The sequence below is a fragment of the Brucella sp. BE17 genome (genome assembly GCF_039545455.1).
Classification (GTDB): domain Bacteria; phylum Pseudomonadota; class Alphaproteobacteria; order Rhizobiales; family Rhizobiaceae; genus Brucella.
Genome location: NZ_CP154467.1, coordinates 1,601,286 through 1,716,628, shown reverse-complemented (window position 1 = coordinate 1,716,628; position 115,343 = coordinate 1,601,286). Strand labels below are relative to the sequence as shown.

Genomic DNA, 115,343 nt, shown 5'->3' with positions numbered 1-115,343 from the left:
TGACATAAGTTAGGAACTAATCGTGCTTGAGCTGAAAGGCATCAAAAAAAGCTTTGGCCGGATCGAGGTTCTTCACGGGGTTGATCTGAAAGTGCGCGTGGGTGAAGTCCACGCCCTTCTTGGTGAGAACGGCGCGGGCAAATCCACGCTGATGAAGATACTCTCCGGTATCCTCCACCCTTCTGAAGGCGAGATCTGGATTGACGACAAAGAGCGCCATTTCGCCGATTACGACGATGCCATCCGTGCTGGTATCGGCATTGTGTTTCAGGAGTTCAGCCTCATTCCGCATCTCAATGCGGTTGAAAACATGTTTCTGGCGCGTGAAATGCGCAATCGTCTCAGGCTTCTCGACCGGTCTGCGATGCGCACCCGTGCGCGTGAAATCATGGCAAAGCTCGGCGTGGATGTTCGGCTGGATGTGCCGATCAACCGGCTTTCGGTTGCCGAGCAACAATTTGTTGAAATCGCCAAGACGCTGGCGCTCGATGCGCGTATTCTTATTCTGGATGAGCCGACGGCAACGCTGACGCCATCCGAAGTCGAACATCTTTTCAAGGTGATGCGTGAATTGCGCCGTCAGGGCGTGGCAATCATTTTCATCTCCCATCACCTTGAGGAGATTTTTGAGATCTGCGACCGGATCACGGTTTTACGCGATGGCAATTACATCAATTCCTGCGATGTTTCCGAGGTCGATAATGACCGTCTGGTCGAGATGATGGTCGGACGACGTCTGGAAGCGGGCTTTCCGCCAAAAGCCGTCGTCGATGTATCGACGGCCCCCATTATTGACGTCGAAGCGCTGCAATTGCGCAAAAATGGCCCTGTCTCGCGCTTTGATTTGCGCAAGGGTGAGATTTTGGGTTTTGCCGGTCTGGTTGGCTCGGGCCGCACAGAAAGCGTTCTGGCGATCCTTGGCGCGCATCCGTCTGTCCAATGCAAGATGAAGCTTGATGGCGTGGAGACACGGTTTTCCGGCCCCGATCAGGCGCTTGAAACAGGCATCGGGCTTTTGCCGGAAAGCCGGAAAGAACAGGGGCTGATCACCAGCTTTTCGATCCTGCAAAACATTTCTCTTAACAATTACGGCAAATATCGCCGCCTGCACTGGTTTGTCGATCTCAAAAAAGAGCTGGAAGCCACAAAGGCCGCCATGCAGCAGGTGCGCGTAAAGGCACAGGGGCCGCATGCGCGCATCGACACGCTTTCGGGCGGCAATCAACAGAAAGTCGTTATTGCACGCTGGCTCAATCATGACATGCGCGTGCTCATTTTCGACGAACCCACACGCGGCATTGATGTTGGTGCGAAGGCAGAAATCTATGCCCTCATGCGCGCTTTCACCAATGCCGGATATTCGATCATCATGATTTCTTCCGAACTGCCCGAAATCATCGGCATGTCAGACAGGGTTTGCGTGTTCCGTTCCGGCGGCATCGTCGCAACGATTGAGGGTGAGAAAATCACGTCCGAGGAAATCATGACCCAGGCCACAACGGGGAAACCGCACTATGTCCAATGATGCAAATATTGCCACAGTTGAAAAGAAGAGCGGCTTTTCACTGCGCCATTGGCTGCATTCGCCGCTGGTGCTGCCCTTGGCGGGCCTGATCGTCGTCTCTCTCCTGATGGGGCTTGCCAGCGACAACTTCTTCAGCGTCTCCAACATTTTGAATGTGTTGCGGCAGGTCTCCATCGTGGCGGTGCTGGCGGTCGGCATGACTTTTGTCATTCTCACCGGTGGTATCGATCTGTCTGTCGGCGCAGTCATGGCATTGGTCGGAACCCTTGCTTCCGGCCTCATGGTGCATGCGGGGATCCCGGCAAGTGCTGCTCTTGCTCTTGGCCTGCTCATCGGACTTGCAATTGGTACCATCAACGGTGTGCTTGTCGCATGGGGACGAATGCCTGCTATTATCGTGACGCTTGCCACCATGGGCATGGCGCGCGGTCTCGGCCTTATTTATTCCGGCGGATATCCGATCAGCGGCCTGCCAAGCTGGGTTTCATGGTTTGGCGTCGGGCGCATCGGCATGATCCCGGTGCCGGTCATCATCATGGTGATCATCTATGCGATTGCGTGGGTGTTGCTCGAAAGAACGGCCTTCGGGCGACATGTCTATGCGTTGGGTGGCAATGAAACTGCAGCCCGGCTTTCAGGCGTGAAGACGCTGCGTGTCAAGCTTGCCGTCTATGCGATCTCGGGCCTCACATCGGCACTGGCTGCGGTTATTCTGACCGGGCGTCTGATGAGCGGCCAGCCCAATGCGGGCGTGGGCTTCGAGCTTGATGCCATCGCCGCAGTCGTTTTAGGCGGCACGGCTATTGCCGGTGGGCGCGGTCTGGTACTCGGCACGCTGATCGGCGCGATCCTTTTGGGCATTTTGAACAATGGTCTCAACCTGATGGGCATCAATCCGTATCTGCAGGATGTGATCAAGGGCGGAATCATATTGCTTGCCATCTATATCGGGCGTGAGTGGCGCTAATCATCTTAAAATCTGCCGGAAACAGGCCGGCTGCATAGACAGGAGAGTAAAATGGCGGAATCGCTTCAAGGCAAGATTGCAGTCATCACGGGGGCTGCTTCAGGTATTGGACTGGCTACGACCAAGACACTGCTTGCCGCAGGTGCCACGGTCGTGTTGGTGGATCGCAATGAGGCAGCGCTCAACGCGCTCGTAAGCGAACTTGGCGAGAAGGCGATCGCACAGGTGACTGATCTGCTCAATGCGGAAAGCTGTGCCGCGATGGTGCCGGAAATCCTGAAGAAGGTCGATCATATCGATATTCTTTATTGTAATGCTGGCACCTATATTGGTGGCGATCTGACGGAAACCACAGCCGAAGCCATCGATCAGATGCTCAACCTCAACGTCAATGCGGTCATCAAGAATGTTCATGCCGTCGCGCCGCACATGATCGAGCGCAAGACCGGCGACATCATCGTCACCTGTTCAATCGCTGGCCATTACCCGACCTATTGGGAGCCAGTCTATGCTTCGTCCAAATGGGCTGTCACCTGCTTCGTTCAGACCATGCGTCGCCAGATGATCCCGCATGGTGTGCGTGTGGCGCAAGTCTCGCCCGGTCCGGTGGTGTCGGCGCTTCTGGCCGACTGGCCGGAGGAAAATCTGCGCAAGGCAAAAGAATCAGGCAGCCTGATCGATCCGAGCGAAGTGGCGGATGCGGTTGAATATATGCTAACGCGCAAGCGCACAGTCACGATCCGCGATATGTTGGTTCTGCCGACCAATTTCGACCGGGTATAATCGCGTTTCACGGAGTGAAATCTCAATGGTCCCAAAATATCTGATTGGCGTCGATGTCGGCACGGGTTCCGCCCGCGCCGGTGTTTTTGATCGCTCAGGCAAGCTTCTGGCCACAGCCAAACGAGCGCTCGATCTTTATCGGGATGATCGCGGTTTCGTCGAGCAATCAAGCCAGCAGATATGGCGGGCGGTATGTGATGCCGTTCGTGAAAGTGTGGCACGGGCCGGTATTGATCCGACTGCGGTGGCAGGCATTGGTTTTGATGCCACTTGCTCGCTCGTCGTCATTGGCGCGGATGAAAAAATTCTCCCGGTGAGTAGCGACAGCGAGCGCGATATCATTGTGTGGATGGACCATCGCGCACTCGAACAGGCCGAGCGGATCAATGCAGGCCACCATGATGTACTCAAATATGTCGGCGGGCGTATTTCGCCCGAAATGCAGACGCCAAAACTACTTTGGCTGCGCGAAAATAATCCCGAAACCTATGCTAAGGCGCGGCATTTTTTTGATCTCACGGATTTTCTGACGTTTAAGGCGAGCGGCGCACTTGAGCGCTCTTCCTGTACCGTGACCTGTAAATGGACCTATCTGGCGCATGAAGGGCGATGGGATGCGGACTATTTTCGGTCAATTGGTCTGGGCGATCTCGCAGACGATGACTTTGCCCGCATAGGGCAAAGCATCGTCGCACCCGGCACCGCCCTTAACCAGGGTTTGACAGCCGATGCAGCAGCCGAAATGGGGCTCGTCTCAGGCATTGCCGTTGCCGCAGGACTGATTGATGCCCATGCGGGTGGCGTGGGAACGGTGGGCGCTCAGGGTGGTGTTGCCGATCCTGTGAAATGTCTCGCCTATGTCTTTGGCACCTCGTCCTGCACAATGACAACGACGGTAGAAGCCGCATTTGTTCCCGGTGTCTGGGGGCCTTATTATTCGGCCATGCTGCCAGGCAAATGGCTCAATGAAGGCGGACAATCGGCAGCGGGTGCTGCAATCGATCATCTCGTACAATGTCAACCGGCAGCGCTCGAAGCCAGCATGCTCGCAAAAGCAGAAGGCAAATCCCTGCCGCAATGGCTTGGTGACCGGGCATTGATGCTAGCAAATTCACCGAGCGACGCCATAAGGCTCGCCGATCTTTTGCATGTGGTCCCGGAATTCTTGGGTAATCGTGCACCCTTTGCCGATCCGCAGGCGCGTGCGGTGATTCTAGGTCAGGGCATGGAGACAGGGGTGGACAGCCTTGTCGCGCTTTATATTGCCGGTGTTTGCGGTCTTGGCTATGGCCTGCGCCAGATCATCGATACGCAAAGCGCAAATGGCGCTCCGGTTCAGGCCATCAGCATCAGCGGTGGCGCTGGTGCTCATCCGCTCATCCGCCAGCTTCTGGCCGATGCGTCGGGCCTGCCCGTCGAGGTGATCGATTGCGATGAGCCGGTCCTGCTTGGATCGGCAATTCTGGGCGCCATGGCGGCAGCTCTTTTTGCCGATACGGAAACGGCCATGGGAGCCATGTCGCGCGTCGGCACACAATGCCTGCCGCAAGCGGACATCAGAGCAGTGCATGACGCACGTTATAAGGCTTTTCTGACATTGCAGCACAGCGCCCGAGATATACGTCAGAGCATGGCACAGGCACTATCAGCATAATTCATTGTTTTAATAACAGGCGGGGGATCTCGCCAAAGAGGTTGTTACTATGCAGTTTTCGGGAAAAACCGTCATTGTTACCGGGGCAGGCAAAGGTATTGGTCGCGCCTGTGCGCAATTGATGGCCAATCGTGGCGCAGAAGTGGTGGCGCTGAGCCGTACCCAGTCTGATCTCGATAGCTTGCGTGCGGAAATCGGCGGTCGTTCGATCCGTGTCGATCTGGCCGATGTAAAAGCCGCGCGTGACGCGTTCAAAGAGGCTGGGCTATGCGATTATCTCATCAATAGCGCAGGCACCAATGTTCTTGAGAGCGTTTTTGATATGAGCGATGCCGGTTATGAGGCAGTTATGAGCATCAATCTGCGCGCAGCGCTGATTGGGTGTCAGGAGTTTGCCCGCATGCGCGTGGCAGCGGGCGGCGGCGGCGCTATCGTCAATATCACATCCATTGCCGGGCATCGCGGTTTTCAGGACCATTTGTGTTATGCCGCATCCAAGGCAGGGCTTGAAGGCGCAACGCGGGTTCTCGCCAAGGAACTGGGACCGCATGGTATCCGTGTCAATGCGGTTGCTCCCACAATCACACTGACCGAGCTGGCGCTTGAAGCATGGAGCGATCCCGCAAAAAGCGCGCCGATGATGGTGCGCCATCCGGTTAATCGCTTTGCCCAATCGCAAGATGTTGCGCAGGCAATTGCGCTGCTTTTAGGTGATGACAGCGCGATGGTCACAGGGATTACCTTGCCAGTAGATGGTGGTTTTCTGGCAGTGTGATCGGTCGCGGGTGATGGTGCGAACGAGTCCCCATTCTAATGCAGGACATGACTGAAAAGCGATCGGTGCTTTCTGTTCAGTCGCCCAGCACCTGACGGTCGTCGCCATCGCGCGAGCGGACGAGTTCTTCCTTGATCTGGCGTAGAATGCGCACTGCACGGTTGCGATCCGCATAGGCGACCATATTGGCCAGGATGTCGACGGCTGCGAGATAGGCATAGCGCGTGGAGGTCGGGCGGAAGATGTTATTGCCTTCCTGAAGGTCAATTGCGATGAGCACATCGCAGGCTTTTGCAAGAGGCGAGTTGCTCTGCGTGATGACGATCGTCGGGATGCTCCGCTCCCGCAAGAGTTTGACGCAATGCAACAGATCGGGATCGCGTCCGGTGATCGACGAGCCGATCATCACCGTTCCGGGCAGGGCGGCAGAAGAGAGCATGATATTCATGCTGTGGTCATTGGATGAATGAATAGGGCAACCAAGGCGGAACAGCCGGTTATGCAACTCATTGGCGATCATCGCCGAGTTCCCGCTTGCCCCGAAAGCCTGAATGAAACTGGCACCACGCAAAAGGTCAGCGGCCTTGCTGATCGCTTCGAGATCGAGTTGGCGATGCAATTGAAACAGCGCATTCTGCGCTTTGGTGATGATATCTTCCGCAACTTCTTCGACGCTGCTGGTCTGGGTTTCCGGTGTAAGGTAACGCAGTCCCACATAGGTTATTTTGGCTAATTGCACCTTGAAGTCGGAATAGCCCTGACAGCCAAGATGGCGACAGAACCGTGTCACGGTCGGCGCGGAAACCTTCACTTTTGCAGCCAGTTCACTGATGGATGAATTGACAACAAAATCCACATTGTCGAGCACAAAACCCGCGAGTTTTTTCTCAAGTACTGAAAGCCTGCCGTCTTCATCGCTGAGCGCGTGAATAATATCCATAGGAGCGTGTTGTCCCTTCGATGCAGGCGCGAATTCTGAAAAATAATTACACATTTATGGAAAATACCTGCAATAGTGTCAACACGAACGGCAGAAATCTGCCCTTCAGGAAAATTATATACACGGTTTCTGAGACAAGAGGTTTCCGGATGACATTCCCCTGGCCCGAAGTGGGTACACGCATAGACGATCTGCCAACGCCTTTGCCCATTATTGATGAAGACAGGCTTGCAGCGAATATCGCCCGTGCACAGGACTATATCGCAAAGAGCGGCAAGTCGTTTAGGCCGCACATCAAGACGCACAAGATTCCAGCGATCGCCCGTCAGCAGGTCGAGGCAGGTGCTGTGGGCATCAATTGCCAGAAAGTCACCGAAGCTGAGGTTTTTGCGGCTGCGGGGTTCGACGATATTCTCATCACCTACAATATTCTGGGAAAAGCCAAGCTCGCTCGGCTGAAGGCGTTGAATGACAAGATCGGCGCGCTAAAGGTAACAGCAGACAATGCGACAGTGGTGGCAGGGCTTGCCGAAACCTTTGATACGGAACGTCCTCTGTCCGTGCTTGTCGAATGCGATACGGGTGGCAAGCGCTGTGGTGTACAGACACCGGACGCGGCTGTTGCGCTGGCAAAGCTCATTGCCGCACAATCCGGTTTGCGCTTTGCCGGTATTCTGACCTATCCGGCTATCGGCGGCGCGCAGGCTGTGGAGCGCTTTATTGTCGATACGATGGAAAAGCTCCAGGCAGAGGGGCTGGATTGTCCGGTCCGTTCCAATGGCGGCTCACCAGACCTTTATTCTGCAAATCTGGTGCCATCTGCAACCGAGCATCGTGCCGGCACCTATGTGTATAATGATCGCAGCATGGTGCGTGCCGGGCAATGCACCGCCAACGATCTTGCCATGCACATTCTGGCAACCGTTGTTTCGCGCCCGGCTGAAAACCGGGCGGTTCTTGACTGCGGTTCCAAGGCGCTGACATCCGACCTTTTGGGGTTTTCCGATTTTGGCGCTATTGAGGGCTTTGAAGGCGCGCGTATCGTCTCGCTTTCGGAAGAACACGCCGTGGTCGATCTCAGCGACTGCAAACTCGATTTTCCCGCCATTGGTGCGATGGTTCGGGTCATTCCCAACCATACCTGCGTCGTCAGCAATTTGTTTGACCGGATGGTTTTCCATCGTGACGGCGTTGTAACGCGTGTCGAAGATGTCGCCGCACGCGGAACGGTCTGGTAAGCTTCACCGAACTGTGTAGACTTGAAATACGAACAAAATTTTCATGAAAAAAAGAGCTTCCGTGAGGCTCTTTTTTTCATGATTGGACCGCGCAGTGTTTTCCTTGTCGCAGCCTTTGACGGGCTTGTTGCAGCTAACCGGTTCGATTGTCGTCTTATTTTGATGACGCTGTAATTGAATGACACTCTTTTCGATGAAAATCAATTTCATGAAATTTACATAACGTCTAATTTGGCTCCGAAATGGCCCGTAAATCCGGTTGACATACAGCCTCACTCTCGCATTATTAAGAAAATAAATTACAAAATAAGAGGCGAACTGCGAGGACGTTTTCATAAATCGTGTCGAATGATGAAATTCTTGCAACCGTGGCAGATGCGACGGAGAGGGATTTTCCAACCTCATTAAAGCTTGGCGATTGCATGCGTATTTTTACAGCCTCACTGGCCACAGAAACCAACACTTTTTCACCGGTTCCAACCGATATGGATGCGTTCAGGGCGGCATTCTATGCGGGACCGGGTGAACATCCAGACACACCGACACTGTGCTCGTCCGTGGTGCCGATCCTGCGTCGACGTGGCCGTGCGGAAGGTTTCACCGTCATTGAGGGTACATCCTGCTGGGCTGAGCCAGCGGGTCTTATTCAGCGCCAGACCTATGAGACTTTGCGCGACATCATTCTGGATGAGTTGAAGGCTGCCTTGCCTGTTGATGGCGTTGTGCTTGGGCTCCATGGCGCCATGGTCGCGCAAGGATATGATGACCCGGAGGGCGATTTTCTGGCGCGTGTGCGCGAGATCGTCGGTCCTGACGTGCTTATCGCAGCGGAATTCGACCCGCACAGCCATTTGACGACCAAGCGCGTCGCCAATCTCGATATCATGGCGACTTTCCTCGAATTCCCACATACGGATTTTGAAGAACGCGGCGAACATGTCGTTGATCTGGCTTTACGCACATTGCGCGGAGAGATCAAACCGGTCATCTCGACATTTGATTGCCGCATGATCACCATCTATCCGACCAGCCGTGAGCCGATGCGCTCCTTCGTCGACCGTCTGGTCGCCCTGCAGGGCAAGAATGGCATTCTTTCCGTATCCGTCATTCACGGCTTCATGGCCGGGGACGCACCGGACATGGGTACGCGCATCATCGTTGTGAGCGATAATGACAAAGCCAAAGGGGACACCTTGGCTCAAAACCTCGGGCACGAGCTTTATGCCATGCGCAAGCGCACAGCCATGCCGATGTTTGAAACGGAAGCCGGGCTTGATCATGCCATTGCGGTGCGTGAGGCAAATCCAACGCTGCCCGTCGTCATCTCCGATATCTGGGATAATCCGGGTGGCGGTGTTGCGGGAGACGCGACCTATATCATTCGCCGCATGATCGAGCGTGGGCTTGATAATTTTGGTGTTGCGACCCTCTGGGACCCGATTGCCGTCTCTTTCTGTCATGCGGCGGGAGAAGGTGCAGAACTCGACATTCGCATTGGCGGAAAATCATCATGGCAGGGCGGCGATCCGCTTGATCTCACGGTTACAATTACAAAAGTGATGGATGCAGGCTGGCAGAGTTTTCGCAAAAGTCGCGTCAATCTTGGTCGCGTCGCGGTGGTGCGACCGGTGGGAACAAAGATCGATATCATCCTGATCACCAGCCGTTCGCAGACCTACGAGCCGGATATTTTCACCAATCTGGATATTGATTTCCGCGCCAAGGATTTCCTGCTGGTCAAGTCGACCAACCATTTTCAGGCCGGTTTTCAGCCAATCACCTCGGAGATCGTTTATATCGCGGCTCCGACATCCTATCCGACAGATCCGGCAACAACGCCCTATCGCAAGGCAAGTCTTGAACTTTGGCCACGGGTCGCCGACCCGCTTGGACTGGATTAATCATTAGGGGAGCGGCGAAACGCCAATCCAAAAAAGGGGAGTAAGTCATGAAGAAAAGTCTCTTGATTGCAGCAGCCACAGCCGCTCTTGCCTGTTCAAGCGCTATCGCGCTGGCCCAGGCTCAAGATGGTGTTCTGACCATTGCAACCATTGGTGAGCCGCCAACACTCGATGTCATGCAGACGCCGACGGATATCGTGCTGACCATTGATCAGCATATTTTTGAAACGCTGTTCACCTATGATGCTGAGTGGAAGTCTGTGCCGCTGCTCGCAGCAGCTATGCCCGAAATATCGGAAGATGGCCTGACCTACCGCATCGCCTTGCGCGAAGGTGTTAAATTCCATGATGGCAGCGATTTCGACGCCAAGGATGTCGTCGCATCGCTCAAACGCTGGATGGAGATCAACACCAAGGGCAAGCAGGTCGCCGAAATTGTCGAAAGCCTCAGCGAAGATGGCGATCATGCGGTGATCTTCAAGCTCAAGTCACGCTATGCGCCGCTTCTGGCCACGCTTTCTCAGGCGTCCGTCATCATTCCGTCCGAGACGGTTGAAGATACGCTGACCAAATTTATCGGCACTGGTCCCTATGCGCTTAAGGAACGCAAGCCCGACCAATATACGCAGCTTGTGCGTTTCGAGGATTACAAATCGCCTGAAGGCGAGCCGAGCAACTATGCCGGAAAACGCGAAGCAATTGCCAAGGAACTGCGTTTCGTGCCAGTTCCCGATGCCAATACCCGCGTCGAAGGCTTGATTTCCGGCCAGTTTGATTTTGCGGATTCCCTACCCGTGAGCACTTTTGAACGCATCGAGGGAAGCGATAAGGCAAAGCCCGTTATTTTTGAGAATACCGGCTGGGCTTCGCTCAACATGAATATGAAGGAAGGCGTGCTGGCCAAGAAGGAACTGCGTCAGGCGGTGCAGGCAGCCTTGAACGCATCCGACATGATGTTGGCAGCTTTTTCTGACGAGCGCTTCTACAGCGTCGATGGTTCGATCTTCCCGAAGGGCTTTTATTGGCACACGGAAGCAGGTGTCGCCCGTTATGGCGAAGGTGATCCCGAAGCTGCTGCGAAGCTCCTTGCGGATGCAGGTTACGACGGCACGCCAATCCGCCTTTTGACCAGTCGCCAATATGAGTTCCACTACAAGATTGGCGAAGTCGCCAAGGCCTATCTGGAAGCTGCCGGTTTCAAGGTTGATTTCCAGGTCGTGGACTGGGCAACACTGACCACACGCCGCGCCGATGCGAAACAATGGGACATTTTCATCACCCATTCCAATTTCCCCGGCGATCCCACCACGATCAATACGATCACCGATTCCTATCCGGGCTGGTATGTTTCCGACCAGAAGACCAAGGCCGTCGCACAATATATGGACGCCACCACGGACGAGGAAAAGCTGAAAGCGTGGGAAGGCATCCAGACCGTCATCTATGACGATGCACCACTTTATAAGGTTGGCAATTTCAACGCCTTGTCCGGTGTTGCCAATACGATCACCGATTATACGCCAACCTACTGGCCGCATTTCTGGAATGTGACCCCGAAAAAGTAAGGCACTCAACATGCAAAGGATCGCTTGGGCACTGTTAAACCGTCTGGTCGGCATGCTGATTGTGCTGGCTCTGGTGGTGACCGTTGTTTTCATCATTGTGCGTGTAACACCGGGCGATCCGGCAGCGGTCATGCTGGGGTCGGATGCGACCCCGCAGGACATTGCCGATCTGCGGGCCAGAATGGGGCTGGATGCACCCCTTCTGGTGCAGTATGCCCAGTTTGTTCTGGGCATATTTCAGGGCGATCTGGGGCAATCCATTTTTCTCAACCAGCCGGTGACGCAGGCGCTTGCCGCGCGTGCCGAGCCGACATTTTTTCTGACCCTGTTTTCTATCCTGATCGCAGTGGTGATTGCGCTTCCGGTCGGAATTCTATCGGCTGTCAAGCGCGGAACCCTTTTCGATCAGTCGGTGGTAACGCTGACGATGATCGCGGCCAGTGTGCCCAGTTTCTGGCTTGGTCTCATCCTCATCCAGACGCTCGCCGTCGGCATGGGCTGGTTTCCAGCGTCTGGCTATGGCGGGCCGGATACTGGCTTTCTTGACCGGCTGCACCATCTCATTTTACCGGCGCTGGCACTTGGTGTTGTCAATTCCGCGCTCATCACGCGCTTCACAAGGGCGGCCATGTTGGATGTTCTGGGCGATGATTATGTGCGCACCGCGCGCGCCAAAGGCGCAAACGAGCGCCGTGTCATTCTCAAGCACGCTTTCAAGAACGCGCTCGTTCCCATCATCACCGTCATCGGCCTGTCGATTGCCATGCTGGTTGCGGGGGCGGTGGTGACAGAGACTGTGTTCGGCCTGCCAGGCATTGGCAATCTGGTGGTGTCCGCCGTTCTCCGACGCGATTACCCGGTTATTCAGGGCACATTGCTTGTGGTTGCCGCAATCTATGTGCTGATCAATTTCATCGTCGATATGCTTTATATTCTGGTTGATCCGAGGGTAAGACTGTGACGCTCGCTTCCTTCTCCATGCCCTTCATTAATAACCTGCGTCGTCTTTTCGGCAATCGGACCATTGCGCTTGGGGCTTTTATTCTGCTGGTCGTGGTGCTTGCCGCGCTGCTGGCACCATGGGTCGCACCTTATGCGCCCAACAAGCTCTCCATTGTCAACAAGTTGCAGGGGCCATCGCTGTCGCATTTCTTCGGCACCGATGAGTTCGGGCGCGATATTTTCTCGCGCGCCATCTACGCGGGGCGCATTTCGCTGCTCGTCAGCCTGGGCGTTGTTGCCATCTCGACGGTTCTTGGCATTATTTTGGGCGTGACGGCTGGCTATTTCCGCAGGCTCGATGCACCGATCTCGCGCCTTCTGGATGCGATGATGTCGTTCCCGGATATTCTTTTGGCAATAGCCCTTGTCGCAGCGCTCGGGCCTTCGCTGATGACTGTCATCATCGCGCTTGGCATCACCTATGCGCCGCGTCTGGCGCGTATCGTGCGCGGCTCGACGCTGGTTATCCGCGAAATGCCCTATATCGAGGCGGCCATCTCGCTTGGATTGCCGACATGGCAGGTTTTGTTGCGCCATGTGCTGCTCAATCTTGCCTCGCCCATTCTCGTTCAGGCAACATTCGTCTTTGCATCGGCCATGCTTGCAGAAGCCAGCCTTTCGTTCCTCGGTGTTGGCGTTTCATCCGACATGCCGACATGGGGAACCATGCTCGCGTCGGGTCGTGAATATATGAACAATGCACCGTGGCTGATGCTGTTTCCGGGTCTGGCAATCGTCTTTTCCGTGCTTTCGCTGCAACTGGTCGGCGATGGTCTGCGCGATCTGGTCGATCCGCGTCTGGCGAGGGAGAGCTGATCATGGCTGAAACAAATCTCGACACAAAGCCGGTTCTCTCGGTTGAAAAACTGACCACGTCCTTCAAGACCGCAGAAGGCTGGCGCGCGGTTATTCGTGACATCGACTTTCAGGTCCATGCCGGTGAAACCGTCGCCATCGTTGGTGAAAGCGGTTCGGGCAAAAGCGTAACAGCGCTTTCCACCATGCGGCTTTTACCTGCTGGAAAATCGCGCTCGGAAGGCCGTATCCTGCTTGATGGGCGTGATTTGTTGCAGGTGTCGGAAGCGGAAATGCGCTCCGTGCGCGGCGGCTCTATCGGCATGATCTTTCAGGAGCCGATGACCTCGCTCAATCCGGTTTTCACCATCGGCAACCAGTTGGCCGAAGCGCTGGTCCTGCATCAGAAACTTAGCTGGAAGCAGGCCGAGGCCGAAGCATTACAACTTATGGAGCGCGTTCGTATTCCCGCTGCAAAGACGCGGCTTCACGAATATCCGCACAAATTTTCAGGCGGCATGCGTCAACGCGTGATGATTGCCATGGCGCTGGCCTGCAAGCCCCGACTGCTGATTGCCGACGAGCCGACAACGGCGCTTGATGTGACCATCCAGGCCGAAATTTTGCATCTCATTCGCGAATTGCAGCGAGAGGAGAATATGGCTGTTCTCTTCATCACCCATGATATGGGCGTGGTGGCAGAGGTCGCTGACCGGACGGTCGTCATGCTGCGCGGTGATATGGTCGAGACGGGTGCCACTAAGGATATTTTTGCGAACCCCAAGGCCGCTTATACAAAGTCGCTTCTCGCCTCCATTCCCCGCCTTGGCACCATGGGTGATGCCATTGCGCCCAAACGCTTTCCGGAAGTGGATCCCAAAACAGGCCAGGCAGAAGATGGCCGCGTGACAAAACCTGTCGCGGTCGACCGCAAACCGGTCCTTCAGGCGTCCGACCTTGTTGTACGTTTCGATCTGCCCAATGGTCGCATTCATGCGGTTGAAAATGTTTCGTTTGATCTGCGACCCGGTGAAACGCTTGCGCTGGTGGGGGAGTCTGGTTGCGGCAAATCCACCACCGGGCGCGCGATCATGCGGCTCTTGCAGCCCACCTCCGGTAGCATCGTCATTGATGGTCAGGACGTGACAAAACTGGGCGCGTCGTCGTTGCGCAGCATGCGCCGCAATGCGCAGATGATCTTTCAGGACCCCTTTGCCTCGCTTAATCCGCGTATCCGTATCGGTGCAGCCATCGCCGAACCGATGCTTTCACATGGGATATTGAATAAAAATCAGGCGAAGGAGAGAGTGGCGGAGCTTCTGCAACAAGTCGGCCTTTCCGCTACCATGGCAAATCGCTTCCCGCATGAGTTTTCCGGTGGTCAGCGCCAGCGTATTTCGATTGCTCGTGCACTGGCGCTTGAACCGAAACTCATCGTTGCCGATGAAGCGGTTTCTGCGCTTGACGTGTCGGTTAAGGCGCAGGTCGCCAATCTGCTGATGGATTTGCAGGAAAAGCACGATCTGGCCTATCTCTTCATCAGTCACGATATGGCTGTGGTCGAACGTATCAGTCACCGTGTGGCTGTGATGTATCTCGGTGAAATCGTCGAGATCGGTCCCCGACAGGCCATATTCAACAATCCGCAGCATCCCTATACGCGCCGCCTCATTGACGCCGTCCCGATTCCTGATCCGGATGCGCGCAAACTCGCGCGGCCGCAACTTGGTGAAGAAATTAAAAGCCCGCTACGGCCGCTCGATTATGTACCGCCACAAAAAAACTATCGGGAAGTTTCACCGGGTCATATGGTGCAGGACGCTCCAGCAGCATGACCGAGAATAAAGCTCAGAAACCGGCTTTCGTCGGCGTGGATTGGGGGACGAGCAGCTTTCGTGCCTGGCTGATGAGCGCTGCGGGGCATGTGCTTTCAGAAAGCAAATCATCTGAAGGTATGCTCCATTGTGCTGAAAATGGCTTCGCTACGGCGCTCGCGGAGCATCTGGAAAAACTGAACGCCCCCACTGGCTTGCCGGTTTTGATCTGTGGCATGGCGGGCGCACGACAGGGCTGGGTTGAAGCGCCATATTGCAAAACACCCACGGTGCTCGACAGTTTGCATCTTGGGTCTGTAGCGGCGCCATTTGAAGCGGACGTTCGTATTTTGCCGGGGCTTGCACAGGCAGATGAAAACAGGCCAGACGTTATGCGAGGCGAGGAAACGCAACTTCTGGGCGCAATAGACAGCGACTTTTCCGGCCTTGTCTGCATTCCCGGCACACACAGCAAATGGGTGCGGATTTCACGCGGTGCCGTAAAATCATTCACGACCTATATGACCGGCGAACTGTTTTCGATTTTGTCCAGTCACAGCATCCTCAAACATGCTGTCGACCGGGAGAACGAAGGGGCACTAAAGAGCTCTGCGTTTTTTACAGGGGTCGAGAAGGGGCTAGAAAATCCCAAGAGCCTGACTTCAAGCCTCTTTGGTCTGCGTGCCAGCCAGCTTCTGGGCTTTTCCGAACGAGCTGACGGTATAGATGGGTTATCAGGTTTGCTCATCGGTGTTGAAATCGCGGATGCGGTTGAAGATGTTACCAAAAATGAGGCGCTTATTCTGATCGGAAGTGGGCGTCTTGCATCTCTTTATGCAAAAGCCATGCGGCATGCCGGTTATGAGCCTGTCAGCATGGATGCAGAAGCCGCATCGCGTGACGGATTGCACAAAGCCGCGTGTAATCTCTGGAATAAGGATAAATAAGATGGCCCAAGCTTTTGTTCCCCCTCATGTGTCATGGCCTGATTTTCAACGCTCGCTGGTTGCTATCCTGCGTGGTGTTCGCCCCGACGAGGTGGAAGCGATTGCCGGCGCGCTGATCGATGCCGGTTTTGAAGCCATTGAAGTGCCGCTGAATTCACCCGATGCCTTTACGTCCATCGAACGCTTGAGCAAACGCTTTGGCACGGATTGCCTGATCGGGGCCGGAACGGTTTTAACCGGCGAAGATTGTGCAAGGGTTGCAGAATGCGGCGGGCGTCTCATGGTCAGCCCGAACATTGATGCTGAGGTGATCACGATCGCCCAGAAGCATTCCATGGTGACGTTGCCGGGTGTTTTCAGCCCGACAGAAGCATTGCTTGCAATCCGCCTTGGCGCATCGGCCTTGAAATTTTTTCCCGCTTCCGTTCTGGGGCCTTCTGGTATTTCCGCCTTGAGTGTGGTTCTGCCCAAAGGCGCTATTACTGGCGCTGTTGGCGGCGTATCGAACCATAATTTTGCTGATTACGTGGCGGTAGGCATACGCACCTTCGGCCTTGGAAGCAGCCTTTACCGACCGGGTCAAAATGCAAAACAAGTGGGCGTAAACGCCGTCGAGGCCATCAAAGCCTATGATGCGGCGATTGCGGCTCAAAACTAAGGAGTTTTTGAAACATGAGCGACAAGAAAATAACCCGTTATGCTGTGGCCGATCATCAGGCAGGCGGACAACGCCGCCCTTTTGCCAAGGCAGTCAGGGCGGGCGATTTCGTCTATATTTCCGGACAGGTTCCGACGGTTGATGGCGAAGTCGTTGCCGGAAACATCGTGGCCCAGACCGAGCAGGTGGTGGCCAATATCAAGGATGTTCTGGCGCTGGCCGACTGCACCTTGGCGGATGTCGTTAAAGTCAATGTCTGGTTGGACGATGCACGCGATTTCTCCAGCTTCAATGCGGTCTTTCAGAAGTATTTCATCGATCATCCGCCGGCACGTTCGACGGTGCAGTCACCTTTGATGGTCGATGCCAAAGTCGAAATGGACGTGATTGCTTACAAGCCTGTTTGAAGCTGCTGTTTACGGATGTAGCTAGTGGATTGAGAAGACCGGTACAAAGTGCTGTAACGATCCGATCAAGCAAAGCCCTTGCCAGGCGCGGAAACCTGCGTGTCATCGGCAGAGAGATAGTCGGAGGCACGTGGCCGCATAGGGCCTCTGACGTCAATTCGAGGGTATCCTGTTTGCTGTCTTATACGTAGCTTCCAAGTTCTGTCCGGCTAAACTGCCAGTTGACTTCTGGGAGTTGTGATGCTGGGAATGACAGAACAATCTGCCGTGATGATACCGGCCCGCGAAAGCCGGCAAAGAAGATTGAATCTTCCAGTTGAGGCGCAACTTCGAAACACGAGAAGACCCAGGTATCATCCCGTTCGGCGGACAGGACGATGAGCCCGTTTTCATCAAACGATATGTCGACGGATGGATGCAGATGAAAACGCACCGCAATATTATCGCGGCCATTTGCTTTCAGGGGCCTGCCATCGCCGCGATAAAAGCGGTCGGCACCGTGAATCACGCTGCCATTGTGCGATAAGACAAGCCGGCGCTCATGATAAAGGCCAAAGAGCCGTGCATAACCATCATGACTTGCAACAAATCCCTGGCGGTCGATTTCGTCAATGCGATCTCGGTCGACACGGCTGGGGCCTGCAATGATTGGTGTGCCAATCATGCTGGAAAGACCAGCATTAATGCTGAAACGACACGATGAGGTGTCGTTGATGGTGGCCGTTGAATGTGCTGCGGTCGAGCGCCCCAAAGGACGAAATTCTGGCGGGCCAAAACGGTCGATACCGGAATTGACGATATAGCGCTGACGTCCCGAGGACATCTCAAAGGCGAGACAACCTGCATGGGCATCGCGCGAGGCCGTCACAGGTGGCGGCAGTCCTGTATCGGCGATAATTGTGGTCGACCCCATCGTCAAACGTTCATAGCCCGAATAAGGCGCATGGGTGAGGGGGGAGCCGCCAATTTCGTCATGGCGCAGAACCGAAATAATGCGTTCGGACATGGTCGGCCCGACGCCGTTGAACAGCGCGAGATTGCCGTCCTGATGGCGGAAGAAGCGAAGTGCGGGCAGCATGCGTTCGACCGCTTCGATCAATGCCCTGGGCGGCGATTCGGTGCCGTTGGCATAAGTCTGGCGCAGTGGCAGCAGATCGGCCAGCAATTCGAGGAGAGTGGCGGGGTTACGCGAAGTATGGCCGCCATCAGGCAATATCTGGCGTTTGAGTTCATATTCGAGATTGCGCCGCGCCGCGCGTGCCGTGGGGGGCGATACCGGTAAGGCAAGTGCTGCATAGGCAAGGGCTATGCGGGTGCGAAGGCGATCTTCGCCGTCATCCATAGCGGAAGCGACGGTGCGCAAATAGCGCACCTGCATGGCAAGTGAGCGCATGAACTTGCGATAAGTCGGCAGATCGGCACCGAGCAGGATGAGATTAGAGTGTTGTAGCCAGGCGATGATGCGTTGTGCTGTGACTTCCGGTGCCCAGGCAAGGCCATCGATACGCTTGCCAAACATTTGCAGCCAATCATCGACGAGCGCCCGTGCATTGGCTGTCGCAAGTTCACTCTCGGCGCTTTTGAGATGTCGCAGCCAGCCAAAACCATGCAGTGCCGCATCCCATTCCGGTGTTGGCGGGATGACGGCAAAAGGTGAAAGCCCGCCTGTTTCCACCAGACGCCCGGCCAGAGCGAAACGACCGTGATAAAACTCCTGCGCGAGCTGCGGGTCGGCGACGCGTAGATCGGGAGGCGCGATGAGAATGCGTTCCGGCGTGAAACCGGTAAAACGCCAGCGATAAAGCGGCCCCATGCGCAAGCGGCGGCTGAACCTGCGCCAGGCTTGGGCAAGGGCAAGGCCCCAAAGATGCGGGGTTTCGCTCAACGCGATTGCCACCCTTTCGTTCTCCGTATTGTGCATTACTATAAATCGGCCATCACTATGGCCGCGTCCCGGGCTGGCACTGTTTCCGCAAGCGTTGCGCGCTTATGGAATCATGCTCATATAAGATTGACGAGAATGGTAAACCGAGTGTTAACCATGACAGCTATCGCGGCCTGAAACGTCAGATTGTGCGAATTGCGATGGTTACTTCACGCGGCGAAAGCGGGCTGCGAAGAAACCATCCATTCCAGCCATATGTGGATCAGCATCAAAATGGCCTGCGGGCAGGTCGGCAGGCGTCGAACGCAAAAAGCCTTCCTGCGTTATCAGCGCCTCAAAGCCGGGGCAATCATCCGGGGTGATCGGCCAGGCTTCCAGATTGGTGTTTTGGAGCGCCTGACGCGCCATGTCCTCACCTTCGAGCGGATGCAGCGAGCAATTGGAAAACACAATCGTGCCGCCCGGTTTGACCAGAGTGGCTGCCTGCTGCAAAAGCTTTGCCTGAAGGCTGGCGAGTTTTTCCACATCCTGTGCTGTCTTTGTCCATGGCACGTCGGGATGGCGGCGCACGGTGCCGGTGGACGAGCAGGGCGCATCCAGCAGGACTGCGTCAAACAATTCGTCCGGTGTATAATCCATCAGATTGATGGCGATAGTCTGTGCTTTAAAGCCTAAACGCTCCAGATTGCCCTCAAGGCGTTTCAGCCGGTTTTCGGACAGATCAAGTGCTGTCACATCGGCCCCTTGCTGGACGAGCTGTGCGGTTTTTCCACCCGGCGCGGCACAAAGATCGGCAACGCGCTTGCCTTTGATGTCGCCCATCAGGTGCGCTGGCAGACTTGCTGCCACGTCCTGTACCCACCATTCGCCTTCGGCAAAACCGGGCAGGTCCGTAATATTTCCCTGGACCGTTTGCAGACGCACGGAGCCGTTTGGCAGCGCCACACCGCCGAGTTTTTCGGCCCAGATTTGCGGATCGCCTTTGAGCGTAAAGTCGATTGCAGGCTCATAGGCATGCATGGCAAGGATGCTTGCTGCCTTTTCCGGGCCGTAAGCTTCCGTCAGGCTTTTTGCAAACCATTCCGGCACGTTTGTGTGCGGCTCTTGGCTGTGGGCAAGAGCCCGGTCCTTGTTGCGCGAAAGACGGCGCAGAAGGGCATTGACGAGACCAGCATATTTGCGATTGCGCGGATCGCTGTTTGCCGCTTCAACCGCAAGATCAACGGCCGAATGATCGGGCAGGTCGAGATAGAAAATCTGGGCCACCGCGATATGCAGCAGATGTTTGAGGGCCACCGCATTTTCAGGCAGCGGACGGTCGAGACGCTTTTTGATGGCGCGTTCGATTGCGCCGCGATTGCGCAAGGCAGACCCCAGAATGGCGCGAACCAGCGAACGGTCGCGCGGCTCCAGCGCCAGATATTGCGGATGGCCGTGGACATTGTCGGTCAGCCCATCGAGCGAGGTCTTCTTTTCAATGACCGCGCCAAGCAGGCGTGCCGCACACAGTCGCGCAGCAAGACCGGGCCGCTGTTCGGCACGCTCTGTCGCATGGTTGCTGGCTTGCGGTTTTTTATCGTCCCGCTTCTTTGCGGGCTTTTTATTCGTCACGCTGTTCTACTTTTCAGGATAGGCTTTTACGACCACGGTCCCCGAAAGCCGGAACCGTCATTGCTGTTAGAGCCTGCATTACCCCATGGACCCGTGCTTTGGGAAGGGGCAGAAGGCTGGCGCATGTTTGCGGAACGGATTCCCATCTCACCAGCCAGTTGTTCAAGGGCTGCAATACGGTTGTCGGTATCGGGGTGGGTGGAGAACAGACTATCCGCACCACGCCCGCTTAAGGGATTGATGATGAACATATGCGCGGTCGCCGGATTATGCTCGGCTTCCTCATTGGGAATGGCTTTTGCACTGCGGGCGATCTTGCCCAGCGCCGATGACAGCCACAGCGGATTGCCGCAGATTTCCGCACCGCGCTTGTCGGCTGCATATTCACGGGTACGGCTCACCGCCATCTGGACGATCATGGCGGCAAAGGGGGCGACTACCATGGCGAGGATCATGCCGACGATACCCATGATACCATTGCCATTTTCACGATTTCCGCGGAGAAAGAAGGCGAAATTGCCCAGCATGGAAATGGCACCGGCAATGGTTGCCACGATTGTCATGGTGAGCGTGTCACGGTTTTGCACATGCGCAAGTTCATGCGCCATCACGCCTGCCACTTCTTCCGGACTCAGGCGCTGGAGGAGGCCGGTTGTTGCAGCAACCGCGGCATTTTCTGGGTTGCGTCCGGTGGCAAAGGCGTTGGGCTGGTCTTCATGGATAATATAGACCTTTGGCATTGGCAGGCCCGCATTGGCAGCAAGTCCGCTGACCATGCGATAATAATCGGGGGCGGTGCGCTCATCCACTTCCTGCGCATTATACATGCGCAGCACCATCTTGTCGGAGTTCCAATACCCGAACAGGTTCATGGCGACAGCGATTACCAGTGCAATCATCATGCCGCCGCCGCCACCAAGCAAATAGCCGATGCTCATGAACATGAACGTCATGAGCGCGATCAACATGGCAGTTTTCGTCATATTCATTCGTGGCGGTCTCCAAATTGACGGTGCTTGTCTCCAAAGAGTTTTGCACCAAAAGCCTTTCTGGCTATAAGATGGCTGCCTATATGATGGGGATGAAAAGCATACGCTTCAATAATGCATGTCTAAAATTGGAATATGGCGATGAATGAAAAATCTGATGATGTCGAAGGCGCAACAGATATGCAACCGCGAGCCTTTGACCATTTGCCGCCTGCGGCGCAGCGTGCGCTGAAGGAAGCGGAAGCGCGGCGTGTAGCCGAGAAAGCAGAGACGGCGCCGCGTGAAATCGGCGGTCGCGGCGGCAAAGACCCTGCTCGTTTTGGCGATTGGGAGATCAAGGGACGGACCATTGATTTTTAATTTGAGATAATTCCAATTGAAAAGGCCGGGATTGCCCCGGCCTTTTTGTCTATATTTATTTCTTGTTCTGGCGATTTTCGATCAGTTCGTCCACGACGCCCGGATCGGCGAGTGTCGATGTATCGCCCAGTGAAGTGCACTCGTCCTCGGCGATCTTGCGCAGGATTCGGCGCATGATCTTGCCTGAACGGGTTTTGGGTAGGCCCGGTGAGAACTGGATTTTGTCGGGCGTGGCGATCGGTCCGATTTCCTTGCGCACATATTGCGATAATTCCTTGCGCAGCTCGTCGGCGTCCTGCGCATCGGCACCAGTCATCAGTGTCACATAGCAATAAATGCCCTGCCCCTTGATGGGGTGCGGATAGCCCACCACGGCAGCCTCGGAAACCGAATGGTGCGAGACGAGCGCCGATTCGATTTCCGCCGTCCCCAGACGATGGCCGGAAATATTGAGCACATCATCGACGCGACCAGTGATCCAGTAATAGCCGTCTTCGTCGCGACGGCAGCCGTCGCCGGTGAAATATTTACCCTTATAGGTAGAGAAATAGGCTTCCTTGAAACGCGCATGGTCGCCGTAAAGCGTCCGCATCTGGCCCGGCCAGCTATCGGTGATGCACAGGTTGCCATCGGAAGCACCCTCAAGAACTGCGCCTTCGGGATCGACCAGTTGCGGTTTGATGCCAAAGAACGGCCGTGTTGCCGAACCGGGCTTAAGATCGGTCGCACCGGGAAGCGGCGTAATCAGAATGCCACCCGTTTCCGTCTGCCACCATGTATCGACAATTGGTGAATGCTGATCACCAACGACGTTGTAATACCATTCCCAGGCTTCCGGATTGATCGGCTCGCCAACCGAACCGAGCAGGCGGAGCGTCGAGCGCGAGGAGCGCGTGACGAAGTCGTCGCCAGCCCCCATCAGGGCGCGGATGGCGGTCGGTGCCGTATAGAAGATATTGACGTGGTGCTTGTCCACGACTTCCCAGAAACGCGCCTGATCGGGGAAGTTGGGAACGCCCTCGAACATCAATGTCGTGGCACCATTGGCGAGCGGTCCATAAACGATATAGGAGTGCCCCGTCACCCAGCCCACATCCGCCGTACACCAGTAGATGTCACCATCATGATAGTCGAAGACATATTGATGTGTCATTGAGGCATAGACGAGATAGCCAGCGGTCGTATGCAGCACACCCTTTGGCTTACCGGTGGAACCGGACGTATAAAGAATGAACAGCGGATCTTCCGCATTCATCGGTTCGGGTTCGCAAGTGGGTTCCACGCTTGCGACTTCCTGATGATACCAGAGATCGCGTCCGCGACCCCAACTCACCTTGCCGCCAGTCCGGCGCACCACAAGCACCTTGTTGACCATGACATATTGCTTGGCAGCAATATCGATGGCGGTGTCGGTATTTTCTTTCAATGCCACCGGCTTGCCACCACGAACGCCTTCATCGGCGGTAATCACGAAAGTGGATTCGCAATCGACGATGCGCCCTGCAAGTGCTTCAGGCGAGAAACCCGCAAAGACGACGGAATGCACAGCGCCGATGCGCGCGCAGGCAAGCATGGCGTAAGCGGCTTCCGGGATCATCGGCAGATAGATGGTGACGCGGTCGCCTTTCTTCACACCATGCTTTTTGAGCACATTGGCGAGACGGCAGACATTTTCGTGCAACTCGCGATAGGTGACCTTCTTGTCGATATAGGGGTTGTCGCCTTCCCAGATGATGGCGACCTGATCACCACGGCTTTTCAGGTGCCGATCAATGCAGTTGTAAGAAACATTGGTGACGCCATCCTCATACCATTTGATGGAAACATCGCCATCGAAGCTGGTGTCCTTGACCTTGGTGAAAGGCTTGAACCAATCGATGCGGCGACCATGCTTGGCCCAGAAACCATCCGGATCGGTCACGCTTTCCTTGTACCACTCCAGATATTTTTCGTTGTCGATAAGGGTATTTTTCTTTGCCTCTGGCAGGACCGGGTAAAGCTTCTCCGACATGAATTCCTCCTAAATGTCCGGCATCCTCTCTGCCGGTGCGCGGCTCAAAGCCGCTTCTACTCTAACTAGTCTTTCGGGCGGGCAACGTAAATTAGACCAATGGACAGGCATAGGTCCACAATGACGCAGCCGGGATATGGGTTAGCTATAATCCCTCTCGCCAAAAATTGCCGAGCCAACCCGCACCGATGTGGCACCGAAACCGACGGCCGTTTCATAATCGCCGGACATGCCCATGGAAAGCTTTTCGACGCTGGCTTTAAGGGCTAGCTTTTCCAGCAGCGCAAAATGCGGTCCGGGATTTTCGTCCGCAGGCGGAATGCACATCAGGCCTTCTATCAAAAGACCGTGATGGTCGCGGCAACGTTCGACGAAGGCCACAGCGTCTTTGGGCGCGATCCCTGCTTTCTGCTCTTCAAGGCCGGTATTGACCTGCACGTAAAGTCTTGGCGACTTTCCCTGCTTCTTGATTTCCGTGGCGAGTGCGGCTGCGATCTTTTCACGGTCGACGGTTTCGATCACGTCGAAAAGAGCGACCGCATCCGCTGCCTTGTTGGATTGCAGTGGGCCGATCAAATGCAACTCGATACCGGAATATTTTTCGCGCAGTTGAGGCCATTTGGCCAACGCTTCCTGCACACGGTTTTCGCCAAAAATGCGTTGTCCTGCTTCAAGAACGGGTGTGATCGTATCGCCATCATAGGTTTTCGATACGGCTACGAGTGCCACCGAGCCGGAAGGGCGATGGGCCTCTTTTTCTGCCTCGGCGACTTTTTTCCTGACTGCATCGAGACTGGCGACGATATCGGCCATGAAACTCTCACTTTCCGGTCTTTTTTCCGCAAAAACTTGACGCTACCTTCAAACCATGATGAAGGTCGCGCTCAATACCGACTCTCTTTATTGCATCACCTTCGTACGAGTAAATACGCTCATGGCAGCCGAACGTTATAATCCCCGCATGGCGGAAGCACATTGGCAGAAAATCTGGGACGAAAACCGGACTTTTGAAACCGATAACAGCGACCCTCGCGAGAAATATTACGTCCTAGAGATGTTTCCCTATCCATCGGGGCGCATCCATATGGGCCATGTGCGCAATTATGCGATGGGCGATGTGGTCGCCCGCTATAAGCGCGCCAAGGGTTTTAACGTTCTACATCCAATGGGCTGGGACGCATTCGGCATGCCTGCGGAAAATGCGGCAATGCAGAACAAGGTTCATCCTAAGGAATGGACCTATCAGAACATCGCCACCATGAAGAGCCAGCTCAAATCTATGGGTTTGTCGCTCGACTGGTCACGCGAATTTGCGACCTGCGATGTGGAGTATTATCATCGCCAGCAGATGCTGTTCATCGATCTTTTTGAAAAAGGTCTGGTGACACGCAAGACCTCCAAGGTCAATTGGGATCCCGTCGACAATACCGTGCTTGCCAATGAGCAGGTGGTGGATGGGCGCGGCTGGCGTTCGGGTGCGCTGGTCGAACAGCGCGAACTGACACAATGGTTTTTCAAGATCACCGATTTCAGCGAGGAATTGCTGTCGGGGCTCGATACGCTCGACCAATGGCCGGAAAAAGTCCGCCTCATGCAGAAGAACTGGATCGGCAAGTCGGAAGGCTTGCAGGTTCGTTTCGCGCTCGATGGCGCGACAGCACCGCAAGGTTTTTCGGAAGTCGAGGTTTACACCACCCGTCCCGACACGTTGTTCGGTGCGGCTTTCGTGGCGATCTCCGCCGATCATCCATTGGCAAAACATATTGCGCTAGGTAATGCCAGACTTTCCGGCTTTATCGATGAATGCCATCAGCAAGGCACTTCTCTTGCAGCACTAGAAACTGCTGACAAGAAGGGGTTTGATACAGGCATCAAGGTCAAACACCCCTTCGATGAGAACTGGGAATTGCCACTCTATGTCGCCAATTTCGTGTTGATGGAATATGGTACGGGTGCGGTGTTCGGCTGTCCGGCGCATGATCAGCGCGATCTGGATTTTGCCAATAAATACGGCTTGAAAGTCACGCCGGTTGTTCTGCCGAAAGGTGAGGACGCGGCCAGTTTCAGTGTTGGCGAAACCGCCTTTACCGATGACGGCGTGATGATCAATTCGCGCTTCCTCGATGGGCTTGCGCCGGATGCCGCTTTCAATGAAGTCGCGGAGCGTCTTGAAAAGACCGAGCTTGATGGTCGCCCGCAGGCCAGCCGCAAGGTGCAGTTCCGTCTGCGCGACTGGGGCATTTCGCGCCAGCGCTATTGGGGCTGTCCGATCCCGATGGTTCATTGCGAAAGCTGTGGCGTCAACCCGGTGCCGCGTGCCGATCTGCCAGTCAAGCTGCCTGATGATGTCGAATTCGACCGTCCCGGTAATCCGCTCGACCGTCATGCGACCTGGCGGCATGTGAAATGCCCCAAATGTGGTGGCGAAGCGCGTCGCGAGACGGACACGATGGACACGTTTGTCGATTCATCATGGTATTATACGCGCTTCACTGCACCATGGGAAAACGAGCCAACGGACCGTGCGGCTGCGGATCGCTGGTTGCCGGTCGATCAATATATTGGTGGCATCGAGCATGCGATCCTGCATCTGTTGTATTCGCGTTTCTTTACCCGCGCCATGAAGGTCGCAGGCCATGTCGGCGTCGATGAGCCGTTCAAGGGACTGTTCACGCAGGGCATGGTGGTGCATGAAACCTATAAGGCCAATGGCCAATGGGTGGCACCCGCCGATATTCGCATCGAGGAAGTGGATGGCGCACGTCGGGCCACGCTGATCGAAACGGGTGAAGCGGTTGAAATCGGCTCGATTGAAAAAATGTCGAAGTCGAAGAAGAATGTCGTCGATCCCGATGACATCATCGCATCCTATGGTGCGGATACGGCACGCTGGTTCGTGCTTTCCGATTCGCCGCCTGAGCGCGATGTGATCTGGACGGAAGCGGGGGCTGAAGGCGCGCATCGTTTTGTGCAGCGCGTCTGGCGCCTTGTCTTTGAAGCAGCAGATGCGCTTGCAAATGTTGCGCCGAAAGCGGGCAGTGAAGGCGAGGCGCTTGCCGTTTCCAAGGCTGTGCACAAGGCCGTCAAGTCGGTCGGTGACGATATCGAGAAACTGGCCTTCAATCGCGCCGTTGCACGTCTTTATGAGTTGCTCAACATCTTGGCTCAACCGTTGCAGCAGGTGGCGTCGGCCAAGGCGAATGATGCCTTGAAAGCCGCAACCCGTGAAGCCACCGAAATGCTGATCATCATGCTCGCACCGATGATGCCGCACCTGGCCGAACAATGCCTTAAGGTTTTGGACGGAAAGATTGCTGGTCAGCAGACGCTGGTTGCGCGTGCGCCATGGCCGGTTTTCGATCCGGCATTGGTGGTGGAAAACGAGATCGTCCTGCCTGTTCAAATCAACGGAAAGAAGCGGGGGGATTTGACAATCGCCCGCGACGCTGATCAAGCTAGCATCCAGCAGGCGGTGCTCGAACTTGACTTCGTCAAGGCAGCACTTGATGGGGGCTCGCCGAAGAAAATCATCGTGGTTCCGCAAAGGATCGTCAATGTCGTTGCCTGATCGCTTTTTGTCCGCAGTCAAGTCTGTTCGCGCTGGTTTTGTAGCACTGGGTGCTGTGATACTCCTTGCAGGCTGCACCGCGCAGCCGCTTTATTCATCTGGCAATGCGGGTGCTACCATCGGTGGTAGTGCGGCACCGGATATGCGCAGCAAGCTTGCTTCGGTGGCCATAGAACCAGCTGGTAACGTGTTCGGGCAGCAGGTCCGTAATCAGCTGATCTTCCTGTTGAGCGGTGGTGCAGGTGAGCCTGCCCATCCGAACTACAGGCTAAGCCTTGGATTGGGCCTTAAGGCATTGAATGCTGTGAGCGTGGATATCGGTGATCGGACCGACCGCACTGGTCGGCCGTCGGCAGGGATTATCAAGGCGACGTCAAATTTCGTGCTGCGTGACATGGACGGCAAGCCTGTGGCGCGCGGCACCCGCACCGCGGGCGCATCGTTCGACCGTCCGCGTCAGGAATTCGCCAACCTGCGCGCTCAGCGCGATGCGACCAAGCGTGCCGCAGAAGAACTGGCACAGCAGATTTACCTTTCGCTTGCGATGAAGTTGTCAAAGCTCTGATGTAATTTTGCATAGTATTTAAAAGCGGCGCCGCAGTGTGCCGCTTTTTGTTCTGCCAGTTGACTTCAAAATCACAGTTGCTTTTTGAAAAGCGCGACGGGAAACTTCAACATGGTGGAGTTTCCCGGCGGGGGCGGCCGGGTGCACGGTGCTCTAACCTGTAAAAAGCATAATATATTGAACAAGGTAACATTGGTGTTCCTATGGAATTATAATTTAACTTCTTGTTTTTTATCAATAAATACACAAACTGAATATTCCTGCATACGAAGTGGACCATACGTCCATTGGTTCAAACCAGCTTGTAATAGGAGTAGTCGGATGAAACGAGTTTTTGGAATTGTCAGTGGTCTTGCCTTTGCTGCAGGGCTGGCAATGGCGGGGCATGCAACGGCGCAAGAAGCGGCCAAACCGTTAAAATGGCAATATTTTCAGGCCGATGAAAACGGCTTTTTACGCACCCCCGTTCTTCTGGAAGGGGAGAGTGAAGCAATCCTGCTCGATGGCGGCTTCACCCTTTCGGACGGCAAGGCGGTTGCTGAAAAGATCCGCGAGAGCGGGAAGAAACTGACCATGATCTATGTCAGTCAGAGCGACCCGGACTATTATTTCAGCCTTGGGCCGATCAGATCAGCGTTTCCCGACGCCCGTGTCATTGCGGCACCGGAAACGGTCGAAGCGATCAAGGGCAATGTTGCAGAAAAGCTCAAGGTTTGGGGACCGCAGCTCAAGGAAAATGGTCCGCAAGCCTTATCGGATGTCGTTATCCCCGAAGCATCCGATGCAAAGGCGCTGGAGCTTGACGGCAATGCCATCGAGATCGTTGAAGCGCAAGGCATGGACAACCGGCGCTATCTCTGGGTGCCGTCGCTCAAAGCCATATTCGGCGGTGTGCTGATTACGGCGGGCGAACATGTGTGGATTGCCGATACGCCGGAGGCAGAGCAGCGCAAAGCATGGATCGCCACCCTTGATAGTATTGCCGCCCGTGATCCTGCTATTGTCGTTCCCGCGCATATGACGTCCGGCTCGGCAACGGATGTTTCGGCGATCACATTCACCCGCGATTATCTCGTTGCTTTTGAGGAGGAAGCCGCCAAGGCAAAGGACAGTGGCGAGCTGATCGTCGCGATGAAAAAACGCTATCCCGATCTTGGCGGTGAAAGCAGTCTGGAGCTCGGGGCCAAAGTCATCAAGGGGGAGATGACATGGGAATGAAACACAAAAAAGGCGGGTCATTGACCCGCCTTTTTCTTTGAAGATGGTGATCGATCAGGCGATCTTCTGACCCGTCTTGGCCCAATCGGCGAGGAAGGCTTCAAGCCCCTTGTCGGTCAGCGGATGCTTTACCAGACCTTTCAGCGTTGCAGGTGGCGCGGTGACGACATCGGCACCGATCAGCGCTGCTTCCTTGACGTGATTGACGGTACGGATCGAAGCCGCAAGAATTTCGGTCTGGAAATCGTAATTGTCGAAAATAGTGCGGATTTCAGCAATCAGTTCCATGCCGTTAATGCCGGTATCGTCGAGACGACCGATAAAGGGCGAAACAAAAGTCGCTCCGGCTTTTGCAGCGAGAAGCGCCTGATTGGCCGAGAAGCACAGCGTCACATTGGTCTTGTGACCATCCGAGGTCAAAGCCTTGCACGCCTTGAGACCGTCGAGCGTCAGCGGCAACTTGATGCAGATATTGTCTGCGATCTTGGAAATGACCGCGGCTTCCTTCATGATCTGCTCATATTCGGTGCCAGCGACTTCAGCCGAAACCGGGCCCTTGACGAAAGAGCAGATTTCCTTGGTGACTTCGATGATGTCACGACCCGATTTCAAGATCAGTGACGGGTTGGTGGTCACGCCGTCGACCAGACCTAAATCGTTGAGTTCGCGAATTTCCTTGACGTCCGCAGTGTCGACGAAAAACTTCATAACATCGTTCCTCCATAGTGAGCGCGGTGGGGTTTGAGGAATTTAAACCAATTTAAATCCCGGAAGGTGGCTTTTCTTTAGCGCAAAGCCGCGCCAAGGTCACGCAATCATGTCGAAAGATTCGCACGATATTTTGGGCCTCTTTGCCGAACCCGCTTTACGGGTGGTTCCGGTGCTCGTCCCCATGCCTGCCGAACGCGCTTATTCCTATCTGGTTCCAGAGGGCATGACGGTTCAGCCGGGATCGGTTGTGCGCGTGCCTCTGGGGCCGCGCGAAGTGCCGGGCATCGTTTGCGACGGTGAAAGTGATCAGGTCAATGTGTCGAAACTGCGGGCCATTGCGCAAGTTTTTGATTGTCCGCCGGTCAATGCCGACATGCTGCGCTTCATGCGCTGGGCGGCTGATTATACGTTGTCGCCGCCGGGCATGGTGGCGCGGATGATCTTGCGCGTGCCTGCGGCTTTCGATCCCGAACCGTCCGTTGCCGGTCTGCGCTATAACGGCGGAGAACCCGAACGCATGACTGATGCGCGCCTGCGGGTGATGGAGCTTGTGCGCGAGGGACTTGCGTGGACCCGTTCCGGCCTTGCCCATGCCGCAGGCGTTTCACTGACTGTGGTGGACGGGCTTAAAAGTCAGGGCGTGTTCGAGGAGGTGTCGCTGCCGCCACCTGCGGTCGTGGCAAAACCCGATATCGAATATGGTCGGGCGCAATTGTCGGAAGATCAGCAGGCGGCATCTGACATGCTGGCGAAATCCGTGGAAGAAAACCAGTTTTCGGTCACACTTCTCGACGGCGTGACCGGTTCGGGCAAGACGGAAGTCTATTTTGAGGCGGTTGCAAAAGCGCTGGAGCAGGGCAGGCAGGTGCTTATTCTCTTGCCGGAAATTGCGCTGACGCAACAGTTTCTCGACCGTTTTCATGAGCGATTCGGGGCAAAACCCGCCGAATGGCATTCCGATCTTGCCCCCCGTACCCGTGAACGCGTGTGGCGCCAGGTGGCCGAAGGCACCGTGCGGGTGGTGGCCGGTGCGCGTTCCGCGCTGTTTTTGCCATTTCGCGATCTTGGCCTCATCGTGGTCGATGAGGAGCATGATCCGGCCTATAAGCAGGAAGACCGCGTTTTTTATAATGCCCGCGATATGGCGGTGGTGCGTGCACATATTGGCGGCTTTCCCGTCGTGTTGGCGTCAGCCACGCCGTCGATTGAAAGTCAGGTCAATGCCGATCAGGGGCGTTATAAGCGAATCAAGCTTTATGGGCGTTATGCAGACGCCGCTCTTCCTGATCTCAAAACCATTGACATGCGGCGTTCTCCGCCGCCGCCCGGACGGTTTCTGTCGCCAGCGCTCACTGAGGAAATCGGCAAAACGGTGGCACGCGGCGAACAGGCGCTTTTGTTCCTCAACCGGCGTGGCTACGCGCCTTTGACGCTCTGCCGGGTCTGCGGCCATCGCTTTCAATGTCCGCAATGTTCAAGCTGGCTGGTTGAGCATCGCTTTCGCGGCCAGCTCATGTGTCACCAGTGCGGCTATCATGAGCCGACGCCTGATGCCTGCCCCGAATGCGGCACGCTCGATCATCTGGTCGCCTGCGGCCCAGGCGTGGAACGGATTGCCGAAGAAGTGGCGGCAACGTTCAGCGAGGCGCGAATCATTGTTCTGTCGTCCGACATGGCGGGGGGTGTCAAGCGTCTGCGGCTGGAACTCGATGCCATTGCCAAGGGCGAGGCGGATATTGTGATCGGCACGCAGTTGGTCGCCAAAGGCCATAATTTTCCCAATATGACGCTGGTGGGCGTCATCGATGCCGATCTCGGCCTTGCCAATGGCGATCCGCGTGCTGCTGAACGCACGTTTCAGCTGCTCAATCAGGTGACGGGCCGCGCTGGGCGCACAGGGCGCAAAAGCCTTGGGCTACTTCAAACCTATCAGCCGGATCACCCGGTGATGCGGGCGATCGTGAGTGGTGATTCGGATGCCTTTTATGCTCGCGAGATCGAAGAGCGCGAGCGCAGTCTGTTGCCGCCATTCGGGCGGCTTGCGGCGCTGATCATTTCTGCCGATAGCCGCGTAGATGCTGAAAACCATGCCCGTGCGCTACGCCGTGCCGCGCCTTCTTCTTCTGATATTTCGGTGCTTGGACCTGCGGAAGCGCCGCTTGCCCTCATACGCGGGCGTTATCGTTTCCGCATTCTGATCCATGGCACGAAACGCGCCGATATTCAGGCGTTTATCCGCGCAGTGCTGAGCAATGCGCCAAAGGCACGCGGTTCGGTTCGTGTTCAGGTGGATATTGACCCGCAAAGCTTCCTGTGAAGTGCGCGGGTGTGGAAACGCGATGGTTTTCTCGCTACAGAGTTTCAAACCATAGGGGTATACTGATGGAGCTCTATCTTCCTGCAACGACCGGCGAATGGATGGCATGGTGTTCTGCCGCGCTAACCGCCTTTGCTGGTCTTATCATGCTGTTTGCGCCGGGCATCACCATGAAATTGCTTCGCCTGCAACCGATCAATGCGCGGCCTGAAGCCTTCGGTTCCATACGTGCGGTTCTTGCCGGTCCTTATCTGGGCTTAGGCTTCGGCTGCCTTATCTTTGCGCAGCCGTTCTTGTGGGTCGTCCTTGGCGCCGTATGGGGATTTGCGCTGTTCGGGCGCTTTATTTCCATGATGTCAGATAGGGGTGGGACGCTCTATAACTGGGGGGCTGCCATCATCGAATTTTTGCTGGCGGCAGGTCCACTCCTCTATGCTTTCGGCTTTATCGGTTAAGCGGCCAGGTTTTTAAATCGAAAAACACGACCAAACTTACATAAAAGTGCGGGATTCGCGTGTTGCGAGTCCCGTTCGTCTATGCTAGACGGCAATCACATTTCGGTGTTGGCGTGTCCGCGCGTCAGAGGTTCTCCGGAAAGATTCAATAAAATCATCGGCTTGGTTTCCTGAGCGAAATTAGGGTCCAAAAGGATGATTTCAACGTAGAGAGCAGGTTGTTCGTGGCTGAAACGTCTTCGCTCATTTCAGGTGTCGCACAGCGTTACGCCGGATCGCTTTTCGATCTGGCGCTAGAGGCAAATTCTATTGCCGCTGTGGAAAAAGATCTTGGCCGTTTCGAGGCCCTTCTTAATGGAAGCGACGATCTCAAGCGTTTAATAACCAGTCCGGTCTTCTCTGCAGAAGACCAGCTGCACGCCATTGGCGCGATTGCCGACAAGGCGGGCATCAAGGGGCTGGTTGGCAATTTTCTGCGCGTTGTTGCGCGCAACCGGCGTCTTTTCGCGGTGCCGGGTATCATTGCCGCTTTCCGCAAGATTGCAGCCGAACATCGCGGCGAGGTTTCCGCCGATGTGATTTCTGCGCATGCGTTGACTGCGGCGCAGCAAAACGAATTGAAGGCAACGCTGAAAAGCGTGGCCGGCAAGGACGTGACGATCAACGTCACCGTCGATCCGTCGATCCTCGGCGGTCTTATCGTCAAAATGGGTTCGCGTCAGATCGACACGTCCCTTCGCACAAAACTTTCTTCTCTCAAGCTTGCACTGAAAGAGGTCGGCTGATGGACATCCGCGCCGCGGAAATTTCCGCTATCCTGAAAGAGCAAATCAAGAATTTCGGCAAAGAGGCTGAGGTCTCGGAAGTCGGTCAGGTTCTGTCCGTCGGTGACGGTATTGCTCGTGTTTATGGTCTGGACAATGTTCAGGCTGGCGAAATGGTCGAATTCCCCGGTGGTATTCGCGGCATGGCGCTGAACCTTGAAAATGACAATGTCGGTGTCGTTATCTTCGGTGCCGACCGTGACATCAAGGAAGGCGACGTCGTCAAGCGTACCGGCGCGATCGTTGACGTTCCTGTCGGTCCGGGCCTGCTTGGCCGCGTTGTTGACGCGCTCGGCAACCCGATTGACGGAAAGGGTCCGATCAAGGCAACCGAGCGTCGCCGCGTGGACGTCAAGGCACCCGGCATCATCCCGCGCAAGTCGGTTCATGAGCCGATGTCGACCGGCCTCAAGGCCGTTGATGCTCTTATCCCGGTTGGCCGTGGCCAGCGTGAGCTGGTCATCGGTGACCGCCAGACCGGCAAGACTGCGATCATTCTCGACGCCTTCCTTAACCAGAAGGCGATCCACGATAATGGCCCCGAGAAAGAAAAGCTTTATTGCGTCTATGTGGCTATCGGCCAGAAGCGTTCGACCGTTGCACAGTTCGTGAAGGTTCTTGAAGAACGCGGCGCTCTTGAATATTCCGTCGTGATCGCGGCAACTGCTTCCGATCCGGCTCCGATGCAGTATCTAGCACCTTTCGCAGGCTGCGCCATCGGCGAATATTTCCGCGACAATGGTCAGCACGCACTGATCGGCTATGACGATCTGTCCAAGCAGGCTGTTGCCTATCGTCAGATGTCGCTTCTGCTGCGTCGTCCTCCGGGCCGTGAAGCTTATCCGGGCGACGTTTTCTATCTGCACTCGCGTCTTCTCGAACGCGCTGCAAAGCTCAATGACGAAAGCGGCGCTGGCTCGCTGACGGCTCTGCCGGTCATCGAAACGCAGGGCAACGACGTTTCGGCCTTTATTCCGACCAATGTGATCTCGATCACCGACGGCCAGATCTTCCTTGAAACCAATCTGTTCTATCAGGGTATCCGTCCGGCTGTTAACGTCGGTCTGTCGGTTTCGCGCGTTGGTTCCGCCGCTCAGATCAAGGCCATGAAGCAGGTTGCAGGCTCGATCAAGGGTGAACTCGCGCAGTACCGTGAAATGGCGGCCTTCGCACAGTTCGGTTCCGATCTTGATGCTTCGACGCAGCGTCTGCTTAACCGTGGTGCACGTTTGACCGAGCTTCTCAAGCAGCCGCAGTTCTCGCCGCTCAAGACGGAAGAACAGGTTGCCGTGATCTTTGCCGGTGTGAATGGCTATCTTGACAAGCTCGCCGTCAATCAGGTTAGCAAGTTCGAAGAAGGTCTTCTTTCTTCGCTGCGCAATGAGCACAAGGATGTGCTGGATGCGATCCGCGATGAGAAAGCCATCAGCGATGATATCAAGGGCAAGCTCAAAGCGGCGATCGACGCTTACGCCAAGTCTTTTGCCTGATTTATGTTTAGCCGCATGATTTTATCCGAAAAGCCGGCAACTTTTCGGAATCATGCTTCAGACGGGATGAACGGATGCCTTCACTAAAGGATCTGAGAAACCGTATCGCCTCGGTCAAGGCGACGCAGAAAATCACCCGGGCGATGCAGATGGTCGCAGCGGCCAAGTTGCGCCGTGCTCAGGAAGCTGCGGAGGCTGCACGGCCTTACTCGCAGCGCATGGGTGCCGTTCTCGCAAATATCGCGCAGAATGTTTCGGGTGAAGATGCGCCGGCCCTGATGGCTGGTACGGGTAAGGACGATGTGCATCTGCTCGTCGTCTGCACCGCGGAGCGTGGTCTTTGCGGCGGTTTCAACTCGCAGATTGCGCGTCTTGCGCGTGATCATGCCCGCAAGCTTTTGGCTGAAGGCAAGACGGTTAAGATCATAACAGTCGGCAAGAAGGGCGCGGATATTCTGCGCCGTGAATTCACTTCGCTGCTCATTGATCACGTCAATCTGCGTGAAGTGAAACAGCTTGCCTTCGTGCATGCCGACCAGATCGGACAGAAGATTATTTCTTTGTTCGAAGAAGGCGCATTCGACGTCTGCACGCTGTTTTATTCCGAGTTCAAGTCGGTGATTGCACAGATTCCGACCGCCCAGCAGCTTATTCCTGCCTCGGCAGGTGATACTTCGCAGGCGGAAACGGCGGGTGATGCAATCTACGAATATGAACCTGATCCGGCAGCAATCCTGAGCACGCTGATCCCACGCAATATCTCGGTGCAGATTTTCCGCGCATTGCTGGAAAACGTTGCCGGTGAGATGGGCGCGAAGATGAGTGCCATGGATAATGCGACGCGCAATGCGGGCGACATGATCAACAAATTGTCGATCACGTATAACCGTCAGCGTCAGGCGCAGATCACCAAGGAACTGATCGAAATTATTTCGGGCGCGGAAGCGCTCTAAGGACTTGTTACGCATTATCCGGCGCAAAGCCGCTTACGCACTTTTGCTGGAAATGCTCTGAAGTTTGGTTTTACCGCATGATCTTCCGAAGAGGCTGCAACTTTTCGGTGTCATGCTAAAGGAAGGTAAGGATCGATGGCAAAAGCAGCGACCCCGAAAACACCCGCCGCGGCCGAGGCGAAGCCTGCAGCCAAAGCACCCGCTAAGAAGCCCGCGGCTTCAAAGCCAGCAGCAGCGCCAAAACCAGCAGCAGCCAAGCCTGCCGCTGTCAAGTCGTCAGCTCCGAAGGCAGCAAGCCCAAAGACTGCGACAGCGAGCGGTGCGACTGGCCGTATCACGCAGGTCATCGGCGCCGTCGTCGACGTCAAGTTTCCCGAAGGCCAGCTTCCGCTGATCCTCAACGCGCTTGAACTCGACAATCAGGGCCATCGTCTGGTTCTCGAAGTGGCGCAGCATCTGGGTGAAGACACGGTTCGTACCATCGCTATGGACGCGACCGAAGGTCTGGTTCGTGGTCAGGAAGTTCGCGATACCGGCAACCCGATTATGGTTCCAGTCGGCGAAGAAACTCTGGGTCGTATCATGAACGTCATCGGCGAGCCCGTTGACGAAGCCGGTCCGCTCAAGACCAAGACGCTGCGCGCCATTCACCAGCCTGCGCCTGAATATACAGAGCAGTCGACTGAAGCTGAAATTCTGGTTACGGGCATCAAGGTCGTCGACCTTCTCGCGCCTTACGCCAAGGGCGGCAAGATCGGCCTGTTTGGTGGTGCCGGCGTTGGCAAGACCGTTCTTATCATGGAACTCATCAACAACGTCGCCAAGGCGCACGGTGGTTACTCGGTTTTCGCCGGTGTTGGTGAACGTACCCGTGAAGGCAATGATCTTTACCACGAAATGATCGAATCGGGCGTGAACAAGCTCGGTGGTGGTGAAGGCTCGAAAGCCGCACTTGTTTACGGTCAGATGAACGAGCCTCCGGGTGCGCGTGCCCGTGTTGCCCTTTCGGGTCTGACGGTTGCTGAAAACTTCCGCGACAAGGGCCAGGACGTTCTGTTCTTCGTGGACAATATCTTCCGCTTCACGCAGGCTGGTTCGGAACTGTCGGCTCTTCTGGGTCGTATTCCTTCGGCTGTGGGCTATCAGCCGACGCTGGCGACCGACATGGGTGCCATGCAGGAGCGTATTACAACGACAACCAAGGGTTCGATTACTTCCGTGCAGGCGATTTATGTTCCTGCCGATGACTTGACCGACCCTGCACCGGCAACCTCGTTCGCGCATCTTGACGCAACGACCACGTTGAACCGCTCGATCGCTGAAAAGGGTATTTACCCGGCCGTTGATCCGCTGGAATCGACTTCGCGTATGCTGGATCCGATGATCGTCGGTGAAGAGCATTACGGTGTGGCTCGTGAGGTTCAGTCGATCCTGCAACGCTACAAGGCGCTTCAGGACATCATCGCGATCCTTGGCATGGACGAACTGTCGGAAGAAGACAAGATCTCCGTGGCGCGCGCGCGCAAGATCGAACGCTTCCTCAGCCAGCCGTTCTTCGTGGCTGAAGTCTTCACCGGTTCGCCGGGCAAGCTGGTCGATCTCGCCGACACCATCAAGGGCTTCAAGGGCCTTTGTGCAGGCGATTACGATCATCTTCCAGAAGCTGCCTTCTACATGGTCGGCAGCATCGATGAGGCTCTGGAAAAGGCCAAGAAGCTGGCTGCAGAAGCTGCCTGATGAATTGAGTTTCCGGCGGATATTATGTCCGCCGGGAAAATCTTTTCATGTCTAATATCAAGTGAGAACCATGGCTCAAGCTTTCCAATTCGAACTCGTGTCGCCTGAGCGGCTCCTGCTTTCGGCAGAAGTAACGGAAGTGGTTATACCGGGCAGCGAAGGCTACCTGACAGCACTCGCCGGTCATTCGCCGTTGATGACGACGATTATGCCGGGTGTCGTTTCTGTGAAGCTTGCCGACGGTAAATCCGATTCTTACGTGGTTTTCGGTGGTTTTGCCGATATCACGCCACAGAATTGCACTTTGCTTGCTGAGTCGGCAACCCATATTGATGACTTCGATAAAGCGGATATCCAGCGTCGCATTGAACATGCACGTGAAACACTGGAGAGTGCAACATCCAGCGAACATCGCACCAAGGCTGAAACATTCCTGCATCAGTTGATGACGTTACAAGGTGCCGTTCTTCCAGCTTGATCGATAATCAATATCTATGGATGACTGAAAGCGGGCTTTGGCCCGCTTTTCTTTTGTTTCGATGGGGAATGGCGAAGGCAAATCGGCGCAATCGAGATAACGGCCTTTCACGCTTGCGTGAAAGTTCAACGACGGCGTTGAAAATATGTGGCGCTCCGTTTACCAGACATATCTAATAATTAGGCCCCTATGTGACGAGACGGTGGACATGAGCCAATTGGACCTCAAGGCAGAGATGATCGACGCCATGGCGAAGGTCAACCGCAAGGTGCGTACCGTTTTCGACGCGCGCGTCAAGGAACGCGGACTTACACTTGCGCGCGCACGCACCTTGCTTGCCTTGATGGAGCAGGAAGGGCTCTACCAGAAGGAACTGGCAGAAGTTCTGGAGATCGAAAATGCAACGATGGTTCGGTTGCTTGACGGGCTCGAGCGGCAGTCCTTTATCGAGAGGCAAGCAGTTCCCGGTGATCGCCGGGCCAAGCGTATCGTCATGACGGCCGAAGGCAGAAGTCTTGCCGAGCAGGTGGTCAAGCTTGCCGAAGATGTGCGTGAAGAGCTGCTCGAAGGCGTGAGTGACGAGGAGATGAGCGTTGCGCTCCATGTCCTGCATAAAATGTCGACTTCCATGAATAAAATGCCAGGTGAAGCCGAGGCAATTTAGCTTCTCCCCTAGTGGATTGAATTTGACATTAGAATTCCGACTGCCACGATGATCTTTTCAAATGCAAAACTCGTAAAAGCCATTAGATCGATGCGCTTATGGCGCAAGCGTGCGCAGATAGTTCATCAATTTTCCGGCTGTATCGCTGGCATGGTCTGGCTGGCGTGAAACAATGGCCTCGATCAGTGCCGCATGGGCATTGGCAGAGGCGGAAATCCCGGATGACGGCCGCAAGTGAAACCAGAAGCGGCGGCTATGTGTCTGAAGCGGTGCGGCAAGGCGCACCGCATAGGGGTTGTTGGACGCCGAACCCAAGACGACATCAAACGCCTTGTCGGCGTCGAGAAATGTAGCGATGTCCTCGGCTGGAATTGCCGAACGCATCGTCATGGCAGCTTTTTCCAAACGCTCATAATCGCGGGGGCTGCCGAAGCGGGCGGCGTCGCGCGCCAGAACACGCTCTACCCCTTCGCGTGCATCAATCACTTTTGCGAAATCTTCCGGGTTTATCGATGCTATTGCGATGCCGGACCGTGGGCGCACGTCCATGAGACCTTCCCAGGCGAGGCGCTGGATCGCTTCACGCACCGGCGTGCGCCCCATGCCGGTCAGATCGATTAGCCTGCCTTCGGTGACAACCGTTCCAGGCTCGAGCTCCAGCATGACAATCATTCTTTCGAGGATACGATAGGCTTGTTCGGCAAGGCTTTCGTTGCCGAAACCGTCAATGGCAACCATCACAGGATCGGTGGCCATTGCAGATGCCTGCTTGCTCTTGTGCGTTTCGATCATGCCGTTCCTATGGTTTTTCGAATGCGATTGACACGAGAAAATCATACAGATATATTTTTGATATATCAATATCGATCGTTATCATCATCTCTATATTCAGACGATGCCGAGCAGATAGCCGTCTATTCAGGTTGGAAGCCACAAAAATGAGATCCAGTCCCTCTGAGCCGCATGATATCGCCATTATCGGTGGCGGTATCGTCGGCGTTGCCACCGCAGCGTTGCTTGTTGAGGCTGGCCGTGATGTGCTGCTCATAGACCGGGTCGGAATTTGTGAGGAAACGAGTGTAGGCAATGCCGCAGCGCTGGCCTTTTCGGATATTCTGCCGATGGCTTCAAAGGGTGTCATGCGCAAGGTGCCGGGCTGGTTGATGGATCCGCTCGGACCGTTTACGATCCGCCCATCCTATTTTCCGAAAATGGTGCCTTGGCTTTATCGCTTCTGGCGTGCAAGCAGTGCTGCGGCACAAATGAAGACTGCACTCGCCCAGGGTGCGATGATGCGTCTTGCCGAAAGCGAAATGCTGGCACTGATCGACAGGGCGGGGTTGCGCGCCAGCCTGCGGGAGAATGGAAATCTTGAGCTTTATGAAAATGACGATGAATTGTCCCTTTCGCAGCCCGGCTGGGATATCCGCGAAAAGGCGGGCATCGCCTATGAACACGTGCGCGCTAAAAGGCTGGAAGATTTGCAGCCCGGTTTGAGCCCGCGTTTCGTCGCCGGAACTTTTGTTCCTGGATGGAAGAACGTTGACGATCCAAAACTGTTCGGACAAGCAATCTGGGCTCATGCGCAGCGTTTAGGCGCGCGGTTCCTCAAAGCAGACGTCACAGGCGTCAGGAGTGCTGGAGACGGCGCGCAAGTACAGCTTGCCGATGGCAACATTATCGATGCGAAACATCTTGTGGTCATGGCTGGTGCATGGTCGGGCAATCTCGCAAAGGAGTTTGGCGACGTTCTGCCACTTGATACCGAGCGCGGTTATAACACGACGCTTCCAGCCGATAGTTTCGATGTGAAGCGGCAATTGACCTTTCCGGGGCACGGCTTCGTCATTACACCGCTGACGACAGGATTGCGGGTCGGGGGTGCTGTGGAATTTGGTGGGCTGAAACTGCCGCCCAATTATGCCCGCTCAAAAGCGATGTTGAAAAAGGCGTCGATGTTCCTTCCTGGCCTCAAGACGGAAGGTGGGCGGCAATGGATGGGATATCGCCCATCCATGCCTGATTCCCTGCCGGTCATTGGTCGTGCGAGCGCCGGTGGCAATCTTTATTACGGGTTTGGTCATGGCCATCTCGGTCTGACTCAGGCAGCAGCAACGGGGCGGATCATCCGTGATCTGGTCTTGCAGGAAAAGCCTGCCATCGATATCGAACCATTCAAGCCACAACGTTTTCGGAATTGACCATCATGGCAAAGCATTCTTTTTTCTGCGTCGACGGACACACCTGCGGCAATCCCGTGCGCCTTGTTGCGGGTGGTGGCCCGAACCTTGTCGGCTCGAACATGATGGAAAAGCGTGCCCATTTTTTGCGCGAATATGACTGGATCAGAACCGGTTTGATGTTCGAGCCGCGCGGCCATGACATGATGTCCGGCTCGATCCTCTATCCACCGACGCGGCCTGATTGCGACGTCGCGGTGCTGTTTATCGAAACGTCAGGCTGTCTGCCCATGTGCGGCCATGGAACCATAGGCACGGTTACGATGGCCATAGAGCAGGGGTTGATAACACCGAAGACGCCGGGCAAGCTCAATCTTGAAACGCCTGCCGGTCTGGTTGCCATAGAGTATGAACAAGAAGGGCAATATGTAGAGCGCGTTCGCCTGACCAATGTTCCAGCTTTTCTTTATGCAGAAGCGCTTGAGGTGGAATGCCCTGATCTAGGGCCGCTCAAGGTGGATGTCTCCTACGGCGGCAATTTCTATGCGATTGTCGAGCGCCAAGAAAATTACACCGACATGCAAGATTATTCCGCGCTGCAATTGATCGGCTGGAGTCCAATCCTGCGTCAGCGCCTGAACGAGAAATACAAGTTTCAACATCCTGAGCTCAGCGATATCAATCGTCTGACGCACATCCTGTGGACGGGAAAGCCGACAAAACCTGAAGCGCATGCGCGCAACGCGGTCTTCTATGGCGACAAAGCCATCGACCGCTCGCCGTGCGGTACTGGCACTTCGGCCCGTATGGCGCAACTTGCAGCCAAAGGAAAACTGAAGCCCGGAGATGATTTCGTACACGAATCGATCATCGGCTCCCTTTTTCATGGACGGGTTGAGCGGTCAGCGGAAGTCGCCGGCAAGCCCGCCATCATCCCGTCAATTGCAGGCTGGGCGCGGATGACCGGATATAATACAATCTTCATTGATGACCGTGATCCTTTCGCACATGGGTTTACGGTCGCTTAGCAAAACGGGTACGGTTGCGCAAAGATGTGCCGACACCCTAAAATTCAGCTTTTCGAGCTTTGGGGAAAATGTGGGAAAAGATGCTTCTAATAGGAGAAAAGAGCATATACAGGGCATTTATTAGTGAACATGACTGGTTTGTGGGCGAGGGTCGCGTTTAGCCTTTTGTCTAAGACAAAGAGGCTTGCATTCCTTGGCGCAGCCGTTAGGTGTAATCTTCCGGGAAAAAAATGATGGTGCGCGAAATAAAGATGCGCGATAAACATCCCGGGGTGTAAAATGGGTGGCTAATCGATGGAATATTTCTTCCAGCAGGTGATCAACGGGCTCGCGCTCGGTTCGATCTATGGCTTGATCGCCATCGGCTATACGATGGTTTACGGCATCATCGGGATGATCAACTTTTCCCACGGTGATGTCTTCATGCTCGGCGCTTTCATGGCGCTGATTGTCTTTTTGATCATTACGACATTTATCGGACTTCTGCCGATAGCACTTATGCTCTTCCTGATGATGATCGTGGCGATGATGCTGACGGGATTGTGGAGCTGGACGATCGAGCGCGTGGCTTATCGGCCGTTGCGCGGTTCGTTCAGGCTTGCACCGCTGATTACGGCGATCGGCATGTCTATTGCTTTGTCGAATTTTGTTCAGGTGACGCAAGGGCCGCGCAACAAGCCGGTTCCACAGCTTCTGAGCGGTTCCTATAATCTATTTGGGACCGGCGTGACGATTTCGCTCAAGCAGGTCGTGGTCATCGTGGTTACGGCGGTATTGCTCACGCTCTTCTGGTATATCGTCAATCGGACCTCGCTTGGCCGTGCACAGCGCGCCTGCGAGCAGGACCGCAAGATGGCGGCGCTGCTTGGCATCAATGTTGATCGCGTTATTTCGCTGACCTTCGTGATGGGGGCCATGCTGGCCGCCGTTGCCGGTACGCTGTACCTGTCCTTCTACGGGGTGATTTCTTTTGCGGACGGGTTCATACCTGGCGTGAAAGCCTTCACTGCTGCGGTTCTAGGCGGTATCGGGTCGCTTCCGGGCGCAGTCGTTGGTGGACTTTTGATCGGGCTTATCGAAGCATTGTGGTCGGCCTATTTCACGATTGACTACAAGGATGTCGCTGCGTTCTCTATTCTGGCTATCGTGCTGATCTTCATGCCATCCGGCATTCTTGGCCGTCCTGAAGTCGAAAAGGTGTAATCATGGCTGTACAGTCGAGTTCACGCCCGGATTCCCTTTATGGCCGGGCCATCCGCGAGGGAATAATAGCCGGTCTTCTGGCTCTGGGACTCTTCATTCTCATTGTCGGTTTCAAGACCGATCAGAATATCAACAATGCACTTGTGCTGCAGCAGCGCCCGATTGCGCTGGCGGTGATGGTCGCTTTAGCCGCGCTGGGACGCTTCACCTTCATTGCTTGGGTGCAGCCTGCGCTCGAAGAGCGCAAGCTTGCCAAAAGTCGCGAGCCCGCATCTGCCGCCGTAGAGCAACCCTTTTTCGTGACCCATTTCTCCAAGCTGGGTGTCGCTTTTCTTTTCGCCTACCCAATCCTGATCGTCATGACGCTGGGTTGGCAAGGGTCGCTCAAATGGGTCGATAATTTTGGCGTCCAGATTCTCATCTATGTGATGCTTGCCTGGGGGCTGAACATCGTTGTCGGCCTCGCCGGACTCCTTGATCTCGGTTATGTAGCCTTCTATGCGGTCGGTGCATATTCCTATGCTCTGTTATCGACCTATTTCGGCCTGTCCTTCTGGATTTTGCTGCCGCTCGCCGGCATTCTGGCCGCGACATGGGGGGTGATCCTTGGATTTCCGGTGCTGCGTTTGCGCGGTGACTATCTTGCCATCGTCACGTTGGCGTTTGGTGAAATTATCCGTCTCGTGCTCATAAACTGGACCGATGTTACCAGAGGTACATTTGGTGTTTCGGGCATTGCAAAGGCGACCTTCTTCGGATTGCCCTTCAATGCCAGCAAGGATGGCTTTGCTGCCACGATGGGACTGGCCTTCTCTCCCGCGCACTATAAATTCTTCCTGTATTACATCATTCTCTTGCTGGCGTTGCTGACGGCATGGGTGACCATCCGTATGCGGCGCATGCCCGTTGGGCGGGCATGGGAGGCGTTGCGTGAAGATGAAATTGCCTGCCGGTCGCTTGGCATCAACACCACCACCACCAAGCTGACGGCTTTTGCCACCGGCGCGATGTTTGGCGGGTTTGCGGGCTCGTTCTTTGCCGCACGCCAGGGCTTCGTTAGTCCCGAATCCTTCGTTTTCCTTGAATCGGCAGTCATTCTCGCGATTGTCGTTCTAGGTGGAATGGGATCACTGGTCGGTATCGCAATCGCCGCCATTGTCATGGTGGGTGGGACGGAAATCCTGCGTGAAATGGGCTTCCTGAAGGCGATTTTCGGGGCTGATTTCACACCAGAGCTTTACCGTATGCTTATCTTCGGTCTTGCCATGGTCGTGGTCATGGTCTGGAAACCGCGTGGATTTGTCGGAAGCCGGGAGCCGAGCGCTTTCCTCAACAAGAGGAAGATGGTTTCGGGTGCCTTTACCAAGGAAGGGCATGGCTGATGGTAGAGACGCATATTATGCCCGATAATGCCCAGAAAAACGTGATCCTTCAGGTCGAGCATCTGTCGATGCGCTTCGGCGGCCTTGTCGCCATCAACGACCTGAGCTTCGATGTCCGGCGCGGTGAAATCACGGCGCTTATTGGACCCAATGGCGCGGGCAAGACAACCGTGTTCAACTGCATCACCGGTTTTTATAAGCCAACGGGCGGCATGCTGACGATGCACCGGCAGACGGGTGAACAGTTTCTTCTGGAGCGACTGCCTGATTTCAAGATCACCCGCCATGCCAAAGTGGCGCGTACCTTCCAGAATATCCGCCTCTTCTCGGGTCTGACCGTTCTGGAAAACCTGCTGGTCGCCCAGCATAATACACTGATGCGTTCTTCCGGTTTCACTGTTCTGGGGCTTCTGGGGCTGCCCGGTTATAAAGCGGCAGCGCGTGAGGCAATCGAGAAAGCGCGTTTCTGGCTGGAGAAGATCAATCTGATCCATCGTGCGGATGATCCTGCCGGCGATCTTCCCTATGGCGATCAGCGCCGGCTTGAGATAGCGCGAGCCATGTGCACAGAGCCAGAAATCCTGTGTCTCGACGAACCGGCAGCCGGTCTCAATCCGCGCGAATCGTCCGAGCTCAACAGGCTGCTGCTTGATATCAGCAAGGAAACGGGAACGTCGATCCTGCTCATTGAGCATGACATGTCGGTGGTTATGGAAATCTCCGACCATGTCATCGTGCTGGAATATGGCACCAAGATCTCCGATGGTACACCGGAAGAGGTGAAGAACGACCCGCGTGTGATTGCGGCCTATCTGGGCGTCGACGATGACGAAATCGCCGAGTTGATCGAGGAGGCCGATAAACCCGGCACGGGCGATCCGGCGGACTTCATAGCCACGCAACTGGCCGAAGAAGCCATCGAAGAAGAAGACGCGGAAAAGAGCGCCGAAGCTCCGGCCACGCCGAAGAAGGAAGGCGAGTGATGCAGGCTGAACGTGACAAGAAACAACCGCTTCTGGCCGTTGAAAAGGTCGAAACCTATTACGGCAATATCTGCGCGCTCAAGGGTATTGATCTGAGTGTTGACGAGGGTGAAATCGTGGCGCTGATCGGTGCGAATGGTGCCGGTAAATCGACTCTGATGATGACCATCTTCGGATCACCGCGCGCACGCACTGGCCGCATTGTCTTCAACGGCAAAGACATTACCGCCATGCCGCCGCATGAGATTGCAAAGCTGCGGATCGCGCAGTCTCCGGAAGGGCGTCGCATTTTTCCACGCATGACCGTGATGGAAAATCTCCAGATGGGGGCTAGCCTCGATAACCAGCACTATTTCGATGCCGATGTTGAACTGATGTTTGATTTGTTCCCACGTCTGAAGGAACGCGTCAGTCAGCGCGGTGGAACGCTCTCAGGTGGTGAGCAGCAGATGCTGGCAATTGCCCGCGCGTTGATGGCCCGTCCGAAGCTACTGTTGCTCGATGAGCCATCGCTTGGTCTTGCACCGCTGATCGTGAAGCAGATTTTCGAGGCGATCAAGGAGCTGAACAAGACCCAGGGGCTGACGGTGTTCCTTGTCGAGCAGAACGCCTTTGGCGCATTGAAACTGGCGGATCGCGGCTATGTTATGGTCAACGGTTCGATTACCATGAGCGGCACGGGACGTGATCTTCTCGCTAATCCAGAAGTGCGCGCTGCCTATCTCGAAGGCGGAAGGCATTAAAGGGAGAACGAAATGCAGGGTATTCTTTATGAAGAGCCGTCATTCTGGCTGTTTTTTCTTATCACCTGCCTGCTGGGTGGGTGGGCTGCATGGATGACGGGACGAGCCTGCGCATCGACATGGCGCAGCTATGCGATTTTGCTGGCTTATATGATTCCGCTCGGGGCAGCGGTCCGTTTCATCCATTATGCGCTGTTTGGCGGCACACTTTTGTCGATGCACTACTACGTGATCGATACGCTCGTCCTGATGATCATTGGCACGCTCGGCTTTCGCTACACCCGCACCAAGCAGATGGTGCGCCAGTATAGCTGGCTGTATGAGAAAGCCACGCCTTTGAGCTGGAAAGCGAAATAGTTCAAGTATCGCAAAAATAGTGCGATGCTTTATAAAGATTACGTTGACAGTGTTAGGGTTCAACGTAGATATTGCTGAGTAATCGGCAAGATAATAAGCGATGAAGAACGTCGTTTCGGGGTAAATATAATTGTGGGAGTTCCAAAAATGAAGAAATCTCTTTTTTCTGGTGTAGCGCTGGCTGCTCTCGTTTCTTTTGGTGGAACGGCTTGGGCTGATGTGCTTCTTGGTATTGGTGCGCCTTTGACGGGGCCAAACGCCGTGTATGGTGCACAGATCAAGCGCGGCGCTGAAGAGGCGATCAAGGAAATAAATGATGCCGGTGGCATCAATGGCGAAAAGATTGCCATCACGCTTGGTGACGACGTGTCCGATCCAAAGCAGGGCATTTCGGTTGCCAATAAGTTTGCCGCCGACGGCGTGAAATATGTCATCGGGCACTTCAACTCGGGCGTCACGATCCCGGTATCGGACGTTTACGCCGAGAACGGTATTCTGGAAATTTCGCCCGGTGCGACAAATCCGGTCTATACTGATCGCGGTCTCTGGAACACGTTCCGTACTTGCGGTCGTGACGATCAGCAGGGCATCGTGGCAGGCCAGTACATTTTTGACAATTTCAAGGATGCAAAGGTCGCTATCATTCACGACAAGACCCCTTATGGTCAGGGTCTTGCCGATGAAACCCGCAAGAAGCTCACCGAGCTTGATGCCAAGGAAGCGCTCTATGAAGGCGTCAATGTTGGTGAAAAAGATTTTTCGGCTCTGATCGCCAAGCTCAAGCAGGCCGGTATTACGGTTGTTTACTGGGGCGGTATGCACGCCGAAGCGGGTCTGATTATCCGACAGCTCGCTGATCAGGGTGTCAAGGCACAATTCATTTCCGGTGATGGCATTGTCTCGAACGAACTTGCTTCGATTGCCGGTCCCGCCGTTGAGGGTACGCTCAATACCTTTGGCCCCGATCCGCGCAACAATCCTGATAATGCGGATCTGGTAAAGAAATTCCGTGATGCGGGTTTTGAGCCTGAAGCTTATACGCTTTATACCTATGCGGCCGTGCAGTCACTGGCTCAGGCCGCCAAGGCGGCCGGTAGCAACGATCCGCAGGAAATTGCTACAGCATTGAAGGAAAAAGGTCCGTTCAAGACCGTGTTGGGCGATCTGTCCTATGACGAGAAGGGCGATCCCAAGCTTCCAGGCTATGTCATGTACAAGTGGGAAAAGGATGCTGAAGGAAAATACAATTACGTTCAGCAGAATTAAAACTGCGTAAGCGCCTATTTTCAGAAAAATGCCCGGCCTAGTGCCGGGCATTTTGTTTTTCTCTCTTTTGTTTCACTGTTTGTTTGCGCTCTGGTTTTTTGCAAGGTAAGCAATCTGCACTTATCATTGCAGTAAGGGAGATCTGCCTTGTCCTCCAAAAAGCCTATCGGAAAAATTCTGGTCGCCAACCGGTCGGAAATTGCAATCCGCGTATTCCGCGCCGCCAACGAGCTGGGTCTTAAAACGGTGGCGATATGGGCTGAGGAAGACAAACTTTCCCTGCATCGCTTCAAGGCCGATGAAAGCTATCAGGTTGGACGCGGACCACATCTGGACCGCGATCTGGGGCCGATTGAAAGCTACCTCTCTATTGACGAGATCATTCGCGTAGCAAAGCTTTCGGGCGCTGACGCCATCCATCCCGGTTATGGACTTTTGTCTGAAAGCCCGGAGTTTGCCGAAGCTTGTGCTCAAAACGGCATTATTTTTATCGGGCCAAAGCCTGATACCATGCGCAGGCTCGGCAATAAGGTGGCGGCGCGTAATTTGGCAATCGAAATTGGCGTGCCTGTCGTGCCCGCCACCGATCCGCTGCCTGATGATATAGAGACGGTGAAGAAGCTGGCCGCCCAAATCGGGTATCCGCTAATGTTGAAGGCCTCATGGGGCGGCGGTGGTCGCGGCATGCGTGCCATTCGGGCCGAAAGTGACCTGGCACGCGAGGTGACCGAGGCTAAGCGCGAAGCGAAGGCAGCCTTCGGCAAGGATGAGGTTTATCTCGAAAAGCTGGTCGAACGTGCGCGCCACGTTGAAGTGCAGATTCTCGGCGACACCCATGGCAATGCGGTTCATTTGTTTGAACGCGATTGCTCTATCCAGCGCCGTAACCAGAAAGTGGTGGAGCGCGCACCTGCACCCTACCTTGATGATCAGCAGCGACAGGAACTGGCAAGCTATGGCCTGAAGATCGCGAATGCCACCGATTACATCGGCGCAGGGACGGTCGAATTCCTGATGGATGCCGATAGCGGAAAATTCTATTTCATCGAAGTCAATCCGCGCATTCAGGTCGAGCATACGGTCACAGAAGCAGTCACGGGCATCGACATCGTCAAGGCGCAGATTCATCTGCTCGAAGGTGCTGCCATCGGTACGCCTGAATCGGGTGTTCCGGCGCAAGAGGACATCCGCCTTCACGGTCACGCGTTGCAGTGCCGCATCACCACCGAAGATCCCGAGCAGAATTTCATTCCCGATTACGGGCGCATTCAGGCCTATCGTTCGGCGGCAGGTTTCGGCATTCGCCTTGACGGCGGTACAGCTTATTCGGGCGCGTTCATTACCCGTTATTACGATCCGCTACTTGTGAAGGTGACCGCTTCAGGAGCGACACCGCTTGAGGCCATTCACCGAATGGATCGCGCGCTTCGTGAATTCCGTATCCGCGGAGTGGCGACGAACCTCACCTTTCTGGAAGCGATCATCAATCATCCAAAGTTCCAGTCGAATGATTATACTACGCGGTTCATCGACACGACCCCGGAACTGTTCGAGCACGTCAAACGGCAGGACCGTGCAACCAAGCTTCTGACCTATATTGCGGATGTGACCGTGAACGGCCACCCGGAAACCAAGGGGCGCGCCACACCCGCCAAGGACGCGGCGCAGCCGCGCGTGCCGTGGTTTGGTGACAAGGCGATTGCCGACGGCACCAAACAATTGTTCGACAAGCTTGGTCCGAAAAAATTTGCTGAATGGATGCGCAACGAAAAGCGTGCGCTCGTCACCGACACTACCATGCGCGATGGTCATCAGTCGCTGCTTGCCACCCGCATGCGCAGCTATGATATTGCGCGTGTTGCACGATCCTATGCGCAGGCGCTGCCGAACCTCTTTTCTCTAGAATGCTGGGGCGGCGCGACCTTCGACGTATCCATGCGCTTTTTGACAGAAGACCCGTGGGAGCGTCTGGCGGAGGTGCGTGAAGGTGCGCCGAACCTTTTGTTGCAGATGCTTTTGCGCGGGGCGAATGGCGTTGGATACAAATCCTATCCCGATAATGTCGTCAAATATTTCGTGCGTGAAGCAGCACGTGGCGGCATCGACCTGTTCCGCGTGTTCGACAGTCTCAACTGGGTCGAGAATATGCGTGTGTCGATGGATGCGGTACTTGAGGAGGATAAGCTTTGCGAAGCAGCCATTTGCTATACCGGCGATATTCTCAATCCTGACCGGGCCAAATATGATCTCAAATATTACGTGGGTCTCGCCAAAGAGGTCGAAAAGGCCGGCGCGCATATCATTGCTCTCAAAGACATGGCGGGCCTCTTGAAGCCGGCCTCCGCACGCGTGCTTTTCAAGGCATTGCGCGAGGAAACCGATCTGCCGATCCATTTCCACACTCACGACACATCCGGTATTGCGGCGGCAACGGTGCTTGCAGCGGTCGAGGCAGGCGTCGATGTGGTCGATGCTGCCATGGATGCGCTGTCTGGCAACACTTCGCAGCCCTGCCTTGGCTCCATCGTCGAGGCGCTCAAAGGGGCGGAGCGCGATACCGAGCTTGATCCGGAATCGATCCGCCGCATTTCGTTTTATTGGGAAGCGGTGCGCAATCAATATGCGGCCTTTGAAAGCGACCTCAAGGGACCAGCTTCCGAAGTTTACCTGCATGAGATGCCGGGCGGTCAGTTCACTAACCTTAAGGAACAGGCGCGTTCGCTAGGCCTTGAAACCCGCTGGCATGAAGTGGCCCAGGCCTATGCCGATGTGAACCGGATGTTTGGCGATATCGTCAAGGTAACGCCATCCTCCAAGGTGGTGGGCGATATGGCGCTGATGATGGTTTCGCAGGACTTGAGCGTTGCCGATGTTGAGAACCCGGACAAGGATATTGCCTTCCCGGATTCGGTCGTATCGATGATGCGTGGTGACCTCGGACAACCGCCGTCGGGCTGGCCGAAAGCGCTTCAGAAAAAGATTCTGAAAAGCGAAAAGCCGTTTACGGAGCGCCCCGGCGCGCTGCTTGCTCGGGCTGATCTCGATAAAGAACGCAAGGGCTTTGAAGAGACGCTTGAGCGCAAGATCAGCGATCGGGAATTTGCTTCCGCATTGATGTATCCGAAGGTCTTTACCGATTTTGCGACTGCACAGGAGACCTATGGTCCCACAAGCGTGTTGCCAACGCCGGTCTATTTCTATGGTCTAAAACAGGAAGAAGAGGTGTTTGTCGATCTGGAACGCGGCAAAACGCTGGTGATCGTCAATCAGGCGATCAGCGAGACGGATGAGAAGGGCATGGTGACCGTGTTCTTCGAGTTGAATGGCCAGCCGCGCCGCATCAAGGTGCCCAATCGCGCCAAGGGCGCATCCGGCGGCGTGAAGCGCAAGGTGGAAGCCGGTAATGATAATCAGGTCGGTGCACCGATGCCCGGTGTGATTTCAACGGTGGCTGTCACAGCCGGACAGAAGATCGCGCAAGGCGATGTGCTGCTTTCCATTGAGGCCATGAAGATGGAGACAGCTATTCATGCCGAGCGCGATGGCACAATCGCGGAAGTTCTGGTACGTCCCGGCGAGCAGATCGATGCCAAGGATTTGCTGATCGTTTATTCGGAATAAAGTTTTTCCGTCAGCTTAATCAATACCGCGTCCTGTGAAGGGCGCGGTTTTTTATTGCGACGGTTTCAGAATCTGCTATGCGTGTTTGTGCATGATTGTGCATGTTTTCGCCAGTTTGGAGAAGTGGAACGAGATGGAACTGCTGCTGCATGAAAGACAGGCCCATATTCAGACGCTTCTTGAACGTTCCGGACGTGTGCTTGCGGCCGAACTGGCAGAGAGCTTTGGCGTTTCGGAAGACACGATCCGGCGCGACTTGCGTGATATGGCCTCTGCCGGACTTTGCAAACGTGTCTATGGCGGCGCGCTCAAGGCAGCACCGCCTGCGGCATCGCTTGCCGAACGTGATCATGAGCGGCCGGAGGCGAAAAAAGCTCTGGCTGCGGTTCTGGCAGGGCTGATCGAGAGTGGAATGACCGTCTTCCTTGACAGTTCCTCCGTCAACACTGCTCTTGCCCGGCTGTTGGTCGAACGGGACGATACGATCACCATTGTCACCAACACGCCTTCCATTGCGGTTATTTTGCTTGGCGCACCCAAAATCGAGCTGGTGATGATCGGTGGACCAATTGACCGTCGGGTGAGTGCGGCTATCGGTGCACGCGCCTTGCGGGATGCGCAATTGCTGCGGCCTGATCTTTGTGTTCTGGGGGCTTGTGGCCTGGCTGCGCAAGCGGGTGTGACAGCGCTGCATTTCGAGGATGCTGAGTTCAAGCGTCTCATCGTTTCACGCAGCCGATCTGTGGTACTGGCCATCACCAATGACAAGCTCGGTACGGTTGCGGCACATGATGTTGCACCTTTGGATGACGTTGGTGTCATGGTTGTTGAACATGATGCCGATACAGAAATGCTTGCGCCATTTCTGGCGTCGGGTTTGAAGATTTATCACGCGGCGACGGTCCGTGACTGAGGAAAATATGGAACAGGTTTCGGGACGCGAAGACGTGAGGCTGGCGCGTGCGTCCGCACTCAACAGAGAACGGGTTGCGGTTGCACTTCTGTTTTTGATGAATGGCTATATTTTTGGTGGATGGGCACCTAAAATCCCGGAATTCGCTGAGCGTCTGGGACTGGATAGTGCCGGAATGGGATTGATGATCCTGGTGTTTGGCATTGGCTCTCTTGCCATGATGCCGGTCGCAGGCGCCTTGTCGGCCCAGCGTGGTTCGGGACTGGTGGTGCGTGTCTTTGCGCTTGCGGTTATTCCAACACTACTGATCATTGCGCTGGTGCCCAATATCGTCACCGCGGTGATTGCCATGTTTTATTTTGGCGGTACCATCGGCGCGATGGATGTCGTGATGAACGCCAATGCGGTTGCGACCGAAAAGAAAATGCGCCGTGCGATTATGTCCTCCTGTCATGCCTTCTGGAGTTTTGGCGGGCTGATCGGTGCAGCATCGGGCGGCTTTCTGATCGATCATTTCGGCGCATTCACGCATGCTCTGGTCGCAACTGTTGCGGCGGCTCTCATGCTTGTTGTTGCATGGCCTTCCATCATTGCCGACACATCACATCATGAGGATGGCGAAAAGCCGAAGCTGGTTCTACCACGCAATCCGCTGCCATGGCTGGTGGGCGTCATAGCCTTGTTCGCCATGGTGCCGGAAGGGGCGATCCTCGATTGGGGCGCATATCATATGCGCCAGGATCTGGGTGCGTCGGCAACTGTTGCAGGATTTGGATTTGCTGCCTTTTCCTTTTCCATGGCCGTTATGCGTTTTGCGGGCGATCTTGTGCGGGATCGTTTTGGTGCGGTGAAGACATTGCGGACCTGCACAATGATCGCCATTATCGGTATGCTGATCGTCGGCTTCTCCAATAGTCCCTATGTCTCGCTGGTCGGTTTTGCGATTTGCGGTATCGGTATTTCCAATATCGTGCCGATTGCCTTTTCGATTGCTGGCAATATGCCGGGCGTCAATCCCAGTGTTGCACTGTCGATTGCCACAACACTTGGTTATTCCGGCATGCTGGTCGCGCCATCGCTGATCGGTTTTGTCGCAAAACAGACAGGAAATTTTGGCGTCGTCTTTGCAGTCCTGCCGGTTCTGCTTCTGGTCGTGCTGGCTTTTTCGAGCCTTGCGCGATACGCGGACCAGCCGCATTAAAGCGCATAGTGCTTCGATCCGCCTTATTCGTGATATAATAAGGCGTGATGTGTAAGATCATGTTCAGGGAGGCGTTGACAATTGCGCTACACTGCGCCACCTGAAACTGAGGCCCGATCAAGAACAGAGCAAAATGTCTTCTGAGACCGTTAGCTATTTTTCCCATCCTTTCCCGCGCCGCCAGTCTGTTGGCGTCAATGTCGGCGGCGTTGTCGTTGGCGGCAGTGAGCCGGTCGTCGTTCAGTCGATGACCAATACGGACACGGCGGATGTGGACGGAACCGTGGCGCAGGTGGCAGCCCTCCATCGCGCCGGTTCTGAAATCGTGCGTATTACGGTGGATCGGGACGAATCTGCTGCTGCGGTTCCCAAAATCCGTGAGCGGCTGGAACGGCTGGGCCATGATGTGCCGCTGGTGGGCGATTTCCACTATATTGGCCACAAGCTTCTGGCCGATCACCCGGCCTGCGCCGAGGCTCTGGCCAAATATCGCATCAATCCCGGCAATGTCGGTTTCAAGGACAAGAAAGACAAGCAATTCGCCGATATCGTCGAGATGGCGATTCGCTATGACAAGCCGGTACGCATCGGCGTCAACTGGGGCTCGCTTGATCAAGAGTTGCTGACCACGCTGATGGACCGCAATCAGGCGGAAGGCGCGCCGTTGAGCGCACAGCAGGTCATGCGTGAGGCCATTGTACAGTCGGCACTGATTTCGGGCAATCTCGCCGAGGAAGTCGGGCTCTCGCGTGACAAGATCATCCTGTCGGCCAAGGTCAGCCAGGTGCAGGACCTCATTGCGGTTTATACGATGCTGGCAAACCGCTGTGATTATGCGCTGCATCTGGGCCTGACGGAGGCCGGCATGGGCACCAAGGGCGTGGTTGCCTCGTCCGCTGCCATGGGTATTTTGCTGCAACAGGGCATTGGCGACACGATCCGCATTTCCTTGACGCCAGAACCGGGCGGTGATCGTACGCGCGAAGTGCAGGTGGCGCAGGAATTGTTGCAGACCATGGGGTTCCGGCAATTCATCCCTATCGTTGCGGCCTGTCCGGGCTGTGGGCGTACGACCTCGACGGTGTTTCAGGAACTGGCGCAGACAATTCAGGACGATATTCGCCGCAATATGCCGATCTGGCGCGAAAAATATCCCGGCGTCGAGGCGCTTTCTGTTGCCGTCATGGGCTGTATTGTCAATGGACCGGGTGAATCCAAACATGCCGATATCGGCATTTCGCTACCGGGAACCGGCGAGACGCCCTCTGCGCCGGTTTTTGTCGATGGCAAGAAGGTCACAACGCTTCGCGGCGTCAATATCGCCGATGATTTTCAGAAAATGGTCGCCGACTATATCGAAAACCGTTTCGGGCGCGCGCGCCAAGTGGCGTCTTAGAGCCCGCTTTATTTAAAGCATAATCTTATCAATCCTCGTTTCACTCCGATCGGATTATGCTCTGATCAATTCTGCCGTTCGGCAATAAAGCGTGCCGCTTGCTTGAGAATGCTTGCCTGCTCGCCAAATGGCTCAAGCAGGCTTTCGGCCTGTTCAACGAGGCCCGCAAGCTGTTTGCGTGTCCAGTCGATACCGTGCAGTGACACAAGCGTTGCTTTGCCGGCCCCAGCGTCCTTACCGGTTGCCTTGCCCATGGCGCTCGCATCGGCAGTGACATCGAGAAGGTCATCGGCAAGCTGGAAAGCAAGGCCGATGGCGGAACCGAATTCCGCCATGCGTTCGCGATCTTCTCTTGATGCACCGGCAATAATTGCGCCTGCCTCACAGGCGAAACGGATCAGTGCACCGGTTTTCATGGCCTGAAGCGTGATTATTTCCGCCTCATTGGGTTTGGACTTCTCCGCCATCAGGTCAAGTGCCTGACCACCTGCCATACCGCCAAGACCGGAAGCGCGGGAAAGGGCTGAGACAAGTGCAATACGGATACTGGCGTCGAGGTCTGTCTCGTCAGAGGCGATAATATCGAAAGCATAGGTCAGAAGACTGTCGCCCGCCAGAATGGCAGCTGCCTCGTCAAAAGCCATGTGAACCGTTGGCTGGCCACGGCGCAGATCGTCATCATCCATGGCTGGTAGATCGTCATGCACGAGTGAATAGCAATGAATGCATTCAAGGGCTGCCGCTACCCGCAACACCGGCTCCCCCGCGATGCCGAACAGAGCCGCACTTTCGATGACCAGAAATGGGCGCAGCCTTTTACCACCATTCAAGACGCCATGGCGCATGGCGGCAACAAGGCGGTCGGGGCGGGCAATCTCGCCCGTGCGCAGACGCAGATCGATAAGACCGGCCAATGCCGTTTCCACGTCTTGGGCGCGGCTGATCAGGGCAGCGGTAAAATCGACAGACAGGTGTTCCATAGCAACGGCATGGACGAAAGCATGAGCGGGGTCAACCGGGGACGATGAACAGCACAGGCTTTTTCATCAGGCAGTCATCAAAGTCGTTCCTTGCGCGGCTTTCCCGGCAAAGGATTATGAAACCGGGTTCTCTATGGTTAAGAAATGGTTTATCTCCCTATTGGGAACATATCAGGCGGTGGACGTGACGAGGGTCATTATCAAAAGCAAGGATGGACGTGGTTATCTGGCCGATTCTTATGGCTGGACCTGGCGCGGCTTTGCGTTCAAGCTTCTGCTGACGCTGATAATCTTGCCTTTCCTTCTGCTTCTGGTTTATTCGCTGCCTTTTACGCGGCCTATTTCGACCTTGATGGTGGCGGATTATGTGCTGCTTGAGGATGTGGACCGGCGCTGGGTCGGCATCGATGAAATGGCACCCGTTCTCGTCAACAGCGTCATGATGGCCGAGGATGGACAGTTTTGCAGCCATGGCGGTGTCGATTGGCATCAGCTTAGTATCGTGCTGGATGGTGTGGGCGACGGTGGTCCAAGTCGCGGTGCCTCGACTATTCCCATGCAGACCGTCAAGAATCTTTTTCTCTGGAATGGCCGTTCCTTTATGCGCAAAGGGCTGGAGTTTCCCTTGGCGCTGGCGGCGGATGCAGTCCTCTCCAAGCGCCGTATCATGGAAATCTATCTCAATATTGCCGAATGGGGGCCGGGCATTTATGGCGTTGAGGCTGCGGCACAGCATTATTTCAACCGTTCAGCCGCAAATCTCAATGCGCAGCAGGCAGCCCTTCTTGCGGTGACCTTGCCCAATCCGGCTCTGCGCAACCCGGCGAAACCCACGCGCAATCTTAACCGTCTGTCGCGGATTGTTTCTGGACGTGCGGCCCGCGCGGGTGCATATGTCACCTGCCTGCAATGATGCGGGGTCGCATCGAGCCGAAGACTGGATTCGCTGTGACTGCGAAAAAAAGATCAGACTCCGGCTGGTCAAATGCCGCAGGAGCGTGTATAGGCACCTCACTTTCTGGAATTTAGTCCGATATGACAGGCTCCACGGGGCCGTGCCGGACGTTTATTGATCGATCAGTGGAGCTGAATCCATGGCAGTACCAAAACGAAAAGTTTCTCCGTCGCGTCGCGGCATGCGTCGTTCGGCTGATGCTTTGAAAGCACCGACCTACGTTGAAGACAAGAACTCGGGCGAACTTCGCCGCCCGCATCATATCGACCTGAAGAGCGGTATGTATCGCGGCCGTCAGGTTCTTGAACCCAAGGAATAATCTGACACTGCATTTCTTGCTGTGAACAGAATTATTAAAAACGCCGTTTTCGGGTGACCGAAAGCGGCATTTTGTTTTAACGTTTTTTGAAATAACTTATTAATAAAGTAAATAAGCTCATTTTTAATTGCCAGTAATAATCTAAAACAAAAAATTGCCTCAATTTATTTTTTCATTGTTAACGTATACTTAAATTGTTCGTAATTTGTTTTGGGGTTATAAAATGGATAGGATTATCAAGGCGACCATTTTGAATTCAGGAGTCTCTTTTAACTATGCCGTTTCATGTTTCTACATATTGGACAATACTTGTTACAATGAAGAGACAATAAGCCAGTTAACCGATACGCCTTGTCTTGTTGGCAATCTGGCGGCGGAACAACTGGGATCTATGTTTCAACTTTCCAATAAGATTTTGCCGTGAAGGAAACAGAAGAAGGCCGCGGGTTAAGTCGCAGCCTTCTTTCTTTGCATCTTATCCTGCATCAGCGATGAAGCCGGCTTTTTCTACGCCATCAATGGCTGCCGCTTCGTCATTGTCGGATGTGTCGCCGGAAATACCGACGGCTCCTAGAATTTCACCTTCCTTGTTCTTGATCAGCACCCCGCCTGGGACTGCAACAATCCTGCCACCTGAAACGCCGGAGAGGCCTTCGAGAAAATGCGGACGGTCTTTTGCCTGATTGTGCAGCCAGCGTGAACCAGTTCCTACCGCCAGGGCACCAAAGGCTTTTCCGGATGCGATCTCGAAGCGCAGGATCGATGTGCCGTCCTGACGCTGAAAGGCTTTGAGATTGCCGCCCGCATCGAAGACGCTGACCGCAAGAGGCTTGAGTTTCTGGTTTTCGGCTGTGGCGAAAGCGCCTGCAATGATCGCATTGGCCTGTTCAAGACTGAGTTGATGCATGGGGGAACCTCCTTAATTTCGCTAGGGACAGTTTAACCAGTGCCGGGTGATATGCATCTCAAAATGGGCTCTGGTTTGGAAAAACACTATTTCCAGTTATGGGTGCCTTATTCGACGCAGGGCTTGCTAAGATGCAGATTTTAGTCTTTCTCTGATGCCGCTATTAAATGGAGGAAAGAATGGTCGATCCCAAAGCTGTCGTTATCGCCAGTGCTGCCCGAACAGCTGTGGGTGCATTTAACGGTGTTTTTGCCAATGTGCCCGCCCATGAACTGGGAGCTGCTGCGATCAAGGCCGCTCTTGAGCGCGCAGGCCTTGCGGCTGGTGAAGTGGATGAAGTCATTCTCGGCCATGTTCTCACAGCAGGCGAAGGCCAGAATCCGGCACGTCAGGCAGCGATGGAGGCGGGCTGCCCAAAGGAAAGCACAGCATTTTCCATCAATCAGCTCTGTGGTTCAGGCTTGCGTGCCGTAGCACTTGGTATGCAGCAGATTCTTGCCGGTGACGCGAAGGTGGTTGTTGCAGGCGGTCAGGAATCCATGTCCATGGCACCGCATTGTGCGCATTTGCGCAGCGGTGTGAAGATGGGCGACTTCAAGATGATCGATACGATGATCAAAGACGGGCTGACTGACGCATTCCATGGCTACCACATGGGTGTCACTGCGGAAAATATCGCCCGTCAGTGGCAGTTAAGCCGTGAAGACCAGGATACATTTGCGGTGGCGTCTCAAAACAAGGCAGAAGCCGCGCAAAAGGCCGGAAAATTTGATGAGGAAATCGTTCCCTTTACGATCAGCACGCGTAAGGGGGAACAGGTGGTATCCGCAGATGAATATATCCGTGCAGGCACGACGATGGATGCGTTGGCGCGGCTCAGACCCGCTTTCGACAAAGAAGGCACGGTAACCGCGGGAAATGCTTCCGGTATCAATGACGGCGCCGCGGCGGTCGTCCTGATGGAGGCAGGCGAGGCTGACAAGCGTGGCATCGCGCCGCTGGCCCGTATTGTTTCCTGGGCGACGGCAGGTGTCGATCCGTCAATCATGGGCACCGGCCCGATCCCGGCCAGCCGTAAGGCGCTGGAAAAGGCTGGCTGGAGCGTTGCCGATCTCGACCTCGTGGAAGCCAACGAGGCCTTCGCGGCACAATCCTTCGCGGTTGTTCGTGATCTAGATCTTGATCCAGAAATCGTCAATGTGAATGGCGGTGCGATTGCCATCGGCCACCCCATCGGTGCTTCGGGCGCGCGCGTGCTGACCACGCTGCTTTATGAAATGAAGCGCCGTAAGGCGCGGCGCGGCCTGGCAACACTGTGCATCGGCGGCGGGATGGGCGTGGCCATGTGTGTGGAGCGTGATTGAGTTCTATTCCTATGCATGTCTCCTAAATCGCTGAGACATGCTGCAAAGGTTAACGCATCTGGACAATCTGAGGTTACTTCCCTCGTTTCCAATGGGGTTGCTATGCGAGATCACTCTCCTGACCCACCAGATGTGGTGTGAACAAAAAGAGAAACGGGTGCGGAGAGCGATTCGTAGCCGATTCGTTCCGGCTTTGGCCTGAAGGTTAACAATTACGTAGATTTATGACGGGAGCGTTCTTGCTATCCCCAAGGTATTGCTTCGTTTTTTGAATGTTCCAATGAGCTGCAGACGCGAGATCGCCTTGCTTTCCGGCAATCGTTAACGACATGGCCGCTTTATTCAATTTTCAGGATAAGCGTCTCAGAAACTGATTCATCATATAGTGGGAGGTGGATGGTTAGACGCAACATGTTGCCGTGAACAAAACAAGAAAAGAAGTCAGTCAGCGATTCGTAGCCGATTCGTTCCAGAGTCGTTCCATTTGTTAAGATCACCCGTTAATCCGGAATGCATGTCGAGCCAGATTGGTGGAGATTTTTTCTGTCCTTCCTCCGCAAACGCTTTCGATCCCAGCGGGATAGTGCTATCGCATGTTCTGCTGTATTTAGCGCGCAATCATCCTATGCTGAAACAGCGCTCAAAAACTCATAGCGTTCGGGCGGAATACTCTCCGCGGAAACGTTCAATCATTAAGCTCCTTCGGACCTTCGGCCCGGGGACATCCATACCGGGAAACCGATTGCTGGCATGAATCAATTCCCCGCCCATGATTTGCCTCTCGTCTTGAGCGGGCGCGATGTAACGGCAGTGCTGGGGCCTACCAATACCGGCAAGACGCATCTAGCCATCGAGCGTATGCTTTCGCACGGCAGTGGCATGATTGGCCTGCCACTGCGTCTTCTGGCGCGCGAAGTCTATAATCGTGTCGTGGAGCGGGTTGGAGCCGCCAATGTGGCGCTGATCACCGGTGAAGAAAAGATCGTGCCGCCAGGCGCGCGCTATTCCGTTTGCACCGTCGAGGCCATGCCGCGACGCACAGACGTTGCTTTCGTGGCGATAGACGAGGTGCAGCTTGCCAATGATCTGGAACGCGGGCACATCTTTACCGACCGCATCCTGCATCTGCGTGGACGGCAGGAAACACTGCTTCTGGGTGCCGCCACCATGCGCGGCATTCTGGAGAAGTTGCTGCGGGGCGTGAATGTCATTACGCGTCCGCGTCTGTCTAATCTGGCCTATGCCGGTTCCAAGAAGATCACACGTCTGCCCAACCGCTCGGCGATCGTCGCTTTTTCAGCGGACGAGGTTTATGCGATTGCAGAATTGATCCGTCGCCAGCGCGGCGGGGCGGCTGTGGTCATGGGCGCGCTCTCGCCACGCACGCGCAACGCGCAAGTCGAGCTTTATCAGTCGGGCGATGTGGATTTTTTGGTGGCGACCGATGCCATCGGCATGGGGCTTAATCTCGATGTCGATCACGTCGGCTTTGCGCAGAACCGCAAATTCGATGGCTATCAGTTCCGCGATCTGACGCCAGCGGAAGTAGGGCAGATCGCAGGGCGCGCCGGACGGCATCTTCGCGATGGCACGTTCGGCGTTACCGGGCAGGTACAACCCTTCGACGATGAACTGGTCGAACGGGTGGAAGCGCATAATTTCGATCCCGTGAAGGTGCTGCAATGGCGTACCGCGCGTTTTGATTTTGCATCCATTGATGCGCTGCGCCGCTCGCTGGAGACGCCTGCACCTATCGAAGGGCTCGCAAGGGCGCTTCCGGCGGTCGATCAGCAGGCGCTTGAAAATCTGGCGCGAGACGAAGATATTGTCCGCCTTGCCACGACGCCGGCGCGGATCGAACTGTTATGGGATGCCTGTGCGCTTCCCGATTATCGCAAGATTGCACCGGCGCAGCATGCAGACATTATTGCCGCCATTTATCAGGACCTTGTGCGCCGGGGGAGCGTTGATGAAGATTATATGAGCGAACAGGTGCGCCGGGCCGACAGTACCGAGGGGGAAATCGATACTTTGTCGCACCGCGTGGCGCAAATCCGTACCTGGACTTTTGTGTCGCACAGGCCGGGATGGCTTGCCGATCCGACACACTGGCAGGAAAAGACGCGCGAAATAGAGGATAGATTGTCCGACGCGCTGCATGAAAGGTTGACGAAACGCTTTGTAGACCGCAGGACAAGCGTGCTTATGAGGCGCCTGAGAGAGAATACCATGCTTGAAGCAGAAATCAGCCCGACCGGAGACGTGATTGTCGAAGACCATAATGTTGGGCAACTGGAAGGATTCCGTTTTACTGCCGACGTTCAGGCCGAAGGGCCGGACGCAAAGGCTGTGAAGAGTGCTGCGCAAAAGGCGCTCGCCGCCGAGTTCGAGCGCCGAGCAGAGCGTTTTGCGAGCGCCCCCAATGGCGATTTCGCGCTTGGGTCGGACGGTGTGCTGCGCTGGGTGGGGGCAATCATTGCCACATTGGTCGCAGGTGATGAGGTTTTGAAGCCACGTAGCGTGCTTCTGGCTGACGAACAGCTGACCGGACCAGCGCGCGGCAAAGTTGCAGCGCGCATAGAGCGTTTTGTCGCGCATCATATCGAAACCGTGCTGAAGCCTCTGACGGATCTCGCCGCAGCCGACGCCTTAACCGGCATGACACGCGGCCTTGCTTTCCAGCTTGTCGAAAATCTCGGCATTCTCCAGCGTCGCGACGTGGCGGAGGAAGTTCGCGGTCTCGATCAGGATTCGCGCGCAGCCCTGCGCCGCCTCGGTGTGCGGTTCGGTGCCTATCATGTCTTTATGCCGATGCTGTTGAAACCGGCACCTGCGGGGCTTGTTACGCTGCTCTGGGGCCTCAAGAATGATGGTCGTGAGCGGGCAGGTTACGGCGATGTTGTCCATGCGTTGGCTGCGGGCCGTACTTCGGTGGTTGTCGATGCGACCTTCGATGCTATGTTCTACCGTCTGGCGGGCTACCGCGTCCTGGGCAGGCGGGCAGTCCGTATCGATATTCTGGAACGGCTCGCCGATCTCATTCGCCCTGCCTTGGCCTGGCGTCCGGGTTCGGGCGTACGTCCCGACGGCGCATATGACGGCGGACGTTTCATCGTGACACCTGCCATGATGTCGATCCTTGGTGCAACGCCTGAGGATATGGAAGAAATTCTTAGAAGCCTTGGCTATCGTCATGAAGCCATGCAAGCGGATACTGTAGCGGCAAAACTCGCAGAACTTGATGCTTTTGCAGCGCAAGCTGCACAGAAGGAAGTTTTAAGCGTAGCGCAAGAAAAGCCAGCCGTGCCGCCCGCCGAACCAGTGCCCGCCCCGGTGGTCGCAGTGGTGGAAGAGGTTGTCGATACCAAGGTAGAAAAAGCTGTTCCCGCTACAGCTGAAAAGCCCGTAGCAGAAAGCGCCGAAGCGGCCGAAAATGCGGTCGATGAGCCGAAGCCCGTTCTTCTGTGGCGGCAGGGTCGTTTTGAAAACCGCAACCGCCAGGATCAGAACCGTCAGCGCCATAACCGCCCACAGCAGGGTGCAGGCCAAGGTAAGCCAGAAGACGGCGAGCAGGGCGCGCGCAATCACGGACCGAAGCGTTTCGACAAGAACAAGCGTCGTCAAAATGATGGCGAGGGTAAACGTGAGGGTTTCAAGGGCAAACCGCGCGATGATAACCGTGATCGTCAGCCTAAGCGTGATTCTGGTGGGCCGCAAGGCGGCAAGCGCATCCAGCAGGAACGGCCAGCGCGTATCGACCCGGATTCGCCCTTTGCCAAGCTGCTCGCGCTCAAGGAGCAAATGAAGAAATAACATGGTCGTTGCATCAGCCGAAAGACAGCGGATCGATAAGTGGCTGTTTTTTGCGCGCGTGGTCAAATCGAGATCGCTGGCGGCGAAACTCGCCGCCGGTGGCAAGGTCCGCGTCAATCGCGACAAGATTGATCAGGCGTCGCATCAGGTTAAGACCGGCGATGTGCTGACAATCACGCTCGAGCGGAGAATTTTGGTCTATAAAGTGCTGGCGGGCGGGGAACGGCGCGGTCCCGCGCCGGAAGCGCAGTTGCTTTATGAAGATCTTTCGCCACCATCCAATGAAGTCCCGGCGCATCTAAAAGCACCTTTGCCGCTGCGCGATAGTGGGGCCGGACGACCAACAAAAAAACAGCGCCGGGATACGGATCGTTTACGTGGTCTATAAATCGAGAGCATTTCCAGAAAAAGTGCGTAGCGATTTTGCTTCAGATAATGCGATAAGATAAAGATTGAGAGCGGTTTTGATCTGGACGAGATGCCGCAGGCGCTTTTGTCCTGTGATTGGATTTGCGCATTAAGCTCTTTATGAGCAACAGTTTTTTGTTCCGAAAACTAGAGGCGAAATGCTATTCCAGTTATTTGAGGTAGCGCAAAGATGCGGCGTTTCTGCCCTTGTCAGCGTAGATCAAAATGGTTACGTGACGCAGTGTCATAAGAGGTATTGGGGTGAGCCCCCATGCCATTCCCTTGAAAAGTGACGTTATGACAAGATATTCCGCATCTTCCCGCGGAGATATCGGTGCAGAGGCTTAAAGAGATTAGCTGCTTGTTCACACCCGTGAGGCAGCGACAGGAGCAGGACAATGACTTATGTCGTGACCGATAATTGCATTCGTTGCAAGTATACGGACTGCGTCGAGGTCTGTCCGGTGGATTGCTTCTATGAAGGCGAGAATATGCTCGTCATCAATCCGGACGAATGCATCGATTGTGGTGTTTGCGAGCCGGAATGCCCTGCTGAAGCGATCAGCCCAGATACCGAACCCGGCCTCGACAAATGGCTGGAACTGAATGCGGAATATTCGGTTAAATGGCCCAATATAACCGCCAAGAAGGATGAATTGCCGGAAGCCAAAGAAATGGACGGCGTGTCAGGCAAGCTGCAATATTTCTCAGCCGAACCGGGCAGCGGCGATTGAGAATTTCGCATTAGAGTATCGTGCGTCAAATCGGACGCACAATGCATGCTCTAAGTTAAATCTATGCATGGTGCCTTCCAAAAACAAATTCTGATTTTTGGGCCAATACTATAGAAATGCATAGGCTATGGTCAAAGTCACAGGGTGCCTTTGGTTCGCCGCGCGGATATAAAACAGTTGAATGCACCGATATTTCACGGCAAAAAGCAGTTTCTTTACTGCCGAACGGGGCATTTTTGGCAATTTGTTGATTCTTTCGCGAAATTGTGTTAGGTTCACCCCACAATTTCGGTGACTGGACGTCAATTCGTGGCGCAGATGCGTTAATCTCAGAGAGGCTAATTATTTTACCGGGCTAATTTGGCGCGGGATGGATGATTGCGATTTAGCCGTAGTCCTTGGACGTTCATTCGCTCTTCAGGGCCGCCTCAAGCGCCGAAACGCAGATCTTATCTTTTCCCGTAGTTCTTTCCCGGTGAAAGAAGTCTGCCGTCGAAAACGCTTTCAGTTCAATGCCGAATATGGCTTCCGCGCTTCGGATGAGCGCGGACAGATATCATGTGTTAACCGGCGGATCGCGCCGGGCACAACAGGGAGTATTGAAGCGTATGTCATCCCAGCAGAAGAAATCCGCAGTTCGCGGTGGTTTCAAGACCGGTGAGGCCATTGTGTATCCGTCTCACGGCGTTGGTCAGATTGTAGCGATCGAAGAGCAGGAAGTGGCTGGTCACAAGCTTGAACTTTTCGTGATCGACTTTGAAAAGGACAAAATGCGCCTGAAAGTGCCGGTTGCCAAAGCAGCGACCATTGGCATGCGCAAGCTGTCGGAAACCGATTATGTCGAGCGTGCATTGAAGGTGGTTCAGGGCCGCGCACGCGTCAAGCGCACCATGTGGTCGCGCCGTGCGCAGGAATATGATGCGAAGATCAATTCCGGCGATCTGATCTCGATTTCCGAAGTGGTGCGCGATCTCTTCCGCGCGGAAAACCAGCCCGAGCAGTCTTATTCCGAACGCCAGCTTTACGAAGCAGCGCTTGATCGAATGGCCCGCGAAATCGCAGCCGTCAACAAGCTTTCTGAAACGGAAGCAGTGCGTCTCATTGAAGCCAATCTTGCCAAAGGTCCCAAGCGCGGCAAGGCTGATGCAGAAGCTGATGTCGAAGATGAAGAAGTCGAGGCGGCGTAAGTTTTGCTTTGTTGAATTTTGGCAACCGTTCATTCGGTTGCCTTTTAGAGAGCCCGGCATAAGCCGGGCTTTTTTTATCTTAATTTTATATTGATGAGAATTGACAGGCAATTATGCTTTGCCCGCAAGGAACCTGATGGCAATTCGTGCGTTCTTCTTCACACCAGTTTAAAAAGCGGGCCCGTTTGAAAGCGTCTTTGTTTGTTGCGAGCAGATGTGTGATCTAAAAGCCTGACGGCATCGGAAACGTTTTTGCGCGTGTTCATTGTTCTTCGCGTAACTGGTATCTTTTAAGTTTGACGCACTAGTAAACAAGTGCCAGTCAAAAACAGGAGAACCAGATGAATTCGTCATCCATGCACAGTTCTTCCGCAGTTCCTGCCAGCCGCGCTCCTTCATTTGCTCGCGGTGCTTCTCCATCCTCCTCTCCGCAGTCCATGATCCGCAGCGCGATGAGTGCGCCTTATCTCGAACGTGATGAAGAACGCGATCTGGCTATACGCTGGAAAGAGATGAAGGATCAGGATGCACTTCATCGTATTACGTCGGCTCATATGCGTCTTGTGATATCGATGGCAGGGCGCTTCCGTAAATTCAATCTGCCGATGAGCGATCTTATCCAGGAAGGCTATGTCGGCCTTCTGGAAGCTGCTGCGCGCTTCGATCCCAACCGCGACGTGCGCTTTTCGACTTATGCATCCTGGTGGATAAGAGCTTCGATGCAGGACTATATTCTGCGTAACTGGTCAATCGTTCGCGGCGGTACGAGTTCGGCCCAAAAAGCCCTGTTCTTTAATCTTCGACGATTGCGCTCCAAACTTGCTCAAGCTGACGATGGTTTGAGCAAGGCTGAAATCTATCGCCAGATATCCGACCAGTTAGGTGTATCGACAAGCGATGTGGAATTCATGGACAGCCGTTTGTCGGGGCCGGATAGTTCGCTTTCGGCACCGGTTGGTGAGGATGATGCTGGCACAGCGCGGCGAATGGATTTCCTCGTAGACGATAGTCCTTTGCAGGATGAGATCGCGGAAAACTCTATCGATACGGAACGTCGCAATCAGTGGCTGCTTGATGCGCTTGATGCGCTTAATGACCGTGAGCTTCATATTATCCGCAAGCGCCGCCTGGAAGAAGGTGGCGTAACGCTGGAAGTTTTGGGCGAGAAACTGGGTATTTCGAAAGAGCGGGTGCGACAGATAGAAAGTCGGGCACTGGAAAAGCTGAAGGTCGCTCTCTTGAGCCAGCATGAACTTGCTGCTTATCAGGCTTGAGCTTTAAAGCGCGTCGCATTTTTCTCTATTCAGAAGACATTTGTTCAGGTTCGCTTTCTAAGCATGCGTTCCCCATCGAAGCAGGTCAGCAATCAGTCCAGTGGACTTATTGCTCTGTCTAGACCAGTTCCACTTGCTCTAGCACCGCCGTCAGGCATCTTCCCCCGTAAGGCGTGGTGACCAGTCTTCCACTTTGCGATTTTGAAGTCGGCGCACGGCATAACGTTTCCAGCCATCAGCAAGATGGGGGATTTCGGCCATTGCGGATAGCTCATCGTAATTCAGCATATCGACATAGAGCAGATACCAGATGCGATGCAATGTCCATTCCGGCGACAGCCGGTCGACAAGCACCATCGGCAGGCCGGCTTCTGCCAGACCTTCTTCCAGCACCCGATAATACCAGCCTGTGCGTCCGGTTTTCTGAACGCGGATCGCCATATCGGGCACATCGAAGCGGGCATTGAGTTTCCAGCAAGGCTGGCGGCCCTGTGAGACCTCGATCAGCGCTGTACCCAACTGGAAACGATCGCCGACCGCGACGTTCTTTTCATCAAGGCCGATGGTCGAAATGTTTTCTCCAAATGCGCCGGCGCTATCAAGGCATTGACGCTCGCCGATTTCAGCGCGCCATATGTTGTAGTGTTCCAGCGGGTAATGGTGAATGGCTTTTTCCGGCCCGCCGTGAACGCGAGTGTCTCCCTGCTCGTCGCCACAAAGTCCCTCATGCGTTATCCTGATACCGTCTTGCACGGGTTTCTTGTCGATACCACTGGGCGCGTTGTGCGGCCCTAACGGTGCGACCTTTCCAGTTAGTAGTGATTGGACAATTGTTTCCATTTTCACGGTTACTCGCTTATGAGCTTGACGCGGTCGCCAACCGAAACCGTCGCGCCGGGGGACATGGCGTTGAGGAGCCGGAACAGCTCAAGCTTACGTGTAGTACCCTGCATGCGAGCTGACAGGCTTGCCAAGGTGTCTCCGGGCTTCACCGTAACGACACGGATGCGCAGTGGCCGAATTGCGTTCTTTTCTGCTGGCGTCAGCAGGCGAAATGACTGCGTGACCTGTTGCGAAGCGGGCAGCAGTGCCGCGCTGCCTTTGGGAGCCGCCGTCAGGAAGCGATAGACCTTGTCATTGGCGCTGATAACCATGATGTCGAATTGCCAACGGTCAGCGGCGGCGCGTGCTGTTGCGGCAGGCAGGCCGTTGACATTCGTCTCCCGGATCGAGCTTGCTTCAAGCCCGGTGACCCAGCCAGAGCGGATATAATCAGTGAGGCTGGAACCGGATGGCAGCGAAGCGCCATCGAAGCGAATTGCCACTTCACCCGGACCGCTCGCCATGACGGCGGTCGCCGAATTGTCGATGGTGAAGCCTGCGGGCGCGCGGAAGGTCACGCCAAGCTTGGGATGAAGGAATGCTTGTTCACGAACGTAACCCTGATTGGGAGAATCGCCATAGAGCAGACCGTCTATGCCATTGAGAAACGAGTCGCGGTCGGTTGTGCCCACGCCAGGCGCACCGATCCGCCGTGCGTGTCCGAGTGCCAGCTCAATGCGCTGCGGCGTGGCGGGGTGGCTCGCCAGAAAATCCAGGCTGGCATCGGTTGCGCCGGAAACCGAGCGGAAACTGCTATACGCATCCATGGATTGGAGAAAGCGCGCCGAGGCAAAGGGATCATAGCCGGCTTCGCCGATCATCTTGATGCCAATTGCATCAGCTTGCAGTTCCTGATTACGTGAGAATTGCGCCAGCCGCAGCTTGCCACGAATGACTTCTTCGCGGCTGGCGGTCTCATTATGCAGCACTTCGCTTGCCACGCGCCCCGCAATGCCGGTTTCGGCTTCCTTTTCCTGGCGCAAGATACCGTGATTGGCGACGACGTGTCCCATTTCATGCGCGATGACGGCAGCCACCTCGGAGGAATCATTGGCAAGCGCCAGAAGGCCGCGTGTGACGTAGAGATACCCGCCTGGCAGGGCAAAGGCGTTGATATTGGGCGAATCCAGAATGGTGATACGGTAAGTCTGGTCGGGCTTGTCGGATACGGTGGTGAGTTTGCCAACAATCTTGGCGACCATGCGTTCCAGCCGTTGGTCCTTATATTCCCCGCCGTAGGTTGCAAGGATACGCGGATGCTGCTGCGCGCCAAGCTGAGCCAGCTTGTCATTGCGCGTGACAGTGTCCACAGTCACCGGATTGTCCGATGGCTGCAGGCCCAGATCCTTGCTGGAATTGATCGATTGGCACCCGGCCAGCATGGCGAATAAAACCACACCAAGATATGTGGCTTTTTTCCGCCAGTTGCGTCGCGCTTGTGCCGATAACAACGGCAGCAGGCGCAAAAGAGCCCGGGAAGGGGACATTTGACGGAACAGTATTTTGACCTCGCTTTTCAATCGTAGCCATTTGGCTGCCCGCAAATCTAGACATAGTCTGCAGGGCGCACAAGCCAATCTGCGCTGTTGCAGCCGTTCTTTCCGGTGATTGCGAACAAAATATGTCCGCAAGCGTAACTCTATTTGAGGCTGATAAGCGACTGCTCCGGAGTTCTATCTCCCCATATAGCGCTGCAAAGCTGCCGGCCCAGAGGCGGATAACAAATCTCGTGCGGGACCTTGCTCGCGAATTTGCCCATTTTCGAGGAACAACAGCAGCGTATTGAGATAGATCGCATCTTCGGGTGTATGCGTGACCATAAGGACGGTCATACCGGTCTCGCTGTGCAGATCGCGAATAAGATCGAGCATCTGGTGCCGCAATGCCGGCCCCAGCGACGCAAAAGCTTCGTCCAAAAGCAGGATCGGGCGTTCGCGTACCAGCGCGCGTGCAATTGCCACACGTTGGCGCTCACCGCCCGAAAGCGCTTCGGGCTTGCGTTGTTCCTTACCCGTTAGCCCGACACGTTTAAGCGCGTGGGTTATCGCAGCACGATCATTTGCATTCAGCTTCAGATCAGGGGCTCGACCCAAGCCGATATTCTGCGCAACTGTCAGGTGTGCGAACAGATTGTTTTCCTGAAACACCATCGAAACCGGACGGGCGGCAGGTGGCAGACGCGTGATATCCGTAGCGCCTAGGGAGATCGTGCCGGACTGAGGTATTTCAAAACCCGCAATGAGATTGAGAAGCGTGGACTTTCCTGAACCGCTGGGGCCGACGATCGCGGCTATTGCGCCTTCCGCAACCGTGACATCGAAACGCATTGCGGTATCGCCATAGCTGAAATGAACATCGTGAAGGCTGATTGCAGCGGATGCAGTCATGAAGCAGAATTATCCTTTGGCGATGCGATGCTGCGGTCGGCGATCATCATCAGAGCGAGGCATAGGAGCCCCAATATAAGGGCCAGCCCTGCCGCATCGAATGTGCGATAGCTGCCCATGCGCTGCAACAACAGGTAAGGCAGGGTGAGAAGTGCGTCACTGCCGAAAAGTGCGATTGTGCCGAGATCGCCGATGGAAAGAGCCATGGCGAAGGCAAAAGCCATGCCGAAAGGCTTGCGTATCGAGGGCCAGTCGATCAGTCGGAAACGATTGACGCCGCGAATACCAAGCTGCGCGCAGAGACGATTATGGCGGGCTGCGGCCGTGTCCCAGGCTGGACGCAGCAACCGGAAGGCAAAAGGCATCGCCATTGCAGCATTGACGGTGACAACCATGAGCGGTGCCATCGCGAACGGATCGGTAAAATGGCGCAGCAGGATGAACCAGCCGGCACCGATCACGATTGGGGGCATGACGAGGATAAGGCTTGCGCCCGTATCAAAAAAATTTGCGGCAGGCTTGTTTTTGACCGCTTCGCGCGCTGCAACCAGCGCCAGCGAAAGCACAAGAGAAATTAGGGCAGCGGAAAACCCCAGCGCAAGGCTCGTTGTGATCGCGCGCCAGACGGTTTTTTCGCTCAAAAGACGGATCAGATCTGCGGCGAGTCCTGAAACCACAACACCTGTGATCGGCAAGGCGACGTAAAGAAAGCCGATGAGGATTGCCGCAATATTGAACAGCCGTTCCCCCAAACGCGGCCTGTCGAAGCGGCGCGGCGTGGCCGTATGCGTAAAACCTTCCTCGGATGGACGGCCTGTCAGGCGCAGGAGGATGAGGACCAGCAATGTCAGAACCAGCTGGGTGGCGGTCAGTGCCACAGCACGTGCAGGGTCGAAATCGAAATGTAGGCTCTGGTAGATTGCGACTTCCAGCGTTGTCGCACGGGGGCCGCCGCCAAGCGTCAGCACCGTCGTGAAGCTGGTGACGCAAAGCATGAAGATCAGGCCCGTCATCCCCGGCAGGCTGCGGCGGATGACCGGCCATTCGATCAGTCGGAAACGGGCGCGATTTCCCATGCCGAACTGTGCTGCAAGTTTCCAGTAATCGGTGGGGATCGATTCATAGCTTGCAAGGATGAAACGCACTGCAAGCGGCATGTTGAAGAAGACATGCGCGATCAAGATGCCCGTAATGCCATAGATATCAGGCTGAAGCGGATGCCCGGCTGCATCCGAAATATGGGCGAAAAAGCCATTGCGCCCGTAGATGCTGGTGATACCCAGTACCGCCACGAGGGCGGGCAGGGCGAGTGGCAAGGCAAAAAGGCGCAGGATCAGTCCGCGTCCGGGAAAGCGGGTTTCGGCATGAAGCGCGCGCGCAACTGGTATTGCGAAAGCAACAGAAAGCAGACTGGAGATGATAGCCTGAAGGACGGTGAAGCGGGCAATGCGCCAGAGATAGGTATCGAAATTGCTGCTCGCCTCGAAATTGCCATGGCCTGCTTCAAAAGCCAGTGCGAGGAGTGCGCCCGCGCCGAGTATGACCAGAAAGGCCAGCGCCAATACCCCTGCCAGGGGTTTCATCTTGGTCAGGGATGATGCGCCATATTCAGTTGGCATTGCCGTCATCGGCTAGTCGCTGTCAGCCATTCGCTCACCCAGACACGGCGATGTTCTGCCACTTCGTCGGAGGGGATGATGAGGGTCTTTTCCGGTTTGGGCAATGCTTCAAAAGCAGATGGCAACGGCGTGGACATCTTGCCTGCCGGAAACATCCAGTTGGTTTCAGGGATTACATCCTGGAAGCCCGGTCCGGTCATAAAAGTAAGAAATCTTTGCGCCAGCGGGTTTTTCGCACCCGTGAGCGTCTGGGCGGCAAGCTCAACCTGAAGATAACTCCCCTCGGGAAACACCAGTGCCTTGTAGCGGTCGGTCTTTTCGGCAATGAGGTGATAGGCGGGCGAACTCGTATAGGACAACACCATCGGTGCCTCGCCACGCGTGAAAAGTCCGTATGCCTCCGACCAGCCCGGTGTGACGGTCAGAACACGTTTTTGAAGCTTTTCCCATGCCTCGCCAGCCTTGTCGCCATAAACCGCTTTCATCCATAAAAGCATGCCAAGCCCCGGTGTCGACGTGCGCGGATCCTGCAACACGATCTTTTGCGAAGCGTCGCCCTCAACCAGTTCCTTGAGGCTTTGCGGTGGATCGGGCAGTTTATCTGAATCATAGACCACGGCGAAATAACCATAGTCAAAGGGTACAAAAATATCGTCCTTGAACCCGCCCGGCACACTGATATTGCCCAGATCAATACCGCTTGGCGCAAAAAATCCAGAAGCACGCGCTTCCGTCAGAAGATTGACATCAAGGCCAAGCACGATATCTGCGATGGTGTTTCTGCCCTCCAGCTTGAGGCGGTTGAGAAGGGCGACGCCGTCGGCGGAAGCGATCCATTCCACCTCGCAGTTACAGTCCTTCTCGAAGTTTTCCTTGACCTTGGGTCCTGGTCCCCATTCGGAAATGAAACTGTCATAGGTATAGACGGTCAGCTTGTCCTTTGCCTGTGCGGCAGAAGAAAAGGCAATGGCTGCCGAGAAGGAAAGAGCCAGCAAGGATAAGAGCCGCATCAGGATAGTCCTTTCATCGCGTTTGAAAGGAAGTAGCGCTACTCTGGATTGCGATGCAATCCTTCGTAAAAGCCCGCAACTTTTTGGCGTTGTGTCGCATGGCAGCATCTAAATCCCTCCGCCGGTACGAGCCGGATCAGGTTCCTCGGGTTGGTTTTCGCCTCTCAGCCACCCGCATTTGCAGAAGGCACCCCGTTAGAATTTCTGAGAGCATAAAACGGAGGCAGGGCAAGAGCAAGAGCCGTGCACAGAATACAGGCTGCTCTTTCAGGGTTAATTTTCTCATGTTATGAGCAGCTTATGAGCACATTTGTCATTCTCCTCGGCGGCGATCTCGCCGTGACCGAGCGCCTTCGGCAACAGATTACAGGCGCGCGTTTTCTGGCTGCCGATAGTGGTATCCGCCACGCTGCGGAACTCGGCGTCGAACCGGAATTATGGCTCGGCGATTTCGATTCAGCGTCGCCGTCGCTTAGGCAGCACTATATGCATGTGCCCCAAAAGACCTTTTCACCAGCCAAGGACATGACGGACGGTGAACTTGCCCTTAATGAAGCCTATTCGCTTGGCGCGACGCGCGTGATCTTATGCGGGGCTTTTGGCGGCGCACGCACCGATCACACCCTGCTCCATCTCACCTTGGCGACTGCTCAGGCCCGGAAAGGACGAAACATTTTCCTTTCCAGTGGTAGCGAAGAAGCATGGCCCCTGCTGCCTGGACGTCATTCTTTTGATCTGCCGGACGGAGCATTGTTCAGCGTCGTGAACTTTACTGATGTCGACGGTCTTTCGATCACAAATGCGGAGTGGCCGTTAGACAATGTGACCTTGCCGTTCGGCTCTTCATGGACGGTGTCCAATATAGTCGATGGAACGCTTTGCGTTTCGATGCGTTCTGGAATAGCGATACTTGTAGCGAACCTTGATGTGGGGTTGTCACGGTAATGCACCGCTCATACCGAGGCCTGAAAATGCTTGACGTCTGCGGGCGAAACGTATTGTAAATGGGCTAAGCGGGTCATCTGCTTTACGCCGAACTTGGGGACGCAAAGCCGGTGTTTTTGAAACTCTAGATAGGAGATTGTCTCATGAAATCACGTCTTTCCATGATTGCAATTGCCGCCGTGCTCGCGTTCTCGACTGCAGCATGCACGACCAATGAAAAGCGTACGGCTGGCTATGGTGTCGGCGGTGCAGCCCTCGGCGCTCTTGCCGGTGGTGCAATTGGCGGCAGCGGTCGCGGCGCTCTTGCCGGTGCAGCAATCGGCGGTGTCGCCGGTACGCTTCTCGGTGCATCCCAGACGCGCAACGGCGTCCAGTACTGCCGTTACCGCGATAACTATGGTCGCACTTACGAAGCACCTTGCCAGTAAGTCAGGCTTTATTGCTGTTATAAAGGACAGGCCGGGTTTTTCCGGCCTGTCTTTTTTTGCGCTCTTTTACCGATCCATTTGACAGAATGACTTTTGTCGCCGACAAGCAGGGCAAAATTTCAATCCTTTATTGAAGAGAACCATGGCTCCTCCGCTTCTACGGCTCGACCAGATACAGCTCACCTTTGGCGGCACCCCTCTTCTTGAGGATGCCAATCTTTCGGTAAGCGAGGGCGACCGCATCGCGCTGGTCGGGCGTAACGGCTCTGGCAAGTCTACCTTGCTCAAGATTGCCGCCGGCATGGTCGAGCCGACCTCGGGCGAAATGTTCCGTCATCCGGGTGCCACCGTGCGTTATCTGCCGCAGATGCCGGACATGGACGGCTTTGCCAATGTGCGGACCTATGTCGAGGCAGGGCTTGGTCCGGCGGATGATCCGCACCGGGTCACCTATCTTCTCGAGCATCTGGGGCTGAGCGGCGAGGAAAAGCCGGATCACCTTTCGGGCGGTGAAGCACGCCGTGCCGCACTGGCACGGGTGATTGCACCGCAACCGGACGTTCTGCTGCTCGATGAGCCTACGAACCATCTCGACCTCACCACCATCGAATGGCTCGAAGGCGAGTTACGCCAGATCCGTTCGGCCATCGTGCTGATTTCGCATGATCGGCGGTTTCTGGAAAATGTCAGCCGCGCAACGGTGTGGCTGGATCGCGGCCTGACGCGCCGTATCGAACAGGGTTTTGGCCATTTCGAGGAATGGCGCGATAAGGTTCTGGAGGAAGAAGAGCGCGATCATCACAAGCTCGGTCGCCAGATCGCGCGTGAGGAACACTGGCTGCGTTACGGCGTTACCGCACGACGCAAGCGCAATATGCGCCGCCTGGGTGAGTTGCATTCCATGCGTTCTGATTTCCGCAATCATCGCAAGGCGCAAGGGGCAGCGGTGCTGGCCGCGAGTGACAGCAAAGAGTCGGGCAAGCTGGTGATCGAAGCCAAGGGGCTGAGCAAGGCCTATGGCGAGCGTGAATTGGTCAAGGATTTCTCTATCCGCGTCCAGCGTGGTGATCGCATCGGGCTTGTCGGACCCAATGGTGCGGGCAAGACAACACTTTTATCGCTTTTGACCGGCAAGCTGGAACCGGATTCAGGCACTTTGCGTCTTGGCGTTAATCTGGAGATGGCCGAACTCGACCAGAAGCGTGAAGACCTCAACCTCAATGACACGCTTTCGCATTATCTGACTGACGGGCGCGGCGAGAGCCTGATCGTCAATGGCGAACAGCGCCATGTCGTCTCCTACATGAAGGATTTTTTGTTCCAGCCCGAGCAGGCGCGGACACCGATCCGCGAACTGTCGGGTGGCGAAAGAGCGCGGCTTATGCTGGCGCGTGTGCTGGCGCGTCCTGCCAATTTGTTGATCCTCGATGAGCCGACCAACGATCTCGACATGGAGACGCTCGATTTGTTGCAGGAACTGGTGGCCGGTTTCCCGGGCACCGTCATTCTGGTCAGCCACGACCGTGATTTTCTTGATCGCACCGTGACATCGGTCATTGCCCCGGAGGGCAACGGAAGCTGGCTCGAATATGCCGGCGGTTATGCTGATATGATGGCGCAGCGCAAGGAACAGGCGCTCAGCCGCCGGGCCGTTAAAGCGGCGGGTCTCCGCAATGATGACAAGCAGGATAGGGAGGCTGCGCAGCCCAAACGCGAGGAAAAACGCAAGCTGTCCTATAAGCAGAAATTTGCCCTTGAAACGCTGCCTACCAAGATGGACGCGCTTGCCAAGGAAATCGACGTGCTCGAAGGCAAGCTTGCCGATCCGGCACTTTATGCCAAGGACCCCGCGCTTTTTGCCAAGACCGCCGATCTTCTGGAAAAGAAGCGGGCCGAGAATGCCGCCATGGAAGAAGAATGGCTGGAACTGGAAATGCTGCGGGAAGAAATCGAAGGGTAGAGACTACCCTTCGATAGCCTTTTTCAGGCGCTTGCCTTGTTGAGACGCGCAACCGCATCGTCGCTCAATTTCAAACGGCTGGCATCGATCAGTTCGCCCAGTTGCGTGAGGCGTGTTGCGCTCGCGATGGGGGCTGTGACCGAAGGCTGCGCGATCAGCCAGGCGATGGCGACCTGAGCGAGTTTTGCGCCAATGCTAGCGGCCACGTCATCGAGCGCTACGATGATTTTTTTCCCGCGCTCGGTCAGATATTTTTCCACCGTTGAGCCGCGTGCGCTTTGGCCCAGATCGTCGCTTGAGCGGTATTTGCCGGTGAGGAAACCTGCGGCAAGCGAAAAATAGGATATGACGGCGAGATCGTTGTCGCGGCAGATTTTTTCCAGCCCATCCTCAAAGCCGGAACGATCATAAAGATTATAAAGCGGTTGCAGACTTTCATAGCGTGGAAGATCATGCTTTTTCGCCACTTCCAGCGATTCTGTGAGCCGCTCTGCCGTCAGGTTGGAGGCCCCGATGACACGGATTTTTCCCGCTTCGATCAGCTCCTGATAGGTGCCGAGCGTGTCTTCAAAAGGCGTTTCCGGATCATCCCAGTGCGACTGGTAAAGATCGATATAATCTGTTTGCAGCCGCTTGAGCGATGCATCCACTGCCTTGCGGATATAGGCAGGCGACAGTCCTTTTTCGTCCGGCCCCATTTCAGAACCGACCTTGGTGGCAATGATAACCTTGTCGCGCTGGCCGCGTGATTTCAGCCAGTTGCCGATGATGGTTTCGGATTCACCGCCCACATTGCCGGGTGCCCATGTCGAATAAGCGTCGGCGGTATCGATGAAGTTGAAACCGGCAGCGATAAAACGGTCGAGAAGCGAGAATGATGTCGCCTCATCGACCGTCCATCCAAATACATTGCCACCAAAGCAAAGCGGCGAAACTTTAAGTTCGCTGCGTCCGAGCTTTCGAAATTCCATAGACCTGTCCTCTTCCCGTCAGCGGCAAGCTGGCCGCCGGTTATACATGGAGGAAGAAGAAAGGTCGGATGGATCAGCCCATTAGCCCATGCCAAGCGCATCCATATAAAGCTGGAGCATGGCTTCTTCTTCCTGACGCTCGTGGTCTTCTTTTTTACGCAGACGAATAATGGTTCTTACGACCTTGCTGTCAAACCCCGACCCCTTCAATTCTGCGTAAACTTCCTTGATATCGTCGCCAATGGTCTTTTTTTCTTCTTCCAGACGCTCGATGCGTTCGATGAAGGCGCGCAATTGGCCAACGGCTATGGTCTGGGCTTCGCTTGTAATGTCGTCGCTCACGAGGTTTTCTCCAGTTCAATTTTACGGCGGAATGCGGATGCTGCCAGGGCGAAAGCCCGCATGGTGAAGAACGTGGACGTTTCTTCAAGTGAGTCGCAGGCAAATTTAAGAGGGTTTTCGATGCCCGACACGACGTTTCGGGTCAAGCCCTGTGGATAGCGGGTAAAGATGGGTTTGTCAGTGTTCGGGATCGCTGCGCGAGCCGAAATACCGGACCTCGTGAACGGCTTCAAGCGCATTGATTTCTTTGAGCATCGGCGCGAGACGCTTGGCCCATTCGTGCACGCCTTGCGCGTTCGCGATGAGGTCCTGTCGCACTTCGATTAGCACATTGGCAAAACCCTGTGCTGTCGCATGCCGAAAAAGCGCATCGTTGCGCAAGGCACCATTATAGGGTTCGTTGTCACCAACAACGAGATCGTTTTGCGCATGCAAAAGCTTGAGCAACGGTGCAATGGCGCGATCATCCCGATCCCAGAGCAAGCCGATATGCCAGGGACGCTCTGTATTTTTCCAGCGTGGTGTAAAAGAATGGATCGCAATAATCAGCGGAGCGTGTCCGCTTTGGGCTGCGACTGTTGTGCGCATTTGCGTCACCGCATCATGATAGGGGCGGTAGAATTGCCGCAGCCGTGTTTCGCGTTCTTGCGCCGATAAGGGATAATTGCCTGTAATGACCACGCCGTCCGATAATTGCATTATAAGGGTCGGGTCATCTTCGCCACGGTTGGGGTCGATCAGCAATCGGGAAAATCCGGCAAGCACGGCAGGAGCCTTAAGGCGGGCAGCAAGTGCCCGCGTCAACGCCTCGACACCGATGTCATAAGCAATATGACGCTCGAATTCGCTTTCTTTGAGCCCCAAACTGCCGTAATTGGCTGGCATGTCGCGGCGTGCGTGATCGGCTGTCAGCATCAGGCCCAGGCGAAAGTCGCCATCGATTCGATGAACGGGCGAGAATGACGTGGCTGTGGATGTTGCGGGCGAGATTACAGACTTGGACATGATTGCCGGACGGATCAGCTCTAATTTTCAACAGATAGGGAACATTGTTCCGGTCTGTCATGAGAAAACCGATATTGCAACGATCATTCTTTCGACAATAGCTTTCTTATAGGTTGGACTGCGTTGACATCACAGACGAAACTGCCGAAAAGAGAGCGACCGAAACGGGATTTCCTGACGTGAAAAAAAAGCAATTGCGGGCTGAAGGGGTTCGGCTGATGCGACTTCCAAACTTCCTTGCTGTGTTTTCCGCCACATTGATCGGTGCATTGGGCATGACGGCTTTGGAAGCGCGCGCTGACTTCCGCGTATGCAACTCCACACAGAATCTGGTAGGGGTGGCCATCGGTTACAGAGCCAAGACAGGTTGGGTGACTGAAGGCTGGTGGCACATCAATGGATCAAGCTGCAAGACACTGATCGAAGGCCCGCTGACATCACGTTATTATTATCTTTATGCCGAGGATGCTCAGGGTGATGGGCGCTGGCAGGGCAATGTGAACATGTGCGTGGCGGAAAACGAATTCCGCATCACCGGCGTTCAGGATTGCTTTGCGCGCGGGTTCCAGCGCAATGGCTTCCAGGAATATGACACCGGCGAGCAATCGAGCTGGATGGTTCAGCTTGCAGATGAAACGCCGCCGGAAAACCCCACTGTTACAGGAACGAACAATCAATGAAGCGTAATCGCAAGGTCAAGATTCTCGCAACGCTCGGCCCGGCGTCAGGCGAGGAAGCTGTCATCCGCAAGCTCTTTGAAGCCGGAGCCGATGTTTTCCGCATCAATATGAGCCATGCCGATCACGACCTGATGCGCACGCTGGTCAAGCGCATCCGTAATGTTGAAAAGGAACTGGGACGCCCGATCGGTATTCTCGCCGATTTGCAGGGGCCAAAGTTGCGCGTCGGAAAATTTGCCGATGGCAAGGTCGATCTCGTCGCTGGCCAGACTTTTACGCTCGACAATAATGAAGCGCCGGGAGATGAAACCCGCGTCTATCTTCCGCATCCCGAAATTCTCGAGTCCGTCGAGCCGGGCCATCGCCTGCTGATCGATGACGGCAAGCTGCATCTGGTGGCGGAAATCTGTGACGGAAAATCGATCCGCTGCAAGGTGGTTTCGGGCACCCGCATTTCCGACCGCAAGGGTGTGAGCCTGCCCGATACCACGCTCGGTGTCGGCGCACTGACGGAAAAGGACCGCAAGGATCTCGATGCCGTGCTGAAAGAGGAAATCGACTGGGTCGCGTTGTCGTTTATCCAGCGTCCGGAAGATTTGGTCGAAGTGCGCAAGATTTCCGGCGGCAAGGTCGGCCTCATGTCGAAAATCGAGAAGCCGCAGGCCGTCACGCGGCTTGATGAAATCATAGCACTTTCCGATGCGCTGATGGTGGCTCGGGGCGACCTTGGCGTTGAAATGCCGCTTGAAACCGTGCCGGGTATCCAGAAGCAGATCACGCGCCGTTGCCGCCGCGCCGGCAAGCCGGTCGTTGTTGCAACGCAGATGCTCGAATCGATGATCACCGCCCCGGTTCCGACCCGCGCCGAAGTCTCGGACGTGGCAACGGCCGTCTTTGAGGGGGCTGACGCCGTCATGCTTTCAGCCGAATCGGCATCCGGTCAATATCCGGTCGAATCGGTCGCGACCATGAACCGGATTGCCGAACAAGTGGAACAGGATGCAACCTATTCCACGATCATCGATGCGCAACGCGCCATGCCGGAACCAACCGGTGCTGACGCGATTTCGCTGGCTGCACGCCAGATTGCCGAAACGCTAAAACTTTCGGCCATCGTGACCTATACGGCTTCCGGTACGACGGGGCTTCGCGCGGCGCGCGAGCGTCCGCGTACTCCGATCATCGCTCTTTCGCCTGTCGTGGATACCGCCCGCCGCCTGTCGGTGGTTTGGGGCCTGCATTGTGTGGTGACCGCTGATGCGCATGATCTGGAGGATATGGTTGATAACGCATGCCAGATCGTTTGCGGTGAGGAATTCGGCAAGGCGGGTGATCGCGTCATCATCACGGCTGGTGTGCCGTTCGGAACGCCGGGCGCCACCAATATGCTGCGCATCGCCTATATCAGCGAGGACGGCAAGTCGGGCGTCTGATCGCCCCTCATAGCACAGTTCAAAAACGCGTCCCGTTCGGGGCGCGTTTTTTATTATGTGCGGATATCGGTTAGTTCGTCGGTGAGTTCCAGGAGGCTCTTCTGTGCCTCGCGCATCATGGGGTAGATGGTGAGTGCCTGCTCATAGGCTTTCAGGGACTGTTCTTTAAAACCGCGAGCGCGCAAGATGCCCGCCATGCCGGACAGGGCGCCATAATGGCGTGGCTCCAGCTCCAATGTACGATTGATGTCGTACATGGCGTGCGCATAATCTTTTTGCAGGAAATAAACCGTGGCGCGGCGGTTCCACGCTTCCGCATAGTCGGGATCGAGTGCAATGGCTTCATTGAGAAAATCGATTGCCGAAGGATAGCGCTGTTCTATGAGGGCGGCATTGGCCCATTGCATCAGCAGATCGACTGTGGCGCTCCCCGATTGCGACCAAAGCGTATTGATCTGCGATGAGATGCGCACGGCTTTGGCTTCATCCCTCGTGCGGCGCAATTCGGAAAAAAGCGTATCCAGCCGCTCTTCGCGGCTTTGCGGCTCTGTGATCGGTTTTGCCGGTGGCTGCGCGTTTTCGCTCTGAGGTGCTGCCGTGTCAGCCATGGCCGCATCAGGAGCCGTCACGGCTATGCCGAGAGCGATCACGAGGGCAAAGATAAGATGTGCAAAAACATTCCGCATGCGCACAGGATTTCCCATGCGCAGCGAAACGTCAAATGCTAAATCAAAAATAAAATCAGCCCTGACGAGCCTTGAAGCGCGGGGCAGTCTTGTTGATGATGTAAACGCGGCCCTTGCGGCGGACCAGCTGGCAGTCACGATGGCGGGCCTTAAGCGCCTTGAGCGAGTTCTTGATCTTCATGTCAATCACCGGTCTGGTTGGCCCCTTGACATGAAAATGCCGCAGGGCTGCATAAAAACAGGCGCTCGAAGCGCCAATTGATTACAGACACACGAAGGTGTCCGAAGGGTTGGCCGAAATACACAATGTTTCAGGCAAATGTCAACTCCTGCGATGCAGATTCAGGCCTTCAGCCGATAGAATCTTGGATAGCGCAGGCAAAGCACGCGAAATCACACCGAATCCCGATGCGCATTATACCGTGCGCGGCGTAATGCGGGTCACATGCCCCATTTTGCGGCCCTCACGGGCTTCTCTTTTCCCGTAAAGGTGCAGCACGGCGTTTTCTTCCAGGAGAATCGCAGGTACATTATCGATATCGTCACCGATCAGGTTTTCCATTACGCAGTCCGAATGCCGCTCGGTATGTCCCAGCGGCAGACCGGCCACGGCGCGGATATGCTGCTCGAATTGCGAAATGGCACAGGCAGCTTCGCTCCAGTGGCCCGAATTATGCACACGCGGCGCAAATTCGTTGGCAAGCAATGTGCCGTCTTTGAGAACGAAGAATTCGAGCCCCAGCACACCGACATAATCAAGTGCATGCAAAAGCTTTTCCGCAGCGCTGCGCGCTGCTTCTGCCGTATTGGCGCTAATGTTGGCCGGAACTGTGGAGGTGGCAAGAATGCCGTTCTTGTGCACGTTCTCGGCAATGTCGAAGATCGCAACATTACCGTTTTGATCACGTGCAGCAATGACCGAGACTTCGCGCTCGAAATCGACAAAGCCTTCTAGAATGGCAGGGGCGTTTTTGATGGCCTCGATCGCGTCCTGCGCTTGTCGCTCATCAAGTGATGTCAGGCGAACCTGCCCCTTGCCGTCATAGCCAAAACGTCGGGTTTTCAGGATGCCCCGCTCGCCGAGCGCTGCAAGGGCTGCAATCAGACTTTCATGATCGTCAACCAGACGCCATTGCGCCGTCTCGATGCCGCTTTCATTGAGAAACTTCTTTTCGGTAAAACGGTCCTGCGAGATTTCAAGCGCTGCCGGAGGCGGCAGAACAATAGCGCTTTCAGCAAGGCCATCCACGGCACTGACCGGCACATTCTCGAATTCATAGGTGATGACATCGCAGGCCTCAGCTAGTTCGCCAAGCGCCGTCGAGTCATCATAGGCGGCAATGATCTGCCGGTTGGCAACCTGTGCCGCCGGGCAATCGGCCTGTGGTTCCAGAATGATCGTATTGAAGCCGAGGCGCGCAGCGGCGATCGCCAGCATGCGGCCAAGTTGCCCGCCGCCGATGATGCCGATGGTGGAACCGGGCTGAAGTGCGTTTATGTTCATCTTACACCTCGTTGGATGGGCGTTCGGCCACACTTTGCGTCTGAGCCAGACGCCATTCATCAAGACGGGCGGCAAGCGTATCATCATGAAGTGCGAGAACGGCTGCTGCGAGAAGCGCTGCGTTGACCGCACCGGCGCGACCAATGGCGAGTGTTCCGACCGGAATGCCTGCAGGCATCTGCACGATAGAGAGCAGCGAATCCTGCCCCGAAAGCGCCTTTGATTGCACGGGAACGCCAAAGACCGGCAGTGGCGTCATGGCCGCAGTCATGCCGGGCAGATGCGCGGCCCCGCCGGCACCTGCAATAATGACCTTGAAACCTTGGGCCTTCGCGCCCTTGGCAAAATCAACCAGCCGGTCGGGTGTGCGATGCGCGGAGACAATGCGGGCATCAAAGGAAATGCCGAGCGCTTCCAGCGTGTCGGTTGCATGGCGCATGGTTTCCCAATCGGACTGGCTGCCCATGATGATGGCGACGTCGGCACTCACGCTCATTGATCATTCCTGTTTCACTGCATTGATTTTTATAAAAGGCAAAGCCGGGCAGGCCCGGCTTGTTTGTTCCATGTAAAGCGCCCTCAGGCGATGATATCGGGAATGACCTGATCTTCAAGCTCCTGAAGCTTGTCCTTGATCTGGAGCTTTTTCTTTTTCATGCGCTGGATGCGCAACTGGTCACAGCCAACTTCCATCATGGCCTTGATGGCTGCATCGAAATCCGCGTGTTCCTGTTTCAGACGTGCGACGGCCAATCTTATCTCGGCCTGATCCTGATCGGACATGCGAAAGCCCCGTTCTTTTGAATAAACATACGGGCTGCGCCATCCCGTCAAAGGCACAGCATCCAGCCCGTTTGGTTGAGCCTTTATCACATTTTTCGTGATTGGAAAATGCTACCACGACAAATTCGACTTTAGACCAAACTCGTGCCAAACTGTCATGGTTCTGTCATGGGAGCGGCTGTCGAAGATAACAATCAATGACGCTTCCCTGGCAGCCGGGACTGTGTGTTCGGCCCGGAAAACAGGAGATGTGCCGGGCGTTTCATGCAGTTTGAGCAGACGGAGCAGCACAGCTTGAACAAAAGCCGGTTTGTTCCGTTGTTATTGTGGAAACAAAACAAAGGAGAACTGATGATGGCTATCGAGTCCCATCTTGCCACGCTCGAAAAGAAGCATGGCGCTCTGGAGCAGGAAATTTCCGAAGCCCTGGCGTCACCGGCAATGGATGATCTTCATGTTACCACTCTCAAGCGCAAGAAACTTCTGCTCAAGGAGCAGATTGAAAAAGTAAAATCCCAAGCCACCCGTCATTAATAATGAAGGTATTTTCGAAGAGCCGTTAGAGCGAACATCACGCCTACGCGGGTGTTAAACACGGTCGCTCTATCGTATTAAATGCGAGCATCTCGCTTTAAGGCTTGAGGAATTTACCAGAATGGTGAAGTTGGCGGCTGTGTCACAGCCGCCGCATATTTTTTTTACAGTTATTTTATTGCTTATTATTTTTCCACCGACCGGCGAAAATATCAGCCTTCCGTCTCTGCTCTCGGATCAAGGTTCAGCGCTTCAGGCGTTGCACCGCGCTCGGATGGCATGCTCTTGAACTGGTCTTTTTCTTCCTTTGGAAGCGCCGCACGCTGGCGAGAGCGGAAGAGGGCATAGCCAGTAATCGAAATATGCGCGAGCATGGTGATGGCAAACAGCCCCGAAGGCCAGAATATATCCATGGCAACCGCGGCAAGCAACGGGCCGAGCATGGTGCCGAAACCATAAAGCAGCAGCAGCCCGCTCGAAACTTTTACAAAGCTTTCCGCCGTTGCATGGTCGTTGGCGTGTGCTACGGCGACCGGATAAAGCGCATAGGCAAGGGCACCGTATAAGCCGGCCATAACGATGATGACGGTGCCATTCGAAGGCGCGGCAATGAAGGTTGCAAGGCCCATCAGGGCAGCGAGAGCCGCGACACCCGCCAGAACCAGCCGACGGTCGACAAGATCGGAAATACGCCCGACGGGAATTTGCATCACAGCACCTGCGGCAATGGTGGCGCTGACCATCAGGGCGATCTGTGTGGTTGAAATGCCGGACTGTGCGCCGAAAACAGCGCCCAGCGTACCCCAGGCACCATTGGCGATGCCGATCAATATGCAGCCGACGAAGGCGGCAGGAGAGTTGCGGTAAAGCGCCTTGAGGTCGAGTTGCACTTCGGTGAGCGGCTTTGGGCTGACGGCGGTGGAAATGGCGGTGGGAATGAGCGCCAGACAGAAAAACACGCCACAGATCATGAAGAGATGGTCGGAACGCACGTCACCAGCTGCGACCAGCATCTGCCCGGACATGGTGGCTCCGTAGTTGACCATCATATAGAGGCCGAAAATCCGCCCGCGCGATTCATTGGTAGCACGCTCGTTGAGCCAGCTTTCGATTACCATGAAAGCACCCGCCATGGCAAAGCCGGTGAACGCGCGCAAGATGACCCAGCTCGTCGCGTCAATAAAGATGCCCGATAAAAGGGCGATAATCGCAGCCGAAGCGGCAAAGCAGCCAAAGGCGCGGACATGGCCGACACGGCGCACCAGACGTGGTCCAAAAAGGCAACCTGCGACAAAGCCGCCCGCCCATGTGGTGCCGAGCAGACCAAGGGAGGCGACCGAAAACCCCTCCGCGCCTCCACGCAGCGGCAGAAGCAGTCCGTGCAGTCCTGATGCTATGAGAAGAAAGGCTGTGCCACAAAGAAGGGCGAGGACCTGAATGTAAATACGCAAAATTGAATTCCCGAAATCTGCGACCGAATATTCTGGCCTTATTTTGTGAAGGCTTTGCTGAAATTGCAAAGCGCTTGCGCGTTACGCCTGATGCAGCCCTTCAACCAACGCCATTGTGCTAAGCATTTTATCCGGTGTTGGTTCCCCATTTTGTCCAACTGTTATCGGAACAATGCTTCGGCGGCGGCGCGGCTATCCCCTTTTTTGAGCCGCTCGGCTTTCAGTCGTTCGATTTCATCTTGCAGAAAGGCGATACGCTGATCGATCTCCGCCGCTGAAAGCACCGCCAGTTCTTCGTCGCTAAGTGCCGGGCCGCTATAGGGCTTTACCGCATCCTCATCAAAACCGCTCATAGCCGTCCTCCGTGGTCAATGATGGCTCAGGTCACGAGAAAAGATTTAACACATTGAATCTTCGCATATATATTTTGAAAAATCGATAATGAACTGTCCCCTCTCAATCGGCAGAACAATTATGGATCAGATCAAGACAGGAGTTCGTGATGACCGTTGACGTTCCTTCCATTATGACTGCGATCGAAATCAGCGCGCCAGGTGGCGCAGATGTGTTGCGCCCTGTTGAACGACCAATACCGCAACCGGGGGAGGGGCAGGTCCTGGTGCGGGTGCGTGCTGCGGGCGTTAATCGCCCGGATGTGTTGCAGCGTCAGGGCAATTACGCGCCGCCACCGGGTGCCTCGGACATTCCCGGCCTTGAAATCGCCGGTGATGTTGTCGCCTTGGGTGCGGGTGTGACACGCTTTGAAAAGGGCGATCAGGTCGTGGCACTTCTGCCGGGCGGAGGCTATGCCGAATATGCGCTGGTGCATGAAAGCAATGCGCTGCCGCTGCCTTCGGGCTACGGCTATATCGAAGCGGCCGCCATCCCGGAAACCTTCTTTACCGTCTGGCACAATGTGTTTGAACGCGGTGATCTGAAAGCGGGAGAGACATTGCTCATTCATGGCGGCTCGTCGGGCATCGGCACAACGGCTATCCAGCTAAGCAAGGTATTTGGCGCGAATGTGATTGTAACGGCAGGTTCAAAAGCCAAATGCGAGGCATGCCTCAAGCTCGGTGCCGATCATGCCATCAATTACCGCGAAGAGGATTTTGTGGCCCGCGTCAAAGAGATCACGAATGGCAAAGGTGTAGATGTGATTCTCGATATGGTGGGCGGCGATTATGTCGATCGCAATTACAAGGCGGCCGCTGAGGACGGGCGCATCGTGCAGATCGCTTTTTTGAATGGGGCCAAGGCAACGGCCAATTTTGCGCTGCTGATGACCAAACGCCTCACCCATACAGGCTCGACCTTGCGCGCCCGTTCGGTTGAATTCAAGGCGGGTATCGCGCGTGAACTGGAGGCAAAAGTCTGGCCGCTTCTGGTCAAGCGACAGGTGGCACCCGTTATGGATATGATTTTTCCGTTGCAGGATGCGAGGCGCGCGCATGAACGCATGGAAGAGGGCAGGCACATCGGAAAGATCGTGCTCGATGTTAAGTGACGCGCAAATATTGCTGTCGGATGGTCAGCCCTTTCTTGCTCTGGCGACAAAAAAATTATATATAGACCGTGAATTCCCGGAAATTGTGGTTTTTTTCCACGTCCCGCGCCACCGGAGCGGACGAACAGAAGGATTATATCTAATGGCCACCCAGCTTCTTATGCCGAAAGCAACGGCCGTCTGGCTTGTCGATAACACGGCTCTGTCCTTCGACCAGATTGCCGCTTTCTGCAAGCTGCATCCATTGGAAGTGAAGGCAATTGCCGATGGCGAAGCCTCGCAGGGCATCAAGGGGCTTGATCCGGTCATTGCCGGCCAGATTTCGCGCGAAGAAATTTCTAAAGGCGAGAAGGATCCCTATCACCGCCTGAAATTGTCCGACCCGAAGGTGCGTGTGCCGGAAGCCAAGCGCAAGGGACCGCGCTATACGCCGCTGTCCAAGCGTCAGGATCGCCCGAACGCCATCTTGTGGCTGGTGCGCAATCATCCTGAACTCAAAGATGCGCAGATTTCTCGCCTTGTCGGCACGACCAAATCGACCATCGAGCAGATTCGCAACCGCACCCATTGGAATTCGGCCAGCCTCACCGCTATGGATCCGGTGACACTGGGTCTTTGCTCGCAGATCGATCTCGACCTTGAAGTGGACCGCGCAGCGCGTAATCGTCCGGTGGCACCGGATGGTGACAGTACGCTGCTGCCTGCATCTGCAACCGAGAATTTTGATTATCGTGATGAGCAGCCTGCGGAAGAAGAGTTGGACGCGGAAAAGGTTTTCGCAAAGCTGTCTTCGCTCAAGGGCACGAACACCGACGAAGACGAAGAATAAAGATTTTATATCTGATGCGAAAAGCCCGGTCTCGACCGGGCTTTTTTTATTGGTCAGTCCTTAAAAGCCTTAGTCTTTGAAAGCATTGTATTCGCTCATTTCCATGATGCGATAAAAGTCGCTCAGCGTTTTGCCGCGTTCTGCGCGAAAGCGACGGCCCGCCTCGCTTGCAACGATAATCCGATCGGTGCGGAATGTGCGAAAAGCATTGCGCAATTCGCACCAGCCGATAACGGTCCAGACCTTGCCCCAAAACCAAAGGCCCAGAGGGCGGATGTCGCGCTGGCTTTCGCGCGCTTCAAGATCGCGATAGTGGATATTGAGAACTGTATTTTCATCCACTGCGCGCTCGACGGTGTCGATGACGCGGCGTTCCTCGACGCTGATGCTGGCGGTCGGTGCGTGAATTTGTGTGCCGGTGATGCGCGCGCGTTCTTCCTTCGGAAGTACGGCTTCGATCTTGATCAGCGCTTCTTCGGCACCGCGTGCCATGGATACACCACCCCAGGCGCGGATGAGGCGCGCGCCTGCCACCAGTGCCACGATCTCGTCGCGGGTGAACATGAGTGGCGGCAGTTCAAAGCCCTGCCGCATGATGTAGCCGACACCGGCCTCACCGTCGATGGGGACGCCGGTGGATTGCAGATCGGCGATGTCGCGGTAGATCGTACGCTCGGATACTTCCAGCCGCTCGGAGAGCTGGCGCGCGGTCACAAGCCTGCCGCCGCGTAGGTGCTGGACAATCTGGAACAGGCGGTCGGCACGACGCATTTATTTTCCTTTACGGCTTTGCTCTATCTGTCTTGCGTGCATCTTTTTCCGAAAACTGCTTCACACTTTTCGGGATGCACTCCAAATATCGCTCCGGCCACCCCATATCCTTACGCAAATCTTCCGGCAAGTGATCGAGAAGGCGATTGGCACGGACAAAACGGCGACGCGTATCCTGCCTTTGCCTGTAGCGTTTTAGAATTGCAATGAATGGTGCGATTGCAAATGCCATGATTCCACTCCCTCGTCCTTGGAAGCATGCTTATGGCATAGCCCTCCTGACAGCTCTGTGTCAGGAGGAAAGCGCTTTTTAAGCGTTATGTCCTGGGTGGCACCACAACCGTATAATTGAGTGGCAGCCTGCCGCCATCGGCATAAATGGTCTGGCCGGTGATATAGCTTGCATCACGCGAGGCGAGAAATGAAGCGATCGCAGCGATTTCTTCGGGTTGACCCACGCGCCCCAAGGGCGTGCGCGACAAAAGCCGTCTGCGGCTTTCGTCATCGGAATTGACGGCGGAGAGCATATCGGTTTCGATCGATCCGGGGCCAATCGCATTAACGCGGATGCCCCATTGCGCAAGGGCCACCGCCATGGCGCTGGTCAGTTGCTTCAATCCGCCTTTGGACACAGAATAGGCAAGCTGGTCAGGCAGACCGAAAATTGCGTTGACTGATGACATGTTGATGATGGTGCCGGGATTTGCGCCTTCTTCCACCCTTGCGACCATGCGCTTTGCAACTGCTTGACCGCACAAAAACGCACCCTTGAGATTGACGCGCAAAACGCGGTCGAAATCATCTTCCCTGAGGTCGAGAAAATCCGCCTTGTGCACGACGCCGGCATTGTTGACCAGAATATCCACCTCGCCGAGATTGGCGGCGGTATAGGTCAGCAGATTATGGATATCGAGCTTGTCTCCAACATCAGCGGCCATTGCAACAACTGGACCCAATTGCTGCAGATCCTTTGCCGCGCGTGTTGCGGCTTTGGCATCGATATCGGACAGAACGACGCTTGCGCCATCCATCAGGAACCGTTGGGCAATGGCATAGCCAATGCCACGCGCCGCACCCGTTACAATGGCGACCTTGCCTTCAAGCTGCATATCCACGCTCCAATTTCAAGCATTTCCAGCAAAAATGCGAAGCGGTTTCGCGTTGGATAATGCGTTGAATAAATAAGCAGAGCGGTTACGACGATTAGAGCCTTAATCGTAAAATGTAACCGCTCTGGCTGGAGAGTGGACCGAAGGTTTTATCAAATCAAGCCAGATATCAGGCGAAAGCCAGTCCGATATGGCGTTCGCGTAAAGTGCTGCCGATCTCATCCAATATGGCGGGATCGTCAATGGTGGCTGGCATTTTCCATTGTTCGCCATCGGCGATCTTCTGGATGGTTGCACGCAATATCTTGCCTGAGCGGGTCTTTGGCAGTCGTTTGACGGTCAGAGCCAGCCGGAATGCAGCCACCGGCCCGATGGCATCGCGGATCATGCTGACGCATTCCTTTTCGACCTCATGCGGATCGCGCTCTATATTGGATTTCAGCACCAGAAAACCACATGGCGTCTGACCTTTGAGTGGATCGGCAATGCCAAGCACTGCGCATTCGGCGACATCGGGGTGGCTTGACAGCACTTCTTCCATCGCACCCGTCGAGAGACGATGGCCCGCGACATTGATGATGTCGTCGGTCCGGCTCATGATATAGAGATAGCCATCCGCATCCATATAGCCCGCATCAGCGGTTTTATAATAGCCGGGAAACTCATCGAGATAGGCCTTGCGAAACCGCTCGTCGGCATTCCACAGTGTCGGCAGGCATCCGGGCGGCAAAGGCAGCTTGATCAGGATATTGCCAAGCTGTCCGCGCTCAACCGCATGGCCTTCGTCATCAAGGACGTCAATATGGTAGCCGGGCATGCAGACAGAAGAGGAGCCGTAGCGGGTTTCCAACAGGCCAAGCCCCAGCGGGTTGGCAACCATCGGCCAGCCGCTTTCGGTCTGCCACCAGTGATCGATCACGGGGCGTTCAAGCAGGTTTTCCGCCCAATGGATGGTGTCGGGATCGGCGCGTTCACCGGCAAGAAAAAGAGCGCGAAATCGGGACAAATCATATTTGCGGGCAAGATGCCCGTGAGCATCTTCCTTCTTGATGGCGCGCAATGCGGTGGGGGCGGTAAACATCACCTCGACGCCATGTTCGGCGATGATGCGCCAATAGGTACCCGCATCGGGTGTGCCGATGGGTTTGCCTTCAAAAAGAATGCTGGTCGCACCTGCGAGCAATGGCGCGTAAACAATATAGGAATGCCCTACGACCCATCCGACATCGGATGCGGCCCAGAAAACCTGTCCTGGATCGACGTCAAAGACATGCTTCATCGACCAGGTGAGTGCAACCATATGGCCGCCATTGTCGCGCACAACTCCCTTCGGCTCTCCGGTGGTTCCTGATGTATAAAGAATATAAAGCGGATCGGTCGCCGCAAGCGACGCACAGGCTACACAGCGCCCGCGGGCGGCGTCCACGCTGGACTTATAGTCGATATCGCGGCCCGCGACCGGATCGTACCGATGCTGGTTACGTTGCAGGATGATGCAATGGGAAACCGTGTGGCGCGCTTCGGCGATCGCTTGATTAAGCATGTCCTGATAGGGCACGATGTAGCCCGGTTCGATACCGCAGGAGGCTGCGATGATCATCACAGGCTGAGCATCATTGATGCGTGTCGCCAGTTCATGCGCGGCAAAGCCGCCAAAGACCACTGAATGCACAGCGCCAATACGGGCGCAGGCCAGCATGGCAATGGCTGCTTCAGGTACCATGGGCATGTAGATCAGAACGCGGTCGTGCTTTTTGACGCCATTGTCAAGCATGACAGCGGCGAGCGCTTCAACCTCTTCCAGCAGTGCGCGATAGCTGTATTTGCGGATTTCCCCGGTAACGGGGCTGTCATAGATCAGCGCTATCTGCTCGGCACGGCCATTGGCGACATGTCGGTCAAGTGCGTTGTAACAGGTGTTGCACTCCGCACCCGTAAACCAGCGACCATAAACACCTTGATCACTTGCAAAGACCTTGTGCCACGGCTTGAACCAGTCGATGGATTGTGCGGCGTCTGCCCAGAACCGCTCCGGGTTGCTTTGCCAGGCGGCATAAGTTGCGGCATATTTCGACGACATGCGCTTACTCCCGATGCGTACCGCGCTGCACCTTTTATGCGGTGTCTTTGCGGCCATGCTTTTCCATGATGACAGCGCCTGACTAAAGCGTGTTGCATTTTATCCAATTGAAAAGACACGCTTTAAGCTTTTTGTTTCACGAATGTGTCCCAAAACCGGTTCCTACTTTTGGGACAGATGCTGTGGTTTCCGCCAATGCGCTGTCACCTCCTCCAGGTGTAAGTGTAAGCCCGACGATAAAGTTTCGTCCATCGAACTAAAGGTGGAGGCTATTTTTGGGAGGAGGGAATGTGCAGGCTCGCGCTTGCGCTTACAGCGGCTCTGCGTCACAAGAGGATGAGAGAGGTAAAATTTGTGACAAAAATATTGCCCGTGCTGCTCGTTCTTTTCATGGGGCTGCACATTATCAAACCGCTCGGCTTGCCCGGTTTGAAGCGTCGCGGCGACTTTTGGAAAATTGCAATCATTGCCTTGATCATCATGGCACTGACGGTGGGCCTTCACTTTAAAGAATCATAAAAAAAAGCCCGGTAGAAACCGGGCTTTTAGTCTTCCGTGAAAGTGCTGGATCAGGCGGCCTTTTCCAGTTCTTTCTTCCAGCCGCCAGTTGTGGCAAGGCCGTTCATGTGGGCGCGGTGCGCGAAAGCACGCTGACCGGCAGCAATGTTCTCCTGTCGGCCACCCCATGCGTTGAGCGCATCGGCCTGAAGTGCACGGCCATAGGAGAAGGTCAGTTTCCAAGGCAGATCGAAGGCTGCATTCATGGCCGAAAGATGCGCTGTGGCTTCCTCGCCGGTCTGGCCTCCCGACAGAAAGGCAATGCCGGGCACTGCGGTGGGAACGGTGTTGCGGAAGCAGCGTACGGTCTTTTCCGCAACTTCCTCGACCGAGGCCTTGCGCGCATTTTTACCGTCGATGACCATATTGGGCTTGAGAATCATGCCTTCAAGCTTGACGCGAGCGTCATAAAGCTCGGTGAACACGGTTTTCAGTACCCATTCGGTGACTTCATAGCAGCGGTCGATGGAATGGTCGCCCGGCTTGCCGTCCATCACCACTTCCGGCTCCACGATGGGTACGATGCCGGTTTCCTGACAAAGGGCTGCATAGCGCGCCAGTGCCTGTGCATTCTGCTTGACCGCGCCCCAGCTAGGAAGGCCGTCGGTAATGGAAATCACGGCGCGCCATTTGGCAAAGCGAGCGCCCAGACCATGATATTCGGTTAGACGCTCACGCAATCCGTCAAGACCTTCAGTGATGGTTTCGCCAGCAAAGCCTGCCAGCGGCTTGGCGCCCGCGTCGACCTTGATACCGGCAATGGAACCGGCATTGCGGATGAGATCGACCAGCGGGGTTCCGTCCTGTGCCTTTTGACGAATGGTTTCATCATAAAGAATCACACCGGAAATATTGTTCTTCATGGCGTCATCGGCACGAAACAGCATTTCGCGATAGTCACGGCGCGCATCTTCGGTGGATGTGAGGTTGATCTGATCGAAGCGCTTCTTGATCGTGCCAGAGCTTTCATCGGCTGCCAGAATGCCCTTGCCGGATGCGACCATGGCGATCGCAATATCTTCGAGACGTTCAGTCATACACAAGCTCCTGTTAAAATCGGCCGGCCGTAGAGACTTTGCCCGAAGCCGAAAATTTCATATGATAACGCCGATAGCAGAACTGTCCGGCAAAAAAAACGGCGGCGCAACCAATTGAAACGATTGAAATTTTTTTAAACGATTTAGTTTGGACAAGTTTTCTTACCGCCTGTCAGAGAGACGTTTTAAAACCTCCCAGTTTTGACTTTTGCACGTATGCATCCCATTTTAAAAAGGACAATGATGGAGGAAATATGCGCCGCGCCGTTTCAGGTTTTTTGTTGATCGCCACCGCCGCGTTGGTGACCTTGCCATACTCAATCGTGTGGGCGGAGAGTATCAATGCAGGGGAGCGGCAGGCCAAAACAGACGCACCGTTCGTCGTTACAAGTGTGGCGGAATTCGATACGCCCTGGGCTGTCGCCTTCCTGCCCGATGGGCGGATGCTTCTCACTGAAAAGGGCGGCAGGATTTTCATCGTCACACAAGCGGGTGAGAAGAATGAAGTCGGTAATGTGCCGGAGGTGAGTTTCAGCGGTCAGAACGGCCTTCTTGATATCGCGCCAGCGCCAGACTTTGCCAAAAACAATGCTTTGTATTTTACCTATAATATGCCGGAGAAGGCTGGCAGCAGCGTGGTCCTGGCACATGCCATACTTGAAGAGAATGACGGTAAGGCCAATCTCTCAGACATCAAGACCATCTGGAAGCAGGATCGCGCCACCAAGGGCGGTCAGCCGGGAGGCATCATCGCTTTCGACCCGGATGGCGAGCATCTTTTTCTGTCTGTCGGTGACCGCATGGAACCGGCCACGGCACAGGATGACGACGCCCCTATGGGAAAAATCCTGCGCATGAAGCTTGATGGTTCGGTGCCGTCGGATAATCCGCAGGCCGATTCAGGCGGGATCAAGGCGCTGACATGGTCGACTGGTCACCGTAATCCTTATGGGCTGGCTTTTGCGCCGGACGGCAAGCTGTGGGAACACGAGATGGGGCCACGTGGTGGCGATGAATTTAATCTCATCAAACCGGGACTCAATTACGGCTGGCCGCTGGTTTCCAATGGTGACAATTATAGCGGCAGGCCAATCCCGCGCCACAAGACCCGGCCTGAATTTGAGCCGCCGCTGGTTTATTGGACTCCCGTCATCGCGCCGGCAGGAATGGCTTTTTATGAAGGCGAACAGTTTCCCGACTGGCGCGGTTCGGCCCTGATCGGGGGACTTGCGGTCACGGCCCTTGTGCGCGTGACGATCAACAAGGACGGTAATGCCGATGAAGCCGAACGATTTGCGATGGAAAATCGTATCCGCGATGTCGCGGTCGGCACCGATGGTGCAATCTGGCTCATCGAGGATGATAATCCGGGACGGCTTTTGAGGCTCACACCAAAAAAATAAGCCCGGCGAACCGGGCTTATGGGAGTGTTATTTCTTCAGCACATCGACGCCCGGTAGCGGTTTGCCTTTCATCCATTCAAGGAAGGCCCCGCCTGCGGTCGAGATATAGGTGAAATCATCGGCCACACCGGCATGATTGAGCGCTGCGACCGTATCACCGCCGCCGCCGACCGACACAAGCTTGCCTGCCTTGGTGCGGGCTGCGACATGTTTGGCGGTCTTGACCGTAGCCGTATCGAAGGGGCGCAGTTCAAAGGCGCCAAGCGGTCCGTTCCAGATCAATGTCGCGGCATCATCAATGGCCGAGGCGATCAGATCGGTCGAAAGGCTACCTGCATCAAGTATCATGCCATCATGCGGAACGGCATCGACGCCATAGGTCTGGTTTGGTGTGTCGGCGGCAAAATGCCAGCCCACAACAGCATCAACCGGCAGGATGATCGCACATTTGGTCCTTTCGGCTTTGGCCATGATTTCGCGCGCGGTTGGCGCAAGGTCGTGTTCGCAAAGCGATTTGCCAACATCATGGCCTTGGGCCGCGAGAAAGGTGTTGGCCATGCCGCCACCGATTACCAGCGCGTCGACTTTTTCGATGAGGTTGGAAAGGAGGTCGAGCTTGGTTGAAACCTTGGCACCGCCGACAATGGCAACCACCGGGCGGGCGGGTTGCCCCAGACCTTTTTGAAGCGCTTCAAGCTCGGCCTGCATGGCGCGCCCGGCATAAGCAGGCAGCACATGCGCAAGCCCTTCGGTCGAGGCATGGGCGCGGTGGGCTGCTGAAAAGGCATCGTTGACGAAAATGTCGCCATTGGCGGCAAGCGCTGCCACGTAGTCAGCGTCGTTCTTTTCTTCGCCCTTGTGAAAACGGGTGTTTTCGAGCAACAGGATATCACCGTCTTTCAACGCATCGACGGCTGTTTTGGCCTTCTCGCCGATGCTGTCTTCAGCGAAAGACACATCGAAATCCAGGACTTTAGCGAGCGGCTTGACGACCTGTTTGAGAGAATTTTCGTCGGAAGCAACCCCTTTCGGACGGCCGAAATGCGCGAGCAGAATAACTTTTGCGCCATTCTTCGACAACTCTTCGACGGTCGGCACGATGCGCTCGATACGGGTGAGGTCCGTGACTTCCCCATTGGCCATCGGTACATTGAGATCGACACGAACCAGAACGCGTTTTGATTTTACATCGGCATCGTCAAGGGTGCGAAACGTCATATTTCTTCTCTCTGTTTACATCAGGAGTAAAAACGCCCCTTCGATTATGAAGGGGCGTAGTCAGTTGATCAGATCAGCTTGCCGAAAGCGACAGCTGTGTCGCTCATGCGGCTGGAGAAGCCCCATTCATTGTCATACCAGCTCAGGATACGCACCATGGTGCCTTCCATGACCTTGGTCTGGTCGGTGTGGAAGACCGACGAATGCGAATCGTGATTGAAGTCGTGCGAGACAAGCTTTTCATCGGTATAGCCGAGAACGCCCTTGAGGCGGCCATTGGCAGCTTCGCGGATTGCATTGTTGACTTCTTCGACTGTTGTTTCACGCTTGGCGATGAAGGTGAGGTCCACAACCGATACGTTGGGGGTCGGCACGCGAATAGAGACGCCGTCGAGTTTGCCCTTGAGTTCGGGCAGCACCAGACCGACTGCCTTGGCGGCACCCGTCGAGGTCGGGATCATCGAAAGCGCTGCAGCACGCGCACGATAGAGGTCCTTGTGCATGGTGTCGAGCGTTGGCTGGTCACCCGTATAGGAGTGGATCGTGGTCATGAAACCCTTTTCGATGCCAATGGCATCGTTGAGGACCTGCGCCACGGGTGCAAGGCAGTTGGTGGTGCAAGATGCGTTGGAAATGACCAGATGGTCCTTGCTGAGCTTGTCGTGATTGACGCCATAAACGACAGTCAGGTCAGCGCCATCGGCAGGGGCCGAAACGATGACGCGCTTGGCACCAGCTTCAAGATGAGCGGCAGCCTTGTCGCGGGTTGCGAAAATGCCGGTGCATTCAAGTGCTATATCGACGCCTTCTTCTTTCCACGGCAGTTCAGCCGGGTTGCGCACGGCGTGCACCTTGATCGGGCCATAACCGACATCGATGGTGTCGCCTGCGACTTTGACTTCCTTGGGAAAACGGCCATGAACGCTATCATAGCGCAGCAGATGGGCGTTGGTTTCAACCGGACCGAGATCGTTGATGGCAACGACCTGAATATCGGTGCGACCCGATTCGACGATTGCGCGAAGGACATTGCGGCCAATGCGGCCAAAACCATTGATTGCGACGCGAACTGCCATTTTCTCTAATTCTCCCGAATGGGTTCTACATATGCAGGGCTTGATAACCGATCTTGATCGAAGAGCGGACTTAGAAGGATGAACGCCGGCGTGTTTGGCGCCGGCGTTCATTTATTATGCGGCGTTGAGCTTCTTTTGCGCAGCCTCGGCAGCCGCTTCCGCTGTAATGCCGAAATGCTTGTAGAGATCGCTGATCTCACCGGATGCGCCAAAGCCCTTCATGCCGATGAATATGCCGTTTTCACCAATGAAGCGTTCCCAGCCAAGCGCCAGACCGGCTTCGATGGCGACCTTGACCGGAGCATCGCCCAGCGTTGCCTGCTTGTAAGCGTCGCTCTGCTGCTCAAAAAGCTCAAAGCAGGGAACCGACACAACACGGGTCGCAATGCCATTGCCTTCAAGAAGATCACGAGCCTTGAGCGCAATTTCAACTTCCGAGCCGGTTGCGAAGATCGAAACCTTGGCGTCGCTGCTGGCTTTTGCCAGTTCATAGGCACCGTATGCGCTCAGATTTTCATCGTGATGCTCGGTGCGAACGACCGGGAGGTTCTGGCGGGTCAGTGCCAGTGTCGAAGGTGTCTTCTGTGATTGCAGCGCCAACTGCCAGCATTCAGCCGCTTCCACAGCGTCCGCCGGGCGGAAGACATTATGGTTGGGGATGGCCCGCAGAACAGCCATATGTTCGACCGGCTGGTGGGTCGGTCCATCTTCACCAAGACCGATGGAATCATGTGTCATGACATAGACAACGCGGATACCCATCAGCGAGGAAAGGCGCATGGCTGGACGGCAATAATCCGAGAAGCACATGAAGGTGCCCGAATATGGAATGAGGCCGCCATGCAGCGCCATGCCGTTCATGGCTGCCGCCATGCCGTGTTCACGGATGCCGTAATGAATATAACGGCCGCCGTAATTTTCCGGGGTAACAGCCTTGGTCTGGCTGGTCTTGGTGTTGTTGGAGCCGGTCAGGTCGGCAGAGCCGCCAATGGTTTCCGGCACAACGCCATTGATGACTTCCAGCGCCATTTCCGATGATTTGCGGGTGGCGACCTTCGGCTTGTCGACGGAGAGCTTCTTTTTATACTCGATGATCGTCGCATCGAAATTGGAAGGCAGCTCTCCACGCATGCGCCGCTCGAATTCAGCGCGGGTTTCAGCATCGGCTGCAGCGAAACGCTTTTCCCATTCCTGACGCTTCTTGGCGGCGTTGAGGCCCGCCACACGCCAGCTGTCCAGCACTTCAGCGGGAACGACGAAGGGCTCCGAGTTCCACCCCAGCGCCTTGCGGGTTGCGACGATTTCTTCTGCACCCAGTGGCGAGCCGTGCACCTTGTTGGTGCCGGCCTTGTTGGGCGAACCAAAACCGATGGTCGTTTTGCAGGCGATGAATGTCGGGCGATCAGAGGTCTTTGCAAGCTCGATGGCCTTGGCAATAGCTTCCTGATCATGACCGTCGACAGAAATGGTGTTCCAGCCTGAAGCTGCGAAACGCGCTGGCTGGTCGGTGTTGTCAGCAAGCGAAACCGGGCCGTCGATGGAGATGTTGTTGTCATCCCAGAAGACAATCAACTTGCTCAATTGCAGATGGCCTGCGAGTGCCATGGCTTCCTGGCTGATGCCTTCCATAAGGCAACCGTCACCAACAATTGCATAGGTGTAGTGATCGACGAGGCTGTCGCCGAACTGCGCATTGAGGATGCGTTCGGAAAGCGCCATACCCACAGCATTGGCAATGCCCTGGCCAAGCGGCCCGGTCGTGGTTTCAATGCCTGCGGCATGACCGTATTCCGGATGGCCTGCGGTGCGGGCGCCAAGCTGGCGAAAATTCTTGATCTCATCGATGGTGATGTCTTCGTAGCCCGAAAGATAGAGCAGCGAATAAAGCAGCATCGAGCCGTGACCGGCGGACAGCACGAAACGGTCGCGATCCGGCCAATGCGGGTTCTGCGGGTCGTGCGAAAGAAAGCGGGTATAAAGCGTCGTCGCTATGTCGGCTGCGCCCATCGGCAGGCCGGGATGGCCGGAATTGGCTTTCTCGACCGCATCGATCGAAAGAAAGCGGATCGCGTTGGCCAGTTGGTTTTGCTTGTCGGAATTGGTCATGGTCTCAGCCGTCTTTCCAGGGTGGGTTTAACGGGGTTGCGGCGATGCCTTCGAGAAGAGAACGATCAGCAGGAAATCATTTGCTGCTTTTCATGTCCTAAAAGGCACCGGGACAAATAGCACCTGCACATGAGGAGTCAATAAATCGATGGGTTGAGAACAATAAACACTGCGCGATTATGCATGTTCAGTCTGTGAAAAGTGGGCTGCAATCGCTGAAAAGCCGTTTTGCACCGATTAAACAGTGCATGAAGGCTTACATGGCCCCTCATTTGTTGCTTATCCGGCAGTCGATTATTACAGTCTTTTCAAAGAGACAAATCGGGTAAACGCGATTCGATGTCTGTCATGTGGCACCGGCGTTGCACCGAAGGAACGCAAATTTCGACGTGGATTTCAGGGCCGGGACACCGGAAAGGATATGGATGGCACCCGAAGTAACCCTCATAGAAGTGCTGGATCGGCTGAAAAAGGCGCTCAACACGCTTGAAGAATCTGTCGAGCTGCGGCTGGACAAGGAAGGCGATTTCGCCGAAGCCGAGGAGGAAGTGCAGCGGATGAATGCGGATCGCAGCCGTCTTGCACGCGAACTCGATCAATCCGAAGCACGGGCCGAGCGGCTTGAAGCTGCCAATAAGGAAGTTTCACGGCGTCTTGTGACGGCCATGGAGACGATCCGCGCCGTTCTGGACCGATAGGAGGCTATCATAGCAACCGTTACCGTTACCATTGATGGCAAGGCTTATCGCATGGCCTGCGACGAGGGACAGGAAGAGCACCTCTCCGGGCTTGCAGATCGTTTCGATCAATATGTCACACATCTCAAGTCGTCTTTTGGTGAAATTGGCGATCTGCGTCTGACGGTCATGGCCGGTATCATGGTCATGGATGAGTTTTCTGAAACGCAGAAGCGCGTCAAAGCGCTTGAGAACGAGGTCGAGACTTTGCGTCGCTCGCGCGAAGAGGCATTGGCGCGTGCGGAGAGCAATGACACAACGCTGGCTGGTGTTCTCGGCGATGTTGCAATGCGGCTGGAGCAGGTTGCTTCACGCATCACGCCGCGCGGCAATTCGTAAGCGTATTATTTCGCAAAATATTTTTAGCTAAAGCGCTGCAAGCCACTGGTGCGGTCACCATCGAGCGACTATATTGGTCAGTGGTGTACTGCGCTTCCCGACAGGAGTAATAGCATCCCCGGGGCCTTATTGATCTCTAAGGGAACTGTCCCTGTGAGGGCCTGTGGGCCTTCGCATATGGTGCCCACCTACGTTGTAGGTTCCCGGGATCAATCTCTTCCATCGGTCGTCGCGGTCGCCACCTTTCCTTTTACCTCTGCACCTTGTCGAGCCTGAAGCATGTTTGCCGAAGGCAGAAGACGGGGCTTGCCATTAGCTGTGGATTGTCCATAAACAGACGGCAATCTCACGGAATTCATTTTCTCATGTCGACATCACCCCCTCCGCAAGAGCCTCCCAGAAAGCCCGACCCCAAAGAAAGATTGTTTGTTGCCGTTCCGGTGGCGTTTGCCTATGGCCTGCTGCTTTATGTGCTGATCTGGTCGGATGTGGCAAAGGACACGATGCCGTTTTTCGCGGGTCTTATATTGTTGCCGATGGGGGTGGCAAGCCTTGCCTCCAGTCTCGCTGATCCGCGGGCTGAAAAGCGGCTCTGGCATCATGTTCGGATCGGGCTTGCGATCATCGCCGGGCTGGTCGTGATCAGCATGGTGTTGTTTCGCGAGGCAGGTATTTGCGTTGCCATGGCGGCACCCTTTCTGATTTTGTTTTCGGCGCTTGGCTCGGCACTTACTTTGTGGATTATCCGTCAATTGCGTTCGCGCCGCTCGACGACGCTTGTCATTGCGCTGCCTTTGTTGGTGTTTCCGTTTGAGCAACAGATTGCCTACACGCTGCATGAGAGTGCTGTCACCACGGTGATCGATATTGCGGCTCCCCCCGAACAGGTCTGGAAACAGACGGTTGAAATTCGCAATGTGCGTGCCGAGGAGCTGTCATGGACCTTCAGTCACGGTGTTCTGGGTGTGCCGCAGCCGCTCGATGCGCGGATTGAAGGAGAAGGCATTGGTGCGGTGCGCGAGCTGCAATGGACGCGTGGTGTGAATTTTCAGGAAATTGTCACGCGCTGGGAAGAAAATAAGCTTCTGGCATGGGATTTCCGCTTTGGCCCCAATTCCATTCCAGAGGCAGTTGAAGCGCATATCAAGGTTGATAGCCGGTATCTGAAGCTGGCCCGCGGCGATTACCAGCTTGAGCCGTTGCCCGATGGCCGCACGCGCCTGACCCTCACCACGCATTACCAGATTGCGACACCGTTCGATTTCTATTGCGATTGGTGGGGCAAGGTGTTTCTCAATGATTTTCATGGTGTGGTGCTGCGCGTTATCCGCGACCGGTCCGAACGGATGGCTGCTTCGCTGTGAAGGAATCCTTGACTGCATGGTCTAATCCGGTTCCACTGTCAGCATCGCGTTGCAATCGGGAGAGGCTTGAGGATGGTGGCGGAGCATAATCAGGATAAGCAGGCATTGCGGCGTCAGGTTCTGGCGCAGCGCGATGCGCTTGACCCGCGTTACCACTATGAAGCCTCTCTTTCTGCCGCTAAAAAAGCCGAAGCCGCCATCGTAATACCCGCTGGTACAATGGTCGCCGGTTACTGGCCTATCCGTTCAGAGATCGACCCTCGGCCTCTATTGTCTTTCTTGCGGAGCAATGGTGCACGGCTTTGCCTGCCGGTGGTGCTGGACAGGGACACAATCGCCTTTCGTGAATATCTGCCGGATGCAGAGCTTGTCCAGACTGGATTTGGTACGATGGGACCGGACGAGCATGCGCCGCTGGTCGATCCGGCTATCATGCTGATGCCGCTTGCTGCTTTTGATCGGCGCGGGCATCGGTTGGGTTATGGTGCCGGTCATTATGATCGTGCGCTGGCGGGTTTTGCGGCGCGCGGTCTGGAACCGTTGCTGGTCGGGATGGGCTTTGATTGTCAGGAGGTTCAGCATGTACCCAACGAGCCGCATGATATCGCTCTTCACCAGATACTGACCGAGACCGGCTTGCGCATCTTCGATCAGGACTGATAAAGACGCATTTATGAGATTACTTTTTCTGGGGGATATGGTGGGCCGGTCGGGGCGCACGGCGGTTTATGACAAGCTGCCGGGGCTGATTTCCGATCTGAAGCTCGATTTCGTGATCGTCAATGGCGAGAACGCCGCAGGCGGTTTTGGCATCACGGAAGATATTTTTCACGATACCATCCGTGCCGGCGCTGATGTGGTGACGACCGGAAACCATGTCTGGGATCAGCGCGAGGCGCTGGATTTCTCCAAACGCGAAGACCGTTTTTTACGGCCTGCAAATTTCCCCAAAGGCACTGCTGGTAAAGGCGAGGGGCTTTATATCGCAAAGAACGGCGCGCGCGTGCTGGTTTCCAACGTGATGGGCCGCGTTTTCATGCATCCCGATCTCGATGACCCGTTTATCGCTGCCGAAAAAATTCTTGAAGCCTGTCCGCTTGGTGAGCAGGCGGATGCCGTATTCTTCGATTTTCATGCCGAAGCCACCAGCGAAAAACAATGTTTCGGCCATTTTGTCGATGGTCGCGCCAGCGCCGTTGTCGGCACCCACACGCATGTGCCGACCGCCGATTGCCAGATTTTGCGCAATGGCACCGCCTATATGTCGGATGCAGGTATGTGCGGCGATTATGATTCGTCTCTCGGCATGGACAAGGAAGAACCGCTCAATCGCTTTTTGTCCAAAGTGCCCAAGGGCCGTTTTGAAGCAGCCAGCGGAAAAGCCACGATTTGCGGTGTATGTATCGAAATTTCCGACCGTACAGGCCTCGCTGAAAAAGTAGCCCCTTTGCGCATCGGTCCGCGGCTTGAGGAAACCCTCCCTGACTTCTGGGCGTGATTTTTCTCTTCACGAGGAGTTGAACGGCCATTTCGAGTTCCTATCTTCTTGCGACATGTTTCACAAAGGATAGGTCTTCATGGAGTTTTTTGCCGAGCATCTGGCATTCCTCTCGAGCCCGGCTGGCTGGGCCGCGCTGATTACACTGGTGACGATGGAAATCGTGCTGGGTATCGACAATCTGATCTTCATCTCCATCCTCACCAACAAGCTGCCGCCGCATCTGCAATCGAAAGCGCGCCGAATTGGTATTGGTGCGGCGCTCATCCTGCGTCTGGCGCTTCTCTTCACCATTTCCATCATCGTACAACTGACCGAGCCGGTTATCAAGATTTTCGGTAACGGTTTCTCATGGCGCGACATTATTCTGATTGCAGGCGGACTGTTTCTGGTCTGGAAGGCGACGAAGGAAATCCATCACACCGTCGATCCGCATGACAGCAAGGAAAACATTGGCGGCAAGGTGGTCCAGCTTACGATGGGAACTGCTATTGTCCAGATCCTTATTCTCGATCTGGTTTTCTCGGTGGATTCCATCATCACCGCTGTCGGTATGACCGATGAGATCGCCATCATGGTGATTGCGGTCGTGTCTGCTGTTACCGTGATGTTGCTGGCAGCCGATCCGCTATCGCGCTTTATTGCCGCAAATCCGACCATCGTCATGCTTGCGCTCGGCTTCCTGCTGATGATCGGCATGACGCTGATCGCCGATGGCTTCGGCTATCATGTGCCCAAGGGCTATATCTACGCAGCCATGGGGTTCTCGGCGTTGGTCGAAGCGCTTAATATGTTGGCGCGACGAAAACGGACCGATCAATAACCGGTGTAAAATGGGTCGCCCTCTCACGTTGAGACGGGCGGCCTTGTTACTTTCACAGTGTTGAAATTGTCGGTAATGGCGATCCTGGTACACAGATCGTGCCATTCGCAGTCGACACAAGCCCTGCGCAATGAACCATCGGCAAATGCATCGCGCATAGATGCAAGACGTTTTGCATCCAGCATAAAGGGTTGTTGTGGCAGAAGCCGTTGCCCCACAAGCTGGCTTATATCTTCGATTGCCAGCCGGTCACGCCCTAAGACGCTTTCATTATGGCAATGGCAGACGCCCCCGCAAATCAGGGGCGCACAAATGTCATCAGGGCCATCGATGAGCAGAATGTCTTCCCCCTTGCTGAGGCGGTCGGCAATCGTGTCATAATTTTCCACGAAAGCCGGACTGTAGCCCTTGCCGACATAAGTCAGCATGCAAAGAAGATGATGGCCCCGCAGGCGTATCGTCATAAAGGAACGTTATGCTTTGAGTGTGCGCGTTGTGGCTTTGAGGATCGCCGCTCCCAGAGCCGATTTGATGAAAGCGCCAATAATAAATGGTACGACACCAAAAGCGACGGCTTTTTCAATGCCGATGCTGCTCGAAAGCCAGAGGGCGCCAAGGGCCAGGCAGAGAAGATTGGCGGCAAGGAACGACACGAAGGCAAGAGCTACATTTCGTCCGTTCCAGCCGCGCTCGGCGAGATAGCCGGTCAGTGCTGCAATGATTGGAAAAGCTGCCAGATAGCCTGCGGTTGGTCCTGCAAAATGGTGAATACCCCCCATGCCGCCTGCCAGGACCGGAAGGCCGAGCATGGCTTCGCCCAGCCAGGCCAGCACGGTAGCCGTTCCCAGACGCCAGCCATAGAGCGCGCCGATCAGTGGTACTACAAGGGTTTGCAATGTGATCGGAACCGGAATCATCGGAACCGTGATCTGGGAAGATATGGCGAGCAGTAAGATTCCCAAGGCAACCGCGGTTAGACGGATTGCAAGTGAGCGGCTTTCAAGTTGAAGCGGGCTGAAAGTTGTGCGCGGTTGAGCCAAGCTAGACATGACGACTCCAAATTATAGATAAAATTCGATTCGATGTAGTCTATCTTGCTGAGTTGTCCAATATTAGCAATAATTATCTATAAAATTTAACCAATAATGGCAAATGAATCGCGGACTTTGCCAGAAGCCGTTTTGACAGGGCGTCGCCCGATCCATTGCACATGGCCCGAAAGGGTGGCGGCAGCGCGTTCGACATCGTTCTGGCGCAAGGCCTCTATAATGGCACGATGATCATGGTCTGTTCGCGCTTCCCATTCCGAGCGCCACGTCGCAAATAAAAAGCGTGCGCTTGCCGCGTGAAGGTCATCGATTGCCGCAAGAAGGCGTGGCATATGGCAGGGTTCGAGAATGATGCGATGAAAGCGCCGGTTAGCATCCTCCCAGCTTCTGACATCGTGCGATTTATCGCCGTCCAGCGTTGCCTGTTCGGCAGCCAACAGCGTGGCGCTGGAGATATTGGGGACCGCGTGTCGCAAGGCGAGCACCTCGAGTGCGGCGCGCATTTCCGCCACTTCGCGAATTTCTGCAATATCAAAAGATGCAACCCGCACACCCCGCCGAGGTTCGGAAACGGCAAGACCCTGCGCCTCCAGTCGACGGAAAGCCTCGCGCACCGGCACATGGCTGGTCTGGAATTCCTCGGCGATATGATCCTGCCGAAGCTTGATTCCCGGCTCGATCTCGCCGGCAATGATACGGTCGGCAAGAACCCGGCTGATACGGGCCGCAATGGTCTCATTGGGAGCCTTTGAGGGTTCATGTGCGGGTTTTGGTGCGTGCTGGGTCATGATCCGATCGATAAGCTGCTTTGCGTGAAGCGTCGAGCAATATTGCATTTATTGATGAGGTGCGCGCCGAATAATGCGCTTTTGCTGGACGAAAGGGGCTCAATTCCTTATAACGCCGCCATTCAGCACGGAAAGCCCGTCAGCATGGGCAGCATCGTAGCCCGAAGACGGCCTTCATTTGCCTGCACCTGGTTTCATGCTTGACGCTTCCTCCGTGCATCTTAGAGCGCCGAGCGTCCTTCCGGACGCAGTACACGGTCGCTCTAAACTATTGAACTGATGCGGTAATTAGAAAAGAGCAGGGGTGCCATGGCTGGCCATTCACAGTTTAAAAATATCATGCACCGCAAGGGTCGTCAGGACGCCGTGCGGTCGAAAATGTTTTCCAAGCTCGGGCGTGAAATTACGGTCGCTGCCAAGCAGGGCATGCCTGACCCGACCATGAATCCACGTCTGCGTTTGGCGATCCAGAATGCCAAGGCACAGTCGATGCCAAAAGATAATATCGAACGCGCCATTAAAAAGGCTGCTGGCAATGACGGCGAAAACTATGATGAAGTGCGCTATGAGGGCCGCGGCCCGGGTGGTGTTTCGGTTATCGTCGAAGCCTTGACCGACAACCGTAACCGCACGGCGTCCAATGTCCGCGCAGCCTTTACCAAGGCTGGTGGTGCTCTGGGTGAAACCGGATCGGTTTCGTTCATGTTCGACCGCGTCGGTGAAATTATTTACAAAGTCTCCGTTGGCGATGCCGACACGGTCATGGAAGCGGCAATTGAAGCCGGGGCAGATGATGTGCAGTCTGGCGAGGAAGAGCACGTCATAATCTGCACATTTGAGGATATTGGCGATGTGTCCAAGGCGCTTGAAGTAGCGCTTGGAGAGGCCGAATCGATCAAGACAATCTGGAAGCCGCAGACCAACACTGAAGTCGATGAGGAAAAGGCACGCTCCGTTCTCAAGCTTCTCAATGTTCTCGAAGATGATGATGACGTGCAGAACGTCTATACCAATTTCGAGGTCAGCGACGAGATTATGGAAAAGCTGAGTGCTTAGTTTTGCATGAAAACGTGAATGAAGAATCCCGGCTTTGTCCGGGATTTTTTATAGGCGCATAAAATGCAGGCAATAAAAAACCCCGCAGATCGCGGGGTTTTTTGAAAATCTGCAACCGATATCAGATACCGAGATTGCCGAAACGGTTCTTGAACTTGGTAACGCGACCGCCGCGATCGAGCAGGGTCTGCGAGCCGCCGGTCCAGGCCGGATGGGTGGTCGGATCGATATCGAGGTTCATCGTATCGCCTTCCTTGCCCCAGGTCGAACGGGTCATGTATTCGGTGCCATCGGTCATCACGACCTTGATGGTGTGGTAGTCGGGATGGATATCAGCTTTCATTTTTTCAATCCTGAAAGTCTGGCGAGAAAAGCCCAGATTTGAACACCAAAACTGCGGCACTTTCGCCCAATGGCAGATATGAAGACACATTACCGATAGGCAATGGCTTCCAAAAGGGTTGGCGAGCCTATACATCAGGCGCACGCCAATAACAAGGGCACAATACCAAGAATGGCCGTAAGAGATGATCCAATTGTTATGAATCCAGAATTGAATATAGATTCCGGCCGCAAGCGGCGCTCTCTCCAGCCTTTGAAACGTATGTTGCCCTTCGTCGCCCGCTACAAGGGGCTGGTGATCGGGGCTCTTTTTTCACTGGTTCTGGCAGCCGCGACCACCCTTGCTGTTCCTGTTGCGCTCAGGCGGATGATCGATCATGGCTTTAGCGGCGCCAATGCTGTCTTCGTCAATAATTATTTCGGTATGCTGGTGCTGCTGGCGTTGATGCTGGCGATTGCTTCGGGCCTTCGTTATTTCTTCGTCATATCGCTGGGCGAGCGCGTGGTTGCCGATTTGCGCAACGCCGTGTTCACGCATGTGACAGCGCTTTCGCCTGAATTTTTTGACCGTTCGCAGTCCGGTGAGATCGTCTCGCGCCTCTCGGCTGACACGACACAGATCAAATCGGTGGTCGGCGCAACCGCTTCTGTCGCGCTTCGCAATTGCATTCTGGGCCTTGGTGCGCTCGCAATGATGATTGTCACAAGCCCGAAACTCTCGGTGTTGGTGATTGGTGCTATCCCACTGATCGTCGTGCCGCTGATTGCCTTTGGACGTTCTGTACGCCGGCGCTCGCGTCGCACGCAGGATATGCTGGCACGCGCCAATGCCTATGCCAGCGAGCAGATCGGTGCCATGCGCACCTTGCAGGCTTTCACCAATGAAGCCATGGTGGTGGGGCGTTTTGCCCGTGCTGTTGAAAATGCCTATGAGGCAGCACGCGCTTCGATCAAGGCGCGGGCGATTCTCACGGCTTTTGCGATTTTCCTGATTTTTTCCAGTGTCGTGGCCGTGCTTTGGTTCGGCTCACGCGATGTTTTATCCGGCGTCATCTCGCCAGGAACGCTGGGGCAGTTCGTGCTCTATGCTGTCTTTGCCGCAAGCGCCTTTGGTGCCTTGTCGGAAGTGGGTGGCGAACTCGCGCAAGCAGCCGGTGCTACCGAGCGTCTGGCCGAAATTTTGGACGAGACACCAGATATCGCCATACCCGCTTCGCCCGTTGCCTTGGCCGAACCGGCCCGCGGCGAAATCATTTTCGACGATGTACATTTTTCCTATCCCACACGTCCCGATGCGCCATCGCTCAATGGCGTGAGTTTCAAGGTTGAGCCAGGTGAAACGGTTGCCATCGTCGGCCCGTCGGGGGCTGGCAAGAGCACGGTTTTTGCTCTCGTCATGCGCTATTACGATCCGCAATCAGGTCAGGTAATGATGGATGGCGTAGCCCTGCCGCAAGCCGATCCCTCAGTGGTGCGTGCGCGTATCGCCGTGGTGCCGCAGGATGTGGTGATTTTCGCCACCAGCATTCGGGAGAATATTGCCTTTGGCAGGCCCGGTGCAAGCGATACCGAGATCGAAGCCGCAGCAAAGGCCGCCCTTGCGCATGATTTCATCATGGCGCTTGGCGATGGCTACGATACTGAAGTCGGCGAGCGCGGTGTGACGCTTTCCGGCGGGCAGCGTCAGCGTATTGCCATTGCCCGCGCAATCCTGCGTGAAGCGCCGGTATTGCTGCTCGATGAAGCGACCTCGGCGCTCGATGCGGAAAGTGAAATGCTGGTGCAGAAAGCGCTCGACGGCTTGATGCAGGAACGCACGACACTGGTGGTCGCGCATCGCCTGGCAACGGTTCTCAAAGCCGACCGCATTCTGGTGCTCGATCAGGGCCGCATCGTTGAAGAAGGCACGCATCAGAGCCTTGTCGAACGCGGCGGCATTTATGCCAGACTTGCGAAATTGCAGTTTGAAACGGGTGTGTAATACCAAAGCTCGGTGAGAATGGCTCATCGAACTTTGGTTAAGCCATTGTGGTGATTGAGCATTTTCAAAGCGTGATGCGTTAGCATCTTAACGCTTTGGTATAAGCCCGCTTTTTGCGCCTATCATCGTTCCGTCAGTTTCAGCTCGATACGACGGTTTCGGGCCCGGGCATCGGTCGTGTTTTCTGTGTCGAGCGGCTGATATTCGCCGAAACCAGCCGCCACAAGGCGATTGGCGGGGACATTATTGGCGACAAGGAATTTCACGACCGAGACAGCACGCGCCGAGGATAATTCCCAATTGTCGCGAAACCGTCCGGTGCCCGCCAGCGGCACATTGTCGGTATGCCCGTCCACGCGCAGAACCCAGTTGATCTCATCGGGGATTTCGCTGTTCAGCTCGATGATAGCATCGGCAAGCTTTTTCATTTCCATCTCGCCAGCCGGATTGATGTCTGACGATCCGGTTGGAAACAGCACTTCCGACTGGAAGACGAAACGGTCCCCGACGATGCGGATATTTTCCTTATCAGACAAAATTTCGCGCAGACGTCCAAAAAAATCAGAGCGATAAAGGTTCAATTCCTGCACGCGCTGCGCGAGTGCCACGTTGAGGCGCTTGCCGAGATCGGCGATTTTGGCACTTGATTCGCGATCACGGCTTTCTGATGCATTGAGCGCATCTTCCAATGCTGCGATCTGGCGACGAAGGGCTGAAAGCTGCTGGTTAAGCAATTCCACCTGATTGAGCGCCCGCGCACTGACCTGCTTTTCCGCGTCAAGGCTGTCGGATAATTCACCGGCGCGTTGCTCGGCGGCGGCGCCCGCACCGCTTCCTTCATTCAGCAGAGACTGCAGACGGGAGCGTTCGCTTTCAGCGCTCGACAGCGAGGCTTGCAGATTGGCGATGGTATCCTGCAAGTCCTGTGCATTGCCCTGTTCGAGCGAAAGCAGTTGCGTGAGTTCCTGTATCTGGCTGTTAAGGCGCGCCAGAACGCTGTCCTTGTCGCTGACGTCGCGGCTCAATAAAAACTGTCCCAGCACAAAGACGGTGAGCAGAAACATGATGGCCAGAAGTAGCGTCGTCAACGCATCGACGAAGCCTGGCCAGTAATCGATATGTCTTTGCGGGCGGCGGTTACGGGCGAGCGCCATGATCAGCGTGCCTCGTCTTTGCGCTCGCTGCGCTGTTCGCCAATCGCGTTTGAAAGCCGCTCCAGCGTCTCGCGGACGGCCTGCTGCTCATCCGCCTGCTTTTCCACCCAGTCACGCATCAGCTGCTGTTCGCTACGCATATTCTTGACCAGTCCCTGAATACCTTCGGCGAGATTGGCCAGTGCCGCACTGGTGCGCTGGGCGGAAGATGTATCGCTGCCTTGTGTCGCTTGGAGCCGGTCGGAGAGCAGGCGAAGCTCTTCGGCATTGCTGTGCACGGTGGCGGCGTCCGAACCAAGATCGGTGACGGATGAAAGCCAATTTTCAAGTTCGGTATAAAAACGGTTTTGTGCACGGCCCGCCTGCAGATCGAGGAAGCCCAGAATAAGCGAGCCGGAAAGACCGAACAGCGAAGAAGAGAAAGCGGTGCCCATGCCCGAAAGCGGTGCCTGCAATCCGGCCTTGAGCGAATCGAGCACATCATTTGTGCTGCCCGAACCGGGATCAAGCGTCTGGATGGTGCGGCCGATGGAACCCACCGTTTCAAGCAGGCCCCAGAAGGTCCCGAGCAGGCCAAGGAATACCAGAAGTCCGATGAGATAGCGTGAAATATCGCGGCTTTCATCGAGGCGCGTGGCAATGGAGTCGAGAATGGAACGCAAGGTCGTGGTCGAAAGCGCCATCGACTGGCGGCGTCCGATCAATGCACGCATGGGCGCGAGCAGCGCAGGCTTGCGCTCGATGCCCTCCCGGTCCCCGTCGCGGAAGGAATTGACCCAGCGAATTTCCGGCAGAAGCCTTAACACCTGCCCGAAGGCAAGCAATATGCCGACCAGAAGTACCCCAAAGATAAGGCCGTTGAGGCCGGGATTGGTGACGAAGAACGTGTGGATCTGCCGCATCAGAATTGCGGCCAGAAAGCCAACGATGATGAGAAAGATAACCATGGTGAGGATGACGAGGCGTGGGCTTGAAAGGCTGTAGGGATCGTAATCGTGCGTCCCGTCAAGATGGTCTCTTGTGTCCTTCAGATCGCTCATCCATTCCGCTCCGTGGTCAGGTGTTTGCGGGTGAGCCTACTGCATTAAGGGGCGAAGCGGAATCGCCCAGAGATAAAAAATAATGACATAAAAAATAAAGGCAAAAAAACAGCACGCCGGTGGCGTGCTGAAATAGCATAAGCGATGAAGTGCAGGAATCAGATCGGCTTGCGCAGTGTTTTCAAAAGTGCTGCGTGAATGGCTTCATTGCCGGCAACAATGCTCTTCTTGTCAAAGATGTCTTGTCCGCCGACCTTGTCGGAGACGAAACCACCAGCTTCGCGGATCATCAACATGGCGGCACCCACATCCCATGGGTTGAGGCCATCTTCCCAGAAACCGTCGAGACGACCGGCTGCAACATAGGCAAGATCGAGCGAGGCCGAGCCGATGCGGCGCACACCTGCCGTTTCGGCCATGATGTTGCGCAGTTCGACCAGATAGTGACCATGATGTCCGCGTCCGAGATGCGGAATGCCGGTGCCGATCACACAATCCACCAGCTTGTTTCGGGCGGCCACGCGCAGGCGGCGATCATTGAGAAATGCGCCACCGCCGCGTTCTGCGGTATAAAGTTCGTCCATGGCTGGATTATAGATCACACCGGCTACGATCTGGCCCTGACGCTCCAATGCGATGGAGACTGCAAAAACCGGGATGCCGTGCAGGAAGTTTGTGGTGCCGTCGAGCGGATCGACCAGCCAGCGATGCTGACCGTCCTTGCTTTCCACTTCGCCCGACTCTTCCATCAGAAAGCCAAAATCCGGGCGGGCGCGGCTCAATTCCGTATAGATGAGTTTTTCGGCGCGGCGGTCCGCCTGGCTGACATAATCGCCGGGACCTTTGAGCGAAACCTGCAGATTCTGCACTTCGCCAAAATCGCGCGCGAGGCTGCGTCCGGCCTTCATGGCGGCCTGAACCATAACATTGAGGAGGGCTGAACGAGCCATCGGAATCGTCCTTTAAAATTGAGCAATCTGAGAAAGAACCGTCGCGGCACCCGTGAACCGGATGTCGGACTGCAGCGCCGTATTGAAAGGCGCCGCAAAATTTTGACACGCGGTTATAAAACCGCAGAAAAATCAGGCGCGGCTGATATAGGTCAGCTCGTTGGTGTCCACGATCACACGTTCGCCTGATGCGATGAAGGGCGGAACCAGAATGCGGATACCGTTTTCAAGAACGGCTGGCTTGTAGGAAGAAGCGGCAGTCTGGCCCTTGACGACTGGGTCGGCTTCGGTGATTGCCAGCGTAACCTGATCGGGCAAACGAATGCCGATTGGCTTTTCTTCATAGAGTTCGACCGTCACCATCATGCCATCTTGCAAAAAGGCCGCGCGGTCGCCAACGAAATCCTTCTGGAGTTCGAGCTGTTCGTAGGATTCGGTGTCCATGAAAATCAGCGCATCGCCCTGCTCGTAAAGGAAGGAAAAATCCTTCTGCTCAAGGCGCACGCGCTCGACGGTTTCAGCTGCACGGAAACGCTCGTTGAGCTTGGTGCCGGTGATGAGATTTTTCAGTTCGACCTGATTGTAGGCGCCGCCCTTGCCGGGCTTGACGGCATTGGTCTTGACAGCAGCCCAAAGCCCGCCGTCATGTTCGATGACGTTGCCGGGGCGGATTTCGTTACCATTGATCTTCATGAGTTTGATCCGGAAATGAATGTGAAACCAATTGCGGTTCGATGCACAATGGCAAAAGGGGCAACCATCCGACTTTCATCCGGTGATTGCTCGCGCGCCTTATATGCGAACTGCGATAATCGGTGCTTCCAAGACCACAAAAAGCCGCTTTGCGCAAGCCTGTGCGCAAAAAGAGACGTTTTCAGGCGGCAGACTTTGCCGGAAACTCAGCGAATGCGCAGATTGTTGGCGGTTTCAATGGCTTGCTTGATCTGCTCGTCGCTGAGCCCATCCATCATGTCGTTGAGATCATGCGCCCGAAATCCTGCGCGCTGGGCGAGAATATACCAAGCTGCGGCTTTCACGCTGTCGCCTTCCGTGCCAAGCCCGTCGCGGTAAAGGCGTGCCAGCCAGGCCTGAGCCATGACCATGCCGCGGTTTGCGGCCAATTGCGTCCAGCGAAAACCCTGATCATAATCACGATCGCCACCACGCCCTTCGACCAGCCAGCGGCCAAGGTCAAACTGCGCCGTATCATAGCCTTTTCGCGCTGCAAGGATCAGGTATTCGCGGGCTTTTTTTTCATCGCGCGTAATCTTTTCGGTACCATTTGCATAAATCTGGCTCAACGCATATTCGCCATCGGCAAGCTTTGCTTCTGCGGCTTTTTCAAACCAGGGATAAGCGAGATCAAGACCTGGCATGCCGGGATGTCTCTGCATCAGTATCTGGCCATAATTGAACTGCGCCATGGCATTGCCGCCCTCGGCTGCCTTATGCATCAGTTCTTCCGCTTTCTTATTGTCTTTTTTGACATAGGTTCCTTGAAGCAGCAGGGCCGCATAGCGAAACTGCGCTTCGGTGACGCCGTTCTCGGCCGCCTTGCCATACCACTCGGCCGCCAGTTTCTGATCGGCGGGAACGCCCATGCCGCGCGCATAAATCTCGGCAATGAGGGTTTGGGACGCGGGATCGCCTTTTTCAGCCTGCGGTTTGGCTAGGTTGAAAGCCGTCAGATAAAGCCCCCGCTGAAAGGCACCAAAGGCCTCGTCCGCAGGTCTGTCGCCAAAACGTTTTGGATCAATGGCCGGCATTGGCCCGGTGGTCGCCGGTTGCGGCAGCATGGCGGGGACTGCAGACTTGCCGGGTTTGTCACCCTTATTATTCTTATCAGCGCCCGCAAGAGTTCCGTTTTGACTTTGTGCCGGTTCGCTGGATGCCAGAGCAGGCAGCGCTGGACATGCGAATGTCAAAATGGCTGTAAGCAGAATTTTTCTCTTCACGGGCATGAATTAAGACCTTGGTCGCTTATGATAATCAGTCTTCAAAACGCGGCGCGTGTTCATTGAGCAGCCGGTTGGCCTCTCTTACCGCTTCTGCTGGGTTTTCCGCTTCAAAGACGGCGCGTCCAAGCGCCACGAAATCCGCACCCGTTTCAGCAGCTGGAATAACACTTTCCAATGTATTTCCGGCTTGCGCGATGGACGGTATTTCCACCAGTTCCGCCCACCATTGGGCCAGCGAAAGATTGCGCGGATGCGCCTCGGGCTTGTTGTCAGCACCGATCTTGCCAAAAAAGATATAGTCGGGCTGTAATTCACCGATCTCCATGGCGCTGTGTCGATCACGCAGATTGCCTGTGCCGACGATCATTTTGGGCGCATGTTTTTCGATTGCCTCGCCAAGCTCCGCTGCCTTGCCTTCGATATGAATACCGTCTGCGCCGACACGGCCTGCAATGCGCGTGTCGTTGAGAATGATCGCGGCGGCCCCTTTGTCCTGAATGATCGGGACTGCCTTTTCTGCAACGAGCTGAAAAGTTGCTTCATCCAGATCGCCGGTATCCAGAATGACACTTGCGACATCACCGCCCGATAGCGCCGCCATCAGCAGCGTGACCAGTTTTGTGCTGTCTGACAGAGGCGGGGTGACCAGCACGAGGCGGCAGCGATCGGAAGGATTTTTCGGAGCGGATGTGTTCATAAACCAAGCCTAACGGGAAAAACGTGATGGAATTCAGGCAACGACGGCGTTCTGTTTATCCCAAACACGTCTCACACTCTATCTATTTGTTTCGACATGTTTATGTGCGGCAATCATCGAGACCCAAACACCTATCGTCAGCTTGCATGTGTTGTTGTCAGATGTGGCGATCAACGGGATTGGGCTGGCATTATGTTATCCACTGGAACGAAAGTTGATCGGAACAAACCAG

Annotated in this window: 106 protein-coding genes, 1 other RNA gene, 1 pseudogene and 1 riboswitch; of the genes and pseudogenes, 65 read left to right on the top strand and 43 right to left on the bottom strand. The window is 55.3% G+C overall.

Translation table 11 applies throughout. The features are described 5' to 3' along the window. Window positions 1-22: 22 nt before the first annotated feature. Genes AAIB41_RS08315 through AAIB41_RS08295 form a run of 5 tightly spaced genes read left to right on the top strand, consistent with a single transcriptional unit; the run spans window position 23 to window position 5,704 of the window. Window positions 23-1,525, top strand: coding sequence for a sugar ABC transporter ATP-binding protein (locus AAIB41_RS08315; protein ID WP_343312838.1), 1,503 nt, complete (start codon window positions 23-25; stop codon window positions 1,523-1,525). Then, window positions 1,515-2,492: a ribose ABC transporter permease gene (locus AAIB41_RS08310; RefSeq protein WP_343312837.1), complete on the top strand. Its 978-nt coding sequence runs from the start codon at window positions 1,515-1,517 to the stop codon at window positions 2,490-2,492. Before AAIB41_RS08315 ends, AAIB41_RS08310 begins: the two co-directional genes overlap by 11 nt. A 51-nt stretch (window positions 2,493-2,543) precedes the next feature. After that, window positions 2,544-3,275, top strand: coding sequence for an SDR family oxidoreductase (locus tag AAIB41_RS08305; RefSeq protein WP_343312836.1), 732 nt, complete (start codon window positions 2,544-2,546; stop codon window positions 3,273-3,275). Window positions 3,276-3,300: 25 nt separating this feature from the next. Beyond that, window positions 3,301-4,929, top strand: coding sequence for an FGGY-family carbohydrate kinase (locus AAIB41_RS08300; RefSeq protein WP_343312835.1), 1,629 nt, complete (start codon window positions 3,301-3,303; stop codon window positions 4,927-4,929). 49 nt (window positions 4,930-4,978) lie between these two features. Then, window positions 4,979-5,704, top strand: coding sequence for an SDR family oxidoreductase (locus AAIB41_RS08295; protein ID WP_343312834.1), 726 nt, complete (start codon window positions 4,979-4,981; stop codon window positions 5,702-5,704). 76 nt (window positions 5,705-5,780) lie between these two features. Here AAIB41_RS08295 and AAIB41_RS08290 read toward each other — a convergent pair whose 3' ends face one another. After that, entirely contained in the window at window positions 5,781-6,644 is an 864-nt protein-coding gene (locus AAIB41_RS08290; protein ID WP_343312833.1) for a MurR/RpiR family transcriptional regulator, read from the bottom strand. A 149-nt stretch (window positions 6,645-6,793) separates the two neighbouring features. Between AAIB41_RS08290 and AAIB41_RS08285 the strand changes: the two genes are divergently transcribed. The 9 genes from AAIB41_RS08285 (at window position 6,794) to AAIB41_RS08245 (ending at window position 16,971) form a co-directional block, all read left to right on the top strand. Further along, window positions 6,794-7,882 (top strand): D-TA family PLP-dependent enzyme, encoded by a 1,089-nt coding sequence (locus AAIB41_RS08285; protein ID WP_343312832.1) that lies wholly within the window; start codon window positions 6,794-6,796, stop codon window positions 7,880-7,882. 422 nt (window positions 7,883-8,304) lie between these two features. Next, a complete protein-coding gene (locus tag AAIB41_RS08280; protein ID WP_343312831.1) occupies window positions 8,305-9,783 on the top strand; it encodes a M81 family metallopeptidase in 1,479 nt (492 codons plus the stop codon). A gap of 47 nt (window positions 9,784-9,830) precedes the next feature. After that, the gene (locus tag AAIB41_RS08275; RefSeq protein WP_343312830.1) at window positions 9,831-11,348 is read left to right on the top strand and encodes an ABC transporter substrate-binding protein; all 1,518 of its coding nucleotides are present in this window, start codon (window positions 9,831-9,833) and stop codon (window positions 11,346-11,348) included. Window positions 11,349-11,367: 19 nt separating this feature from the next. Beyond that, a complete protein-coding gene (locus AAIB41_RS08270; RefSeq protein ID WP_343314716.1) occupies window positions 11,368-12,309 on the top strand; it encodes an ABC transporter permease in 942 nt (313 codons plus the stop codon). Between the two features lie 17 nt (window positions 12,310-12,326). Then, window positions 12,327-13,166, top strand: coding sequence for an ABC transporter permease (locus AAIB41_RS08265; RefSeq protein WP_343314715.1), 840 nt, complete (start codon window positions 12,327-12,329; stop codon window positions 13,164-13,166). Continuing rightward, window positions 13,163-14,980, top strand: a complete 1,818-nt coding sequence (locus tag AAIB41_RS08260; RefSeq protein ID WP_343314714.1) for an ABC transporter ATP-binding protein — start codon at window positions 13,163-13,165, stop codon at window positions 14,978-14,980. Before AAIB41_RS08265 ends, AAIB41_RS08260 begins: the two co-directional genes overlap by 4 nt. After that, on the top strand, window positions 14,977-15,906 hold the full coding sequence (locus AAIB41_RS08255; protein ID WP_343312829.1) for a 2-dehydro-3-deoxygalactonokinase: 930 nt from the start codon (window positions 14,977-14,979) through the stop codon (window positions 15,904-15,906). Before AAIB41_RS08260 ends, AAIB41_RS08255 begins: the two co-directional genes overlap by 4 nt. A gap of 1 nt (window position 15,907) precedes the next feature. Next, window positions 15,908-16,564 (top strand): 2-dehydro-3-deoxy-6-phosphogalactonate aldolase, encoded by a 657-nt coding sequence (locus AAIB41_RS08250; protein WP_343312828.1) that lies wholly within the window; start codon window positions 15,908-15,910, stop codon window positions 16,562-16,564. 14 nt (window positions 16,565-16,578) lie between these two features. Further along, window positions 16,579-16,971, top strand: a complete 393-nt coding sequence (locus AAIB41_RS08245; protein WP_343312827.1) for a RidA family protein — start codon at window positions 16,579-16,581, stop codon at window positions 16,969-16,971. A gap of 181 nt (window positions 16,972-17,152) precedes the next feature. Here AAIB41_RS08245 and AAIB41_RS08240 read toward each other — a convergent pair whose 3' ends face one another. From AAIB41_RS08240 to htpX, 3 genes are all read right to left on the bottom strand, one after another. Further along, window positions 17,153-18,868 carry a heparinase II/III family protein gene (locus AAIB41_RS08240; RefSeq protein WP_343312826.1) on the bottom strand — a complete coding sequence of 572 codons (1,716 nt, stop codon included), beginning with the start codon at window positions 18,866-18,868 and terminating at the stop codon, window positions 17,153-17,155. A 192-nt stretch (window positions 18,869-19,060) separates the two neighbouring features. Next, window positions 19,061-20,467 (bottom strand): RsmB/NOP family class I SAM-dependent RNA methyltransferase, encoded by a 1,407-nt coding sequence (locus tag AAIB41_RS08235; RefSeq protein ID WP_343312825.1) that lies wholly within the window; start codon window positions 20,465-20,467, stop codon window positions 19,061-19,063. Window positions 20,468-20,493: 26 nt separating this feature from the next. Then, entirely contained in the window at window positions 20,494-21,456 is a 963-nt protein-coding gene (gene htpX, locus AAIB41_RS08230) for a zinc metalloprotease HtpX (protein WP_343312824.1), read from the bottom strand. 141 nt (window positions 21,457-21,597) lie between these two features. On the opposite strand from htpX, the gene AAIB41_RS08225 reads away from it, so the two are divergent. Further along, on the top strand, window positions 21,598-21,816 hold the full coding sequence (locus tag AAIB41_RS08225; protein WP_343312823.1) for a DUF1674 domain-containing protein: 219 nt from the start codon (window positions 21,598-21,600) through the stop codon (window positions 21,814-21,816). A 55-nt stretch (window positions 21,817-21,871) separates the two neighbouring features. On the opposite strand, the gene acs is transcribed toward AAIB41_RS08225, so the two are convergent. Continuing rightward, window positions 21,872-23,827: an acetate--CoA ligase gene (gene acs / locus AAIB41_RS08220; RefSeq protein ID WP_343312822.1), complete on the bottom strand. Its 1,956-nt coding sequence runs from the start codon at window positions 23,825-23,827 to the stop codon at window positions 21,872-21,874. A 141-nt stretch (window positions 23,828-23,968) separates the two neighbouring features. Then, entirely contained in the window at window positions 23,969-24,640 is a 672-nt protein-coding gene (locus AAIB41_RS08215; RefSeq protein WP_343312821.1) for a YggS family pyridoxal phosphate-dependent enzyme, read from the bottom strand. Between the two features lie 121 nt (window positions 24,641-24,761). Here AAIB41_RS08215 and leuS point away from each other — a divergent pair, with 121 nt between their 5' ends. The 3 genes from leuS (at window position 24,762) to AAIB41_RS08200 (ending at window position 29,178) form a co-directional block, all read left to right on the top strand. Next, window positions 24,762-27,395, top strand: coding sequence for a leucine--tRNA ligase (gene leuS / locus AAIB41_RS08210; protein WP_343312820.1), 2,634 nt, complete (start codon window positions 24,762-24,764; stop codon window positions 27,393-27,395). After that, complete coding sequence (gene lptE, locus AAIB41_RS08205) at window positions 27,382-27,960, top strand: LPS assembly lipoprotein LptE (protein WP_343312819.1); 579 nt, start codon at window positions 27,382-27,384, stop codon at window positions 27,958-27,960. Before leuS ends, lptE begins: the two co-directional genes overlap by 14 nt. 375 nt (window positions 27,961-28,335) lie before the next feature. Then, on the top strand, window positions 28,336-29,178 hold the full coding sequence (locus tag AAIB41_RS08200; RefSeq protein WP_343314713.1) for an MBL fold metallo-hydrolase: 843 nt from the start codon (window positions 28,336-28,338) through the stop codon (window positions 29,176-29,178). Between the two features lie 54 nt (window positions 29,179-29,232). Here the strand turns inward: AAIB41_RS08200 and fsa are convergent, their stop codons facing one another. Beyond that, window positions 29,233-29,886: a fructose-6-phosphate aldolase gene (fsa, locus tag AAIB41_RS08195; protein ID WP_343312818.1), complete on the bottom strand. Its 654-nt coding sequence runs from the start codon at window positions 29,884-29,886 to the stop codon at window positions 29,233-29,235. Between the two features lie 109 nt (window positions 29,887-29,995). Between fsa and AAIB41_RS08190 the strand changes: the two genes are divergently transcribed. The 8 genes from AAIB41_RS08190 (at window position 29,996) to AAIB41_RS08155 (ending at window position 38,807) form a co-directional block, all read left to right on the top strand. Then, window positions 29,996-32,206, top strand: coding sequence for a primosomal protein N' (locus tag AAIB41_RS08190; RefSeq protein ID WP_343312817.1), 2,211 nt, complete (start codon window positions 29,996-29,998; stop codon window positions 32,204-32,206). Between the two features lie 65 nt (window positions 32,207-32,271). Further along, window positions 32,272-32,661 carry a DUF4345 domain-containing protein gene (locus AAIB41_RS08185; RefSeq protein ID WP_343312816.1) on the top strand — a complete coding sequence of 130 codons (390 nt, stop codon included), beginning with the start codon at window positions 32,272-32,274 and terminating at the stop codon, window positions 32,659-32,661. Window positions 32,662-32,885: 224 nt separating this feature from the next. Next, complete coding sequence (locus AAIB41_RS08180) at window positions 32,886-33,446, top strand: F0F1 ATP synthase subunit delta (protein ID WP_343312815.1); 561 nt, start codon at window positions 32,886-32,888, stop codon at window positions 33,444-33,446. Continuing rightward, entirely contained in the window at window positions 33,446-34,975 is a 1,530-nt protein-coding gene (atpA, locus tag AAIB41_RS08175; protein WP_343312814.1) for a F0F1 ATP synthase subunit alpha, read from the top strand. The genes AAIB41_RS08180 and atpA overlap by 1 nt, the downstream gene beginning before the upstream one ends. 74 nt (window positions 34,976-35,049) lie before the next feature. After that, window positions 35,050-35,928: a F0F1 ATP synthase subunit gamma gene (locus tag AAIB41_RS08170; protein WP_343312813.1), complete on the top strand. Its 879-nt coding sequence runs from the start codon at window positions 35,050-35,052 to the stop codon at window positions 35,926-35,928. 135 nt (window positions 35,929-36,063) lie between these two features. After that, window positions 36,064-37,665, top strand: coding sequence for a F0F1 ATP synthase subunit beta (atpD, locus tag AAIB41_RS08165; protein WP_343312812.1), 1,602 nt, complete (start codon window positions 36,064-36,066; stop codon window positions 37,663-37,665). Window positions 37,666-37,735: 70 nt separating this feature from the next. Then, window positions 37,736-38,143, top strand: a complete 408-nt coding sequence (locus AAIB41_RS08160; RefSeq protein WP_343312810.1) for a F0F1 ATP synthase subunit epsilon — start codon at window positions 37,736-37,738, stop codon at window positions 38,141-38,143. 208 nt (window positions 38,144-38,351) lie between these two features. Continuing rightward, window positions 38,352-38,807: a MarR family transcriptional regulator gene (locus tag AAIB41_RS08155; RefSeq protein WP_343312809.1), complete on the top strand. Its 456-nt coding sequence runs from the start codon at window positions 38,352-38,354 to the stop codon at window positions 38,805-38,807. Between the two features lie 96 nt (window positions 38,808-38,903). Here AAIB41_RS08155 and AAIB41_RS08150 read toward each other — a convergent pair whose 3' ends face one another. Beyond that, window positions 38,904-39,563 (bottom strand): GntR family transcriptional regulator, encoded by a 660-nt coding sequence (locus tag AAIB41_RS08150; RefSeq protein ID WP_343314712.1) that lies wholly within the window; start codon window positions 39,561-39,563, stop codon window positions 38,904-38,906. Window positions 39,564-39,745: 182 nt separating this feature from the next. On the opposite strand from AAIB41_RS08150, the gene AAIB41_RS08145 reads away from it, so the two are divergent. The 12 genes and pseudogenes from AAIB41_RS08145 (at window position 39,746) to ispG (ending at window position 55,080) form a co-directional block, all read left to right on the top strand. Beyond that, a complete protein-coding gene (locus AAIB41_RS08145; protein WP_343312808.1) occupies window positions 39,746-41,008 on the top strand; it encodes an FAD-binding oxidoreductase in 1,263 nt (420 codons plus the stop codon). Between the two features lie 5 nt (window positions 41,009-41,013). Beyond that, window positions 41,014-42,015, top strand: coding sequence for a 4-hydroxyproline epimerase (locus AAIB41_RS08140; RefSeq protein ID WP_343312807.1), 1,002 nt, complete (start codon window positions 41,014-41,016; stop codon window positions 42,013-42,015). Between the two features lie 294 nt (window positions 42,016-42,309). Next, window positions 42,310-43,218: a branched-chain amino acid ABC transporter permease LivH gene (locus AAIB41_RS08135; RefSeq protein WP_343312806.1), complete on the top strand. Its 909-nt coding sequence runs from the start codon at window positions 42,310-42,312 to the stop codon at window positions 43,216-43,218. A 2-nt stretch (window positions 43,219-43,220) separates the two neighbouring features. Beyond that, the gene (livM, locus tag AAIB41_RS08130; protein ID WP_343312805.1) at window positions 43,221-44,600 is read left to right on the top strand and encodes a high-affinity branched-chain amino acid ABC transporter permease LivM; all 1,380 of its coding nucleotides are present in this window, start codon (window positions 43,221-43,223) and stop codon (window positions 44,598-44,600) included. Then, a pseudogene (locus AAIB41_RS08125) lies at window positions 44,600-45,529 on the top strand (ABC transporter ATP-binding protein); the annotation flags it as partial. The gene livM and the pseudogene AAIB41_RS08125, both read left to right, overlap by 1 nt. A gap of 53 nt (window positions 45,530-45,582) precedes the next feature. Then, a complete protein-coding gene (locus tag AAIB41_RS08120; protein ID WP_343312804.1) occupies window positions 45,583-46,326 on the top strand; it encodes an ABC transporter ATP-binding protein in 744 nt (247 codons plus the stop codon). Window positions 46,327-46,338: 12 nt separating this feature from the next. Beyond that, the gene (locus AAIB41_RS08115) at window positions 46,339-46,683 is read left to right on the top strand and encodes a DUF6867 family protein (RefSeq protein ID WP_343312803.1); all 345 of its coding nucleotides are present in this window, start codon (window positions 46,339-46,341) and stop codon (window positions 46,681-46,683) included. Window positions 46,684-46,830: 147 nt separating this feature from the next. After that, window positions 46,831-47,949, top strand: a complete 1,119-nt coding sequence (locus AAIB41_RS08110; RefSeq protein ID WP_343312802.1) for a branched-chain amino acid ABC transporter substrate-binding protein — start codon at window positions 46,831-46,833, stop codon at window positions 47,947-47,949. A 147-nt stretch (window positions 47,950-48,096) separates the two neighbouring features. Further along, window positions 48,097-51,570, top strand: coding sequence for a pyruvate carboxylase (gene pyc / locus AAIB41_RS08105; RefSeq protein ID WP_343312800.1), 3,474 nt, complete (start codon window positions 48,097-48,099; stop codon window positions 51,568-51,570). A gap of 91 nt (window positions 51,571-51,661) precedes the next feature. Beyond that, on the top strand, window positions 51,662-52,483 hold the full coding sequence (locus AAIB41_RS08100; RefSeq protein WP_343312799.1) for a DeoR/GlpR family DNA-binding transcription regulator: 822 nt from the start codon (window positions 51,662-51,664) through the stop codon (window positions 52,481-52,483). Between the two features lie 7 nt (window positions 52,484-52,490). Beyond that, on the top strand, window positions 52,491-53,684 hold the full coding sequence (locus AAIB41_RS08095) for an MFS transporter (protein ID WP_343314711.1): 1,194 nt from the start codon (window positions 52,491-52,493) through the stop codon (window positions 53,682-53,684). Between the two features lie 133 nt (window positions 53,685-53,817). Continuing rightward, entirely contained in the window at window positions 53,818-55,080 is a 1,263-nt protein-coding gene (gene ispG / locus AAIB41_RS08090) for a flavodoxin-dependent (E)-4-hydroxy-3-methylbut-2-enyl-diphosphate synthase (protein ID WP_343312798.1), read from the top strand. Window positions 55,081-55,145: 65 nt separating this feature from the next. Here the strand turns inward: ispG and AAIB41_RS08085 are convergent, their stop codons facing one another. After that, window positions 55,146-56,060, bottom strand: coding sequence for a polyprenyl synthetase family protein (locus tag AAIB41_RS08085; RefSeq protein ID WP_343312796.1), 915 nt, complete (start codon window positions 56,058-56,060; stop codon window positions 55,146-55,148). Between the two features lie 184 nt (window positions 56,061-56,244). On the opposite strand from AAIB41_RS08085, the gene AAIB41_RS08080 reads away from it, so the two are divergent. Further along, window positions 56,245-56,973, top strand: a complete 729-nt coding sequence (locus AAIB41_RS08080; protein WP_343312795.1) for a transglycosylase domain-containing protein — start codon at window positions 56,245-56,247, stop codon at window positions 56,971-56,973. A 181-nt stretch (window positions 56,974-57,154) separates the two neighbouring features. Continuing rightward, window positions 57,155-57,334 carry a 50S ribosomal protein L32 gene (gene rpmF, locus AAIB41_RS08075; RefSeq protein WP_343312794.1) on the top strand — a complete coding sequence of 60 codons (180 nt, stop codon included), beginning with the start codon at window positions 57,155-57,157 and terminating at the stop codon, window positions 57,332-57,334. Between the two features lie 475 nt (window positions 57,335-57,809). Here rpmF and AAIB41_RS08070 read toward each other — a convergent pair whose 3' ends face one another. After that, the gene (locus tag AAIB41_RS08070) at window positions 57,810-58,241 is read right to left on the bottom strand and encodes a heme-binding protein (RefSeq protein ID WP_343312793.1); all 432 of its coding nucleotides are present in this window, start codon (window positions 58,239-58,241) and stop codon (window positions 57,810-57,812) included. Between the two features lie 179 nt (window positions 58,242-58,420). Between AAIB41_RS08070 and AAIB41_RS08065 the strand changes: the two genes are divergently transcribed. The 6 genes from AAIB41_RS08065 (at window position 58,421) to AAIB41_RS08040 (ending at window position 67,021) form a co-directional block, all read left to right on the top strand. Continuing rightward, on the top strand, window positions 58,421-59,605 hold the full coding sequence (locus AAIB41_RS08065; protein WP_343312792.1) for an acetyl-CoA C-acetyltransferase: 1,185 nt from the start codon (window positions 58,421-58,423) through the stop codon (window positions 59,603-59,605). A gap of 750 nt (window positions 59,606-60,355) precedes the next feature. Continuing rightward, complete coding sequence (locus tag AAIB41_RS08060) at window positions 60,356-63,418, top strand: helicase-related protein (protein ID WP_343312791.1); 3,063 nt, start codon at window positions 60,356-60,358, stop codon at window positions 63,416-63,418. A 1-nt stretch (window position 63,419) separates the two neighbouring features. Beyond that, window positions 63,420-63,806, top strand: a complete 387-nt coding sequence (locus tag AAIB41_RS08055) for an RNA-binding S4 domain-containing protein (RefSeq protein WP_343312790.1) — start codon at window positions 63,420-63,422, stop codon at window positions 63,804-63,806. Window positions 63,807-64,224: 418 nt separating this feature from the next. Next, on the top strand, window positions 64,225-64,560 hold the full coding sequence (gene fdxA, locus AAIB41_RS08050) for a ferredoxin FdxA (protein WP_343312789.1): 336 nt from the start codon (window positions 64,225-64,227) through the stop codon (window positions 64,558-64,560). A 608-nt stretch (window positions 64,561-65,168) separates the two neighbouring features. Continuing rightward, window positions 65,169-65,747: a CarD family transcriptional regulator gene (locus AAIB41_RS08045; RefSeq protein ID WP_343312788.1), complete on the top strand. Its 579-nt coding sequence runs from the start codon at window positions 65,169-65,171 to the stop codon at window positions 65,745-65,747. Between the two features lie 341 nt (window positions 65,748-66,088). Next, complete coding sequence (locus AAIB41_RS08040; protein WP_343312787.1) at window positions 66,089-67,021, top strand: RNA polymerase factor sigma-32; 933 nt, start codon at window positions 66,089-66,091, stop codon at window positions 67,019-67,021. Window positions 67,022-67,171: 150 nt separating this feature from the next. On the opposite strand, the gene AAIB41_RS08035 is transcribed toward AAIB41_RS08040, so the two are convergent. The 5 genes from AAIB41_RS08035 to thiB form a co-directional block, all read right to left on the bottom strand. Then, the gene (locus tag AAIB41_RS08035) at window positions 67,172-67,861 is read right to left on the bottom strand and encodes an MOSC domain-containing protein (RefSeq protein WP_343312786.1); all 690 of its coding nucleotides are present in this window, start codon (window positions 67,859-67,861) and stop codon (window positions 67,172-67,174) included. An 8-nt stretch (window positions 67,862-67,869) separates the two neighbouring features. Beyond that, window positions 67,870-69,390, bottom strand: coding sequence for a cell division protease CdlP (cdlP, locus tag AAIB41_RS08030; RefSeq protein WP_343312785.1), 1,521 nt, complete (start codon window positions 69,388-69,390; stop codon window positions 67,870-67,872). Between the two features lie 186 nt (window positions 69,391-69,576). Beyond that, the gene (gene thiQ, locus AAIB41_RS08025; protein WP_343312784.1) at window positions 69,577-70,290 is read right to left on the bottom strand and encodes a thiamine ABC transporter ATP-binding protein; all 714 of its coding nucleotides are present in this window, start codon (window positions 70,288-70,290) and stop codon (window positions 69,577-69,579) included. Further along, a complete protein-coding gene (gene thiP / locus AAIB41_RS08020; RefSeq protein ID WP_343312783.1) occupies window positions 70,287-71,918 on the bottom strand; it encodes a thiamine/thiamine pyrophosphate ABC transporter permease ThiP in 1,632 nt (543 codons plus the stop codon). The genes thiQ and thiP overlap by 4 nt, the downstream gene beginning before the upstream one ends. Then, the gene (gene thiB, locus AAIB41_RS08015) at window positions 71,915-72,919 is read right to left on the bottom strand and encodes a thiamine ABC transporter substrate binding subunit (protein ID WP_343312782.1); all 1,005 of its coding nucleotides are present in this window, start codon (window positions 72,917-72,919) and stop codon (window positions 71,915-71,917) included. Before thiB ends, thiP begins: the two co-directional genes overlap by 4 nt. 95 nt (window positions 72,920-73,014) lie before the next feature. Then, window positions 73,015-73,124: riboswitch (TPP riboswitch) on the bottom strand. 95 nt (window positions 73,125-73,219) lie between these two features. Between thiB and AAIB41_RS08010 the strand changes: the two genes are divergently transcribed. From AAIB41_RS08010 to AAIB41_RS08000, 3 genes are all read left to right on the top strand, one after another. Next, on the top strand, window positions 73,220-73,864 hold the full coding sequence (locus tag AAIB41_RS08010; RefSeq protein WP_343312780.1) for a thiamine diphosphokinase: 645 nt from the start codon (window positions 73,220-73,222) through the stop codon (window positions 73,862-73,864). 143 nt (window positions 73,865-74,007) lie between these two features. Beyond that, window positions 74,008-74,292, top strand: coding sequence for a glycine zipper domain-containing protein (locus AAIB41_RS08005; protein WP_343312779.1), 285 nt, complete (start codon window positions 74,008-74,010; stop codon window positions 74,290-74,292). A gap of 142 nt (window positions 74,293-74,434) precedes the next feature. Continuing rightward, entirely contained in the window at window positions 74,435-76,252 is a 1,818-nt protein-coding gene (locus AAIB41_RS08000) for an ABC-F family ATP-binding cassette domain-containing protein (RefSeq protein WP_343312778.1), read from the top strand. A 23-nt stretch (window positions 76,253-76,275) separates the two neighbouring features. Here the strand turns inward: AAIB41_RS08000 and AAIB41_RS07995 are convergent, their stop codons facing one another. The 3 genes from AAIB41_RS07995 to AAIB41_RS07985 all read right to left on the bottom strand — a co-directional run bounded on the left by AAIB41_RS07995 (window position 76,276) and on the right by AAIB41_RS07985 (window position 78,570). Beyond that, window positions 76,276-77,223: an aldo/keto reductase gene (locus tag AAIB41_RS07995; protein WP_343312777.1), complete on the bottom strand. Its 948-nt coding sequence runs from the start codon at window positions 77,221-77,223 to the stop codon at window positions 76,276-76,278. A gap of 81 nt (window positions 77,224-77,304) precedes the next feature. Then, entirely contained in the window at window positions 77,305-77,565 is a 261-nt protein-coding gene (locus tag AAIB41_RS07990; RefSeq protein WP_007876730.1) for a DUF2312 domain-containing protein, read from the bottom strand. Between the two features lie 177 nt (window positions 77,566-77,742). After that, the gene (locus AAIB41_RS07985; protein ID WP_343312776.1) at window positions 77,743-78,570 is read right to left on the bottom strand and encodes an N-formylglutamate amidohydrolase; all 828 of its coding nucleotides are present in this window, start codon (window positions 78,568-78,570) and stop codon (window positions 77,743-77,745) included. Window positions 78,571-78,788: 218 nt separating this feature from the next. Between AAIB41_RS07985 and AAIB41_RS07980 the strand changes: the two genes are divergently transcribed. Both AAIB41_RS07980 and pyk read left to right on the top strand, forming a co-directional pair. Continuing rightward, window positions 78,789-79,250 (top strand): DUF1036 domain-containing protein, encoded by a 462-nt coding sequence (locus AAIB41_RS07980; RefSeq protein WP_343314710.1) that lies wholly within the window; start codon window positions 78,789-78,791, stop codon window positions 79,248-79,250. After that, entirely contained in the window at window positions 79,247-80,683 is a 1,437-nt protein-coding gene (pyk, locus tag AAIB41_RS07975; RefSeq protein ID WP_343312774.1) for a pyruvate kinase, read from the top strand. The genes AAIB41_RS07980 and pyk overlap by 4 nt, the downstream gene beginning before the upstream one ends. A 53-nt stretch (window positions 80,684-80,736) precedes the next feature. On the opposite strand, the gene AAIB41_RS07970 is transcribed toward pyk, so the two are convergent. The 5 genes from AAIB41_RS07970 to AAIB41_RS07950 form a co-directional block, all read right to left on the bottom strand. Next, window positions 80,737-81,387, bottom strand: a complete 651-nt coding sequence (locus tag AAIB41_RS07970) for a tetratricopeptide repeat protein (protein WP_343312773.1) — start codon at window positions 81,385-81,387, stop codon at window positions 80,737-80,739. Between the two features lie 37 nt (window positions 81,388-81,424). Next, a complete protein-coding gene (gene ykgO / locus AAIB41_RS07965) occupies window positions 81,425-81,550 on the bottom strand; it encodes a type B 50S ribosomal protein L36 (RefSeq protein WP_002967908.1) in 126 nt (41 codons plus the stop codon). 234 nt (window positions 81,551-81,784) lie between these two features. Further along, entirely contained in the window at window positions 81,785-82,873 is a 1,089-nt protein-coding gene (locus tag AAIB41_RS07960) for a 5-(carboxyamino)imidazole ribonucleotide synthase (protein ID WP_343312772.1), read from the bottom strand. A 1-nt stretch (window position 82,874) separates the two neighbouring features. Beyond that, window positions 82,875-83,363 carry a 5-(carboxyamino)imidazole ribonucleotide mutase gene (purE, locus tag AAIB41_RS07955; RefSeq protein WP_343314709.1) on the bottom strand — a complete coding sequence of 163 codons (489 nt, stop codon included), beginning with the start codon at window positions 83,361-83,363 and terminating at the stop codon, window positions 82,875-82,877. 89 nt (window positions 83,364-83,452) lie between these two features. Further along, a complete protein-coding gene (locus AAIB41_RS07950; protein WP_343312771.1) occupies window positions 83,453-83,656 on the bottom strand; it encodes a DUF465 domain-containing protein in 204 nt (67 codons plus the stop codon). A gap of 351 nt (window positions 83,657-84,007) precedes the next feature. Between AAIB41_RS07950 and AAIB41_RS07945 the strand changes: the two genes are divergently transcribed. After that, window positions 84,008-84,190, top strand: coding sequence for a DUF465 domain-containing protein (locus AAIB41_RS07945; protein WP_343314708.1), 183 nt, complete (start codon window positions 84,008-84,010; stop codon window positions 84,188-84,190). A 212-nt stretch (window positions 84,191-84,402) separates the two neighbouring features. Here the strand turns inward: AAIB41_RS07945 and AAIB41_RS07940 are convergent, their stop codons facing one another. Continuing rightward, window positions 84,403-85,641, bottom strand: coding sequence for an MFS transporter (locus AAIB41_RS07940; RefSeq protein WP_343312770.1), 1,239 nt, complete (start codon window positions 85,639-85,641; stop codon window positions 84,403-84,405). Between the two features lie 161 nt (window positions 85,642-85,802). Continuing rightward, window positions 85,803-85,994 carry a DUF1192 domain-containing protein gene (locus AAIB41_RS07935; RefSeq protein WP_343312769.1) on the bottom strand — a complete coding sequence of 64 codons (192 nt, stop codon included), beginning with the start codon at window positions 85,992-85,994 and terminating at the stop codon, window positions 85,803-85,805. A 149-nt stretch (window positions 85,995-86,143) separates the two neighbouring features. On the opposite strand from AAIB41_RS07935, the gene AAIB41_RS07930 reads away from it, so the two are divergent. Continuing rightward, complete coding sequence (locus tag AAIB41_RS07930; protein WP_343312768.1) at window positions 86,144-87,148, top strand: NAD(P)H-quinone oxidoreductase; 1,005 nt, start codon at window positions 86,144-86,146, stop codon at window positions 87,146-87,148. 142 nt (window positions 87,149-87,290) lie between these two features. Beyond that, a complete protein-coding gene (locus tag AAIB41_RS07925) occupies window positions 87,291-87,977 on the top strand; it encodes a DUF1013 domain-containing protein (RefSeq protein ID WP_343312767.1) in 687 nt (228 codons plus the stop codon). 69 nt (window positions 87,978-88,046) lie between these two features. Here the strand turns inward: AAIB41_RS07925 and AAIB41_RS07920 are convergent, their stop codons facing one another. The 4 genes from AAIB41_RS07920 to AAIB41_RS07905 all read right to left on the bottom strand — a co-directional run bounded on the left by AAIB41_RS07920 (window position 88,047) and on the right by AAIB41_RS07905 (window position 91,937). Further along, window positions 88,047-88,748 (bottom strand): YafY family protein, encoded by a 702-nt coding sequence (locus AAIB41_RS07920; RefSeq protein ID WP_343312766.1) that lies wholly within the window; start codon window positions 88,746-88,748, stop codon window positions 88,047-88,049. A gap of 10 nt (window positions 88,749-88,758) precedes the next feature. Continuing rightward, window positions 88,759-88,980: a hypothetical protein gene (locus AAIB41_RS07915; protein ID WP_343312765.1), complete on the bottom strand. Its 222-nt coding sequence runs from the start codon at window positions 88,978-88,980 to the stop codon at window positions 88,759-88,761. An 85-nt stretch (window positions 88,981-89,065) separates the two neighbouring features. Next, window positions 89,066-89,857 (bottom strand): SDR family oxidoreductase, encoded by a 792-nt coding sequence (locus AAIB41_RS07910; RefSeq protein WP_343312764.1) that lies wholly within the window; start codon window positions 89,855-89,857, stop codon window positions 89,066-89,068. 169 nt (window positions 89,858-90,026) lie between these two features. Continuing rightward, window positions 90,027-91,937 (bottom strand): propionyl-CoA synthetase, encoded by a 1,911-nt coding sequence (locus AAIB41_RS07905; RefSeq protein WP_343312763.1) that lies wholly within the window; start codon window positions 91,935-91,937, stop codon window positions 90,027-90,029. Window positions 91,938-92,291: 354 nt separating this feature from the next. On the opposite strand from AAIB41_RS07905, the gene AAIB41_RS07900 reads away from it, so the two are divergent. Further along, a complete protein-coding gene (locus tag AAIB41_RS07900; protein ID WP_343312762.1) occupies window positions 92,292-92,456 on the top strand; it encodes a hypothetical protein in 165 nt (54 codons plus the stop codon). A gap of 50 nt (window positions 92,457-92,506) precedes the next feature. On the opposite strand, the gene AAIB41_RS07895 is transcribed toward AAIB41_RS07900, so the two are convergent. Next, complete coding sequence (locus tag AAIB41_RS07895) at window positions 92,507-93,532, bottom strand: class I fructose-bisphosphate aldolase (protein WP_343312761.1); 1,026 nt, start codon at window positions 93,530-93,532, stop codon at window positions 92,507-92,509. A gap of 254 nt (window positions 93,533-93,786) precedes the next feature. Here AAIB41_RS07895 and AAIB41_RS07890 point away from each other — a divergent pair, with 254 nt between their 5' ends. Beyond that, window positions 93,787-94,935 (top strand): PQQ-dependent sugar dehydrogenase, encoded by a 1,149-nt coding sequence (locus AAIB41_RS07890; protein ID WP_343312760.1) that lies wholly within the window; start codon window positions 93,787-93,789, stop codon window positions 94,933-94,935. Window positions 94,936-94,962: 27 nt separating this feature from the next. On the opposite strand, the gene AAIB41_RS07885 is transcribed toward AAIB41_RS07890, so the two are convergent. The 3 genes from AAIB41_RS07885 to tkt all read right to left on the bottom strand — a co-directional run bounded on the left by AAIB41_RS07885 (window position 94,963) and on the right by tkt (window position 99,335). Beyond that, complete coding sequence (locus AAIB41_RS07885) at window positions 94,963-96,153, bottom strand: phosphoglycerate kinase (protein ID WP_343312759.1); 1,191 nt, start codon at window positions 96,151-96,153, stop codon at window positions 94,963-94,965. A 68-nt stretch (window positions 96,154-96,221) separates the two neighbouring features. After that, entirely contained in the window at window positions 96,222-97,229 is a 1,008-nt protein-coding gene (gene gap / locus AAIB41_RS07880) for a type I glyceraldehyde-3-phosphate dehydrogenase (protein WP_343312758.1), read from the bottom strand. A 114-nt stretch (window positions 97,230-97,343) separates the two neighbouring features. Further along, window positions 97,344-99,335: a transketolase gene (gene tkt / locus AAIB41_RS07875; RefSeq protein ID WP_343312757.1), complete on the bottom strand. Its 1,992-nt coding sequence runs from the start codon at window positions 99,333-99,335 to the stop codon at window positions 97,344-97,346. A gap of 425 nt (window positions 99,336-99,760) precedes the next feature. Between tkt and AAIB41_RS07870 the strand changes: the two genes are divergently transcribed. From AAIB41_RS07870 to AAIB41_RS07840, 7 genes are all read left to right on the top strand, one after another. Continuing rightward, a complete protein-coding gene (locus AAIB41_RS07870) occupies window positions 99,761-100,033 on the top strand; it encodes a DUF4164 domain-containing protein (RefSeq protein ID WP_343312756.1) in 273 nt (90 codons plus the stop codon). Between the two features lie 9 nt (window positions 100,034-100,042). Continuing rightward, a complete protein-coding gene (locus AAIB41_RS07865) occupies window positions 100,043-100,411 on the top strand; it encodes a cell division protein ZapA (RefSeq protein WP_343314707.1) in 369 nt (122 codons plus the stop codon). An 82-nt stretch (window positions 100,412-100,493) separates the two neighbouring features. Then, a non-coding RNA gene (gene ssrS / locus AAIB41_RS07860) (6S RNA) lies at window positions 100,494-100,653 on the top strand. Between the two features lie 123 nt (window positions 100,654-100,776). Further along, entirely contained in the window at window positions 100,777-101,775 is a 999-nt protein-coding gene (locus tag AAIB41_RS07855) for an SRPBCC family protein (protein ID WP_343312755.1), read from the top strand. A 72-nt stretch (window positions 101,776-101,847) separates the two neighbouring features. Beyond that, window positions 101,848-102,435, top strand: coding sequence for a 5-formyltetrahydrofolate cyclo-ligase (locus tag AAIB41_RS07850; RefSeq protein ID WP_343312754.1), 588 nt, complete (start codon window positions 101,848-101,850; stop codon window positions 102,433-102,435). A gap of 13 nt (window positions 102,436-102,448) precedes the next feature. Next, entirely contained in the window at window positions 102,449-103,273 is an 825-nt protein-coding gene (locus tag AAIB41_RS07845; RefSeq protein ID WP_343312753.1) for a TIGR00282 family metallophosphoesterase, read from the top strand. 79 nt (window positions 103,274-103,352) lie between these two features. Further along, window positions 103,353-104,096, top strand: a complete 744-nt coding sequence (locus tag AAIB41_RS07840; protein WP_343312752.1) for a TerC family protein — start codon at window positions 103,353-103,355, stop codon at window positions 104,094-104,096. A 23-nt stretch (window positions 104,097-104,119) separates the two neighbouring features. Here the strand turns inward: AAIB41_RS07840 and AAIB41_RS07835 are convergent, their stop codons facing one another. The 3 genes from AAIB41_RS07835 to AAIB41_RS07825 form a co-directional block, all read right to left on the bottom strand. After that, window positions 104,120-104,560 (bottom strand): DUF1284 domain-containing protein, encoded by a 441-nt coding sequence (locus tag AAIB41_RS07835; RefSeq protein WP_343312751.1) that lies wholly within the window; start codon window positions 104,558-104,560, stop codon window positions 104,120-104,122. Window positions 104,561-104,569: 9 nt separating this feature from the next. Continuing rightward, on the bottom strand, window positions 104,570-105,145 hold the full coding sequence (locus AAIB41_RS07830; RefSeq protein WP_343312750.1) for a biotin transporter BioY: 576 nt from the start codon (window positions 105,143-105,145) through the stop codon (window positions 104,570-104,572). A gap of 86 nt (window positions 105,146-105,231) precedes the next feature. Continuing rightward, on the bottom strand, window positions 105,232-105,933 hold the full coding sequence (locus tag AAIB41_RS07825) for a GntR family transcriptional regulator (protein WP_343312749.1): 702 nt from the start codon (window positions 105,931-105,933) through the stop codon (window positions 105,232-105,234). Between the two features lie 309 nt (window positions 105,934-106,242). Here AAIB41_RS07825 and AAIB41_RS07820 point away from each other — a divergent pair, with 309 nt between their 5' ends. Continuing rightward, window positions 106,243-106,989, top strand: a complete 747-nt coding sequence (locus tag AAIB41_RS07820) for a YebC/PmpR family DNA-binding transcriptional regulator (protein WP_343312748.1) — start codon at window positions 106,243-106,245, stop codon at window positions 106,987-106,989. A 121-nt stretch (window positions 106,990-107,110) separates the two neighbouring features. On the opposite strand, the gene rpmE is transcribed toward AAIB41_RS07820, so the two are convergent. Beyond that, window positions 107,111-107,332: a 50S ribosomal protein L31 gene (gene rpmE / locus AAIB41_RS07815; protein ID WP_278556663.1), complete on the bottom strand. Its 222-nt coding sequence runs from the start codon at window positions 107,330-107,332 to the stop codon at window positions 107,111-107,113. Window positions 107,333-107,434: 102 nt separating this feature from the next. On the opposite strand from rpmE, the gene AAIB41_RS07810 reads away from it, so the two are divergent. Then, a complete protein-coding gene (locus AAIB41_RS07810; protein WP_343312747.1) occupies window positions 107,435-109,312 on the top strand; it encodes an ABC transporter transmembrane domain-containing protein in 1,878 nt (625 codons plus the stop codon). Window positions 109,313-109,434: 122 nt separating this feature from the next. Here the strand turns inward: AAIB41_RS07810 and AAIB41_RS07805 are convergent, their stop codons facing one another. From AAIB41_RS07805 to AAIB41_RS07780, 6 genes are all read right to left on the bottom strand, one after another. Continuing rightward, window positions 109,435-110,466: a peptidoglycan -binding protein gene (locus AAIB41_RS07805; RefSeq protein ID WP_343312746.1), complete on the bottom strand. Its 1,032-nt coding sequence runs from the start codon at window positions 110,464-110,466 to the stop codon at window positions 109,435-109,437. 2 nt (window positions 110,467-110,468) lie between these two features. Beyond that, entirely contained in the window at window positions 110,469-111,506 is a 1,038-nt protein-coding gene (locus tag AAIB41_RS07800) for a flagellar motor protein MotA (RefSeq protein ID WP_343312745.1), read from the bottom strand. Window positions 111,507-111,664: 158 nt separating this feature from the next. Beyond that, window positions 111,665-112,456 (bottom strand): inositol monophosphatase family protein, encoded by a 792-nt coding sequence (locus AAIB41_RS07795; protein ID WP_343312744.1) that lies wholly within the window; start codon window positions 112,454-112,456, stop codon window positions 111,665-111,667. Between the two features lie 132 nt (window positions 112,457-112,588). Continuing rightward, window positions 112,589-113,149 (bottom strand): elongation factor P, encoded by a 561-nt coding sequence (efp, locus tag AAIB41_RS07790; RefSeq protein WP_343312743.1) that lies wholly within the window; start codon window positions 113,147-113,149, stop codon window positions 112,589-112,591. A 206-nt stretch (window positions 113,150-113,355) separates the two neighbouring features. Further along, a complete protein-coding gene (locus tag AAIB41_RS07785) occupies window positions 113,356-114,411 on the bottom strand; it encodes a tetratricopeptide repeat protein (RefSeq protein WP_343314706.1) in 1,056 nt (351 codons plus the stop codon). A 34-nt stretch (window positions 114,412-114,445) separates the two neighbouring features. Beyond that, window positions 114,446-115,111: a thiamine phosphate synthase gene (locus AAIB41_RS07780; RefSeq protein ID WP_343312742.1), complete on the bottom strand. Its 666-nt coding sequence runs from the start codon at window positions 115,109-115,111 to the stop codon at window positions 114,446-114,448. Between the last annotated feature and the right edge of the window lie 232 nt (window positions 115,112-115,343).

Coding starts and splice junctions, on each gene's coding strand:
- thiQ (WP_343312784.1), bottom strand. CDS start 70,290: ATGACTGCATCCGCTGCAATCAGCCTTCACGATGTTCATTTCAGCTAT.
- AAIB41_RS08225 (WP_343312823.1), top strand. CDS start 21,598: ATGAATGAAAAATCTGATGATGTCGAAGGCGCAACAGATATGCAACCG.
- AAIB41_RS08045 (WP_343312788.1), top strand. CDS start 65,169: ATGTCATCCCAGCAGAAGAAATCCGCAGTTCGCGGTGGTTTCAAGACC.
- livM (WP_343312805.1), top strand. CDS start 43,221: ATGGCTGTACAGTCGAGTTCACGCCCGGATTCCCTTTATGGCCGGGCC.
- AAIB41_RS08135 (WP_343312806.1), top strand. CDS start 42,310: ATGGAATATTTCTTCCAGCAGGTGATCAACGGGCTCGCGCTCGGTTCG.
- AAIB41_RS08040 (WP_343312787.1), top strand. CDS start 66,089: ATGAATTCGTCATCCATGCACAGTTCTTCCGCAGTTCCTGCCAGCCGC.
- AAIB41_RS07825 (WP_343312749.1), bottom strand. CDS start 105,933: ATGACCCAGCACGCACCAAAACCCGCACATGAACCCTCAAAGGCTCCC.
- AAIB41_RS07830 (WP_343312750.1), bottom strand. CDS start 105,145: ATGTCTAGCTTGGCTCAACCGCGCACAACTTTCAGCCCGCTTCAACTT.
- AAIB41_RS08160 (WP_343312810.1), top strand. CDS start 37,736: ATGGCTCAAGCTTTCCAATTCGAACTCGTGTCGCCTGAGCGGCTCCTG.
- AAIB41_RS08280 (WP_343312831.1), top strand. CDS start 8,305: ATGCGTATTTTTACAGCCTCACTGGCCACAGAAACCAACACTTTTTCA.
- AAIB41_RS08285 (WP_343312832.1), top strand. CDS start 6,794: ATGACATTCCCCTGGCCCGAAGTGGGTACACGCATAGACGATCTGCCA.
- AAIB41_RS07905 (WP_343312763.1), bottom strand. CDS start 91,937: ATGTCGTCGAAATATGCCGCAACTTATGCCGCCTGGCAAAGCAACCCG.
- AAIB41_RS07995 (WP_343312777.1), bottom strand. CDS start 77,223: ATGGAATTTCGAAAGCTCGGACGCAGCGAACTTAAAGTTTCGCCGCTT.
- AAIB41_RS08115 (WP_343312803.1), top strand. CDS start 46,339: ATGCAGGGTATTCTTTATGAAGAGCCGTCATTCTGGCTGTTTTTTCTT.
- AAIB41_RS08300 (WP_343312835.1), top strand. CDS start 3,301: ATGGTCCCAAAATATCTGATTGGCGTCGATGTCGGCACGGGTTCCGCC.
- AAIB41_RS07845 (WP_343312753.1), top strand. CDS start 102,449: ATGAGATTACTTTTTCTGGGGGATATGGTGGGCCGGTCGGGGCGCACG.
- AAIB41_RS07980 (WP_343314710.1), top strand. CDS start 78,789: ATGCGACTTCCAAACTTCCTTGCTGTGTTTTCCGCCACATTGATCGGT.
- AAIB41_RS07970 (WP_343312773.1), bottom strand. CDS start 81,387: ATGGGAAATCCTGTGCGCATGCGGAATGTTTTTGCACATCTTATCTTT.
- AAIB41_RS08305 (WP_343312836.1), top strand. CDS start 2,544: ATGGCGGAATCGCTTCAAGGCAAGATTGCAGTCATCACGGGGGCTGCT.
- atpA (WP_343312814.1), top strand. CDS start 33,446: ATGGACATCCGCGCCGCGGAAATTTCCGCTATCCTGAAAGAGCAAATC.
- AAIB41_RS07945 (WP_343314708.1), top strand. CDS start 84,008: ATGATGGCTATCGAGTCCCATCTTGCCACGCTCGAAAAGAAGCATGGC.
- AAIB41_RS08310 (WP_343312837.1), top strand. CDS start 1,515: ATGTCCAATGATGCAAATATTGCCACAGTTGAAAAGAAGAGCGGCTTT.
- AAIB41_RS08100 (WP_343312799.1), top strand. CDS start 51,662: ATGATTGTGCATGTTTTCGCCAGTTTGGAGAAGTGGAACGAGATGGAA.
- AAIB41_RS07935 (WP_343312769.1), bottom strand. CDS start 85,994: ATGAGCGGTTTTGATGAGGATGCGGTAAAGCCCTATAGCGGCCCGGCA.
- atpD (WP_343312812.1), top strand. CDS start 36,064: ATGGCAAAAGCAGCGACCCCGAAAACACCCGCCGCGGCCGAGGCGAAG.
- AAIB41_RS08185 (WP_343312816.1), top strand. CDS start 32,272: ATGGAGCTCTATCTTCCTGCAACGACCGGCGAATGGATGGCATGGTGT.
- AAIB41_RS08010 (WP_343312780.1), top strand. CDS start 73,220: ATGAGCACATTTGTCATTCTCCTCGGCGGCGATCTCGCCGTGACCGAG.
- AAIB41_RS07960 (WP_343312772.1), bottom strand. CDS start 82,873: ATGAACATAAACGCACTTCAGCCCGGTTCCACCATCGGCATCATCGGC.
- AAIB41_RS08150 (WP_343314712.1), bottom strand. CDS start 39,563: ATGGCCACCGATCCTGTGATGGTTGCCATTGACGGTTTCGGCAACGAA.
- AAIB41_RS07805 (WP_343312746.1), bottom strand. CDS start 110,466: ATGGCGCTCGCCCGTAACCGCCGCCCGCAAAGACATATCGATTACTGG.
- AAIB41_RS08295 (WP_343312834.1), top strand. CDS start 4,979: ATGCAGTTTTCGGGAAAAACCGTCATTGTTACCGGGGCAGGCAAAGGT.
- thiP (WP_343312783.1), bottom strand. CDS start 71,918: ATGACGGCAATGCCAACTGAATATGGCGCATCATCCCTGACCAAGATG.
- pyk (WP_343312774.1), top strand. CDS start 79,247: ATGAAGCGTAATCGCAAGGTCAAGATTCTCGCAACGCTCGGCCCGGCG.
- AAIB41_RS08275 (WP_343312830.1), top strand. CDS start 9,831: ATGAAGAAAAGTCTCTTGATTGCAGCAGCCACAGCCGCTCTTGCCTGT.
- AAIB41_RS07850 (WP_343312754.1), top strand. CDS start 101,848: ATGGTGGCGGAGCATAATCAGGATAAGCAGGCATTGCGGCGTCAGGTT.
- AAIB41_RS08005 (WP_343312779.1), top strand. CDS start 74,008: ATGAAATCACGTCTTTCCATGATTGCAATTGCCGCCGTGCTCGCGTTC.
- AAIB41_RS08095 (WP_343314711.1), top strand. CDS start 52,491: ATGGAACAGGTTTCGGGACGCGAAGACGTGAGGCTGGCGCGTGCGTCC.
- AAIB41_RS08085 (WP_343312796.1), bottom strand. CDS start 56,060: ATGGAACACCTGTCTGTCGATTTTACCGCTGCCCTGATCAGCCGCGCC.
- thiB (WP_343312782.1), bottom strand. CDS start 72,919: ATGCGGCTCTTATCCTTGCTGGCTCTTTCCTTCTCGGCAGCCATTGCC.
- fdxA (WP_343312789.1), top strand. CDS start 64,225: ATGACTTATGTCGTGACCGATAATTGCATTCGTTGCAAGTATACGGAC.
- gap (WP_343312758.1), bottom strand. CDS start 97,229: ATGGCAGTTCGCGTCGCAATCAATGGTTTTGGCCGCATTGGCCGCAAT.
- AAIB41_RS07920 (WP_343312766.1), bottom strand. CDS start 88,748: ATGCGTCGTGCCGACCGCCTGTTCCAGATTGTCCAGCACCTACGCGGC.
- AAIB41_RS07895 (WP_343312761.1), bottom strand. CDS start 93,532: ATGACTGAACGTCTCGAAGATATTGCGATCGCCATGGTCGCATCCGGC.
- AAIB41_RS07915 (WP_343312765.1), bottom strand. CDS start 88,980: ATGGCATTTGCAATCGCACCATTCATTGCAATTCTAAAACGCTACAGG.
- lptE (WP_343312819.1), top strand. CDS start 27,382: ATGTCGTTGCCTGATCGCTTTTTGTCCGCAGTCAAGTCTGTTCGCGCT.
- tkt (WP_343312757.1), bottom strand. CDS start 99,335: ATGACCAATTCCGACAAGCAAAACCAACTGGCCAACGCGATCCGCTTT.
- rpmE (WP_278556663.1), bottom strand. CDS start 107,332: ATGAAAGCTGATATCCATCCCGACTACCACACCATCAAGGTCGTGATG.
- AAIB41_RS08065 (WP_343312792.1), top strand. CDS start 58,421: ATGGTCGATCCCAAAGCTGTCGTTATCGCCAGTGCTGCCCGAACAGCT.
- AAIB41_RS08155 (WP_343312809.1), top strand. CDS start 38,352: ATGAGCCAATTGGACCTCAAGGCAGAGATGATCGACGCCATGGCGAAG.
- AAIB41_RS08200 (WP_343314713.1), top strand. CDS start 28,336: ATGGCGGGGCATGCAACGGCGCAAGAAGCGGCCAAACCGTTAAAATGG.
- AAIB41_RS08145 (WP_343312808.1), top strand. CDS start 39,746: ATGAGATCCAGTCCCTCTGAGCCGCATGATATCGCCATTATCGGTGGC.
- AAIB41_RS08250 (WP_343312828.1), top strand. CDS start 15,908: ATGGCCCAAGCTTTTGTTCCCCCTCATGTGTCATGGCCTGATTTTCAA.
- AAIB41_RS07800 (WP_343312745.1), bottom strand. CDS start 111,506: ATGAGCGATCTGAAGGACACAAGAGACCATCTTGACGGGACGCACGAT.
- htpX (WP_343312824.1), bottom strand. CDS start 21,456: ATGAATATGACGAAAACTGCCATGTTGATCGCGCTCATGACGTTCATG.
- AAIB41_RS08035 (WP_343312786.1), bottom strand. CDS start 67,861: ATGGAAACAATTGTCCAATCACTACTAACTGGAAAGGTCGCACCGTTA.
- acs (WP_343312822.1), bottom strand. CDS start 23,827: ATGTCGGAGAAGCTTTACCCGGTCCTGCCAGAGGCAAAGAAAAATACC.
- rpmF (WP_343312794.1), top strand. CDS start 57,155: ATGGCAGTACCAAAACGAAAAGTTTCTCCGTCGCGTCGCGGCATGCGT.
- AAIB41_RS07855 (WP_343312755.1), top strand. CDS start 100,777: ATGTCGACATCACCCCCTCCGCAAGAGCCTCCCAGAAAGCCCGACCCC.
- AAIB41_RS07890 (WP_343312760.1), top strand. CDS start 93,787: ATGCGCCGCGCCGTTTCAGGTTTTTTGTTGATCGCCACCGCCGCGTTG.
- AAIB41_RS08245 (WP_343312827.1), top strand. CDS start 16,579: ATGAGCGACAAGAAAATAACCCGTTATGCTGTGGCCGATCATCAGGCA.
- AAIB41_RS07985 (WP_343312776.1), bottom strand. CDS start 78,570: ATGTCCAAGTCTGTAATCTCGCCCGCAACATCCACAGCCACGTCATTC.
- AAIB41_RS07820 (WP_343312748.1), top strand. CDS start 106,243: ATGGCTGGCCATTCACAGTTTAAAAATATCATGCACCGCAAGGGTCGT.
- fsa (WP_343312818.1), bottom strand. CDS start 29,886: ATGAAGTTTTTCGTCGACACTGCGGACGTCAAGGAAATTCGCGAACTC.
- AAIB41_RS07930 (WP_343312768.1), top strand. CDS start 86,144: ATGACCGTTGACGTTCCTTCCATTATGACTGCGATCGAAATCAGCGCG.
- AAIB41_RS07910 (WP_343312764.1), bottom strand. CDS start 89,857: ATGCAGCTTGAAGGCAAGGTCGCCATTGTAACGGGTGCGGCGCGTGGC.
- AAIB41_RS08170 (WP_343312813.1), top strand. CDS start 35,050: ATGCCTTCACTAAAGGATCTGAGAAACCGTATCGCCTCGGTCAAGGCG.
- AAIB41_RS08255 (WP_343312829.1), top strand. CDS start 14,977: ATGACCGAGAATAAAGCTCAGAAACCGGCTTTCGTCGGCGTGGATTGG.
- AAIB41_RS08265 (WP_343314715.1), top strand. CDS start 12,327: ATGCCCTTCATTAATAACCTGCGTCGTCTTTTCGGCAATCGGACCATT.
- leuS (WP_343312820.1), top strand. CDS start 24,762: ATGGCAGCCGAACGTTATAATCCCCGCATGGCGGAAGCACATTGGCAG.
- AAIB41_RS08055 (WP_343312790.1), top strand. CDS start 63,420: ATGGTCGTTGCATCAGCCGAAAGACAGCGGATCGATAAGTGGCTGTTT.
- ykgO (WP_002967908.1), bottom strand. CDS start 81,550: ATGAAGATCAAGAACTCGCTCAAGGCGCTTAAGGCCCGCCATCGTGAC.
- AAIB41_RS07870 (WP_343312756.1), top strand. CDS start 99,761: ATGGCACCCGAAGTAACCCTCATAGAAGTGCTGGATCGGCTGAAAAAG.
- AAIB41_RS08110 (WP_343312802.1), top strand. CDS start 46,831: ATGAAGAAATCTCTTTTTTCTGGTGTAGCGCTGGCTGCTCTCGTTTCT.
- AAIB41_RS08070 (WP_343312793.1), bottom strand. CDS start 58,241: ATGCATCAACTCAGTCTTGAACAGGCCAATGCGATCATTGCAGGCGCT.
- AAIB41_RS08120 (WP_343312804.1), top strand. CDS start 45,583: ATGCAGGCTGAACGTGACAAGAAACAACCGCTTCTGGCCGTTGAAAAG.
- AAIB41_RS07925 (WP_343312767.1), top strand. CDS start 87,291: ATGGCCACCCAGCTTCTTATGCCGAAAGCAACGGCCGTCTGGCTTGTC.
- efp (WP_343312743.1), bottom strand. CDS start 113,149: ATGAAGATCAATGGTAACGAAATCCGCCCCGGCAACGTCATCGAACAT.
- AAIB41_RS08215 (WP_343312821.1), bottom strand. CDS start 24,640: ATGGCCGATATCGTCGCCAGTCTCGATGCAGTCAGGAAAAAAGTCGCC.
- AAIB41_RS07795 (WP_343312744.1), bottom strand. CDS start 112,456: ATGGCTCGTTCAGCCCTCCTCAATGTTATGGTTCAGGCCGCCATGAAG.
- cdlP (WP_343312785.1), bottom strand. CDS start 69,390: ATGTCCCCTTCCCGGGCTCTTTTGCGCCTGCTGCCGTTGTTATCGGCA.
- AAIB41_RS08190 (WP_343312817.1), top strand. CDS start 29,996: ATGTCGAAAGATTCGCACGATATTTTGGGCCTCTTTGCCGAACCCGCT.
- AAIB41_RS07835 (WP_343312751.1), bottom strand. CDS start 104,560: ATGACGATACGCCTGCGGGGCCATCATCTTCTTTGCATGCTGACTTAT.
- AAIB41_RS08290 (WP_343312833.1), bottom strand. CDS start 6,644: ATGGATATTATTCACGCGCTCAGCGATGAAGACGGCAGGCTTTCAGTA.
- AAIB41_RS08000 (WP_343312778.1), top strand. CDS start 74,435: ATGGCTCCTCCGCTTCTACGGCTCGACCAGATACAGCTCACCTTTGGC.
- AAIB41_RS07780 (WP_343312742.1), bottom strand. CDS start 115,111: ATGAACACATCCGCTCCGAAAAATCCTTCCGATCGCTGCCGCCTCGTG.
- AAIB41_RS07840 (WP_343312752.1), top strand. CDS start 103,353: ATGGAGTTTTTTGCCGAGCATCTGGCATTCCTCTCGAGCCCGGCTGGC.
- AAIB41_RS07810 (WP_343312747.1), top strand. CDS start 107,435: ATGGCTTCCAAAAGGGTTGGCGAGCCTATACATCAGGCGCACGCCAAT.
- AAIB41_RS07885 (WP_343312759.1), bottom strand. CDS start 96,153: ATGACGTTTCGCACCCTTGACGATGCCGATGTAAAATCAAAACGCGTT.
- AAIB41_RS08140 (WP_343312807.1), top strand. CDS start 41,014: ATGGCAAAGCATTCTTTTTTCTGCGTCGACGGACACACCTGCGGCAAT.
- ispG (WP_343312798.1), top strand. CDS start 53,818: ATGTCTTCTGAGACCGTTAGCTATTTTTCCCATCCTTTCCCGCGCCGC.
- AAIB41_RS08060 (WP_343312791.1), top strand. CDS start 60,356: ATGAATCAATTCCCCGCCCATGATTTGCCTCTCGTCTTGAGCGGGCGC.
- AAIB41_RS07950 (WP_343312771.1), bottom strand. CDS start 83,656: ATGTCCGATCAGGATCAGGCCGAGATAAGATTGGCCGTCGCACGTCTG.